102 protein-coding genes, 5 tRNA genes and 2 pseudogenes (1 of these 109 cut by a window edge) are annotated in these 113,497 nt (G+C 71.8%); 28 read left to right on the forward strand and 81 right to left on the reverse strand.

Annotated elements, in window-relative coordinates; translation table 11 throughout:
• Positions 1-96: 96 nt before the first annotated feature.
• Entirely contained in the window at positions 97-1,671 is a 1,575-nt protein-coding gene (locus AC07GB_RS00005) for a PucR family transcriptional regulator (RefSeq protein WP_478840932.1), read from the reverse strand.
• 281 nt (positions 1,672-1,952) lie between these two features.
• A complete protein-coding gene (locus AC07GB_RS00010) occupies positions 1,953-4,103 on the reverse strand; it encodes a type IV secretory system conjugative DNA transfer family protein (RefSeq protein WP_478840933.1) in 2,151 nt (716 codons plus the stop codon).
• 296 nt (positions 4,104-4,399) lie between these two features.
• Here AC07GB_RS00010 and gabT point away from each other — a divergent pair, with 296 nt between their 5' ends.
• Both gabT and AC07GB_RS00020 read left to right on the forward strand, forming a co-directional pair.
• Positions 4,400-5,734, forward strand: coding sequence for a 4-aminobutyrate--2-oxoglutarate transaminase (gene gabT, locus AC07GB_RS00015; RefSeq protein WP_478840934.1), 1,335 nt, complete (start codon positions 4,400-4,402; stop codon positions 5,732-5,734).
• A gap of 478 nt (positions 5,735-6,212) precedes the next feature.
• Positions 6,213-6,812, forward strand: a complete 600-nt coding sequence (locus tag AC07GB_RS00020) for a phosphatase PAP2 family protein (RefSeq protein ID WP_478840935.1) — start codon at positions 6,213-6,215, stop codon at positions 6,810-6,812.
• Here AC07GB_RS00020 and AC07GB_RS00025 read toward each other — a convergent pair.
• The 8 genes from AC07GB_RS00025 to AC07GB_RS00060 all read right to left on the reverse strand — a co-directional run bounded on the left by AC07GB_RS00025 (position 6,766) and on the right by AC07GB_RS00060 (position 16,052).
• Positions 6,766-7,842, reverse strand: a complete 1,077-nt coding sequence (locus AC07GB_RS00025; protein ID WP_478840936.1) for a chitinase — start codon at positions 7,840-7,842, stop codon at positions 6,766-6,768. The genes AC07GB_RS00020 and AC07GB_RS00025 overlap by 47 nt on opposite strands.
• A gap of 176 nt (positions 7,843-8,018) precedes the next feature.
• Complete coding sequence (locus tag AC07GB_RS00030; RefSeq protein WP_478840937.1) at positions 8,019-8,531, reverse strand: hypothetical protein; 513 nt, start codon at positions 8,529-8,531, stop codon at positions 8,019-8,021.
• A 207-nt stretch (positions 8,532-8,738) separates the two neighbouring features.
• Positions 8,739-10,157 (reverse strand): NAD(P)/FAD-dependent oxidoreductase, encoded by a 1,419-nt coding sequence (locus AC07GB_RS00035; RefSeq protein WP_478840938.1) that lies wholly within the window; start codon positions 10,155-10,157, stop codon positions 8,739-8,741.
• A 75-nt stretch (positions 10,158-10,232) separates the two neighbouring features.
• The gene (locus tag AC07GB_RS00040) at positions 10,233-11,045 is read right to left on the reverse strand and encodes an ABC transporter permease (protein WP_478840939.1); all 813 of its coding nucleotides are present in this window, start codon (positions 11,043-11,045) and stop codon (positions 10,233-10,235) included.
• Positions 11,045-11,971 (reverse strand): ABC transporter permease, encoded by a 927-nt coding sequence (locus AC07GB_RS00045; RefSeq protein WP_478840940.1) that lies wholly within the window; start codon positions 11,969-11,971, stop codon positions 11,045-11,047. Before AC07GB_RS00045 ends, AC07GB_RS00040 begins: the two co-directional genes overlap by 1 nt.
• Complete coding sequence (locus AC07GB_RS00050) at positions 11,968-13,113, reverse strand: ABC transporter ATP-binding protein (RefSeq protein WP_478840941.1); 1,146 nt, start codon at positions 13,111-13,113, stop codon at positions 11,968-11,970. The genes AC07GB_RS00045 and AC07GB_RS00050 overlap by 4 nt, the downstream gene beginning before the upstream one ends.
• Before the next feature lie 79 nt (positions 13,114-13,192).
• Entirely contained in the window at positions 13,193-14,437 is a 1,245-nt protein-coding gene (locus tag AC07GB_RS00055) for an ABC transporter substrate-binding protein (RefSeq protein ID WP_478840942.1), read from the reverse strand.
• An 88-nt stretch (positions 14,438-14,525) separates the two neighbouring features.
• Positions 14,526-16,052 (reverse strand): gamma-aminobutyraldehyde dehydrogenase, encoded by a 1,527-nt coding sequence (locus AC07GB_RS00060; protein WP_478840943.1) that lies wholly within the window; start codon positions 16,050-16,052, stop codon positions 14,526-14,528.
• 355 nt (positions 16,053-16,407) lie between these two features.
• Here AC07GB_RS00060 and AC07GB_RS00065 point away from each other — a divergent pair, with 355 nt between their 5' ends.
• From AC07GB_RS00065 to AC07GB_RS00080, 4 genes are all read left to right on the forward strand, one after another.
• Positions 16,408-16,950, forward strand: a complete 543-nt coding sequence (locus tag AC07GB_RS00065; RefSeq protein ID WP_478841392.1) for an NADAR family protein — start codon at positions 16,408-16,410, stop codon at positions 16,948-16,950.
• Positions 16,951-17,069: 119 nt separating this feature from the next.
• Positions 17,070-18,116 (forward strand): adenosine deaminase, encoded by a 1,047-nt coding sequence (locus AC07GB_RS00070; RefSeq protein WP_478840944.1) that lies wholly within the window; start codon positions 17,070-17,072, stop codon positions 18,114-18,116.
• A 38-nt stretch (positions 18,117-18,154) separates the two neighbouring features.
• Positions 18,155-18,874, forward strand: coding sequence for a glycerophosphodiester phosphodiesterase (locus tag AC07GB_RS00075; RefSeq protein ID WP_478840945.1), 720 nt, complete (start codon positions 18,155-18,157; stop codon positions 18,872-18,874).
• Positions 18,871-19,659, forward strand: a complete 789-nt coding sequence (locus tag AC07GB_RS00080; protein WP_478840946.1) for an SAM-dependent methyltransferase — start codon at positions 18,871-18,873, stop codon at positions 19,657-19,659. Before AC07GB_RS00075 ends, AC07GB_RS00080 begins: the two co-directional genes overlap by 4 nt.
• 17 nt (positions 19,660-19,676) lie before the next feature.
• Here the strand turns inward: AC07GB_RS00080 and AC07GB_RS00085 are convergent, their stop codons facing one another.
• The gene (locus AC07GB_RS00085) at positions 19,677-20,318 is read right to left on the reverse strand and encodes an NADPH-dependent F420 reductase (RefSeq protein ID WP_478840947.1); all 642 of its coding nucleotides are present in this window, start codon (positions 20,316-20,318) and stop codon (positions 19,677-19,679) included.
• 79 nt (positions 20,319-20,397) lie between these two features.
• Between AC07GB_RS00085 and AC07GB_RS00090 the strand changes: the two genes are divergently transcribed.
• Positions 20,398-20,754, forward strand: coding sequence for a winged helix-turn-helix transcriptional regulator (locus AC07GB_RS00090; RefSeq protein WP_478840948.1), 357 nt, complete (start codon positions 20,398-20,400; stop codon positions 20,752-20,754).
• 108 nt (positions 20,755-20,862) lie between these two features.
• Here the strand turns inward: AC07GB_RS00090 and AC07GB_RS00095 are convergent, their stop codons facing one another.
• Positions 20,863-21,609: an SDR family NAD(P)-dependent oxidoreductase gene (locus tag AC07GB_RS00095; protein WP_478840949.1), complete on the reverse strand. Its 747-nt coding sequence runs from the start codon at positions 21,607-21,609 to the stop codon at positions 20,863-20,865.
• A gap of 153 nt (positions 21,610-21,762) precedes the next feature.
• On the opposite strand from AC07GB_RS00095, the gene AC07GB_RS00100 reads away from it, so the two are divergent.
• The gene (locus AC07GB_RS00100; RefSeq protein WP_478840950.1) at positions 21,763-22,374 is read left to right on the forward strand and encodes a TetR/AcrR family transcriptional regulator; all 612 of its coding nucleotides are present in this window, start codon (positions 21,763-21,765) and stop codon (positions 22,372-22,374) included.
• A gap of 94 nt (positions 22,375-22,468) precedes the next feature.
• Here the strand turns inward: AC07GB_RS00100 and AC07GB_RS00105 are convergent, their stop codons facing one another.
• Both AC07GB_RS00105 and AC07GB_RS00110 read right to left on the reverse strand, forming a co-directional pair.
• A complete protein-coding gene (locus tag AC07GB_RS00105) occupies positions 22,469-23,641 on the reverse strand; it encodes a polyamine ABC transporter substrate-binding protein (protein ID WP_478840951.1) in 1,173 nt (390 codons plus the stop codon).
• A 105-nt stretch (positions 23,642-23,746) separates the two neighbouring features.
• Positions 23,747-25,183: a gamma-aminobutyraldehyde dehydrogenase gene (locus tag AC07GB_RS00110; RefSeq protein WP_478840952.1), complete on the reverse strand. Its 1,437-nt coding sequence runs from the start codon at positions 25,181-25,183 to the stop codon at positions 23,747-23,749.
• 161 nt (positions 25,184-25,344) lie between these two features.
• On the opposite strand from AC07GB_RS00110, the gene AC07GB_RS00115 reads away from it, so the two are divergent.
• The 6 genes and pseudogenes from AC07GB_RS00115 to AC07GB_RS00140 all read left to right on the forward strand — a co-directional run bounded on the left by AC07GB_RS00115 (position 25,345) and on the right by AC07GB_RS00140 (position 31,286).
• On the forward strand, positions 25,345-25,896 hold the full coding sequence (locus AC07GB_RS00115; RefSeq protein WP_478840953.1) for an Lrp/AsnC family transcriptional regulator: 552 nt from the start codon (positions 25,345-25,347) through the stop codon (positions 25,894-25,896).
• Positions 25,881-27,260 carry an aspartate aminotransferase family protein gene (locus AC07GB_RS00120; protein WP_478840954.1) on the forward strand — a complete coding sequence of 460 codons (1,380 nt, stop codon included), beginning with the start codon at positions 25,881-25,883 and terminating at the stop codon, positions 27,258-27,260. Before AC07GB_RS00115 ends, AC07GB_RS00120 begins: the two co-directional genes overlap by 16 nt.
• A 171-nt stretch (positions 27,261-27,431) precedes the next feature.
• Positions 27,432-28,178: pseudogene (locus tag AC07GB_RS00125) on the forward strand (ABC transporter ATP-binding protein); the annotation flags it as partial.
• 236 nt (positions 28,179-28,414) lie between these two features.
• A complete protein-coding gene (locus AC07GB_RS00130; protein WP_478840955.1) occupies positions 28,415-29,572 on the forward strand; it encodes a hypothetical protein in 1,158 nt (385 codons plus the stop codon).
• Positions 29,573-29,718: 146 nt separating this feature from the next.
• Positions 29,719-30,123, forward strand: coding sequence for a VOC family protein (locus AC07GB_RS00135; RefSeq protein WP_478840956.1), 405 nt, complete (start codon positions 29,719-29,721; stop codon positions 30,121-30,123).
• Positions 30,124-30,161: 38 nt separating this feature from the next.
• Positions 30,162-31,286 carry an LOG family protein gene (locus AC07GB_RS00140; protein WP_478840957.1) on the forward strand — a complete coding sequence of 375 codons (1,125 nt, stop codon included), beginning with the start codon at positions 30,162-30,164 and terminating at the stop codon, positions 31,284-31,286.
• A 152-nt stretch (positions 31,287-31,438) separates the two neighbouring features.
• Here AC07GB_RS00140 and AC07GB_RS00145 read toward each other — a convergent pair whose 3' ends face one another.
• From AC07GB_RS00145 to rpsB, 10 genes are all read right to left on the reverse strand, one after another.
• Positions 31,439-32,218, reverse strand: coding sequence for a maleylpyruvate isomerase N-terminal domain-containing protein (locus AC07GB_RS00145; RefSeq protein WP_478840958.1), 780 nt, complete (start codon positions 32,216-32,218; stop codon positions 31,439-31,441).
• A gap of 9 nt (positions 32,219-32,227) precedes the next feature.
• Positions 32,228-33,316: an ABC transporter ATP-binding protein gene (locus AC07GB_RS00150; RefSeq protein WP_478840959.1), complete on the reverse strand. Its 1,089-nt coding sequence runs from the start codon at positions 33,314-33,316 to the stop codon at positions 32,228-32,230.
• Positions 33,316-35,013, reverse strand: coding sequence for an ABC transporter permease (locus AC07GB_RS00155; protein ID WP_478841393.1), 1,698 nt, complete (start codon positions 35,011-35,013; stop codon positions 33,316-33,318). Before AC07GB_RS00155 ends, AC07GB_RS00150 begins: the two co-directional genes overlap by 1 nt.
• Entirely contained in the window at positions 34,989-36,077 is a 1,089-nt protein-coding gene (locus AC07GB_RS00160; RefSeq protein WP_478840960.1) for a thiamine ABC transporter substrate-binding protein, read from the reverse strand. The genes AC07GB_RS00155 and AC07GB_RS00160 overlap by 25 nt, the downstream gene beginning before the upstream one ends.
• A 225-nt stretch (positions 36,078-36,302) precedes the next feature.
• A complete protein-coding gene (gene rlmN / locus AC07GB_RS00165; RefSeq protein ID WP_478840961.1) occupies positions 36,303-37,415 on the reverse strand; it encodes a dual-specificity RNA methyltransferase RlmN in 1,113 nt (370 codons plus the stop codon).
• Between the two features lie 172 nt (positions 37,416-37,587).
• The gene (locus AC07GB_RS00170) at positions 37,588-38,739 is read right to left on the reverse strand and encodes a phosphatidate cytidylyltransferase (RefSeq protein WP_478840962.1); all 1,152 of its coding nucleotides are present in this window, start codon (positions 38,737-38,739) and stop codon (positions 37,588-37,590) included.
• Between the two features lie 57 nt (positions 38,740-38,796).
• Positions 38,797-39,354 carry a ribosome recycling factor gene (gene frr / locus AC07GB_RS00175; RefSeq protein ID WP_478840963.1) on the reverse strand — a complete coding sequence of 186 codons (558 nt, stop codon included), beginning with the start codon at positions 39,352-39,354 and terminating at the stop codon, positions 38,797-38,799.
• A gap of 198 nt (positions 39,355-39,552) precedes the next feature.
• A complete protein-coding gene (gene pyrH / locus AC07GB_RS00180; protein ID WP_478840964.1) occupies positions 39,553-40,347 on the reverse strand; it encodes a UMP kinase in 795 nt (264 codons plus the stop codon).
• A 197-nt stretch (positions 40,348-40,544) separates the two neighbouring features.
• Positions 40,545-41,381 carry a translation elongation factor Ts gene (tsf, locus tag AC07GB_RS00185; protein WP_478840965.1) on the reverse strand — a complete coding sequence of 279 codons (837 nt, stop codon included), beginning with the start codon at positions 41,379-41,381 and terminating at the stop codon, positions 40,545-40,547.
• A 98-nt stretch (positions 41,382-41,479) separates the two neighbouring features.
• Positions 41,480-42,373 (reverse strand): 30S ribosomal protein S2, encoded by an 894-nt coding sequence (rpsB, locus tag AC07GB_RS00190; protein WP_478840966.1) that lies wholly within the window; start codon positions 42,371-42,373, stop codon positions 41,480-41,482.
• 269 nt (positions 42,374-42,642) lie between these two features.
• On the opposite strand from rpsB, the pseudogene AC07GB_RS00195 reads away from it, so the two are divergent.
• A pseudogene (locus tag AC07GB_RS00195) lies at positions 42,643-43,179 on the forward strand (murein hydrolase activator EnvC family protein); the annotation flags it as partial.
• Between the two features lie 175 nt (positions 43,180-43,354).
• On the opposite strand, the gene AC07GB_RS00200 reads toward AC07GB_RS00195, so the two are convergent.
• The 18 genes from AC07GB_RS00200 to proS form a co-directional block, all read right to left on the reverse strand.
• Positions 43,355-43,912, reverse strand: a complete 558-nt coding sequence (locus AC07GB_RS00200) for a TetR/AcrR family transcriptional regulator (protein ID WP_478841394.1) — start codon at positions 43,910-43,912, stop codon at positions 43,355-43,357.
• A gap of 173 nt (positions 43,913-44,085) precedes the next feature.
• Positions 44,086-44,931 carry an RNA polymerase sigma factor WhiG gene (gene whiG / locus AC07GB_RS00205; protein WP_478840967.1) on the reverse strand — a complete coding sequence of 282 codons (846 nt, stop codon included), beginning with the start codon at positions 44,929-44,931 and terminating at the stop codon, positions 44,086-44,088.
• A gap of 311 nt (positions 44,932-45,242) precedes the next feature.
• Positions 45,243-46,427, reverse strand: coding sequence for a DNA-processing protein DprA (dprA, locus tag AC07GB_RS00210; protein ID WP_478841395.1), 1,185 nt, complete (start codon positions 46,425-46,427; stop codon positions 45,243-45,245).
• A gap of 164 nt (positions 46,428-46,591) precedes the next feature.
• Positions 46,592-48,217 carry a YifB family Mg chelatase-like AAA ATPase gene (locus AC07GB_RS00215; protein WP_478840968.1) on the reverse strand — a complete coding sequence of 542 codons (1,626 nt, stop codon included), beginning with the start codon at positions 48,215-48,217 and terminating at the stop codon, positions 46,592-46,594.
• Positions 48,217-48,579 (reverse strand): YraN family protein, encoded by a 363-nt coding sequence (locus AC07GB_RS00220; protein WP_478840969.1) that lies wholly within the window; start codon positions 48,577-48,579, stop codon positions 48,217-48,219. The genes AC07GB_RS00215 and AC07GB_RS00220 overlap by 1 nt, the downstream gene beginning before the upstream one ends.
• Before the next feature lie 217 nt (positions 48,580-48,796).
• The gene (locus tag AC07GB_RS00225; RefSeq protein ID WP_003965949.1) at positions 48,797-49,105 is read right to left on the reverse strand and encodes a DUF2469 domain-containing protein; all 309 of its coding nucleotides are present in this window, start codon (positions 49,103-49,105) and stop codon (positions 48,797-48,799) included.
• Between the two features lie 55 nt (positions 49,106-49,160).
• Positions 49,161-49,664 carry an NUDIX hydrolase gene (locus AC07GB_RS00230; RefSeq protein WP_478841396.1) on the reverse strand — a complete coding sequence of 168 codons (504 nt, stop codon included), beginning with the start codon at positions 49,662-49,664 and terminating at the stop codon, positions 49,161-49,163.
• Between the two features lie 46 nt (positions 49,665-49,710).
• Entirely contained in the window at positions 49,711-50,457 is a 747-nt protein-coding gene (gene lepB, locus AC07GB_RS00235; protein WP_478840970.1) for a signal peptidase I, read from the reverse strand.
• 167 nt (positions 50,458-50,624) lie between these two features.
• Positions 50,625-51,641, reverse strand: coding sequence for a signal peptidase I (lepB, locus tag AC07GB_RS00240; RefSeq protein ID WP_478840971.1), 1,017 nt, complete (start codon positions 51,639-51,641; stop codon positions 50,625-50,627).
• The gene (lepB, locus tag AC07GB_RS00245) at positions 51,526-52,608 is read right to left on the reverse strand and encodes a signal peptidase I (protein WP_478840972.1); all 1,083 of its coding nucleotides are present in this window, start codon (positions 52,606-52,608) and stop codon (positions 51,526-51,528) included. Before lepB (AC07GB_RS00245) ends, lepB (AC07GB_RS00240) begins: the two co-directional genes overlap by 116 nt.
• Positions 52,601-53,323, reverse strand: coding sequence for a signal peptidase I (gene lepB, locus AC07GB_RS00250; RefSeq protein WP_478840973.1), 723 nt, complete (start codon positions 53,321-53,323; stop codon positions 52,601-52,603). Before lepB (AC07GB_RS00250) ends, lepB (AC07GB_RS00245) begins: the two co-directional genes overlap by 8 nt.
• 45 nt (positions 53,324-53,368) lie before the next feature.
• Positions 53,369-53,719 carry a 50S ribosomal protein L19 gene (rplS, locus tag AC07GB_RS00255; protein ID WP_030675924.1) on the reverse strand — a complete coding sequence of 117 codons (351 nt, stop codon included), beginning with the start codon at positions 53,717-53,719 and terminating at the stop codon, positions 53,369-53,371.
• Between the two features lie 178 nt (positions 53,720-53,897).
• Entirely contained in the window at positions 53,898-54,719 is an 822-nt protein-coding gene (gene trmD / locus AC07GB_RS00260; protein WP_478840974.1) for a tRNA (guanosine(37)-N1)-methyltransferase TrmD, read from the reverse strand.
• Positions 54,719-55,450 carry a ribosome maturation factor RimM gene (rimM, locus tag AC07GB_RS00265; protein ID WP_478840975.1) on the reverse strand — a complete coding sequence of 244 codons (732 nt, stop codon included), beginning with the start codon at positions 55,448-55,450 and terminating at the stop codon, positions 54,719-54,721. The genes trmD and rimM overlap by 1 nt, the downstream gene beginning before the upstream one ends.
• A 108-nt stretch (positions 55,451-55,558) precedes the next feature.
• On the reverse strand, positions 55,559-55,798 hold the full coding sequence (locus AC07GB_RS00270) for an RNA-binding protein (protein WP_138962065.1): 240 nt from the start codon (positions 55,796-55,798) through the stop codon (positions 55,559-55,561).
• Positions 55,799-55,800: 2 nt separating this feature from the next.
• On the reverse strand, positions 55,801-56,229 hold the full coding sequence (rpsP, locus tag AC07GB_RS00275) for a 30S ribosomal protein S16 (protein WP_478840976.1): 429 nt from the start codon (positions 56,227-56,229) through the stop codon (positions 55,801-55,803).
• Positions 56,230-56,519: 290 nt separating this feature from the next.
• The gene (locus AC07GB_RS00280) at positions 56,520-57,116 is read right to left on the reverse strand and encodes a hypothetical protein (RefSeq protein WP_478840977.1); all 597 of its coding nucleotides are present in this window, start codon (positions 57,114-57,116) and stop codon (positions 56,520-56,522) included.
• Positions 57,117-57,396: 280 nt separating this feature from the next.
• Positions 57,397-58,812 carry a proline--tRNA ligase gene (gene proS, locus AC07GB_RS00285; RefSeq protein WP_478840978.1) on the reverse strand — a complete coding sequence of 472 codons (1,416 nt, stop codon included), beginning with the start codon at positions 58,810-58,812 and terminating at the stop codon, positions 57,397-57,399.
• 214 nt (positions 58,813-59,026) lie between these two features.
• Between proS and AC07GB_RS00290 the strand changes: the two genes are divergently transcribed.
• On the forward strand, positions 59,027-59,881 hold the full coding sequence (locus AC07GB_RS00290; RefSeq protein ID WP_478840979.1) for a class I SAM-dependent methyltransferase: 855 nt from the start codon (positions 59,027-59,029) through the stop codon (positions 59,879-59,881).
• Between the two features lie 379 nt (positions 59,882-60,260).
• Here AC07GB_RS00290 and ftsH read toward each other — a convergent pair whose 3' ends face one another.
• The 6 genes from ftsH to nsdA form a co-directional block, all read right to left on the reverse strand.
• A complete protein-coding gene (gene ftsH, locus AC07GB_RS00295) occupies positions 60,261-62,192 on the reverse strand; it encodes an ATP-dependent zinc metalloprotease FtsH (RefSeq protein ID WP_478840980.1) in 1,932 nt (643 codons plus the stop codon).
• Positions 62,193-62,320: 128 nt separating this feature from the next.
• Positions 62,321-63,880 carry a signal recognition particle protein gene (ffh, locus tag AC07GB_RS00300; protein WP_478840981.1) on the reverse strand — a complete coding sequence of 520 codons (1,560 nt, stop codon included), beginning with the start codon at positions 63,878-63,880 and terminating at the stop codon, positions 62,321-62,323.
• A 187-nt stretch (positions 63,881-64,067) separates the two neighbouring features.
• Entirely contained in the window at positions 64,068-66,518 is a 2,451-nt protein-coding gene (locus AC07GB_RS00305; protein ID WP_478840982.1) for a [protein-PII] uridylyltransferase, read from the reverse strand.
• A gap of 70 nt (positions 66,519-66,588) precedes the next feature.
• Positions 66,589-66,927, reverse strand: a complete 339-nt coding sequence (locus AC07GB_RS00310) for a P-II family nitrogen regulator (protein ID WP_478840983.1) — start codon at positions 66,925-66,927, stop codon at positions 66,589-66,591.
• A complete protein-coding gene (locus AC07GB_RS00315; protein ID WP_478840984.1) occupies positions 66,924-68,297 on the reverse strand; it encodes an ammonium transporter in 1,374 nt (457 codons plus the stop codon). The genes AC07GB_RS00310 and AC07GB_RS00315 overlap by 4 nt, the downstream gene beginning before the upstream one ends.
• A 435-nt stretch (positions 68,298-68,732) precedes the next feature.
• Entirely contained in the window at positions 68,733-70,217 is a 1,485-nt protein-coding gene (nsdA, locus tag AC07GB_RS00320; protein ID WP_478840985.1) for a transcriptional repressor NsdA, read from the reverse strand.
• Positions 70,218-70,726: 509 nt separating this feature from the next.
• Here nsdA and AC07GB_RS00325 point away from each other — a divergent pair.
• Positions 70,727-71,515, forward strand: coding sequence for a bifunctional DNA primase/polymerase (locus AC07GB_RS00325; RefSeq protein WP_478840986.1), 789 nt, complete (start codon positions 70,727-70,729; stop codon positions 71,513-71,515).
• Between the two features lie 214 nt (positions 71,516-71,729).
• On the opposite strand, the gene ftsY is transcribed toward AC07GB_RS00325, so the two are convergent.
• A complete protein-coding gene (gene ftsY, locus AC07GB_RS00330; RefSeq protein WP_478840987.1) occupies positions 71,730-72,950 on the reverse strand; it encodes a signal recognition particle-docking protein FtsY in 1,221 nt (406 codons plus the stop codon).
• A gap of 204 nt (positions 72,951-73,154) precedes the next feature.
• Between ftsY and AC07GB_RS00335 the strand changes: the two genes are divergently transcribed.
• Both AC07GB_RS00335 and AC07GB_RS00340 read left to right on the forward strand, forming a co-directional pair.
• Positions 73,155-74,615, forward strand: coding sequence for a purine-cytosine permease family protein (locus tag AC07GB_RS00335; protein ID WP_478840988.1), 1,461 nt, complete (start codon positions 73,155-73,157; stop codon positions 74,613-74,615).
• Positions 74,616-74,737: 122 nt separating this feature from the next.
• A complete protein-coding gene (locus AC07GB_RS00340; protein ID WP_478840989.1) occupies positions 74,738-75,766 on the forward strand; it encodes an LLM class flavin-dependent oxidoreductase in 1,029 nt (342 codons plus the stop codon).
• Here the strand turns inward: AC07GB_RS00340 and AC07GB_RS00345 are convergent.
• From AC07GB_RS00345 to AC07GB_RS00360, 4 genes are all read right to left on the reverse strand, one after another.
• Entirely contained in the window at positions 75,763-77,190 is a 1,428-nt protein-coding gene (locus tag AC07GB_RS00345; RefSeq protein WP_478840990.1) for a sugar porter family MFS transporter, read from the reverse strand. The two genes, AC07GB_RS00340 and AC07GB_RS00345, sit on opposite strands and share 4 nt — an antisense overlap.
• Positions 77,191-77,532: 342 nt before the next feature.
• Positions 77,533-81,102 (reverse strand): chromosome segregation protein SMC, encoded by a 3,570-nt coding sequence (gene smc / locus AC07GB_RS00350; protein WP_478840991.1) that lies wholly within the window; start codon positions 81,100-81,102, stop codon positions 77,533-77,535.
• A gap of 403 nt (positions 81,103-81,505) precedes the next feature.
• Complete coding sequence (locus AC07GB_RS00355) at positions 81,506-81,709, reverse strand: hypothetical protein (protein WP_030675993.1); 204 nt, start codon at positions 81,707-81,709, stop codon at positions 81,506-81,508.
• Between the two features lie 395 nt (positions 81,710-82,104).
• Positions 82,105-82,386, reverse strand: coding sequence for an acylphosphatase (locus AC07GB_RS00360; protein ID WP_478840992.1), 282 nt, complete (start codon positions 82,384-82,386; stop codon positions 82,105-82,107).
• Positions 82,387-82,547: 161 nt separating this feature from the next.
• Between AC07GB_RS00360 and AC07GB_RS00365 the strand changes: the two genes are divergently transcribed.
• The gene (locus AC07GB_RS00365) at positions 82,548-83,594 is read left to right on the forward strand and encodes a CAP domain-containing protein (RefSeq protein WP_478840993.1); all 1,047 of its coding nucleotides are present in this window, start codon (positions 82,548-82,550) and stop codon (positions 83,592-83,594) included.
• Between the two features lie 30 nt (positions 83,595-83,624).
• On the opposite strand, the gene AC07GB_RS00370 is transcribed toward AC07GB_RS00365, so the two are convergent.
• A complete protein-coding gene (locus tag AC07GB_RS00370; protein ID WP_478840994.1) occupies positions 83,625-84,215 on the reverse strand; it encodes a flavodoxin family protein in 591 nt (196 codons plus the stop codon).
• Between the two features lie 133 nt (positions 84,216-84,348).
• Here AC07GB_RS00370 and AC07GB_RS00375 point away from each other — a divergent pair, with 133 nt between their 5' ends.
• Complete coding sequence (locus AC07GB_RS00375) at positions 84,349-84,762, forward strand: winged helix-turn-helix transcriptional regulator (RefSeq protein WP_478840995.1); 414 nt, start codon at positions 84,349-84,351, stop codon at positions 84,760-84,762.
• On the opposite strand, the gene mutM is transcribed toward AC07GB_RS00375, so the two are convergent.
• The 9 genes from mutM to AC07GB_RS00420 all read right to left on the reverse strand — a co-directional run bounded on the left by mutM (position 84,729) and on the right by AC07GB_RS00420 (position 95,033).
• On the reverse strand, positions 84,729-85,595 hold the full coding sequence (gene mutM / locus AC07GB_RS00380) for a bifunctional DNA-formamidopyrimidine glycosylase/DNA-(apurinic or apyrimidinic site) lyase (RefSeq protein WP_478840996.1): 867 nt from the start codon (positions 85,593-85,595) through the stop codon (positions 84,729-84,731). The two genes, AC07GB_RS00375 and mutM, sit on opposite strands and share 34 nt — an antisense overlap.
• A 131-nt stretch (positions 85,596-85,726) precedes the next feature.
• Entirely contained in the window at positions 85,727-86,554 is an 828-nt protein-coding gene (gene rnc, locus AC07GB_RS00385) for a ribonuclease III (protein WP_478840997.1), read from the reverse strand.
• A gap of 7 nt (positions 86,555-86,561) precedes the next feature.
• Complete coding sequence (rpmF, locus tag AC07GB_RS00390; RefSeq protein WP_030676011.1) at positions 86,562-86,735, reverse strand: 50S ribosomal protein L32; 174 nt, start codon at positions 86,733-86,735, stop codon at positions 86,562-86,564.
• Between the two features lie 2 nt (positions 86,736-86,737).
• The gene (locus AC07GB_RS00395; protein WP_478840998.1) at positions 86,738-87,499 is read right to left on the reverse strand and encodes a YceD family protein; all 762 of its coding nucleotides are present in this window, start codon (positions 87,497-87,499) and stop codon (positions 86,738-86,740) included.
• An 89-nt stretch (positions 87,500-87,588) separates the two neighbouring features.
• Positions 87,589-88,686: an ATP synthase F0 subunit B gene (locus tag AC07GB_RS00400; RefSeq protein WP_478840999.1), complete on the reverse strand. Its 1,098-nt coding sequence runs from the start codon at positions 88,684-88,686 to the stop codon at positions 87,589-87,591.
• Between the two features lie 60 nt (positions 88,687-88,746).
• On the reverse strand, positions 88,747-89,226 hold the full coding sequence (gene coaD, locus AC07GB_RS00405; RefSeq protein WP_478841397.1) for a pantetheine-phosphate adenylyltransferase: 480 nt from the start codon (positions 89,224-89,226) through the stop codon (positions 88,747-88,749).
• Positions 89,227-89,252: 26 nt separating this feature from the next.
• The gene (gene rsmD, locus AC07GB_RS00410; protein ID WP_478841000.1) at positions 89,253-89,846 is read right to left on the reverse strand and encodes a 16S rRNA (guanine(966)-N(2))-methyltransferase RsmD; all 594 of its coding nucleotides are present in this window, start codon (positions 89,844-89,846) and stop codon (positions 89,253-89,255) included.
• Between the two features lie 111 nt (positions 89,847-89,957).
• On the reverse strand, positions 89,958-93,191 hold the full coding sequence (locus tag AC07GB_RS00415) for a helicase-related protein (protein WP_478841001.1): 3,234 nt from the start codon (positions 93,189-93,191) through the stop codon (positions 89,958-89,960).
• 126 nt (positions 93,192-93,317) lie between these two features.
• Positions 93,318-95,033, reverse strand: a complete 1,716-nt coding sequence (locus AC07GB_RS00420) for a DAK2 domain-containing protein (protein WP_478841002.1) — start codon at positions 95,031-95,033, stop codon at positions 93,318-93,320.
• 258 nt (positions 95,034-95,291) lie between these two features.
• On the opposite strand from AC07GB_RS00420, the gene rpmB reads away from it, so the two are divergent.
• Positions 95,292-95,477, forward strand: a complete 186-nt coding sequence (gene rpmB / locus AC07GB_RS00425; protein ID WP_030195073.1) for a 50S ribosomal protein L28 — start codon at positions 95,292-95,294, stop codon at positions 95,475-95,477.
• 197 nt (positions 95,478-95,674) lie between these two features.
• Here the strand turns inward: rpmB and thiD are convergent, their stop codons facing one another.
• Both thiD and AC07GB_RS00435 read right to left on the reverse strand, forming a co-directional pair.
• The gene (gene thiD / locus AC07GB_RS00430; RefSeq protein ID WP_478841003.1) at positions 95,675-96,514 is read right to left on the reverse strand and encodes a bifunctional hydroxymethylpyrimidine kinase/phosphomethylpyrimidine kinase; all 840 of its coding nucleotides are present in this window, start codon (positions 96,512-96,514) and stop codon (positions 95,675-95,677) included.
• Positions 96,514-97,482, reverse strand: coding sequence for a thiamine-phosphate kinase (locus AC07GB_RS00435; protein ID WP_478841004.1), 969 nt, complete (start codon positions 97,480-97,482; stop codon positions 96,514-96,516). Before AC07GB_RS00435 ends, thiD begins: the two co-directional genes overlap by 1 nt.
• A gap of 206 nt (positions 97,483-97,688) precedes the next feature.
• Here AC07GB_RS00435 and AC07GB_RS00440 point away from each other — a divergent pair, with 206 nt between their 5' ends.
• Both AC07GB_RS00440 and AC07GB_RS00445 read left to right on the forward strand, forming a co-directional pair.
• Entirely contained in the window at positions 97,689-97,922 is a 234-nt protein-coding gene (locus tag AC07GB_RS00440) for an Lrp/AsnC family transcriptional regulator (protein ID WP_016642988.1), read from the forward strand.
• 20 nt (positions 97,923-97,942) lie between these two features.
• Positions 97,943-98,428 (forward strand): DUF3515 domain-containing protein, encoded by a 486-nt coding sequence (locus AC07GB_RS00445; RefSeq protein ID WP_478841005.1) that lies wholly within the window; start codon positions 97,943-97,945, stop codon positions 98,426-98,428.
• Between the two features lie 32 nt (positions 98,429-98,460).
• On the opposite strand, the gene AC07GB_RS00450 is transcribed toward AC07GB_RS00445, so the two are convergent.
• The 3 genes from AC07GB_RS00450 to AC07GB_RS00460 all read right to left on the reverse strand — a co-directional run bounded on the left by AC07GB_RS00450 (position 98,461) and on the right by AC07GB_RS00460 (position 101,536).
• Positions 98,461-99,639 (reverse strand): D-alanine--D-alanine ligase family protein, encoded by a 1,179-nt coding sequence (locus AC07GB_RS00450; RefSeq protein ID WP_478841006.1) that lies wholly within the window; start codon positions 99,637-99,639, stop codon positions 98,461-98,463.
• A gap of 80 nt (positions 99,640-99,719) precedes the next feature.
• Positions 99,720-100,730 carry an NAD(P)H-dependent glycerol-3-phosphate dehydrogenase gene (locus AC07GB_RS00455; protein WP_478841007.1) on the reverse strand — a complete coding sequence of 337 codons (1,011 nt, stop codon included), beginning with the start codon at positions 100,728-100,730 and terminating at the stop codon, positions 99,720-99,722.
• Positions 100,727-101,536, reverse strand: a complete 810-nt coding sequence (locus tag AC07GB_RS00460) for a lysophospholipid acyltransferase family protein (RefSeq protein ID WP_478841008.1) — start codon at positions 101,534-101,536, stop codon at positions 100,727-100,729. The genes AC07GB_RS00455 and AC07GB_RS00460 overlap by 4 nt, the downstream gene beginning before the upstream one ends.
• Positions 101,537-101,744: 208 nt before the next feature.
• Here AC07GB_RS00460 and cofC point away from each other — a divergent pair, with 208 nt between their 5' ends.
• Together cofC and AC07GB_RS00470 are read left to right on the forward strand one after the other, a co-directional pair.
• A complete protein-coding gene (gene cofC, locus AC07GB_RS00465; protein WP_478841009.1) occupies positions 101,745-102,380 on the forward strand; it encodes a 2-phospho-L-lactate guanylyltransferase in 636 nt (211 codons plus the stop codon).
• Between the two features lie 14 nt (positions 102,381-102,394).
• Entirely contained in the window at positions 102,395-102,598 is a 204-nt protein-coding gene (locus AC07GB_RS00470) for a hypothetical protein (RefSeq protein ID WP_478841010.1), read from the forward strand.
• A 116-nt stretch (positions 102,599-102,714) separates the two neighbouring features.
• On the opposite strand, the gene AC07GB_RS00475 is transcribed toward AC07GB_RS00470, so the two are convergent.
• From AC07GB_RS00475 to leuC, 4 genes are all read right to left on the reverse strand, one after another.
• Complete coding sequence (locus tag AC07GB_RS00475; RefSeq protein WP_478841011.1) at positions 102,715-103,422, reverse strand: HU family DNA-binding protein; 708 nt, start codon at positions 103,420-103,422, stop codon at positions 102,715-102,717.
• A 161-nt stretch (positions 103,423-103,583) separates the two neighbouring features.
• Entirely contained in the window at positions 103,584-103,820 is a 237-nt protein-coding gene (locus tag AC07GB_RS00480) for an SCO5555 family protein (protein WP_478841012.1), read from the reverse strand.
• A gap of 270 nt (positions 103,821-104,090) precedes the next feature.
• Positions 104,091-104,684, reverse strand: coding sequence for a 3-isopropylmalate dehydratase small subunit (gene leuD / locus AC07GB_RS00485; protein WP_478841013.1), 594 nt, complete (start codon positions 104,682-104,684; stop codon positions 104,091-104,093).
• Between the two features lie 6 nt (positions 104,685-104,690).
• Positions 104,691-106,115: a 3-isopropylmalate dehydratase large subunit gene (gene leuC / locus AC07GB_RS00490; protein WP_478841014.1), complete on the reverse strand. Its 1,425-nt coding sequence runs from the start codon at positions 106,113-106,115 to the stop codon at positions 104,691-104,693.
• 186 nt (positions 106,116-106,301) lie between these two features.
• On the opposite strand from leuC, the gene ndgR reads away from it, so the two are divergent.
• Complete coding sequence (gene ndgR / locus AC07GB_RS00495) at positions 106,302-107,018, forward strand: IclR family transcriptional regulator NdgR (RefSeq protein ID WP_010984119.1); 717 nt, start codon at positions 106,302-106,304, stop codon at positions 107,016-107,018.
• 223 nt (positions 107,019-107,241) lie between these two features.
• Here the strand turns inward: ndgR and AC07GB_RS00500 are convergent.
• The 9 genes from AC07GB_RS00500 to AC07GB_RS00540 form a co-directional block, all read right to left on the reverse strand.
• Positions 107,242-107,314: transfer RNA gene (locus AC07GB_RS00500), tRNA-Glu, on the reverse strand.
• Between the two features lie 39 nt (positions 107,315-107,353).
• Positions 107,354-107,425 (reverse strand) — tRNA-Gln (locus AC07GB_RS00505).
• A 21-nt stretch (positions 107,426-107,446) separates the two neighbouring features.
• A tRNA-Glu gene (locus AC07GB_RS00510) sits at positions 107,447-107,519 on the reverse strand.
• A 62-nt stretch (positions 107,520-107,581) separates the two neighbouring features.
• Positions 107,582-107,654: transfer RNA gene (locus AC07GB_RS00515), tRNA-Glu, on the reverse strand.
• 21 nt (positions 107,655-107,675) lie between these two features.
• Positions 107,676-107,747: transfer RNA gene (locus AC07GB_RS00520), tRNA-Gln, on the reverse strand.
• Positions 107,748-107,834: 87 nt separating this feature from the next.
• A complete protein-coding gene (locus AC07GB_RS00525) occupies positions 107,835-108,560 on the reverse strand; it encodes an HAD family hydrolase (RefSeq protein ID WP_478841015.1) in 726 nt (241 codons plus the stop codon).
• Between the two features lie 75 nt (positions 108,561-108,635).
• Positions 108,636-110,114, reverse strand: coding sequence for a glutamate--tRNA ligase (gltX, locus tag AC07GB_RS00530; protein WP_478841016.1), 1,479 nt, complete (start codon positions 110,112-110,114; stop codon positions 108,636-108,638).
• The gene (locus AC07GB_RS00535) at positions 110,107-110,883 is read right to left on the reverse strand and encodes a fumarylacetoacetate hydrolase family protein (protein WP_478841017.1); all 777 of its coding nucleotides are present in this window, start codon (positions 110,881-110,883) and stop codon (positions 110,107-110,109) included. The genes gltX and AC07GB_RS00535 overlap by 8 nt, the downstream gene beginning before the upstream one ends.
• Before the next feature lie 147 nt (positions 110,884-111,030).
• Positions 111,031-111,219 (reverse strand): hypothetical protein, encoded by a 189-nt coding sequence (locus AC07GB_RS00540; RefSeq protein ID WP_478841018.1) that lies wholly within the window; start codon positions 111,217-111,219, stop codon positions 111,031-111,033.
• 571 nt (positions 111,220-111,790) lie between these two features.
• On the opposite strand from AC07GB_RS00540, the gene AC07GB_RS00545 reads away from it, so the two are divergent.
• Positions 111,791-113,497 carry the beginning of a sensor histidine kinase gene (locus tag AC07GB_RS00545; RefSeq protein WP_478841019.1) on the forward strand. The gene runs 2,388 nt beyond the window's last position, so 1,707 of the gene's 4,095 nt are visible here — the first part of the coding sequence; the start codon lies at positions 111,791-111,793; the stop codon falls past the right edge of the window.

A 113,497-nucleotide genomic window follows, 5' to 3' on the forward strand; every position in this document is an offset into this window, starting at 1 on the left:
CCTCCGTGCGGTGAAGATTCGACACCTCCACCACACACGGGGGCCTTCGCCATGATCAAGCCCGGCCAGTGTCAACAACGCTCGTGATCAATACACCTAGTCCACCGGTGCCGTCGCCTTGAGGGACAGCCACAGCTCCATGCGGACGTCCGGGTCGTCCAGGGAGCGCCCCAGGATCTCCTCGACGCGCCGCATGCGGTAGCGCAGCGTGTGCCGGTGCACCCCGAGGTCCGCCGCCGCCGCGTCCCACTGACCGTGCCGCGACAGCCACGCCCGCAGCGAGGCGACCAGGTCCCCGCGCCCCGTCGCGTCGTGCTCGCGCAGGGCGCGCAGCAGGCCGTCCGCGAACGCCCGTACCGCGTCGTCCGCGAGCAGCGGAAGGACGGAGCCCGCGGCCAGCTCCTCGTGCTCGACGAGGGCCTTGCCGCGCCGCCGCGCCACGGAGAGCGCCTGCTCGGCCTGCTTGTAGGCGGGCGCGGCCGCGACAGTCCCCGCGGGCGCGGAGAGCCCCATCAGGAGCCCGGGTCCTTCGGCCTGCTCGGGGCTGCCGGCCTCCGCCCGCGCCATGTGCTCGACGGCGGCCCGCTGCGCCGCCCCGCCGTCGCCGACGAGCAGCACGAGGCGCTCGCCGTACGGCACCACGAGCAGGGCCTCGCCGCAGCGCGCGGCCGCGGCCTCGACGGCGTCGACGAGCCCCGCGGCCCAGGCGCCCTCCTCGTCGGCGGCCGAGGGCGCCACGGCCTCGGCCACCGCGAGCCGGAAGGGCGCGTCGAGCAGCCCGCCGTACAGGTCACCGGCGACGGCCCGGGCGTGGTCCGGCTCCCCGGCGAGCAGCATGCGCAGGACGGCGGAGCCGATGCGGGCCTCGGCGGCCTGGAGGGAGCGGGAGCGCTCGGTGGTGAGGGTGAGCAGGGCGATCGCGGAGTGCACGGCGTACCGCTCGGCGGTGCCGAGGGTCGAGGCCGTGCCCACGGCGAGGGCCGCGCGCGGACGGCGCCCGGTGCCCAGGGAGTGCAGCTCGACGCGGTCCTCGGCCCCGGCCACGACGAGGCTGGCGGGGGCGGTCCGCTCGCGCAGGCGCTCCACGTCAGGGGTGAGCCGGGCGGCGCGGCGGGCGGCCCACTCGGGCGCGGTGGCGACGACGGCGCCGGAGGCGTCGTACAGCGCGGCCCAGCCGTCGACCTGTCCGGCGAGCGCGCCGAGCAGCCCTTCCGGGCCGTCCCCGAGGGCCTGCCGGGTCAGCTCGCGCTGGGCGGCGAAACCCGCGGTGACGGCGCGGTACTGGTCGGCGGCGATGGCGGCCGACACGGCCTTGCTGATGGCGAGGAAGGGGGTGCGGCGCGGCACCTCGATGAGCGGCAGGTCCTCCTCGGTGGCCGCGTCGACGAGGGCCGCGGGGATGTCGGGGTAGTTCACCCCGACGGCGAAGCCGAGGCCGATGACGCCCGCGCCTGCGAGCCGCTTCACGTACCGCCGCATCGCCTCGGGGTTCTCCGCGTCCAGCTGGAGCGCGGTGATCAGGAGCAGTTCGCCGCCCTCCATGTACGGGACGGGGTCGGCCAGCTCGCTGACGTGGGCCCAGCGCACGGGGGTGTCCAGGCGGTCCTCGCCGGCGCGCACGGTGAGTTTGAGCGCGGAGTGCTGGACGAGCGAGGCGAGCGTGGGGGGCATGGGACCTTCAGGTCGTACGACGACGGGGGCGGGCGCCGGGTCGGCGGACCGCCGTGCGGGTGGTGGGCCGGGCGTGGAACGGGTGGGGCCGGTGTCGCGGCGGCGGCCGGTGGTCACGTGGGCGCCCGGCGAGCGCACCGTGCGGCCCGTGATCTCTTGGCCGCCGCGTAGGACGGCTACCGTCGATTCTGCCTCACCGTACGGTCGCCACGGGCGCCCTGCCTGGTATGTCCCCCGGCGGAACCCGGAACCCGGGACCCGGAACCCGGAGCCCGGGCCCGTCAGCTCCGCAGGTCCACCAGCAACGGCGGCGCGTGCTCTCCTCGTACGTCCGTCAGGGACAGGACCGCGTGCCCCGGCGGCACCGCGTGGGCCAGCTCGGAGGCCGACCAGCGCTCGCGCTCGACCTGGCGGACGGTGACCGCGCGGGCGGTGGGCGCGCGCCCCGTGATCACCCGGCGCAGCACGTGCAGGACCTTGCCCGCGGGGGTCTCGGCGATGATCTGCCGGTCGGTGATGTCCCGTGCCTCGGTCCACTCCTTGCCCCACACCTCCGCGAAGTCCTGTCCGTCCCAGGGGGTGAGCCCGGACAGGGCCATGCGGCAGCCGACGGCGCCGAGCAGCGGCGTGCGCAGCGGGCGCGGCACGTCGTCGAGGGTCCGCAGGGTCATGACGACGCCCGCGTTGGCCGACCTGAGCCGCTGGATCCTGCGGACCGCCTCGGGCGTGACCGTGCCGGTGGCGTCGTCGAGGACGAGGCAGGCGAAGAGCGAGCGGTCCTCGCGCGCGGCGGCGCTGGTCGTGAACTGGGCGAGGACGAGCCGGGCGAGGATCCGCGAGGCGTCGGCGTGGCCGCGTTCGGGCAGGTCGATGCGGACCCGCACGGGGTGGTCGAGGGCCCGCAGCGAGAACGGGGTGCTCTGGCCCGAGGTGTCGAAGAAGGCGGCGAACGCGGGCCGGTCGAGCAGCGCGAGCCGGTCCGCGAGGGTGGCGCCGATGTCGCCGGGGTGACCCGACTGGCGCGCGCGGGCGTCGAGTTCGCGCAGCATGACCTCGTGCCCCAGCTCCTGGAGCCCCTTGCGCAGGGCGTCGAGCGGTTCGGGGATGCCGTCGAGCAGGGCGCGCAGCTCGGGCACGGAGGGGAACCTGCCGTGGACCGTGCGGTACGGGCCGAGGAGCTGGGCGAGGACGGTCGTCGAGCGGCGGGTGTCGGCGCCCGGATGCGCAGCGCCGTGCTCGCTGAGGTCACCCACGAGCGCCTCGGCGAGCATCGCTGCCGCCTCGTCCGGGTCGGTGGCGCCGCCGTACAGGTCGAGGTCGTACACGGACTCGGCCTGTCCGATGCGGACGACCACGTCGTAGTCGTCGCCGGGGCCGAGTCCCGCGCCCGCCGCGCCGACCACCACGACGGCGGCGCGCCCGGCGAGCGCCTGGAGGCACAAGCCCTCGGCGATCGGCCAGACGACGCTGCCGGTCTTGCCGGAGCCCGCGGGCCCGACGGCGAGCAGCGAGGTGCCGATGAGGCCGGGGCCGACGGCCAGGCCCGCGCCGCGGTAGGCGTACGGGTTGCGCGGGTCGTCCACGGTGGTGCCGAGCCGCACCTGCGCGGTGGCGAGGTCGTGCCGGGCGGCCCGCGCGGGCAGGTCGCGGTCCCCGGAGGGGTGCGGGCAGGCGGCGGCGCCGTCGCGCACGACGGCGTCGGTGAACGCGGCGAGTGAGTTGTTCCCCGAGCGCACGGAGCGCCAGGCGCGGGCGATGCGGGCGGCGTCGATGTCCCGCATCAGCCCCGCGCGGGCGTCGGCGGCGAGCCGGTCGGCGGCGGCCCCCGCGCCCCCGGCCCGCAGCTTCGGCCACTGGGCGGGATCCTCCTCGGGCGCGGGCTCCGGGTCCACCGACGCCTTGCCGCGCAGGCGCGGGGCGACGAAGCGGCGCCAGATCTCGTCCCAGCGGCCCACCTTGCCGACGCCGATCATGATGGCGAGCACGACGAGGAGGGTGTAGCCGTCCCAGACGATGAGGTTGACGAGCTGGCTGTCGCTCGTGCGCCAGGAGTCCGGTGTGAACAGTTCCAGCGGAACGATCCACCAGCTACCCAGGTAGTTGTTGTTGAGCAGCGACCAGATCAGCCAGCCCACGAGGAACGCGATGCCCGCGCCCGTGAGGAGCTGCCGGGTCGGGATGACCTCGGGCTCCTGCTCGGGCCGGGGCACGTGCCCGAACCGCCAGACGCCGGGTGCCGCCTTCGGCCGGGGCGTGCGCAGCCAGGCGAGGAACTCCTCGCCCTGGGTGTGCGGCGGCGCGCCGGGCGCCCGCGCGGGCCTGGGCGGCACGGCGGGAGCCGCATCCCCGGTGGCGCCGCCGCGCGGCGGCGCCACGCGCGGCACCGGAGTGGCATGCGTGCCGCGAGCGTCGTACGTGCCGTCGGAAGTCATGGCCCTTGCCCCCTGACCTGCCCTGTCATGGCCCTGTGTGCTGGTGCGCGGCTCAATCTAGTGCCCGCGTGCCGCCGTTGGGCCGCGCGCACGCCGATCACCCCACGGACCGGCGTCCGCGGCGCCTCGCCGCCGGCTATGTCCACCACGGACAACCACCACGCCGAACCTCTCCCCCATGGAGCATGCCCGCCCCCACCCGCCGCCCCTAACCTGCGGAGAAAGACCAGATACGCGTCCGGAAAGCCGCCGTGCCCCGAGGACGTCCGCACGACCCACCACCCCCAGGAGCTCTCATGACCGCTATTCCCCAGGAGCGCCGCGTCGTCACCGCCATTCCCGGGCCGAAGTCCCAGGAGTTGCAGGCCCGCAGGACCGCCGTGGTCGCCGGTGGCGTGGGCTCGGTGCTGCCCGTGTTCACGGCCCGCGCGGGCGGCGGCATCATCGAGGACGTCGACGGCAACCGCCTGATCGACTTCGGCTCCGGCATCGCGGTGACCAGCGTCGGCGCCTCCGCCGAAGCCGTCGTGCGCCGTGCCTCCGCGCAGCTCGCGGACTTCACCCACACCTGTTTCATGGTGACGCCGTACGAGGGTTACGTGGCGGTCGCCGAGGCCCTCGCCGAGCTGACCCCGGGCGACCACGCCAAGAAGTCGGCCCTCTTCAACAGCGGCGCCGAGGCCGTCGAGAACGCCGTCAAGATCGCCCGCGCGTACACCAAGCGCCAGGCCGTCGTCGTCTTCGACCACGGCTACCACGGCCGGACGAACCTCACGATGGCCCTGACGGCGAAGAACATGCCGTACAAGCACGGCTTCGGCCCGTTCGCGCCCGAGGTCTACCGCGTGCCGGTGGCGTACGGCTACCGCTGGCCGACCGGCGCCGAGAACGCCGGGCCCGAGGCCGCCAAGCAGGCCATCGACATGATCAACAAGCAGGTCGGCGCCGACAACGTCGCCGCGATCATCATCGAGCCGGTGCTCGGCGAGGGCGGCTTCATCGAGCCCGCCAAGGGGTTCCTGCCCCAGATCGTGCAGTACGCGAACGACAACGGCATCGTCTTCGTCGCGGACGAGATCCAGTCCGGCTTCTGCCGCACCGGCCAGTGGTTCGCCTGCGAGGACGAGGGCATCGTCCCGGACCTGATCACGACGGCCAAGGGCATCGCGGGCGGCCTGCCGCTCGCCGCCGTCACCGGCCGCGCCGAGATCATGGACGCCGCGCACGCGGGCGGCCTCGGCGGCACCTACGGCGGCAACCCGGTGGCCTGCGCCGGCGCGCTCGGCGCCATCGAGACGATGAAGGAACTCGACCTCAACGCCAAGGCGAAGAAGATCGAGTCCGCGATGAAGGCCCGCCTGTCCGCGATGGCCGAGAAGTTCGACATCATCGGCGACGTCCGCGGCCGCGGCGCGATGATCGCGATCGAGCTGGTCAAGGACCGCGCGACGAAGGAGCCGAACCCGGAGGCGGCCGGCGCCCTCGCCAAGGCCTGCCACGCCGAGGGCCTCCTCGTCCTGACCTGCGGCACCTACGGCAACGTCCTGCGCTTCCTGCCGCCGCTCGTGATCGGCGAGGACCTCCTGAACGAGGGCCTGGACATCATCGAGGCCGCGTTCGCCACGGTCTGACGCGCGCCGGCGCGGACGTACGCGCCGCTCGGTCCACACCTCTGGCGCAGGGGCCGTCCCACCGCGGGGCGGCCCCTGCGCCATGCCCGGCACACCTCCTGACATGTGCGGATCCCTCCTGGTACACCGTCCGTGACCTGCGGTGACGTTCAGGGCCTGTGAAGAAGGTGTGGGAGCCCCATGGCGGGACGCCCTTCCGGCTGTCGGCCCCCGAACTACTGACGTACGGTTTCTGCAGATGAGAGAAACACCCCGCTCACGGGAGACCGTGAGCGAGACCAGGTCGGGGCCTCCCCAGCACCGCCCTGGGCGTGCCTTCGCGCACACTCCTGGGGCCCTGCGCTCCGGAACTCCTCACCGATCGGATGGCCACCCGCCCCAAACCCCCCGGGGCGCGCGCCAGCCCGGTCCTCTCGGCCGCCCCGGAACTACCCCCCCTGTTCCGGGGCGGCCGACCCTTTGCGCGCTCCTCCTCGCGGTGAGCGGCCTCCTCTTCGCCCTTCTCACCTGGCAGATCACCACCGACGGCCCCGCGCGCCGGCTCGACGAGCGGCTTGGGCGCGCGCTCTCCGGTGGTGTGCTGCCCCGGTCCGTCGCCGAGGTCTTCGCCGACCTGGGGAACGTGACGGTCGCGCTGCCGGTGCTCGTCGCCGCCCTCGTGTTCGCGGTGTGGCGCGGCTTCCGGAGCGGCGCGTGCCGCTGGTGGCTCGCGCCGCTGGTGGCGGTGGTCGCCATGGCCGCCGTGCCCGCCGTGGTCGTACCTCTGAAGGCCGCGGTCGACCGCGGCGCCCCGCCGGGCATGGACGGCACCGGCTACTACCCCTCCGGGCACGCGGCCACCGCCACCGTCGCCTACGGCGCCGCCGCGCTGCTGCTCCTGCCCTTCCTGCGCGCTCCCCGTGCCCTGGGCGCGGTCTGGGCCCTGGTGAACCTCGCCGTGGGGCTCGGCCTGGTCGTCCGCGGGTACCACTGGCCCGCGGACGTCCTGGCGAGCTGGCTGCTGTGCGGGGTGCTCATCGGGGGCGTGTCGCTCAGCCGAAGTACGCGTCGAAGTTCTTCGAGAACTCCCCGTTGTTGAAGCGGTCCCAGTTGATGGACCAGGTCATCAGGCCGCGCAGGGCGGGCCACTTGCCGTGGGGCTTGTAGGAGCCGCAGTTGGTGTTCTTGGTGAGGCAGTCGAGGGCCTTGTTGACCTCGCCGGGCGGTACGTGGCCGTTGCCCGCCTGCGGGGACGCGGGCATGCCGATGGCGATCTTCTCGGGGGGCAGGGGCGGGAAGACGTTGGCCGCGTTGCCCTTGACCGGGAAGCCGGTGAGGAGCATGTCGGTCATGGCGATGTGGAAGTCCGCGCCGCCCATCTGGTGGTACTGGTTGTCGAGGCCCATGACCGGGCCCGAGTTGTAGTCCTGGACGTGCAGCAGGGTCAGGTCGTCGCGCAGCGCGTGGATGACCGGCAGGTACGCGCCCGCGCGCGGGTCGCCGCCCCACTGGCCGGGGCCGTAGTGCTGGTAGCCGAGCTGCACGAAGAAGGTCTCGGGCGCCATGGTGAGGGTGAAGCCGGGGCCGTACTTGGCCTTGAGGGTCTTCACGGCGGAGATGAGGTTGACGATCACCGGGCTCCTGGGGTTCTTGAAGTCGGTGTCGCCCGCGTTGAGGGAGAGGGAGTGGCCCTCGAAGTCGATGTCCAGGCCGTCGAGCCCGTACTCGTCGATGATCGCCGACACGGAGGAGACGAACTTGTCCCGGGCCTGGGTGGTGGTGAGCTGGACCTGGCCGTTCTGGCCGCCGATGGAGATCAGGACCTTCTTGCCCTGGGCCTGTTTGGCCTTGACGGCGGCCTTGAACTCGTCCTTCGTCTCGACGTTCGGGCACTCCGTCCTGGGACAGAGGCCGAAGCGGATGTCGCCGGACGTCGCGGAGGTCGGCTCGCCGAAGGCCAGGTCGATGACGTCCCAGCTGGCCGGGGTGTCGGCGAGGCGCGTGTAGCCGGAGCCGTTGGCGAAGCTGGTGTGGAGGTAGCCGACGAGGGCGTGGGTGGGCAGGGCCCGGTCCGAAGCCGCCGCCTGCGGACTCTGGACCGCTGACACTCCGCAGACCGCGAGCGCCAACGCCAGCGCCCCGAAGGGGCGCGGGGAACTGCGCGACCAGCCACGACGAACCCGCGGGCGAGGAACGAGTGCCACAACTGCCTCCAGAGGTGGGGGTGTTGGAGAGCAGGACACACTCAAGTTGGTCCAGACCAATGCCCTTGTCAAGGCCCTGTCACCGAGAACGGGGCGAAGGGTCACTCGGGGCGCGGCTCACCCGGGTCACGAGGGGCGGCGCCCCAGGCATCCCGTTCAGCCCGCGCGTCCCGCGCGATCCGCGCCGCCGCCTCGTGCATCGCCAGCTCCAGCAGCGCCGGGTCGACCAGCGTGCCCGAGCCGTCCGGTGGGATCAGCCAGCGCACGGCGCCCGTGGAGCGCCCCGGGAAGGGCACCACGATCCAGGTGCCGCGCCCCGCGCCGCGCACCCCCGTGCCCACCCAGCGGGCGACCGTGCCCGGCGGCACAAAGAACCCCATCCGGCCGTCGCCGAAGTCGGCGAGGACCGGGCCCAGCCGGTCCACGACCCGCGTCAGCACGTCAAGGGTGGGGTGACCCAGCTCGCCCGGCAGGATCAGAACATCCCAGAGCCTGCCCGCCGGGAGCAGCGCGACCCCCAAGGGGTTGCGCTCCCACTCCCAGCGGCAGGCCTCCGGATCCGGCGCCACCGACACCAGCCACTCCACCGCCGATTTCGCGCCCGAACCGTTCATGGGCGGACCTCCCTGTCTCCATGTGCCGTACGAATGCCTGACACGAGGGAGAGGGCTTCGGGAGCCGAGCGTTACGCGGATTCGGCTACTGGCTGGTAGTGAAGCGTGTCACGGCACGGTGGGGGCGTGCGCCGGTGGACAACGGCGGGCGTATGTCCACCCGCGCGCCGACCGGGCGGCCGCGCGCGGGCCACCGCTCTCAGGGGGTCAGCTGTCGAAGCCGAGCCCCAGCTTGTCCATCGTCCTGAGCCAGACGTTCCGCTTGCCCGCGTTGGCGTCCGCGCGGGCCAGCGCCCACTTGGTCAGGGTCACCCCCGTCCAGGCGAACGGCTCGGGCGGGAACGGCAGCGGCTTGGAGCGGACCATCTCCAGCTCGGTCCGCTCGGTGCGCTCGCCCGCGAGGAGGTCCAGCATCACGTCGGCGCCGAAGCGCGTGGCGCCGACGCCGAGGCCCGTGTATCCGGCGGCGTACGCGACCCGGCCCCCGTGCGCCGTGCCGAAGAACGCCGAGAAGCGCGAGCACGTGTCGATGGCGCCGCCCCACGCGTGCGTGAACCGCAGGCCCTCCAACTGCGGGAAGCAGGTGAAGAAGTGCCCGGCGAGCTTCGCGTACGTCTCGGGGCGGTGGTCGTACTCGGCGCGCACCTTGCCGCCGAAGGGGTAGATCGCGTCGTACCCGCCCCACAGGACGCGGTTGTCCGCGGAGAGCCGGAAGTAGTGGAACTGGTTGGCCGCGTCGCCGAGGCCCTGGCGGTTCTTCCAGCCGATGGCGGACAGCTGCTCCGGCGAGAGCGGCTCGGTCATGAGCGCGTAGTCGTACACCGGGACCGTGTACGCGCGCACCCGCTTGACCAGGGACGGAAAGACGTTCGTGCCGAGCGCGACATGGCGGGCGAAGACCCTGCCGTACGGGGTGCGGATCGCCATCCCCGCGCCGGCGGGGGCCAGCTGGAGCGCGGGCGTGTTCTCGTACACGCGCACGCCCAGCTCGCGGCAGACGCGCTTGAGGCCCCAGGCGAGCTTCGCCGGGTGCAGCAGGGCGACGCCGTCGCGGTCCCAGAAGCCGCCGAGGAAGGTCGGCGAGTCGACCTGCGCGCGCAGCTCGTCCGCGTCCAGCATCTCGGCGGAGCCGGTGAGGCCGCGGGCGGCCATCTCCTCGTACATCTCGTGGAGTTCGGCGAGCTGGTGCGGCTGCGTCGCGACGTCGATCTCGCCGGTGCGCTCGAAGTCGCAGTCGATGCCGTAGCGCTCGACGGCCGCCTCGATCCCGTCGAGGTTGCGGGCGCCCAGCTCCTCGAGCCTGGCGATCTCGTCCGGCCAGCGGGCCAGGCCGTTGGGCACGCCGTGGGTGAGGGACGCGGCGCAGAAGCCGCCGTTGCGCCCGGAGGCGGCCCAGCCGATCTCGCGCCCCTCGACGAGGACGACGTCGCGGCCGGGGTCGCGCTCCTTGGCGAGCAGGGCGGTCCACAGGCCGCTGTAGCCGCCGCCGACGACGAGCAGGTCGGCGCGCTCGTCCCCGACGAGCGCGGGCTCGGGGCCGGGCTTGCCCGGATCGTCCAGCCAGTACGGGACCGGCTTGGCTTCGGAAAGAGACTTGGTCCAACGGTTCATGGCAGCAGGGGCCATGATTTCCACTCCCTTGAGAATTGCGTAGGGCTGCACAGAACTGCTGGGAACGGCACGGGCACGGCCTTTCTCGGGTCAGCCCGCCCGCTTCGCGCGGCGCCTTCCGATCAGCATTCCTGCCAGTACGAGAACGACGGCGATGAGGAACATCGCCGTACCGATCACATTGATCTGAACGGGCGTACCCCGCTGTGCGGATCCCCAGACGAACATGGGGAAGGTCACAGTCGATCCGGCGTTGAAGTTCGTGATGATGAAATCGTCGAAGGAGAGGGCGAAGGCGAGGAGCGCGCCCGCCGCGATGCCCGGTGCCGCGATCGGCAGCGTGACCCGCAGGAAGGTCTGCACGGGCCCGGCGTAGAGGTCCTGCGCGGCCTGTTCCAGGCGCGGGTCCATCGACATCACGCGGGCCTTCACCGCGGTCACCACGAAGCTCAGGCAGAACATGATGTGGGCTATCAGGACGGTCCAGAAGCCGAGCTGCGCGCCCATGTTGAGGAACAGCGTGAGCAGCGAGGCGGCCATGACGACCTCGGGCATCGCCATGGGCAGGAAGATCAGCGAGCTGACGGCGCCGCGCGCCCGGAAGCGGTAGCGCACGAGCGCGAAGGCGATCATCGTGCCGAGCACGGTGGCGCCGAGCGTCGCGAAAAAGGCGATCCGGAGGCTGAGGGAGAGCGAGCCGCACATGTCGGCGACGCCGCACGGGTCCTGCCAGGCGTCGGTCGAGAACTCCTGCCAGGAGTAGTTGAAGCGGCCTTTCGGCTTGTTGAAGGAGAAGACCGTGACGACGACGTTGGGCAGCAGGAGATAGCCGAGCGTGAGGAGCCCGAAGATGACGACGAGGTTCCGGCGCAGCCGGCGGCCGAATGCGACGAACGGGCCCATCAGACCAGATCCTCCGTTCCCGACTTGCGGATGTAGAACGTCACCATGATCAGAATGGCGGCCATCAGGATGAAGGACAGGGCCGCCGCCGTCGGGTAATCCAGAATGCGCAGGAACTGCGTCTGGATGACGTTTCCGACCATGCGCGTGTCGGTGGAGCCGAGCAGGTCGGCGTTCACGTAGTCACCGGCGGCCGGAATGAAGGTCAGCAGGGTGCCGGAGACGACACCTGGCATCGACAGCGGGAAGGTGACCTTGCGGAACGTCGTGGAAGGCCGCGCGTAGAGGTCGCCCGCCGCCTCGTGGAGCCGGGGGTCGATGCGCTCCAGGGACGTGTAGAGCGGCAGGATCATGAACGGCAGGAAGTTGTACGTGAGTCCGCAGACCACCGCGAGCGGCGTGGCGAGGACCCGGTCGCCGTCGGTCGCGCCGAGCCAGTTGGTGACGTCCAGGACGTGCAGCGTGTTCAGGGCGCCGACGACGGGCCCGCCGTCGGCGAGGATCGTCTTCCAGGCGAGCGTGCGGATGAGGAAGCTCGTGAAGAACGGCGCGATGACGAGCACCAGGATCAGATTGCGCCAGCGGCCCGCGCGGAACGCGATGAGGTACGCCAGCGGATAGCCGAGCAGCAGGCACAAGGCCGTGGCGGCCCCCGCGTACAGCACCGAGCGCAGGAACTGCGGCCAGTAGTCGCCGAGCGCGTCCCAGTACGTCGCGAAGTGCCAGGTGACTTTGTAGCCCTCTTCGAGGGACCCGGTCTGCACGGACGTCGAGGCCTGGTAGACCAGCGGCAGGGCGAAGAAGACGATCAGCCACAGGATGCCGGGGAGCAGCAGCCAGTAGGGCACGAGGCGGCCGCGCCTGCGGGGCCGCGCGGGGGCCGGGGCGGGGGCGTCCTCGACGGGCGCCTTGACGGGGGCCGTCACGCGTCCTCCTCGACCTTCTCGACGCCCGCCTGGACGTCCTGGTCCGCGTCCAGGCCGAAGGTGTGGGCGGGGTTCCAGTGCAGGACGACGTCGGCGCCCGGGGCAAGGCGGGGGTCCCGCTCGATGTTCTGCGCGTACACCTCGAAGGCGTCGCAGACGGGGCTGTCGATGACGTACTGCGTGGAGACGCCGATGAAACTGGAGGTGACCACGCGGCCGGTGATGCGGTTGCGGCCGTCCGGGACGGTGCCCGCGTCGTCGGCGTGGGTGAGGGTGATCTTCTCGGGGCGCACCCCGACGAGGACCTTGCCGCCGGGGCTCGTGGTGGCGGTACATCGCGCCCTGGGCAGCAGGAGCTTGCCGTCGCCCGCCCTGAGGACCACGTCGTCGCCGCTGACCGAGTCGACCTCGGCCGCGATGAAGTTGGAGGTGCCGAGGAAGTTGGCGACGAACGTGGTGCGCGGGTTCTCGTACAGCTCGGCGGGGGCGCCCTGCTGCTCGACGCGGCCGCCGTTCATCACCGCGACCGTGTCGGCCATGGTCATGGCCTCCTCCTGGTCGTGCGTGACGTGCACGAAGGTGATGCCGACCTCGGTCTGGATGCGCTTCAGCTCCAGCTGCATCTGGCGGCGCAGCTTCAGGTCCAGGGCGCCGAGCGGCTCGTCGAGGAGGAGCACCTTGGGGTGGTTGATGAGCGCGCGGGCCACGGCGACGCGCTGCTGCTGGCCGCCGGAGAGCTGGTGCGGCTTCTTGCGGGCCTGCTCGCCGAGCTGGACGAGGTCGAGCATCTCGCCGACCTGCTTCTTCACCGACTTGATGCCGCGCCGGCGCAGGCCGAAGGCCACGTTCTCGAAGATGTCGAGGTGCGGGAAGAGCGCGTACGACTGGAAGACGGTGTTCACGGGCCGCTTGTAGGGCGGCAGCGCGGTGACGTCCTGCTCGCCCAGGCACACCGTGCCGGAGCTGGGCTCCTCCAGGCCCGCGATCATGCGGAGCGTGGTGGTCTTGCCGCAGCCGGAGGCGCCGAGCAGCGCGTAGAACGAGCCCTGGGGCACGGTGAGGTCGAGCGGGTGGACGGCGGTGAAGGAGCCGTAGGTCTTGCTGATCCCGGTCAGGCGGACGTCGCCGCTGGTTTCGGTCATGAGTTCTTCCCAGAGGTGGTGAGCGGTCGGGACGGCCGGGGGGCCGCGGGCGGGTCCTGTGCGGCCCGCGGGGGCGGGTTCAGGAGCCCGAGAGCCGGGCGAACTTCTCCTCGTACGCCGTCTCTTCCTTCGGCGTGAGCGACCGGAAGGCGTGGGACTTCGCCGCCATCTCCTTGTCCGGCAGGATCAGCGGGTTGCGCGCCGCCTTCGGGTCGATCTTGGCGAGTTCGTCGCGGACGCCGTCCACCGGGCACACGTAGTTGATGAACGCGGCGAGCCGGGCCGCGGGCTCGGGCTCGTAGTAGTAGTCGATGAGCCGCTCGGCGTTGCGCTTGTGGCGGGCCTTGTTGGGGATCAGCAGGTTGTCGGTGGACGTGATGTAACCGCTGTCGGGGATGGCGAACTCGACGTCGGGGTTGGACAGTTTGAGCTGGACGACGTCACCGGCCCAGGCCACGCACGCGGCGATGTCGCCCTTGTCGAGGTCGGCGGTGTAGTCGTTGCCGGTGAAGCGGCGGATCTGCCGCTTGTCGACGGCCTTCTGGAGGCGTGCGATCGCCGCGTCGAAGTCGTCGTCCTTGAAGGCGGCCGGGTCCTTGCCCATGTCGAGCAGGGTCATGCCGACGGTGTCGCGCATCTCGGAGAGGAACCCGACGCGGCCCTTGAGCCTCGGCTCGTCGAGGAGTTGCGAGACCGAGGTGATCTCCTTCCCGCCGGTCGCCTTCTTGTTGTACGCGATGACGGCGGAGATGCCGGTCCAGGGGTAGGAGTAGGCGCGTCCGGGGTCCCAGTCGGGCGAGCGGAACTGGGCGGACAGATTGGCGTAGGCGTGCGGCAGCTGGGCCGCGTCGAGCCGCTGCACCCAGCCGAAGCGGATGAGGCGGGCCGCGAGCCAGTCGGTGACGCAGATGAGGTCGCGCCCTGTGTCCTGGCCCGCGGCGAGCTGCGGCTTGACCTTCCCGAAGAACTCGCTGTTGTCGTTGATGTCCTCGGTGTACTTGACCGTGATGCCGGTGCGCCGGGTGAACGCGTCGAGGGTGGGCCGCCGCTTGTCGTCGTCCACGTCCATGTACTCGGTCCAGTTGGAGAAGTTCACGCGCTTCTCCTTCGCCGAGCGGTCCTCGGCGGCGATGCCGCCTGTGCCCTTGCCCGCGGCGGGGATGCCGCAGGCGCTCAGGGCGCCGAGTCCGCCCGCGGCGAGGGCGCCGCCGCCCGTGGCGCGCAGGAGTGAGCGGCGGGTGAGCGCGGCCCGGCCACTGGTCAGGCCGCGCCGCAGGGCGGCCCGCTGGGCCGGGGAGAGGCGGTCGGGCTCGTACTGCTCCATGCGCTTCTCTGCCCTTTCGGGAGGGTCCCTTGCGGGAGGGGTGAGGGGCGGGCGCCACCCGGTCTCGCGGCGCCCCGGCCCGAGCTGACTATCGGTCCCCGAAGATCGTGCGGTGCCAGTCCTTCCTGGCCACCGCGGTGTTGTCGAACATGACGTGCTTGATCTGCGTGTACTCCTCGAAGGAGTAGGCGGACATGTCCTTGCCGTAGCCGGAGGCCTTGTAGCCGCCGTGCGGCATCTCGCTGAGGATCGGGATGTGGTCGTTGACCCAGACGCACCCGGCCTTGATCTCACGGGTGGCGCGGCCCGCGCGGAACACGTCGTGGGTCCAGGCGGACGCGGCGAGCCCGTACGGCGTGTCGTTGGCGAGCCGGATGCCCTCGTCGTCGCTGTCGAAGGGCAGCACCACGAGGACGGGCCCGAAGATCTCCGCCTGGACGGCCTCGCTGTCCTGCGCGGCGCCGGTGATCAGGGTGGGCTTGTAGTAGGCGCCCGGGTGCTCGGGGGCCTCGCCGCCGGTGACCACGCGCGCGTAGCCGCGGGCCCGCTCGACGAAGCCGGCCACGCGGTCGCGGTGGGCGTGCGAGATCAGCGGGCCGAGGTCGGTGGCCGGGTCGCAGGGGTCGCCGAGCCGCACGGTCGCCATCAGGTCTGCGACCCCGGCGACGAAGGCGTCGTACAGCGGCCGCTGGACGTAGGCGCGGGTGGCGGCCGTGCAGTCCTGGCCGGTGTTGATCAGGGCGCCCGCGACGGCGCCGTGCACGGCGGACTCCAGGTCGGCGTCGTCGAACACGACGAACGGGGCCTTGCCGCCCAGCTCCAGGTGGAGGCGCTTGACGGTGGCGGTGGCGACCTCCGCGACCCGCTTGCCGACGCCGGTGGAGCCGGTGAAGGAGGTCATGGCCACGTCCGGGTGGCCCACGAGATGCTCACCGGCCTCGCGGCCCGCCCCGGTGACGACGTTGACCACCCCGGCCGGGATCCCGGCGGCGGTCGCGGCCTGCGCGAACATCAGCGAGGTGAGGGGCGTCAGCTCGGAGGGCTTGAGGACGATGGTGTTCCCGGCGGCGATGGCGGGGAGCACCTTCCAGGCGGCCATCTGGAGGGGGTAGTTCCAGGGCGCGATGGACCCCACGACGCCGATGGCCTCACGGCGTACGTACGAGGTGTGGTCGCCGCCGTCGTACTCCCCCGCGGACTGGCCCTGGAGGTGGCGGGCCGCGCCCGCGAAGAAGGCGGTGTTGTCGATGGTGCCCGGGACGTCGAACTCGCGGCTCAGCTTGATCGGCTTGCCGCACTGGACGGTCTCCGCCCGGGCGAGATCCTCCGCGCGGGCGGACAGCTCGGCGGCGAAGCGGTGCATCGCGTCGGAGCGCTCGCCGGGGCTCGCGCCCGCCCAGGCGGGGAACGCGGCGCGCGCGGCGGCCACGGCCGCGTCCACGTCCTCGGCGCCCGCCAGCTCGTAGCCGAGCACCTCGTCGCCCGTGGCCGGGTCCACGACCGCGTGCCGCCGGCCCGAGGTGCCGCGCGTGAGCCGCCCCGCGATGTACTGCGCGCCGTCCGCGAAGTGCTCCCGCGCCGGAAAGAACTGGTCGCGCGCCTGGAATGTGTGCATGCCGCTCTCCTCCGCCGTCCGGCCTCGATGAGGGGGCGGCGTCGTTCCAGATCGATTTGAGTGCCGATCCTGACAGAGGGTCGATAGTCCAACAAGTGATTCCGTAGTTGCCTTTTGGTTAAGCGACGGAATCTGTCGACCAGGTGTCGAGTCCCCCCGGAAAAGGACGGACGGAATGTCCGTGGCGCGTGCCAGGGTGGCGTGCATGAGTGAGATCACGGGGGCGGACACGCGGTCCGACATGCGTTCCGGCACGGACGACAAGCCTTCCAGCACGCCTTCCGGCACGCGTTCCGGCACGCCTTCCGGCACGCGTTCCGGCACGCCTTCCAGCACGCGTTCCGGCACGGACGACATCCGGTCGGTGGCCGATCTGACGGCCGCGGTGCGGGCGGGACGCCGGCTGAAGTACGTGCACTTCTGGGGCCACACCCCGCGCCGCGACGGCACCCTCGGCGCGAGCTGCTTCAGCCAGTGGTGGCCCTCGCCCTTCACCGCCGACGGGGTCGCGTACGCGACGGCGGAGCACTGGATGATGGCCGCCAAGGCCCGCCTCTTCGGCGACGCTCAGGCCGAGCGCGCGGTGCTCGCGGCCCGCACACCCGCCGAGGCGAAGCGGGCGGGCCGTCTCGTGCGCGACTTCGACCAGCGGGTGTGGGAGCGGGAGCGGTTCGCCGTGGTGACCGAAGGCAGCGTGCGGAAGTTCGCCTCCGACCCCGCGCTGCGGGCGTATCTGGTGGGCACCGGTGAGCGGGTCCTGGTCGAGGCCAGCCCCGTCGACCCGGTGTGGGGCATCGGCCTCGCCGCCGACGACCCCCGGGCCGACGACCCCGCCGCGTGGCGCGGCACGAACCTCCTGGGCTTCGCCCTGATGGCGGCGAGGGCCGAGCTGCGCTGACGGGCCGCCGGGCGGGACCCCGGGCCCCGGGCCCGCCCGGCCGCCCCCGCGCTTACGATGACCCGGACCCCCGCGAGGGTCACCCGATCAGCCGATCAACCTTGTTCCGGGGAGGAACCATGACCGAGACGACCGCATCCCGCGCCGGCAGCTTCATCGCGGGGCTGCCCAAGGCGGAACTGCACGTCCACCACGTCGGCTCGGCCTCCCCCCGCATCGTCTCCGCCCTCGCCGCCCGCCACCCCGACTCCAGGGTGCCGACGGACCCCGAGGCCCTGGTCGACTACTTCACGTTCACGGACTTCGCCCACTTCGTCGAGGTGTATCTGTCCGTCGTCGACCTCATCCGCACCCCGGAGGACGTCCACCTCCTCACCTACGAGGTGGCCCGCGAGCTGGCCCGGCAGAACGTGCGCTACGCCGAGCTGACCATCACCCCGTTCTCCTCCACCCGCCGCGGCATCGACGAGCGCGCCTTCATGGCCGCCATCGAGGAGGCCCGCAAGACGGCGGAGGCGGAGCTGAACGTCGTCCTGCGCTGGTGCTTCGACATCCCCGGCGAGGCGGGCCTCGTGTCGGCCGAGGAGACCGTGCGCCTCGCCACCACCGACGGCATCCGCCCCGAGGGCCTGGTCTCCTTCGGCCTCGGCGGCCCGGAGATCGGCGTGCCGCGCCCGCAGTTCAAGCCGTACTTCGACCGGGCCATCGCGGCGGGCCTGCACTCCGTGCCGCACGCGGGCGAGACCACGGGCCCTCAGACCGTGTGGGACGCCCTGACGCACCTGCGCGCCGAGCGCATAGGCCACGGCACCAGCTCCGCCCGGGACCCGAAGCTCCTCGCACACCTCGCGGAGCACCGCATCCCGCTGGAGGTCTGCCCGACGTCGAACATCGCCACGCGCGCGGTCACCACCCTCGACGCGCACCCGCTCAAGCAGTTCGTGGACGCCGGGGTCATCGTGACGATCAACTCCGACGACCCGCCGATGTTCGGCACGGACCTCAACAACGAGTACGGCGTCGCCGCCCGCCTCCTCGACCTCGACGAGCGCGGCATCGCGGCCCTCGCGAAGAACGCCGTGGAGGTGTCCTTCCTCGACGAGGCGGGCAAGCGGCGCATCACCGAGGAGATCGACACGTACACGGAGGCGTGGCTGTCCCGCTGAGTCCGGCCCCAGGGGACCACGGCCGTCACAATGAGCCCATGCGCACCGTGACTGCCGTGGCCCACCGAGGCGACCCCTACCGCGTCCGCGAGAACACCCTGCCGTCCCTGCGCGCCGCGCTGGCCCGGGGCGCGGACGCCGTGGAGATCGACGTCCGCCTGACCGCCGACGGCGTCCCCGTGCTGCTGCACGACGCCACCCTCGACCGCCTGTGGGAGCACGACCGGCCCCTGGCCGCGCTCTCCGCCGCCGAGGTCAGGGGCGTCACCGAGGGCGGCGTACCCACGCTGGCGGAGGCGCTCAAGGAGACCGAGGGCCACCGCGTCCTCGTGGACCTGCCGGACCCCGACGCCTCGCGGGACACGGTCCGTACGGTCGTCGGCGTCGTCGGCGAGTGCGGCGCCGCGGACCGCGTGTACTACTGCGCGGGCCCCGAAGCGATGCTCGCGGTGCGGGCCGCGGACCCGGCGGCGGAGATCTCCCTCACGTGGAAGACGCTCGCGCCGCCGCGGCACGCCCTGCTCGCCGCGATCGCGCCCCGCTGGCTCAACTACCGCTTCGGCCTTGTGAGTCGGGAACTCGCCGACCACGTCCACGCGCAGGGATACCTGATCTCCGCGTGGACTGCCGACACCCGCCGCACCATGCGTAAGCTCGTGTCCCACGGAGTGGACTCGATCACCACGAACCGCATGGACGCGCTCGCCACCGTGCTGGGACGGCAGGGCCAGGGGACGGGGAAGGAACCGCAGGCGTGAGGGCAGACAGCACCGGCAGGATCCGCACGGACATCGCGCACAACGCACGGGTGTGGAACTACTGGCTGGGCGGCAAGGACAACTACCAGGTGGACCGGGCGGTCGGCGCGCGGGTCACCGAGATGTTCCCCGGCATCGGCGAAGTGGCGCGCGCGGACCCGTTCCTCGGCCGGGCGGTCGCCCACCTCGTGGGTGACCGGGGCATCCGCCAGCTCCTCGACATCGGCACCGGCCTGCCCACCGGCGAGAACACCCACGAGGTGGCGCAGCGCCTGGCCCCGGACGCGCGCATCGTCTACGTCGACAACGACCCGATCGTCCTGACCCACGCCCACGCGCTGCTCACCAGCTCTCCCGAGGGCGTGACGACGTACATCGACCAGGACGCCCGCAACGCGCGCGAGATCCTTCAGGCCGCCGCCGGCACGCTCGACCTGACCCGGCCGGTCGCGGTGATGCTGCTCGGCATCCTGAACTTCATCCCGGACACGGACGACACGCTCCGGATCGTACGGACCCTCATGGACGGGGTGCCGTCGGGCAGTTACCTCGTCCTGACCCACCCCACCCTGGACGCCGACGTCGGCGGCGCGGGCAACCAGGCCGCGATGGACTTCTGGAACGAGAACGCCACGCCGCCGATCACCGGCCGCACCCGCGCCGAGTTCCACGCCTACTTCGAAGGCCTCGAACTCCTCGAACCGGGCATCGAGTCCTGCGCACGCTGGCGCTACCCCCAAGGTCCCGTGGTCCCCCAGTTCGGCGCGGTGGCCCGCAAGCCGTAGCCCGCACCGCGGCCGCGTCAGCCCCCGGCGCGGGCGAGCGGCGGCACGATCGCCCGCGCGTCCACGCCCCGCCCCACCCACAGATCGATGAGCAGCGCCGCCGTCGCCTCCAGGAGCCCGGCCCGCCCGAGCCCGCCGGCGTCGTACGCCTCGCACCCGAGGTCACGCACCAACTCCCGTACGACATCGCAAGCTTCGGCGTCGTCCCCGCACAGCGGCACCGCGAGCCGCTGCCCGTCGAAGACCGGCGGGGTCATCCGCCACACGCTCTCGTGGCACAGGTTGAAGGCCTTGACCACGCGGGTGCCGGGCGCGGCGGCCGCGAGCCGCTCGGCGGCGGCCGGACCGCGCTCCGTGAGCAGCGCGAAGCCCTCCCCCACCGGGTTGCAGCAGTCCACGAGCACCCGCCCGCGCAGGCTGTCGGCGAGCCCGGTCACCACGTCCTCTCCCGCCCCGTACGGCAGCGCGTAGAGAACGGCGCCGTCGCCGAACTCCGCCGCGTCCCGCAGCGATCCGTGTCCGGTCGCCCCGATCCGCGCCGCGAGCCCGGCCGCCCGTGCCGCGTCCCGCCCGCCCACGAACACCTCGTGCCCCGCCCGCGCCCACTGCCCGCCGAGCGCGTCCGCCATGTTCCCGGTCCCGAGTACACCGATGCGCATGCCTGTTCCTCCCTGTCACCGCGCCCCTGGTCCGGGGCACGAGACGACAGTAGGAAGGACCTCAGGCACCATTCGGTACGTGAGCGAACCCCATGACTTCCTGGCCGACTGCCGGGCCCGGCTTGCCTTCGACCTGCTCTCCCACACCTGGAACGCCGTAACCCTCTGGGCCCTGCGCGACGGCCCGCGCCGCCCCGGCGAACTCCGGGAGCAGATCGGCGGCATCAGCTCCAAGGTGCTGACCGAGACGCTGCGGCGCCTGGAGTACAACGGCCTGGTGACCCGCCGCTCGTACCCCGGCTCCCCGCCGCACGTGGAGTACGGCCTCACCGCCTTGGGCCGCACCCTGCTCCCGCCCATCGAGGCGTTCGGCGCCTGGGCCTTCACCCACGGCGACGAGGTCTTGGCAGCCCAGGACCGAGCGGAGGCCTCTTAGCGGGGGGGGGAGCACCCCCGGGGGGAAGCGCCCCGTAGGGGCGCGGGGAACTGCGCGCCCAGCCCCCACAGGCCAGCAGACGAAATCGAGCCCAATCCAGCGAAGCGCCTACGCGTTGGTGCCGCCGTCCACCGTGATGTCCGCCCCCGTGATCGAGCGCCCACCGGGTCCCACCAGGTGCGCCACCGTGGCAGCGATGTCGTCCGCCTCCGCGTAGCGGCCGAGGGCGGACAGGCCGCGCTGGAAGTCGGCGCTCTGGCCGTCGGCCGGATTCATGTCGGTGTCCGTGGAGCCGGGGTGGACGAGGTTGACGGTGATCCCGCGCGGGCCCAGCTCACGGGCGAGGGCCTTGGTGAAGCCGGTCAGGGCGGACTTGCTCATGGAGTACAGCACGATGTTCGGGAAGGGCGCGCGGCCCACGAGGTTGCTGCCGATGCTCACGATGCGCCCGCCCTCCGGCAGGTGCGCGAGCGCGGCCTGGGCGCCGAGGAACGCCGCGCGGGCGTGGATCGCCAGGGTGCGGTCCAGCTCCTCCAGGCCGACCTCCTCCACCGGCCCGCTCGGGAACACGCCCGCGTTGTTCACCAGGATGTCGAGGCGGCCCAGCTCACGGGCCGCCCGCTCCACCGCGCCGGTGACCGCCGCCGCGTCCGCCGCGTCGGCCTGGATGGCCACCGCCCGCCGCCCGAGCGCCTCCACTTCGGCGACGACACCCTCGGCCTTCGCCTTGCCCGCGGGGCTCACGTAGGTGAACGCCACGTCGGCCCCGTCCCGCGCGAGCCGCCTGACGATCGCCGCCCCGATGCCCCGGCTGCCGCCCGTGACCAGCGCGGCCTTGCCCTGGAGGTCCGTCATCCCCTGCCCCAAATCTCTCGTCGCGTAGGGCGGCACGCGAAGCCGTGTGCCGCGGCGCCAATTCTGTGTCGATCGGCACAGAAACTTTCACACGGGCGTTCCGCCACGTCAAGGCCTATATTTGTCAGTCACTACAGAAATGAGGTGGGGAGCGTGGCGGGACGCGGACGGCCCCGGGGCTTCGACCGGGAGACGGCCCTTCGCCGGGCCATGGAGGTGTTCTGGGAGCACGGGTACGAGGCGACGTCGATGACCGACCTCACCGCCGCCATGGGCATCGCCTCGCCCAGCCTGTACGCCGCGTTCGGCTCCAAGGAGCAGCTGTTCCAGGAGGCGGTGTCCCTGTACAGCGCCACCGAGGGCTCGGCCATGACGCGCGCGTTCACGGAGGTGCCCACCGCGCGCGGTGCCGTCGAGGCGGTCCTGCGCGAGAACGCCCGCGCGTACACCGAGAAGGACCGGCCGACCGGCTGCATGATCGTGCTTGCCGCCACCAACTGCTCACCGGCGAACGAGCCGGTGCGCGCGCACCTGGCGACCTGGCGCAGGGCGGGCGCCGAGATGATGGCCGAGCGCCTGCGCCGCGGCGTCGACGAGGGCGAACTCCCCGCCACCACGGACACGGAGGCCGTGGCCGCCTTCTACACCACGGTCGTCCAGGGCATGTCCGTCCAGGCCCGCGACGGCGCGTCCCGCGCGAGCCTGGACAGGACGGTGGACCGGGCGATGGCGGCCTGGGAGGCGGTGCTGGCGCCCGGCGCGTAGCCCGGGCGGCCGTGCGGCGCGAGGTGCGGGCCGGGGGCGGCGCGGGCCGGGGGCGATACGAGGCGGGAGGCGCGGGCCGGGGGCGGCGCGGGGCCTACAACCCCACGATCGCGTTCCACCGCCGCGCGAACTCCGTGCGCTCCTCCGACGTGATGTCCCGCGCGATCGCGAGCCGTCGGCGCATCGCGTCGTCGGGGAAGACCAGCGGGTCCTCGGCGAGTGCGGCCAGGTCCTTGTCCTTGGAGGAGGCGAGGACGTCGCGGGCCGCGGGCACGGGGCAGACGTAGTTGACCCACGCGGCGAGCCCGGCCGCGACCTCGGGGTCGTAGTAGTGGTCGATCAGGCGCTCGGCATTGCGCTTGTGGCGGGCGAGGTTGGGGATCATCAGGGACTCGGCCCACAGCTCGGCGCCCTCCTCGGGGACGACGAACGCGATGTCGGGGTCGTCGGCCTGGAGCTGGATGACGTCGCCGCTGTAGGCCTGGCAGGCGAGGACGTCCCCACTGGCGAGGTCCTTGATGTAGTCGTTGCCGGTGAAGCGGCGGATGTGATGGCCGCTCACGCGCTTCTCCAGGCGGTCGCACATGCGGTGGAAGTCGTCCCCGGTCCACTTCCTGATGTCGACGCCTTCGCCCTGCATGAGCAGCGCGAACGCCTCGTCGAGCCCGGACAGGAGCGTGACCCTGCCCTTCAGGTCGTCGGCCCACAGGTCCGCCACGTGCCGGATCTCGCGGCCGAGCCGCCGCTTGTTGTACGCGATGCCGGTGATGCCCGACTGCCACGGCACGGAGAACCTCCGGCCCTCGTCGAAGTGCGGCGTGCGCAGGATCGGGTCGAGGTGCCGGGCCACGTTGGGCTGCCGGGCGCGGTCCATCTCCTGCACCCAGCCGAGGCGTACGAAGCGCGCGCACATCCAGTCGCTGATGACGATGAGGTCCCGGCCGGTCTCCTGATGGTTCATCAGGGAGGGGCTGATCTTGCCGAAGAACTCGTCGTTGTCGTTGATCTCCTCGGTGTAGCGGACGTCGATGCCGGTCCGCTTCTCGAAGGCGTCGAGCGTGGGGCGCCTGGACTTGTCCCGATCGTCGGTGTCGATGTACAGCGGCCAGTTGGCGAAGGTCAGCTTCCTCTCCCGGCCCGAGCGGTCCTTCGCGGCGCGGTCCGACGCGTCGACGTACGCGGCGGGCACCCCGCAGCCCGCGAGGGCGCCGAGGGCTCCCGCCGCGCCGATGCCCTTGAGGAACGTACGACGTGCGGCAACTGTCATGCCCCCACCCTCACTTCACGCACGAGGGGCGGGCAATGGACAAGGTGTCCACCGCCCGCCCCGAAGACGCCGCAGAACGTCAGCCCCGCGCGGGGCCGGACGCCGTCAGTCGATCGACGTCATCACGTGCTTGATGCGCGTGTAGTCGTCGAAGCCGTACGCCGACAGGTCCTTGCCGTAGCCGGACTTCTTGAAGCCGCCGTGCGGCATCTCGGCGACCAGCGGGATGTGCGTGTTGATCCAGACGCAGCCGAAGTCGAGGACCTTGGACATGCGCATCGCGCGGGCGTGGTCCTTGGTCCACACCGAGGAGGCGAGGGCGTACTCCACGCCGTTCGCGTAGCCGACGGCCTGGGCCTCGTCCGTGAAGGACTGCACGGTGATGACCGGGCCGAAGACCTCCTTCTGGATGATCTCGTCGTCCTGCTTGAGCCCGGAGACCACGGTCGGCGCGTAGAAGTAGCCCTTCTCGCCGACCCGGTGGCCGCCCGCCTCGACCTTGGCGTGCGCGGGCAGCCGGTCGATGAAGCCGGAGACCTGCGCCAGCTGGTTGGCGTTGTTCAGCGGGCCGTACAGCACGTCCTCGTCGTCGGGCAGGCCGGTCTTGGTGTCGGCGGCGGCCTTGGCGAGGGCGGTGACGAACTCGTCGTGGATGGACTCGTGGACGAGAACGCGGGTCGCGGCCGTACAGTCCTGGCCCGCGTTGAAGAAGCCCGCCACCGAGATGTCCTCGACGGCCTTGGCGATGTCGGTGTCCTCGAAGACCACGACGGGCGCCTTGCCGCCCAGCTCCAGGTGGACGCGCTTGAGGTCCTTGGCGGCCGACTCGGCCACCTGCATGCCCGCGCGCACCGAGCCGGTGATGGAGGCCATCGCCGGGGTCGGGTGCTCGACCATCATGCGACCGGTGTCGCGGTCGCCCGTGACCACGTTGAAGACGCCGGGCGGCACGACGGAACCGATGATCTCGGCCATCAGGACGGTCGACGCCGGGGTGGTGTCCGACGGCTTGAGGACGACCGTGTTGCCCGCGGCGAGGGCCGGGGCGAACTTCCACACGGCCATCATCATCGGGTAGTTCCACGGCGCGACCTGCGCGCAGACGCCGACCGGCTCGCGGCGGATGATGGAGGTCAGACCCTCCATGTACTCACCGGCGGCGCGGCCCTCCAGCATCCGGGCCGCCCCCGCGAAGAAGCGGATCTGGTCGACCATCGGCGGGATCTCTTCGGAGCGGGTGAGGCCGACCGGCTTGCCCGTGTTCTCGACCTCGGCGGCGATGAGCTCCTCGGCGCGCTCCTCGAAGGCGTCCGCGATCTTCAGCAGCGCCTTCTGCCGCTCGGCGGGCACGAGGTCGCGCCAGGCCGGGAAGGCGTCGGCGGCGGCCTTCATGGCCGCGTCGACGTCGGCCTGGCCGGACAGCGGCGCCACGGCGTACGCCTCGCCGGTCGCCGGGTTGATCACCTCGGTGGTCCGTCCGTCGGCCGCGTCCCGGAATTCTCCGTTGATGTAGTTGCGCAGACGGCGCAGCTCGGTGCTCACTTCCGGCCCTCCAGTCAGTGTCCAGTGGTTGAGACACCCACCCTAGTCCGTACACCGACGCTTTCAACATACCCAGCAGCCCAGGACTGCGAAATCCGCAAGTCGAGAGTCCTCCAGCAACGAATTTCATCGATCCGCCCTTGCGTAACTGCCGAGACCTCGTGCACAGTGAAGTCGTGGCCAGTCGAAGCACAGACCCCAGCAGCCCTCGTGAGGGGGCGACCACCCGCCCCGCCACCGGTGGCGGCCGCGGCCCGGGCGGATCGCCCTCGGTCGACGCCGTCTCCCTCGCGATCATCGAACAGCTCCAGGAGGACGGCCGCAGGCCGTACGCCGCCATCGGCAAGGCCGTCGGCCTGTCCGAGGCCGCCGTGCGCCAGCGCGTCCAGAAGCTCCTGGACCAGGGCGTGATGCAGATCGTCGCCGTGACGGACCCGCTCACCGTGGGCCTGCGCCGTCAGGCGATGGTCGGGATCGACGTGGAGGGCGACGTGGACCCGGTCGCCGACGCCGTCGCCGCCATGCCGGAGGCGGAGTACGTGGTGATGACCGCGGGCTCGCACGACCTCCTCGTGGAGATCGTCTGCGAGGACGACGACCATCTCCTCGAGGTCATCAACAAGAGGATCCGCGCGCTCCCCGGCGTGCGTTCGACCGAGAGCTTCGTCTACCTCAAGCTGAAGAAGCAGACCTACATGTGGGGAACCCGATAGCCGTGAGCAAGGACCTCAGCAAAACCGCGTACGACCACCTGTGGATGCACTTCACGCGCATGTCGTCGTACGAGAACTCGCCCGTGCCCACCATCGTGCGCGGTGAAGGCACCTACATCTACGACGACAAGGGCAAGAAGTACCTCGACGGTCTCGCGGGCCTGTTCGTGGTCCAGGCCGGGCACGGCCGCCGTGAGCTGGCCGAGGTCGCCGCCAAGCAGGCGGCCGAGCTGGCCTTCTTCCCCATCTGGTCGTACGCCCACCCGAGCGCCGTCGAACTGGCCGAGCGCCTCGCCCACCACGCCCCGGGCGACCTGAACAAGGTCTTCTTCACCACCGGCGGCGGCGAGGCCGTCGAGACCGCCTGGAAGCTGGCGAAGCAGTACCACAAGCTCACCGGCAACCACACGAAGTACAAGGTCATCTCGCGCGCGGTCGCCTACCACGGCACCCCGCAGGGCGCCCTGTCCATCACCGGCCTCCCGGCCCTCAAGGCCCCCTTCGAGCCGCTGGTCCCCGGCGCGCACAAGGTGCCCAACACCAACATCTACCGCGCCCCGATCCACGGCGACGATCCGGAGGCCTTCGGCCGCTGGGCCGCCGACCAGATCGAGCAGGAGATCCTCTTCGAGGGCCCCGAGACCGTCGCCGCGGTCTTCCTGGAGCCGGTGCAGAACGCGGGCGGCTGCTTCCCGCCTCCGCCCGGCTACTTCCAGCGCGTGCGTGAGATCTGCGACAAGTACGACGTGCTGCTCGTCTCCGACGAGGTCATCTGCGCCTTCGGCCGCCTCGGCACGATGTTCGCCTGCGACAAGTTCGGGTACGTGCCGGACATCATCACCTGCGCCAAGGGCATGACCTCGGGCTATTCCCCGATCGGCGCCGCGATCGTCTCGGACCGCATCGCCGAGCCGTTCTACAAGGGCGACAACACCTTCCTGCACGGCTACACCTTCGGCGGCCACCCGGTCTCCGCGGCCGTCGGCCTCGCCAACCTCGACCTCTTCGAGCGCGAGGGCCTCAACCAGCACGTGCTCGACAACGAGGGCGCGTTCCTCAGCACCCTCCAGAAGCTGCACGACCTGCCGATCGTCGGCGACGTCCGCGGCAACGGCTTCTTCTACGGCATCGAGCTGGTCAAGGACAAGGCCACCAAGGAGTCCTTCACGGACGAGGAGTCCGAGCGCGTCCTCTACGGCTTCGTCTCCAAGAAGCTCTTCGAGTACGGCCTGTACTGCCGCGCCGACGACCGCGGTGACCCCGTCATCCAGCTGTCGCCGCCGCTGATCTCGGACCAGTCCACGTTCGACGAGATCGAGGGCATCGTCCGGCAGGTCCTGGCGGAGGCCTGGACCAAGATCTGACCCGGCGCCCCACCGGCCCGGGCGCACCCATCCGAGTGAGATGGGGGCGCCCGGGCCGCGTCCTTGTCCGGGGGCCCGTACCGAATCCTTAGCGTGCCCAGTGACCGATCGGCCCAGCCTTCGTTCCCCCGTACGGGGGAGGCGATCTGATCTGAACCGAGGTGTACGCCCATGGTGGCCCCGCCGGACAACGACGTGCTGTGGGCCCGCGCCCTGCACGTCACGCTCAACGGCACTCCCGCACTCACCGGCGTCTCGCTCGGTGTCCGCGAGGGCGAGATCCTCGCGGTCGGCGGCCCGCGCGGCAGCGGCAAGACGACGCTCCTGCGCTGTCTGTCCGGCCAGCTGCCGCCGCAGCGCGGCGAGGTCTGGTTCAACTCCACGCCCGTGCACACCATGGGCCCGCTGGTCCGCGAGCGGCTGCGCCGCGACCGGTTCGGCTGGATCGACCCCGAGCCCTCCCTCGTCCCCGAGCTGACCGGCTGGGAGAACGCCGCGCTCGCGCTGCTCCTGCGCGGCGCCCCGCGCCGCACCGCCAAGCGCGCCGCCCTGGAGTGGCTGGAGCGCCTCGACGTCGGCGACAGCGCGCGCAAGCGGCCGCACGCCCTCACCCGGGCCGAGTGCCAGCGCGTGGCCGTCGCCCGCGCCCTCGCCGCGGCCCCCGCCGTCCTCTTCGCGGACGAGCCCACCGCGCCGCTGCACCGCGCCGACCGCGCACACGTCCTGCGCACCCTGACCACGGCCGCCCGCTCGCACGGCATCACCGTCGTCCTCGCCACCCACGACGCGGAGGTCGCCGCCCTCGCCGACCGCACGGTCGCCCTCCTCGACGGCCGCCGCGTGAACACGCTCCACCTGCCCGGCGACGACCTCGCGCCCGGCGCCGACGCCGACGCCGGGGGCGCTGCCGACGCGTCGAGCGGGGCCGGGGCAGCCGACCGGGGCGACGCGTCCGGCGGGGCCGGAGCGGCCGACCGGGGCGACGCGTCCGGCGGGGCCGGAGCGGCTGAGCGGACCGGGGCGTCGGGTGGGGCCGCGGCTCCCGACCGGACCGATCCATCAGGCGGAGCCGGAGCGGCCGGACGGGCCGGTGACGGTGGTCCGGGTGGCGGCGCCGGGCGGCCCGGTGGCTCCGACGCGGAAGGCCGGGCCGCGTGCTCGCTCTCCGTCTAGCGCTCGGCGCCCGCCCCCTGGTCCTGCTGCGCCGCCTGCTCGTCGCCGCCGCGGCGGCCGGCACCGGCTTCCTGCTCCTGTGCGCCCTCGGCCACGCCCTGGCCCACCCGGGCTCCGGCGGCGCCGCGGCGCGTCTCGCCTGGTGCGCGCTCCCCCTCGCCGCCACCGTGTACTTCGCCGTCGCCGTGGCCCGTACCGACCCCGGCACCACACCGCGCCCCGGCCTGTCATCGGTCGGCCTCGGCCCCGGCCGGCTCATGGTCGTCTCGGCCATGACCACGGCGGTGGCCTGCACGCTCGGGTCCATGGTGGCGCTGCTGTTCTTTCTGCACCTGCGCGGCGACCTCACCGGCCTGCCCTTCGACGGGGCGGCCGCAGGGCTCCTCGCCGCCGACCGGCCGCTGCCGCTCGCCGCCGCGCTCACGCTGCTCGCCCTCGCGCCGCTCGCCGCGTCCGTCGCGGTCGCGCTCGCGCTGCGCCCGCGCCGCACCAAGCCCGGCGCGGAGCCGACCGACCCCGACGCCCCGCCCCCTGCGCCCGGCGGCCTGCCGTGGGGCGTGGCGCTGCTCGCGGCCGGCCTCGCCGTCGAGACGTACGCGAGCGGCGCCGACGCCGCACCAGGCCTGCGCATGCCCGGCGGCATCGACGGCAGCCCGGCCGGCGTGCTCACCGGCTGGGCGCTCACCGCGATCGGCCTGGCGCTCGCCGGCCCCGGCCTCACCCACCTGTGCGGACGCCTGCTGCAAGCGGTGCGGCCCGGTGCCCTGCGGCTGCTCGCGGGGCGCGTACTGATGCGGGAGGCGCGGCGGGTGGGGCAGCCCCTCGGCGTGGTGTGCGCGGTGGCGTCCGGCGCCTACGCGCTGACCACGCTGCACGCGGCGGGCGGCCGCGCGGACATCGGCCCGCTCACCACGCTCGGCGCGCTGCTCGTCGCGGGCTGCGCGGTCCTCACCCTGGCCACCGCGGCGGCCGAGGCCCGCCACACCCGCGCCTCCACCCAGGCGGCGCTGGTACGCCTCGGGGCGCCCGCGTCCCTGCTCCGCGGCTCGGCGGCACTGCGCGCCATCGTGCTCGCGGCCACCTTCGGCCCGCTGACCTGGCTGGTGGCGCAGCTGTCGGCGATGCCGCTGACGCCCTGAGGGCGGGGGCCGCGGCACGGAGGGCGAGCCCGCCCCGGATTCGTTCGAAAAAACTTCCGCACCACCGATGAGTTCTCCCGTGGCCCACCGTCTACCCCTCCGTAAGACGCACCGCACACCCGAACACCACCCGAGCGGGAGACCTCATGTACCAGCAGATGATCTTCGTGAACCTGGCCGTGTCCGACGTCGAGGCCTCCAAGAAGTTCTTCACGGAGCTGGGTTACACGATCAACCCCCAGTTCACGACGGACGACTGCGCCTGCGTCGTGATCAGTGACACCATCGTCGCGATGCTGCTCGGCACCTCGCGCTACCAGGAGTTCACCACCAAGGAGATCGCGGACTCCACGAAGACCAGCGAGGTCCTGCTCTGTCTGAGCGCCGAGAGCCGCGCCAAGGTCGACGAGGTCGTCGACAAGGCCGTGGCCGCGGGCGGCAAGGACGGCCGCACCCAGGACTACGGCACCATGTACGGCCGCAGCTTCGACGACCTCGACGGCCACACCTGGGAGATCATGTGGATGGACCCGTCCCAGGTCCAGGGCTGACCCTCCCGTCACCACCGCCGGGTGCCTAGCATGGGCGGATGCTCCCCTCCGAAGCGTCCGTCCCGCACCCCGGCGACCGCGAGATCGAGACGCTCGCCGAGTTCGACGAGGTCGTCGCGGCCCACGGCTCACTGGCCCGACACCGCGTCCAGGCAGTCGACCTGACGGGCCGTACGGACGTGTTGCTGACCGTCGACACCACCGACGCCGTCTTCCTGGGCTGCCCGATGCGGGAAGAGGCGGCGGCGCGGGTCCGCGCCGGTGGCGCCCTGGTCTTCCCGCCCGTGCCGGGGCTGCCCTTCGACCCCTACGTCGCCCGCCTCTACACACCGGGCGACCTGTTCGCGGGCCTGGCCGACGGCGGGTACGAGGCGACGCCGGACGCCCGCTCCTACGCCTGGTTCCAGCGGACCAAGGCCGACGGCGACGTCTTCGCCTCCATGCTGCGGGCGGTCCACGACGACTCCGTCTCCGACGCGCTCGACGAACTCCTCCACGGCGCCCGGGTCGTGGGCGTCATGGGCGGCCACGCGATGGCCCGCGGCACGGACGCGTACGCGGGCACTGCCCGGCTCGGCCGCTCCCTCGCGCGGGCCGGCTTCACGGTGGCGACGGGCGGCGGGCCCGGCGCCATGGAGGCGGCGAACCTCGGCGCGTACGCCGCCCCGTACGCCGACACCATGCTCGACGAATCCCTCGAACTCCTCGCCAAGGCACCGTCGTTCACGCCCTCGGTGACCGACTGGGCCAAGGCCGCGTTCGCCGTGCGCGAGCGGTGGCCGGACGGCGGGGCGTCGGTCGGCATCCCCACGTGGTTCTACGGCCACGAGCCGCCGAACGCGTTCGCCGCGCACCTCGCGAAGTACTTCGCCAACGCCACGCGCGAGGACGGGCTGCTCGCCCGCTCGAACGCGGGCGTCGTCTTCCTGCCCGGCGCCGCGGGCACGGTCCAGGAGATCTTCGACAACGCGACCCCCAACTACTACGAGTCCCGCGGCGAACCCACCCCCATGATCCTGGTCGGCCGAACCCACTGGACGACCCACCTCCCGGCCTGGCCCCTCCTCCAGGCCCTGGCAGCCGACCGCCCGATGGCGAAACGGATCGCACTGGTGGACAACGCGGAGGAGGCGGCGGACGTACTGTCGTCGCTGGCCCGCTGACGCGGGGCGCGGTCGGCGTACCCGCTGTGGGCAATCGTCCCGCAGGGCGAGTGGGGCCTCCCCTGCTCGCGCGCAGCCGAGAACTCGGGGAAGGGTGGGCACAGCCCCCGGTGCCGCCCAGCCGTTCAACAGGGCCCCAGCACAGCCGAGGCTCAGCCGAACGACGCCTTCGCCAGCCAGAACTCCAGCAAGCCCCGATCCCCCAGCACCTCGACCCGCCCCGAGTCCAGCCCCCGCCGCCGATAGAACGCGAGCAACACCTCGGTCAACGGCCCCCGCAACACCACGTCCGCCTCAGCACACCCCCGAGCCCAAGACACCCCGTCCGGCCCCAGCGTGACGGACCACCCCACCTCGGCGTCCACGGCGCGCAGCCCCAGCGTGCGCCCCTCCCCCACCAGCTCCGCGGCCCGCGGATCCGCCTTCGCCACCTGCACGAACCGCACGATGTCCAGCCACTCGTCGACGGCGTCGGCGGCCACGTCGGGCTCCAGCTCGTACGCCGCGTCCACGGCGATCGCCGCGTCCGCCCGGTGGATCGCCACCTCGTGCGTCATGCGCCGCGCCCAGAACCCGGCGGTGGCCTCCCCCGCCCAGGACCACACGGGCGTATCGGCCTCGGCGCCGCGCAGCGTCGCGTCGAACATCTCCGCCGTCCCGGCCAGCCACGCGTCGAGCGCGGCCACACCCCCTTCCTCGGGGCCTGCGAAGCCGGGCACCCGCGCCTCGGGGATGTTCTCCGTCGCCCGGGTCCGCACGTGCAGCTCGACCCAGCGCACGGCGCCGCCCGCGTGCCGGACGAGCTGATCGAGGGTCCAGTCGGGGCAGGTGGGGACGGTCACCGACAGATCGGCGCCGTCAAGGGTCGCCCGCAGACTCTCCAGCTGGACGGCGACTTGGTGACGGTAACGCTCGTACGAAAGGCTGGCCATGAGCCGAGCCTAGGCCGTCGCGCCCCGCCGCAGCACGACGATTTCCTCCACCGCGAAGCGCACCCCCACCCGCGCGCCCGGCTCCGGCGCGTCGCGCAGTCCGCACGCGGCCTCCAGGCGGGGAGCGCCCTCAGCGCCGACGGGCTCCAGGCGCACGGCGACATGCGTGCCCCGGAACGTCCGCCCCGTCACCACGCACGCGAGCCCCTCGTCCGCCCCCACGAGCCGCACCCCCGCGGGCCGTACGAGCAGTCGGCAGGAGCCGTCCGCCGTGCCGTCCGGCACCGGGACCTTGCCCCACACGGTCGCGGCGGCCTGCCCTGTGACCGTCGCGTCGACCACGTTGTCGAAGCCGAGGAAGCGCGCCACGAACTCGTCGGCGGGCCTGCGCCACACCTCAAGGGGCGTACCGGACTGGGCGATCCGGCCGTCCCGCATCACCACGACCCGGTCGGCGAGCGCGAACGCCTCGCCCTGGTCGTGCGTGACCGCGAGCACCGTCGTACCCAGCTCCTGGAACAGCTCCCGCAACTCGGCGACCAGGCGCTCCCGCAGCGACCGGTCGAGCTGCCCGAGCGGCTCGTCGAGCATCAGCAGGCGCGGCCGGGGCGCGAGCGCCCGGGCGAGCGCCACCCGCTGCTGCTCACCACCCGACAGCGAGGCGACGGCCCGCTTCTGCGCCCCCGGCAGGCCCACCAGGTCGAGGAGTTCCGCCACCCGCAGCGCCTGCTCGGCGCGGGGCACGCCGCGCATGCGCAGGCCGAAGGCCACGTTCCCCGCCACGTCACGCTGCGGGAAGAGCTGGTGGTCCTGGAACATCAGGCCCACGCCCCGCTTGTGCGCGGGCACCCCGGTCTGGTCACGGCCGTCGAGCACGACACGGCCGGAGTCGAGCCCCTGGAGCCCGGCGACCGCGCGCAGCAGCGTGGACTTGCCGCTGCCGCTCGGCCCGAGCACGCACACGATCTCGTGCTCGGCGACGTCGAGGCCGACCCCGTCAAGGGCGGTGTGCGCGCCGAAGCGCACGGTCGCCTCGTCGAGCCGCAGCAGCGCGCGGGGCCCGGCGGCGGCCGCCCCATCGGGAGCCGTGGCGGTCATCAGAACTCTCCCGTCGTACGGTCCGTGCGCAGGCGCTCCAGGAGCAGGAGCGAGACCGCGCACACCACCATGAGAATCGTCGAAAGGGCCATGGCCTGACCGTAGTTGAGGTCGCCGGGGCGGCCGAACAGGGTGGCCACGGCCACCGGCAGGGTCGGGTTGTCCGGCCGCGCGATGAACACCGTCGCGCCGAACTCCCCGAGCGACACCGCGAACGCGAACCCGGCCGCGATGAGCAGGGCCCTGCGCACCAGCGGCAGGTCGACCTCCCGCCAGGCGCGCAGCGGCGAGGCCCCGAGCACGGCCGCCGCCTCCCGCAGCCGCTCGTCCACGGCGCGCAGCACGGGCAGCATCGTGCGGACCACGAACGGCACGCCCACCAGCGCCTGGGCGAGCGGCACCAGGAACCAGGACGCCCGCAGGTCCAGCGGCGGCTCGTCCAGGGCGATGAGGAAGCCGAAGCCGACCGTCACGGCGGACACGCCGAGCGGCAGCATCAGGAGCGCGTCGAAGCCGCGCACGAGGCGGCCCGCGCGCCGGGTCAGCGCGGTGGCCGCGAGCCCGCCGACGACCAGCGCGATGGCCGTGGCGACGGCCGCGTACTGGAGGGAGTTCCCGATCGCCTCGACGGGCGGCACCAGGAAGGCCCCGCCGTCCGTCGACGTCAGCTGCCGGTAGTACGCGAACCCGTACCCCTGCGGGCCGTCGAGCGAGCGCTGCACCAGGACGCCGAGCGGCAGCACGATCAGCGCGGCCACGGTGAGCAGGACGAAGCCGAGCAGCCCCCACTGCCCGGCCCCGCGCGGCTTGCGCGCCGTCGTCGCGGCGTCGACGAGGCGGAGCGTGCTCTCGCGCCGGCGCACGGTCCAGGCGTGCACGGCCAGGACCCCGCCGACCGCCGCGAACTGCACGAGCGTGAGGACGGCGGCCGTCGGCAGGTCGAGCAGGTTGGCCGTCTGCCGGTAGATCTCCACTTCGAGCGTCGCGTACGTGGGCCCGCCGAGGATCTGCACGATGCCGAAGGACGTGAACGTGAACAAGAAGACCATCAGCGCCGCGGCCGCCACGGCGGGCGCGAGCGCGGGCAGCGTCACCGTCCGCCACGCGCGCGTGCGCGAGGCCCCCAGCATCCGCGCGGCCTCCTCCTGACGCGGATCGAGCTGGGCCCACAGGCCACCGACGGTACGCACGACGACGGCATAGTTGAAGAAGACGTGGGCGAGCAGGATCGCCCACACCGTGGTGTCCAGGCGCACGCCCCACAGCTCGTCGAGGAGCCCGCCGCGCCCGATCAGGGCGAGGAAGGCGGTGCCCACGACGACGGTCGGAAGGACGAACGGCACGGTGACGATCGCCCGCAGCACCTGTTTGCCCCGGAAGTCGAAGCGCGCGAAGACATAGGCGCCGGGGAGCGCGAACAGCAGCGTGAGCGCCGTCGACGCGAGCGCCTGCCAGGTGGTGAACCACAGCACGTGCTGGATGTCGGACTGCCCGACGACGTCCGCGATCCGCCCGAACTGCCAGGCGCCGTCGACCTTCAGGCCGCGCGCGACGATCGCGGCGACCGGATAGGCGAAGAAGACGGCGAAGAACGCGACGGGCAGGGCCATAAGACCGAGCCGCGCCGCGCCTCCCCGCGACGGCCGCCGGCCCGCGCGGGCCGGCGTCTTCGCTACTTCAGTACGAGCGAGGTCCACGACTTGACCCACGGCTCACGGTTGTCGGCGATCTTCTTGGGGGCCATGGTCGCGGGCTTCGCGACCTCGACGCCGTGCTTGCGGAACAGCTCCGGCACCTGCGCGCCCTCCCGCACGGGGTTCACGAACATCTGGAGCGGCATGTCGTCCTGGAACCGCTTGCCGGACAGGAAGTCGAGCAGGGCCTTGCCGCCCTTGGCGTTCTTGGCGTTGCTCAGCAGACCCGCGTACTCGATCTGCCGGAAGCAGGTGCCGGTCGCGACGCCGGTCGGGGCCTGCTTCGGCTGCGGCTTGGCGTACAGGACCTCGACGGGCGGCGAGGAGGCGTACGACACGACGAGCGGCCGGTCGCCCTTGGCCTTCCTGCCGCCCGCGGAGCCCGAGAACTCCTGGTTGTAGGCCTGGTCCCAGCCGTCGACGACCTTGACGCCGTTGTCCTTGAGCTTCTTCCAGTAGCCCTGCCAGCCGTCGTCGCCGTACGCGGCCGCCGTGCCGAGCAGGAAGCCGAGTCCCGGCGAGGACGTGGAGGCGTTCTCGGTGACGAGGAGGTTCTTGTACGCGGGCTTGACCAGGTCGGCGAAGGTCTTCGGGGGCGCGAGCTTCTTGTCGGCGAAGTACTTCTTGTCGTAGTTCACGCAGATGTCGCCGCTGTCGACGGGCGTCACGCGGCGCTCGCCCTTCGGGAGCCGGTACTCGGGCTTCACCCGGCCCGCGTCCTTGGCCTCGTACGGCTGGAAGAGTCCGTTGTCAAGGGCGCGCGAGAGCAGGGTGTTGTCGACGCCGAAGAAGACGTCGCCCTGCGGGTTGCCCTTGGTGAGGATCGCCTTGTTGACCGCCTGGCCCGCGTCGCCGTCCTTGAGGACGCGGACCTTGTACCCGGAGCGCTTCTCGAAGTCCTTCAGGACGTCCTTGGAGACGTTGAAGGAACCGTGGCTGACCAGGGTGACGTCCTTGGACCCCGTGGAGCCGCCGCCGGAGTCACTGCCGGAGCCGCACGCGGAGACGGCGACGAGCCCGAGGCCCACCGCGACCGCGGTGAGGGTGGCCTTCTTGGTGGTGCTCACGTGAGTTCATTCCTCCTGGAGTGACCAGGAGAAGACGCGGCCCTGCACGCGAACCGGGCGGTTCGCGGGCAGGGCGCAACAGCTTGAGTGGTGACCGAACTTCCTACCCGGAATGACCCGGGCGAGGTTCAGAGGGTCTGCGGCCGGCCTGTCTCAGGTGCCGCACTCTCAGCGCTGTGGCGCTCCCCTGTCGGAATATGCAGATGTTCCGGCCAGCGTACCGCGCTAGCGTTCGGCCGCCGCGAGTTGTCCACAGGCGCCGTCGATCTCCTGACCTCGGGTGTCACGGATGGTCACCGGCACGCCGTGGGCGGCGATGGCCTCGACGAAGGCCTTCTCGTCCTCGGGGCGCGAGGCCGTCCACTTCGAGCCCGGCGTCGGGTTCAGCGGGATCAGGTTGACGTGCACCGGCTTGCCCTTGAGGAGGCGCCCGAGGCGGTCACCACGCCACGCGTGGTCGTTGATGTCGCGGATCAGGGCGTACTCGATGGAGAGCCTGCGGCCGGACTTCGCGGCGTACTCCCAGCCGGCGTCCAGGACCTCGCGGACCTTCCACCGGGTGTTCACCGGCACGAGGGTGTCACGCAGCTCGTCGTCCGGCGCGTGCAGGGAGATCGCGAGGCGGCACTTGAAGCCCTCGTCGGCGAACCGGTGGATGGCGGGCACCAGGCCGACCGTCGAGACGGTGATGCCGCGCTGGGACAGGCCCAGGCCGTCCGGCTCGGGGTCGGTGAGGCGGCGGATCGCGCCGACCACCCGGTTGTAGTTGGCCAGTGGCTCGCCCATGCCCATGAAGACGATGTTGCTGAGCCGTGCGGGGCCACCCGGGATCTCGCCGTCGCGCAGGGCCCGCATGCCGTCCACGATCTGGTGCACGATCTCGGCCGTGGACAGGTTCCGGTCGAGGCCGGCCTGGCCCGTGGCGCAGAACGGGCAGTTCATGCCGCAGCCCGCCTGGGAGCTGATGCACATGGTCACCCGGTCGGGGTAGCGCATGAGCACGGACTCCACGAGCGTGCCGTCGAAGAGGCGCCACAGGGTCTTGCGCGTGGTGTCGTCGTCACAGCTGATGTGCCGTACGACGCTCATCAGCTCGGGAAGCAGCGCCTCCTGGAGCTTGCCGCGCGCTCCGGCAGGAATGTCCGTCCACTGCTCGGGGTCGTGGGCGTACCGCGCGAAGTAGTGCTGCGAGAGCTGCTTGGCGCGGAACGGCTTCTCGCCGATGGCGGCGACGGCCTCCTTGCGCTCGGCGGGCGTGAGGTCGGCGAGATGGCGCGGCGGCTTCTTGGCTCCGCGCGGCGCGACGAAGGTCAGCTCTCCAGGTGCGGGCGGGGTCACGAGCGGCTACTCCTCAGTACGGCGAGGCCGAATGACCTCCGCTGACGCGGAGAGGCCGGGCGCATGATGCCGAAGCCGGGGGACCTCACGGGAACACCCCCGCGGATGCGGGGAAAGGGCGCACCGTGCACCACAGCACAGCACGCCCTTCCAGGGTAACCCCGTCGCCGTTTCACCCCGACCCGACGAACACCACCAGCAACAGCCACACCACCGGCGCCGTCGGAAGCAGCGAATCAAGCCGGTCCATGATGCCGCCATGGCCCGGCAGCAGCGTGCCCATGTCCTTGATGCCGAGGTCCCGCTTGATCATGGACTCGCCGAGGTCGCCGAGCGTCGCGCTCGCGGCCACCGCGAGGCCGAGCAGCAGGCCCTGCCACCACTCGCCGTCGTCGATCATGAAGTGCATGCACAGCGCGCCCGCCGCCATGGCGAAGGCGACCGCGCCGAGCAGGCCCTCGCGGGTCTTTCCGGGGCTGATGCGCGGCGCCAGCTTGTGCTTGCCGAAGCGCCAGCCGACCGCGTACGCGCCGGTGTCACTGACCACGGTCAGGATCAGGAACGTGAGCACGCGCTGCGGACCGTCGTCCGCGGTGAGCATCAGCGCCACGAAGGTGGCGAGGAACGGCACGTAGAAGGCCGCGAAGACGCCCGCGGTGACGTCCTTGAGGTAGCCCTCGGGAGGCTCGGTCATACGCCAGACGAGTACCGCGAGGGCGGTGAGCGCCATCGCCACCCAGGCACCCTCGGCGCCGCGCACGTACCCGGCGACGACCATCGCCGCGCCGCCCACCGCGAGGGGCACGAGCGGCGCCTTGATGGCCTTGCGCTCCTGGAGGCGGGAGGTCAGCTCCCACAGGCCGACCACGACGGCGACCGCTATGACGCCGATGAAGACGGACTTCTCGAAGAACAGCGACGCGAGGATGACGGCACCGAGGCCCACCCCGACCCCTATGGCCGCCCCGAGGTCGCGCCCCGCGCTCTTCTTCTGCGGTGCTGGGGCGGGCTGTGGTGCGCCGGTCATGGGCTCCTGCGGCTTCTGCGCGGGGTTCGCCGCGGGCTCCGCGTGCGCTGCGTGCGCGCCGCGCGCGGTCTCGTCACGGAACAGGGGGCCGCTCGACTGAGCAGCCCCCCGGTCGTCGTCCTGGTGTCCGCCGCTCGCGGCTACGTCGGGAACGATGGGCATGGGCTGAGTCTCTGACGGATTCAGCGCGTGCGCATCGTGTGCGGGACCCACCGGGGCAGCACCCTGGACCGGCCCCTGGTCGGGCGCCCCCCAGTACCCGGCTCTGGACGGCGCCCCCCAGGAAGTGTCGTTCACGGAATCGGATTCCTCAGACCTAGATCAGACGTCGCTCGACTCGGCAGACCCCACGGGTCAGACCTCGAGCAGCTCGGCTTCCTTGTGCTTGAGCAGCTCGTCGACCTGGGCGACGTACTTGGCGGTGAGGTCGTCGAGTTCCTTCTCGGCGCGGCGCCCCTCGTCCTCGCCGATGTCGCCGTCCTTGATCGCCTTGTCGAGGGCTTCCTTGGCCTTGCGGCGGATCGAGCGGATCGAGATCTTGGAGTCCTCGGCCTTGGTCTTGGCGACCTTGATGTACTCCTTGCGGCGGTCCTGGGTCAGCTCGGGGAACGTCACCCGGATGATGTTGCCGTCGTTGCTCGGGTTGACGCCGAGGTCGGAGTCGCGGATCGCCTGCTCGATGTTGCGCAGGGCGGTCTTGTCGAACGGCGTCACGACCGCCATGCGCGGCTCGGGCACCGAGAACGAGGCGAGCTGGTTGATCGGCGTCAGCGCGCCGTAGTAGTCGGCCACGATCTTGTTGAACATCGCCGGGTGCGCACGGCCGGTGCGGATCGCGGCGAAGTCCTCCTTGGCGACCACGACGGCCTTCTCCATCTTCTCCTCGGCCTCGAGGAGGGTCTCTTCGATCACCACTTGCTCCTGCGTGTCTTGAGTGGGCCCGGCTTCCATGGATCGGCCGGCTGCGTCGCGTCTCTTTCCTGCACGGTGTCCGACCGGCAGGGCTTTGTCCATCCCTCCGAGGCGCCTCGGAGCCCCCTGGGGCCCCGTGGAGTCCGGTGGGGCCTCGTGGGGCCCGGTGGGGCCTCGTGCGGGACGGACGTCCTCGGCTCAGGCCCGGGAGTCCGGGTCCCCGACGAGCGTGCCGATCTTCTCACCCTTGACCGCCCGCGCGATATTGCCCTCCGCGAGCAGCTCGAAGACGAGGATGGGGAGCTTGTTGTCCCGGCACAGCGTGATGGCGGTGGCGTCGGCGACCTTCAGGTCGCGGGTGATGACCTCGCCGTAGCCGAGGGAGTCGAACTTCACCGCGTCCGGGTTCTTCTTGGGGTCGGAGTCGTAGACCCCGTCGACGCCGTTCTTGCCCATGAGCAGGGCCTCGGCGTCGATCTCCAGAGCGCGCTGGGCGGCGGTGGTGTCGGTGGAGAAGTACGGCATGCCCATGCCCGCACCGAAGATCACGACGCGGCCCTTCTCCAGGTGGCGTACGGCGCGCAGCGGGATGTACGGCTCCGCGACCTGGCCCATGGTGATGGCGGTCTGCACGCGGCAGTCGATGCCTTCCTTCTCCAGGAAGTCCTGGAGGGCGAGGCAGTTCATGACCGTGCCGAGCATGCCCATGTAGTCGGAGCGGGCCCGGTCCATGCCGCGCTGCTGTAGTTCGGCGCCGCGGAAGAAGTTGCCGCCGCCGATGACGATGGCGATCTGCGCGCCGTCCCGCACGACGGCCGCGATCTCCCGGGCGATCTTGTGCACCACATCGGGGTCGACGCCGAGGCCGCCGCCTCCGGCGAACGCCTCACCGGAGAGCTTCAGCAGGAAGCGCCCGGCCACTTTGCCGTCGTCAGTCTTGGTGTCGGCCTTGGTCATGGAGTTCTCCTTGTGGTGCACATACGAAGAGGCCATTGCCGGTGGGGTGGTGTTCATCCCATGCTCGGCAATGGCCTCCTCGTCAGATCTTGCGGTCGTCCGTCGCGTGCGAGGCGCACCGTCGCTCTCGGTACGGCCCTCGCGTACGACGTCACGGCCGTCGCGCGCGCCGCTGCGCGCGCGGGCGACCGCGGTAGACCCTAGCGGGGTCTACCGGCGATCGTGGTACGGACTCAGATGCCGACCTTGATGCGCGCGAAGCGCTTCAGGGTGACACCGGCCTCCTGGAGGACCTTCTCGACGGACTTCTTGTTGTCGAGGGCGTACGGCTGACCCAGGAGGGTGGCCTCCTTGAAGAAGCCGTTGAGGCGACCCTCGACGATCTTCGGCAGGGCGGCCTCGGGCTTGCCCTCGGCGCGGGTGGTCTCCTCGGCGACGCGGCGCTCGGCCTCGACGACCTCGGCCGGGACGTCCTCCTTGGAGAGGTACTTCGGCGCGAAGGCGGCGATGTGCTGGGCGACGCCGCGGGCGACGTCGGCGTTCGGCTTGTCCAGCTCGACGAGGACACCGATCTGCGGGGGCAGGTCGGGCATCGTGCGGTGCATGTAGGCCGTGACGAAGCCGTCCGAGAACTGCGCGAAGCGGTCCAGGACGATCTTCTCGCCGAGGTTGGCGTTGGCCTCGTCGACGTACGCCTGGACGGTCTTGCCGGCCTCGATCTCGGAGGCGAGCAGCGCCTCGATGTCGGCCGGGTTCGTCTTGGCGACGTGCGCGGCGATCGCGGCGGCGACGGCCTGGAACTTCTCGCCCTTGGCGACGAAGTCCGTCTCGCACTTCAGCTCGACGATGACACCGGTGGAGTTGTCGTCGGCGATCAGGGAGACGATCGCGCCGTTCTCGGCGGAGCGGCCCTCGCGCTTGGCGACGCCCTTCTGGCCCTTGATGCGCAGCGCCTCGACGGCCTTGTCGACGTTGCCCTCGGCCTCGTCGAGCGCCTTCTTGCAGTCCATCATGCCGGCGCCGGTCAGCTCGCGGAGCTTCTTGACGTCAGCGGCGGTGTAGTTCGCCATGATTCTCTGAAGTCTTTCTCGAAGTCGAAGATCTACGGGTGAACGGCGGGGGCCGCGCTCGTGGCGCGGGCCCCCGCCGTCAGCATCCGATGCTGAGGTCAGGCCTGCTCGGCGGCGTCCGCGGCCGGAGCCTCGGCGGCCTCGGCGGGCTTCTCCTCGGCCTTGGGGGCCTCGGCGTCAGCAGCCTTCTCGTCGGCCTTCTCGTCGGCCTTCTTCTCGCCCTCGAGCAGGTCGCGCTCCCACTCGGCGAGCGGCTCGCCCGCGGCCTTCTCGCCCGGCTTCGAGTCACCGGTGGCCACGCCGGAGCGGGCGATGAGGCCTTCGGCGACGGCGTCAGCGATCACGCGGGTGAGCAGGGTGACGGAGCGGATCGCGTCGTCGTTGCCCGGGATCTTGTAGTCGACCTCGTCGGGGTCGCAGTTGGTGTCGAGGATCGCGACGACCGGGATGTTCAGCTTCCGGGCCTCGCCAACCGCGATGTGCTCCTTCTTGGTGTCCACGATCCAGACGGCGCTGGGCACCTTCTGCATCTCGCGGATACCGCCGAGGGTCTTCTCCAGCTTGGCCTTCTCGCGGGAGAGGACCAGCAGCTCCTTCTTGGTGAGGCCGGAGGCGGCCACGTCCTCGAAGTCGATGGCCTCAAGCTCCTTGAGGCGCTGGAGGCGCTTGTAGACGGTCGAGAAGTTGGTGAGCATGCCGCCCAGCCAGCGCTGGTTGACGTAAGGCATGCCGACGCGGGTGGCCTGCTCGGCGATGGCCTCCTGCGCCTGCTTCTTCGTACCCACGAACATGACCGTGCCGCCGTGGGCGACGGTCTCCTTGACGAACTCGTAGGCGCGGTCGATGTACGACAGCGACTGGAGCAGGTCGATGATGTAGATGCCGTTGCGCTCCGTGAAGATGAAGCGCTTCATCTTCGGGTTCCAACGACGGGTCTGGTGACCGAAGTGGACGCCGCTTTCCAGCAGCTCCCGCATCGTGACGACGGCCATGGCCGTACTCCTTGGTGTTCTCGGTTGTGTCCTGACGCCCTGCCGCGCGCCGTGCCACGCACTCGCGTGCGGGACCGAAAGGCGCTGACACCGGCGGCTGCGAGAGCCCGGTGCCGGGGCGTGCGAAGTCGACCCGGTGACCCGGATCGCCACATGAAGTGTACGGGACCCGCGAGGTGCCGGGTGACGCCGCTGTCCACAACCGGCTGGTAGTCCACAGTTCCCGGCCAAGATCCCTGCGGATCGCGGTGGCGCGGGACCGTTCTCGCATGTCACGTCCACGACGCTTCCTGACCTTGGCCCTCCTCGCGCTGCTCGCCGCGCTGCCGCCTCCGGGCGCCCTGGCGGCCGTCGATCCGGTGCCCGCGGTGGGCGGCTCCTGGCCGGTGGGCGCGCGCCCCTGGATCGTGCGCGGCTGGGAGCCCCCGGCGACGGCGTACGGCCCGGGCCACCGGGGCGTGGACCTGGCCGCTCCCCCGGGCTCCCCCGTGCGGGCGGTGGCGGCGGGGCGGGTCTCCTACGCGGGCCGGGTGGCGGGCCGAGGCGTGATCACGGTGGAGCTGACGGGCACCGGGGACCCACCGCTGCGCACGACGTACGAACCGGTGTGAGCCTCCGTGAAGAAAGGCGCCGAGGTCGGCGCAGGCACCCTCCTGGGCACGCTGGAGGCCTCGGCCCGCTCGCACTGCGCCACGGCCTGCCTCCACTGGGGCCTGCGCCGGGCGGAGGCGTATCTGAATCCCTTGGGTCTGCTGCCGCCGTGGCTGCTGGGCGGGGGCCCGTCGCGGCTGCTGCCACTGACGGGCACCGGAGCGAGGCCGCCCGCGCCGCTCTGGTCGTCCTGGCTGTGGGCAGTCGTCCCGCAGAGCGGCTGGAGTGTCTCCTGGCCGGCCGAGGCCTCGGGGAAGGCCGCGCACGGCCCTGCCTCGGGGAGCGGCGCGCACGCCCGGCCAGGGCCGAGCCAGGCGCCGAGCCCGGGGCTCAGCCCCGCACACCCCGCAGGGCCATGGACACGGCCGCCTCCGTGATGGCCTCGGGCTTCTCGGCCACCCCCAGCTCGATGCGCCGCACCGCCGCGTCCACGATGCCCTGGAGCAGCATGGCCGCGAGCCGGGGCTCCTGATGCCCGAGGGCGTCGAGCGCCTCCACGATCATGGCCACGAGGCCGCCGTGCGCGGCCCGGATCTTCTCCCGCGCCCCGGCGTCCAGCTCGCTCGCGGAGATCGCGACCACGGCCCGGTGCCGCCTGTCCCCGACCAGGGCGAGTTGCTGGCGCACATAGGCCTCGATCTGCCCCTCGGGCGTCTCGGCCCGCTCCATCGCCGCCGAGACCTCCGCAGCCCAGACGGGGAAGTCGACCTCGCACAGCTCTTCGACGACGGCCGCCCGCGAGCGGAAGTACTCGTAGACGGACGACCGCGCGAGCCCCGTGCGCTCGGCGAGCGCGGGGAACGTCAGCGCCTCCGTCCCGCCCTCGGACAGCAGGGTGCGCGCGGCGTCCAGCAGGGCGCCGCGCTGCATCGACCGGTGCTCGGCCACAGAGGCCGCTCGAATCCTTGGCACGCCCCCACTTTACGGACGCGCCCCGCGCCAGGGGAGGCCGCCAGGCAGGCACTCTTCCTGGCCGCCCGGGCGCGGCGAGGCGAACGCACGGCGCGGACGAGGCCAGGAGCCGGCAGCGGCGCGGCCCAGGAAGGGACGATTCAGCTCACTCAGCGACCAAAACTGGCCAGCTTCGCCCGCAGCTGGAGCACCGACTTGGTGTGGATCTGGCTCACCCGGCTCTCGGTCACCCCGAGCACGTTGCCGATCTCGGACAGCGTGAGGCCCTCGTAGTAGTACAGCGTGACGACGGTCTTCTCGCGCTCCGGCAGCGTGTTGATGGCACGCGCGAGCAGCCGCCGCAGCTCACGGTCCTCGGCGACCTCGACCGGATTGTCGGCGGCGGTGTCCTCCAGCGTGTCCATCAGGCTCAGCCGGTCGCCGCCCTCGCCGCCGACGTGCAGCAGCTCCTCCAGGGCGACCACGTTGGCGAGCGACAACTGGCTGAACACCGCGTGCAGTTCCTCCACCGGGATCCCCATCTCGGCGGCGACCTCGCCCTCCGACGGCGTGCGCCTGAGCCGGGCCTCCAGGGTGGCGTAGGCCCGCTCCACGTTGCGCGCCTTCTGCCGGACCGACCGGGGGATCCAGTCGAGCGCCCGCAGCTCGTCGATCATGGCCCCGCGGATACGGGTGATCGCGTACGTCTCGAACTTGATCGACCGCTCGATGTCGAACTTCTCGATCGCGTCGATGAGCCCGAAGACCCCGGAGGAGACGAAGTCGGCCTGTTCGACGTTGGACGGGAGGCCGACGCTGACGCGGCCCGCGACGTACTTCACCAGGGGCGAGTAGTGCAGGATCAGCTGCTCGCGCAGCCGCCCGTCACCCGTCGACTTGTACGACCGCCACAGCTCGTCCAGCGACGAGGGCGCGGGTGGCCGCCGCTCCTGCTCGCCGCTACGGGCGGCGGGGGGAATGGCCGCCCGGTCGGACCCGGAGGTGTGCTGGGGCATACGTCGCCTTGAGCCGTTCTGCCGTGAACCTGAGAGGTTGCCGGAACTAGTGCGGTTGTGGGTTTGCGTGAAGTGAATGAGGTTGTCCGTCTGATTGCCTGTCTGCACCGGATTCGTCGTGAGCGTAGCGTGACTGAAGTGTCGCGGTGAGCGAAGAGTATGGGATCGCGCGTACGCAGATACGTTCCGCTTTACGTCCGGCCGATTCGCCGCCGTCGCTCTGCGTAATGGATCTAAGGCGCCAACTGCACCGTTTCCCAAGGCCGTCAGGCGGACGCCGCGCCGTCATCCATCCGGCGGAACACGCACAGTCACGCATCACCCCCCTCCGGAAACACCGACAGAAACGCCTGGCGTGTCAACTGCCAGCCGTCGCCCTGTCGTTCGACGAACCCCAGCGAGCGAAGTTCGTACAACCTGGCGACCGTGTCGTCCGCGCTCGTGCCCGCGCCCCGCGCCACGTCGGACACCACCGCCGCGCCGCGGGCGGGCAGGGCCGCGAGCACCCGGGCCGCGCCGGGGTCGAGCAGGTCGCGCGGCACGACCGGGCCTCGGCGCCGCGGGGCCAGTTCGCCCATGTCCCCCACCAGTTCGGCCACTTCGGCGGCGTCGGTGACCAGGACCGCGTCCCCCCGCAGCAGTTCATGGACCCCCGCCGACAAGCCGCTCGTGGCGGGGCCCGGCACGCCCATCGTGAACCGCCCGAGGTCCCGCGCGGCCCGCGCCGTGACCAGGGCGCCGCTGCGATAGGCCGCCTCCACGACGACGGTGCCGCGGGTGAGGGCCGCGATCACCCGGTTCCGCAGGACGAATCTGCTCGGGGTCGGGTGGTCTCCTGGTGGCAACTCCCCCACGACCAGGCCCTGTTCCGCGATGCGGCCGATCAACTGGGTGTGTCCGCGCGGGTAGGTCCTGTCGACCCCGCAGGCGAGCACTGCCACGGTGGCGCCGCCCGCGCCCAGGGCGCCCCGGTGGGCCGCGCCGTCCACGCCGTACGCGCCGCCGGACACCACCACCCAGCCGCGCTCGGCGAGTCCCGCGCCGAGGGTCGCCGCCATGTGTGCTCCGTACTCCGTGCAGGCCCGCGCTCCCACGAGGGCCACCGAGCGCAGGGCCCAGATCCGCAGCGAGGGGCGCCCCCGCACCCAGAGCCCCACGGGCCGCGCGTCCCCCAGGTCGTCGAGCTGCGCCGGCCACTCCGCGTCCTTGGGCGTCACGAACCGCGCCCCGGCCGCGGCCGCTACCTCCAGGTCCCGCACCGCCCGCACCCGCCCAACACGCGCCCGAAGGCCCTCCCAGCGCCGGGCGCTCACCCCCGGCAGCATCTCCTCGTCCTCCTCCAGCCGGCTCAGCACCTCCGCGGCTCCCCACTCCCGCAGCCACCACCCGCCCACGGCGTCGCCCGGCTCAAGGACGCGGGTGAGGGCGACCCGGGCGAGCCGCTCGTCGTCCGGGGCGGCGGACGGGCCCGGGCAGGGGCCCGGATCCGGGGGCAGGCCCGGGTCCTGAGCTGGGAAGGCACCTGGGCCCGGGGAGGGGCCTGGGCCCGAGGGAAGACCAGGGCCCTGAGCGGGGGCGGCACCTGGGCCCGGGGAGGCGCCTCCGTCCCGCGCGCCGCCCCGGTACGGCTCGGAGGCCGAGGGCGGCCCCGGCTTCGCGCTCACGTCCGCGCCCCCACCACCATGGGCACCCCGCGGGGCACCCCCGTGCGCAGTTGCAGCGCAAGGCCCACGTCGTCCTCGCCGGGGCGGTCGTGGCCCGCCAGGTCCGCGATGGTCCAGGCGACCCGCAGGACCCGGTCCAGGCCGCGCGCGGTCAGCAGCCCGCGCTCCAGGCAGCGCTCCGCCTCCGCCATCGCGCCCAGCCGCGCGTGCCAGCGGGTGCGCAGCTCATGGCCGGGCACATCGCTGTTCGCGCGCCACGGCGTGTCCCTGAAGCGGGTGGCCGCCCGCTCACGGGCCGCTCGCACCCGCTCGGCCACCGCGCGCGTGCTCTCGCCCCGCGCCCCCTGCGCCGTCAGCTCGGCGCGTGTCACGGGCTCCACCTCGACCCTCAGGTCGACCCGGTCCAGGAGTGGCCCGGAGAGCCGGGCCTGATAGCGGCGGACGCTGCTGGGCGAGCAGTCGCAGGCGTCACCAGTCAGGCTGAACCGGCCGCACGGGCACGGGTTGGCCGCGAGAAGCATGAGGAACCGTGACGGCAGCCGCACCACCCCGGCGCTCCGGGCGATCACGACGTGCCCGGACTCCAGCGGCTGCCGCAGGGCCTCGAGCGCTTGGGTGCTGAACTCCGGGGCCTCGTCAAGGAACAGCACGCCGCGGTGCGCCAGCGAAACCGCGCCGGGGCGGGCGATGCCCCGGCCTCCGCCCACGAGCGATTGCATGGTCGAGGAGTGGTGCGGCGCGCAGAACGGCGGGATGTCCACGAGGGGCTTGCCCGGCGGCAGCATGCCCGCGACCGAGTGGACCGCCGTCACCTCCAGGGACTCCGTCCTGGTCAGCCTGGGCATGATCGTCGGCAGTCGCTCGGCGAGCATCGTCTTGCCCGCGCCCGGTGATCCGTAGAGGAAGACGTGGTGCCCTCCCGCGGCCGCCACCTCCATGGCCGTGCGTGCCGACAGCTGGCCCACCACGTCCGCCAGGTCGTGCGCGTGGTCGTGGTCCTGCGCGCCGACACCGCTGACGTCCACGCCGATCCCGGCGCCCGGCAGGCTGAGGCCTGCCATCAGAGGGTCCGGCCGCCCGGAGTCGTCCGGTGCCTCGTCCGGCACGGGCTCGTCGGTGAGCACCGCGATCAGCTGGCGCAGGCTGCGCACGCCGAGGACGGAGACGCCGGGCACCAGCGCGGCCTCCGCCGCCGTGCACTCGGGGACGACCACCTGCTCGTACCCCGCGTCGGCCGCCGCCAGGACGGCGGGCAGCACGCCGCGCACCGGTCGCACCCGGCCGTCGAGGCCCAGTTCACCGATCATCACGATGTCGGCGAGGACCCGGGGGTCGATGCGCTCCGCCGCACCGAGGACCGCGCAGGCCACCGCCAGGTCGAACCCGCTGCCGCCCTTGGGCACCGACGCGGGGCTCAGGCCCACCGTGAGCTTCTTCTGGGGCCACTCGCCGCCCGAGTTGACGACGGCCGCCCTGACTCGGTCGCGGCTCTCCGTGAGGCTCTTGTCGGGGAGTCCCACCAGCGTGAACGCGGCGACGCCCGGCTCCAGATCGGCCTGCACCTCGACGACGACGCCCTCCACCCCGACGAGCGCCACCGAGCACGTACGCGCGAATCCCATCAGGCCACCCCCCGCGCGTGCTCCACCACGGGCGCGCCGCGCTCGGGCAGCAGGACGCCGACCACGTCGAGCCGCACACCGCCCGGTGGGGCTCCGCCGTGCTCCTGGACCCAGCGCTCGGCGAGGCCGCGCAGCCGCTCGGCCTTGGCGGGGGTCACCGCCGCCATCGGGTGCTGGAAGGACGCCACCCTGCGGGTCTTCACCTCGCAGACCACCAGCACGTCGCCGTCCCGGGCGACGATGTCGATCTCTCCCGTCCTGCCTCCGCGCCAGTTGCGCTCCAGGACCGTCATACCGGCTTCGGCGAGCCGCCGGGCGGCCAGTTGTTCGCCGTACTTGCCGAGTGCGCCTCGTGCGTTCATGTCGGCACCACCTCCGACACCAACGGTCGCGAGGCCGGCCGCACGTTGTGGATCTTGGTGCGCTACCGACGGGTTGTGGACAACTCCGTCACCCACACGAGGAGCGCCCCATCCAGCAGGCGGCGTCGGCGACCCAACACAGGCAGCGTCAGCGGCCCAACACAGGGCAGCGTCAGCGGCCCGGCACAGGCGGCCTCAGCCGCCCAGCGCGGGCATGTCAGCCGCCCGGCAGCTCCAGATCGCTCTTGTTCAGCTCCTCGATATTCACGTCCTTGAACGTGAGTACCCGTACCTGCTTGACGAACCGCGCCGGCCTGTACATGTCCCACACCCAGGCGTCTGCCATGGAGACCTCGAAGAACACCTCGCCCTGGACCGAGTGCACCTGCATCTCGTAGTCGTTCGTGAGGTAGAAACGCCGCTCGGTCTCGATCACGTATTTGAACAGACCGACGACATCTCGGTACTCCCGGTAGAGCTTCAGCTCCATCTCGGTCTCGTACTTCTCGAGGTCCTCGGCGCTCATGGCATGTTCCCCTTCAGCCGTGCGTCCCCCTATTGTGCGCCAGCCCCGGAGGCCTCTACACGATTTCCGTGTCCAGGGTCTCGGGCCGTTGCGGAGGACCCTCGTCGAGCAGCTTGCGCAGCAGCTCGGCGAGCCTGGTCGGATACACCGTCTCATGCGCCCGGGCCAGTTCCCGGCACGTCCACCAACGCGCTCCGGCGACGCTGCGTCGCTCCAGGTCGGTCAGGCCCGTCGCCCGGGTCGCCGTCTGGGACGTACGCGCCAGGTAGTACCACTCGTCCTGGTCCCAGCGCCGTCCGGCGAACGGGAAGGAGCACACGCGCCGCCACAGGACCGGGCCGAGCTGGACGTTCGTGATGCCGGTCTCCTCGGCAAGCTCCCGCAGGGCGGCCTGCTCACGCGTCTCGTCGCCCTCCAGGCCGCCGCCCGGCGTGAACCACCAGTCGTCCGCCGGATCGCCCGGCTCGTGGCCGTGCAGCAGCAGGATCCGGTCCCGCTCGTCGAGCAGCACGACGCGGGCGACCTTCCGCAGCGGCCGCCCGGCCACCGCGTCGGCCACGGGCTCCCCGCCGTCCCCCGGTCCCGCCGCTCCCCGCGCCGCCTCCTCAGCCGACACCGGCCGCCTCCGTGACTCCGGTACGGCCCCCGCCGCCCCGCCGCACGAGGCGGGCGACGGGCCCGTACGCGGCCCCGCCGAGCACCAGCGCGGCGCCCGCCACGACCGCCCCGACGAGGAGCCGCAGGGGCCCCGGCTCGGACGTACCGCCCGGCAGGGCGTCGAAGCCGGTGGGGCGGTCGAGCATGCCCTCCAGCGGCCAGGCGACGGCGTCGACGCGGCCCTTGACGGCACTGCGGGGCACGGAGCCGTTGCCTGCCTCTTCCAGGTGGGCGGTGGAGTCAAGGGAGCCGTTGCGCTCGTCGCCGAGCAGGAAGAGGCGTCCCTCGGGGACGGTGGTGGACGGTATGCCGCTGTCCATGCCCGTGGAGAGATACGGTTCTGCGATCTGCTTGCCGTTGACGGTCAGCTTGCCCTTCGTGCAGCAGGCGACCTTGTCGCCGCCGACGCCGACGACCCGCTTGATCATGGGCATGTTGCCCCAGGACTTCTGCCGGAAGACGACGACGTCACCACGGCGCACGTCGTCCCCGTCGATCCGCTGGGCGAGCACCCGGTCCCCCGCGCCGATGGTCGGCGTCATGGATGCGGTGGGCACGGTGTACGGCTGGTAGAGGAAGGCGCCCCAGACGGATCCGCCGAGGAAGAGGACGGAGCCGAGGGCCACGGCGACTCCCGACAGCACGCTGCCGAGCCGCCCCTGGCCCTCGTCCGTACGACGTGTCCTGCTGCTCATCCCAGTGCTCCCCGGCTCGGAGACGACCCCGTCGGCCTCGGTCCGGCGGCGGACCGGCGTACGGTGCCGACGGGCGCGCTCACGGGACCGGACCACGGAAGATCGGCGATCTGGGACGGCAGACTACCCGGCGGTACCCCGGCCAGAAACCCTGGTGCCGCCGGGGATCAGGCGGTGCGGGCCACGCGGCGGCGGCGCCACAGCACGAGCGGCACGGCGCCCGCGAGACCGAGGGCGGCGGGGGCCGCGCTCATCGCCTGGCTGATGCCGGGCTGGTCGAAGGTGTCCGGGACCGGCAGCGTTCCCCAGCGGGTGGGGGGCCAGGCGATGACGAAGGCGCGGCCCACGACGTTGTCCACGGGGACGGCGCCGCCGCCCGGCTGGTTCTGGTGGTAGCGGGAGTCCAGCGAGTTCTGCCGGTGGTCGCCCATGACCCAGATTTTGCCCTTGGGCACCGTGATCTTGAACTGGCCGCCCTGGTCGTCGTCGGTGCACGGGGTGTTGCCGGGGTAGACGTACGGCTCGTTCAGCGCCTTGCCGTTGACCTTCAGGGGGCCCGTGCCCTTGCACTCCACGGTGTCGCCGCCGACGCCGACGACGCGCTTGATGAGGTCCTTCTCGTCGGCGGACGGCATCAGGCCGATCCAGCCGAGCACCCGCTGCACGGCGTTCGGGTCGGGGGTGGGCTCGCCGTCCAGCCAGTGGCCCGGGTCCTTGAAGACGACGACCTCGCCGCGCTCGGGCTCGGAGCCGAACCACGGCGTCAGCTTGTCGACCAGGACCCGGTCGCCCTGCTGGAGCGTGTTCTGCATCGAGTCCGAGGGGATCGAGAACGCCTGGACCAGGAAGGTCTTGATGATCAGGGCCAGGACGAGGGCGATGCCGATGAGGAGCGGAAGCTCCTTCCAGAAGGACTTGTGCTTCTTGCCCTTGGCCGGCTCGGGCGGCTTCGGCGGCTCGGAGCCGGCCTCCCCGGGCCGTGGCTCCGGCGTCCCGGGCACGGCGCCGGGTGCCTGGCCCGGCGTGCCCGGCTCGCCCGGTGCTCCGGCGTTCCCCGGGGCCGGGGTGTCAGGGGCGGCGTTCACGCCGCCTGCCGGCGACGCGGGCGCGGGCTCCCCGGAGTGCCTCGGCCGCTCCTCGGGCCCATCGTGTCCGGATCGTGCGCCGACCGCCACATCCCCCACATCCACTCCTCAGTCCGTGCCACTGCCTGCCCCGTACGCGACGCAGGCCCACCACTCCCATAACGAGCGGGAGTTCCGCAGGGGTCGGGAGGCCGGTCATTCCATCGCGATCGCCGGGGGCCACCCTATGCGACGCTCCTGTGGCCGTGCCCGACCCGCCGGGCGCGTCGGGTACGGACGCGTACGTATCGGGTTCTTCCAGTTTGCGCCAGTGGCCGAGTGGCCAGGCGATGACGAGCGCGCGGCCGACGACCTCGTCCTCGGAGACGGTGCCGCTGAACTTCTCGTTGCGGTGGAAGCGGGAGTCGGCGGAGTCCGCGCGGTGGTCGCCCATGACGAACAGGCGTCCCTCGGGGACCTTCACCCGGAAGGCGAAGTTGGACGGCTTGTTGCCCGGGTGCAGATACGGCTCGTCGAGCGGTACGCCGTTGACGGTGACCTTGTCGTTCTTGTCACAGCACTTCACCGTGTCGCCGCCGACGCCCACGACGCGCTTGATCAGGTCGCGCTCGTCGTCGGACGGGAGGAGGCCGATGAACGTGAGGCCCTGTTTGATCTGCTTGACGACCACGGGGTCGTCCTTCTTCTTGCCCTGTTCCTCCTCGAGCCAGTTGCCGGGGTCCTTGAAGACGACGACGTCGCCGCGCTCGGGCTTGTTGCCGAACCAGGGGGTGAGCTTGTCCACCAGGACGCGGTCCCCGATGCGGATCGTCTGCTCCATGGAGCCCGTGGGGATCACGAACGCCTGCACAAGGAAGGTCTTCAGGACCAGTGCTATGAGCAGGGCGACGCCTATGAGGAGAGGTATCTCCTTGATCGCGGAGCGGCGCCTGCGGCGCTTGACCCTCCTGGCGAGCTTGCGTCGCTCGGCCCGGCCGGGCAGCACGGGCCCGCTGGTCGGACGCGTGCCGGTGGGCAGTCCTGTGTCGGCCCCCTGGGGGGACCTCGCCCGGCCGCGGCTACCCATGGGCGCCGCCGGGTGCCGGCACGCGCGCGTACGCGTCGGGGCGCTTCAGTGAGGTCCAGCGGCCGAGCGGCCAGGCGATCCAGTCGGCTCTGCCGATGACGTCGTCCACGGGGATCATGCCGCCGCCCGGGGACCCCAGGTGGTCGCGGGAGTCGCTGGAGTCGCTGCGGTGGTCGCCGAGGACGAAGAGCCTGCCGTCGGGCACGACGACGTCGAAGGGCACTGTGGAGGGCTTGTCCCCGGGGTAGAGGTAGGGCTCGTCGACCGACCGGCCGTTCACCTGGATCCTCCCCCGCTTGTCGCAGCAGACCACGCGGTCGCCGCCGACGCCCGCGACCCGCTTCACGTAGTCGGCGTCTCCGAAGTAGCCGCTGCCGTCGAAGACGACCGCGTCACCGCGCTGCGGCCCGGATCCGAAACGGTACGCCAACTTGTTGACGAGTATCCGGTCACCGACGCGGAACGTGGGCTCCATGGAGCCGCTCGGGATCTCGTAGGGCTGCACCACGAAGGTGGTGACGAGCAGCAGGACGGCCACGCTGAACAGCGCGCCCAGGGTGAAGCGGCCGCCGGGCAGCCAGGCCACGAAGGACGCGAAAACGGAGCGCGACCGCTCCTCCGTGCCCTCCGTGTCCGGTTCGCCCGCGCTCGCGGGGGTGGACTCGGGGGGTGAGGAGGAGCGGTCGCGCTCCGTGTCCTGTGCTTCGGTGTCCATCGGGGCCAGATGCTATCCGGCCCCGCTGTGGACCCGCGCGTGAGCTCAGCTCTCGCGCTTCTCCTTGATCTTCGCGGCCTTGCCGCGCAGGTCGCGCAGGTAGTACAGCTTGGCGCGGCGCACGTCACCGCGGGTGACCAGCTCGATCTTCTCGACGATCGGGGTGTGCACCGGGAAGGTGCGCTCGACGCCGACGGAGAACGAGACCTTGCGGACCGTGAAGGTCTCGCGGACACCGGCGCCCTGGCGGCGGATGACTACGCCCTTGAACTGCTGCACACGGGAGCGGTTGCCCTCGATGACGCGGACGTGGACGTTGACGGTGTCACCCGGGCGGAAGGCCGGGATGTCGCTGCGCAGCGACGCGGAGTCGACGGAGTCGAGCAGGTGAGACATGATCGTCTGCTTCCTCGCTGATGCCACAGGTCATCAGCGGTATGTCGTGATGAGAGTCGGGGTGCTTCCGTACGCGCGGGTGTTCCGGGGAAACTCACGGCACGGAGGCCGCTGGACGCGTCGGGCGGGCGTCGTGTCCCCCTGTGGCAGGGGCGCACGCTGGACGCACAGCAGCGGCCTATTCTTCCACGTCCTGCGCCTTGCGCCAAAATCGGCCGCCCGGCTCGGGCTCCCAGCCGAGGATGGAGAGCATTTCGCGGTCCTTCTTGTCGAAGGCCGAGGCCTCGCAGCGCTCGATCAGGTCGGGCCGGTTGGCGGTGGTGCGGCGCAGCGCCTCGTCCCTGCGCCAGCGCGCGATCTTGCCGTGGTGGCCGCTGAGCAGGACGTCCGGGATGCCGCGGCCGCGCCACTCGGGGGGCTTGGTGTAGACGGGGCCCTCCAGGAGGTTGGCCATGGCGCCGGGGGCGAAGGAGTCGTCGCGGTGGGACTCGGCGTTGCCGAGGACGCCCGGCAGCAGTCGGGCCACGGCCTCGGTGACGACCAGGACGGCGGCCTCGCCGCCCGCGAGGACGTAGTCGCCGATGGAGACCTCGAAGACGGGCATCCGGGTCGCGTACTCGTCGATGACGCGGCGGTCGATGCCCTCGTAGCGCGCGGGTGTGAAGACCAGCCAGGGGCGCTCGGACAGCTCGACGGCCAGCTCCTGGGTGAAGGGGCGGCCGCTGGGCGTCGGGACGACCAGGGCGGGCTGCGAGCGGCCCGCCTCGTAGCCGTCGGCGAGCGCCTGGTCGAGGGCGTCGCCCCAGGGCTCGGTCTTCATGACCATGCCGGGGCCGCCGCCGTAGGGGGTGTCGTCGACCGTGTTGTGCCGGTCGTACGTCCACTCCCTGAGGTCGTGCACGTGCACGTCGAGGCTGCCACGCGCGCGTGCCTTGCCGACGAGCGAGACGTTCAGGGGTTCCAGGTACTCGGGGAAGATCGTGACGACGTCGAGCCGCATCAGGCGTCGCCCTCGCTCCGGGCGTCCCGCACGGTCTCGGAGGCACTCTCGGAGCCGTCTTCGGCGGCGCTCTTGGCGTCCCTGCTGGAGGCGCTCTTGGCGTCCCTGCTGGAGGCGCTCTTGGCGTCCCTGCTGGAGGCGCTCTCGGCGTCCCTGCTGGAGGCGCTCTCGGCGTCCCTGCTGGAGGCGATCTCGGCGTCCCTGCTGGAGGCGATCTCGGCGCGGTCGTCGATGAGCCCCGGCGGCGGGTCGATGACGGCCCGCTGCTCCTCCAGGTCGATCTCGGTGACGATGCTCTCGACGAAGGGGATCATCACCTCGCTGCCGTCGGGCCGCTCGACGATGAAGAGGTCCTGCGAGGGCAGGTGCGAGATCTCCGTGATCCGGCCGACCTCGGTGCCGTCCTTGGTGACGACGTCGAGGTCCATCAGCTGGTGGTCGTAGAACTCGTCCTCGTCCTCGGGCAGCTCGTCCGGGTCGACCTCGGCGATGAGCAGGGTGTTGCGCAGGGCCTCGGCGCCGGTGCGGTCGCTGACGCCCTGGAAGCGCAGCAGGAGACGGCCGCTGTGCACGCGGCCGGTCTCGATGGTCAGCGGTCCCCGGGCGGCGGGGTCGGTGGCGAGCACGGCGCCGGGGCCGAGCCGCAGCTCCGGCTCGTCGGTGCGCACCTCGACGGTGACCTCGCCCTTGATGCCGTGGGCGCGGCCGATCCGCGCGACTACGAGCTGCACTGGTGTCTCTCCTGTCCCTACCTGCGATGGGGGCCCGGGCCCTTACACGAACTCGGGCCGGGGACGGCCCTGAGGCCCTCCCCGGCCCGAGCCGGTGCTACGTGCGGTTCAGCGAACCTGGTCCACGTCGACGAGGTCGACGCGGACACCACGGCCGCCGATGGCACCCACGACGGTGCGCAGAGCGCGTGCGGTGCGGCCGTTGCGGCCGATCACCTTGCCCAGGTCGTCCGGGTGGACCCGGACTTCGAGGACGCGCCCGCGGCGCAGGTTGCGCGAGGCGACCCGCACGTCGTCGGGGTTGTCGACGATGCCTTTCACGAGGTGCTCGAGAGCCTCCTCGAGCATGCTCAGGCCTCGGTCGACTCGGCGGACTCGGCCTTGGCCTCGTCCGCCTTCTTGTCAGCCTTCTTCGCCTTCTGGGTGATGGCCTCACCCTTGGGCTCGTCCTCGGAGCTGACGGCCTCGAAGGACGGGCGCGCGGCCTTGACCTCGGGCTGCAGCAGCGGCGCCGGGGCGGGCTCGCCCTTGAACTTCTGCCAGTCGCCGGTCTTCTTCAGGATGGCGAGAACGGGCTCGGTCGGCTGGGCGCCGACGGAGAGCCAGTACGCCACGCGCTCGGCGTTGACCTCGATGCGCGACGGGTTCTGCACCGGGTGGTACAGACCGATCTCCTCGATGGCCCGGCCGTCACGGCGGGTACGGGAGTCGGCGACGACGATGCGGTAGTGAGGCGAACGGATCTTGCCCAGACGCTTCAGCTTGATCTTGACTGCCACGGGAGTGGATTCTCCTGGTTTGACGTGGGTGGGCACAACGAGATGCCGCGTGGGGTTGCGGACCCGAGTGGCCCGATGGACGCGTCAGCCGGAGGAGAGAGGGGTCCTGTGCGACTGTCGAGTACAGCTAGCCATTGTGCCACACCCTGAAGCGGGTGCTCCCGGTCGGCCACGCCCTCACCGGCCCGTGACCGGGCCCGCCTCCGCCCCGCACGGCAACGGCGGCCCGCCCCTTCGTGGAGCACGGGCCGCCTCGGAGGAAGGAGACCACCCCCTGCGCGCGCGGGGGGTCACCCCGCGCCCACGCCCACCACTTCCGGGATGCGGAAGGGCTTGCCGCAGCCGCCGCACATGATGGGGGCCTGGGCGAGGACCGACGGCACGACGCGGACGTTGCGCCCGCAGTCGCAGACGGCCTTGACGCGCACGCCGCCGCCCGAGGAGCCGTGCCGGGCGGCCGGCCCCCGGAAGGTGCGTGAGGTGTCCGTCGTGGTCGCGGCCGTGTGCGCCTTGAGGGCGCGCTGGAGCCGGTCCATCGTCGGGCGGTAGCGCTTCTTGGCCTCGGGGTTGAGCGTGACCAAGGAGAAGCCGCTGCTGGGATGCGGCTCCTCGGGATGGTCGAGGCCCAGCTCCTCGGCGATCGCGAGGAATCTGCGGTTGTGATAGCGGCCCGCGCGTGAAGTGTCACGCACTCCGCGGGCCGCGGCGATGCCGTGGACTGCTTCATGCAGCAGTCGCTCGAAGGAGAGCTCGGCGCCACAGGCGGACGACGATTCTCCGATCAGGGATTCGGGCGCGGCTAGGTCCGGCAGCTCGGGGTGGTGCCGCTGAATATCGGCCCACGCCTGTGCCAGCTCTGCGGCGAGAACAGGTGGTGTCGTGCTCACGTCGTGACAACGAGCCGAGGTGCCTCCGGGTTCCATTCCGGGGCATCTCAAATATTTTGCACTTACCCGTCAGTTGCCGTTGATGCGTCCGGACGAGGGCGGGTGCGCTGATCTGCGGAGAAGCCTCGCAGCTCGCATCAAGCCGGTACGTAGCGGCGCGTACGCCCCGGCGCTCGGGTCAACTCCGCGCGCCGGGACGCCTGTTGCGCAGAGCGCATAGCGTCGCCCAGGGGAAGCCGTCGAAGGCCTCCCGAAGTCAGCCCGACCGGAACCTCAAGTCTCAGTAGGCGCGCGCTACGAGGGCGACGTTACCGGGTGTCTCATCGGCGTCCGGCACCGACCCGTCCTCCGCGACCAGACACCGTACGGTCACGCCGTGCTCGGCCAGCCGGGCCTCGCCGCCGGGGCCGAGCGCGGCCCACGGAAGGCGCGCCCAGCCGCCCGCCGCCGTCGCTTCCACGGCCTCGTCGACGCCGCTCACCTCGCTCGTACGGGACTCGCGGCGCTCCCGGGCCCGGGTCAGGAGCAGTTCCTGGTCCTCCTCCAGGACGGTGGGCAGCAGCGCGGCCAGGGCGTCGAGGGCCACGGGCTGCTTGCCGCCCGCGATGCGGCGCACCAGCATCGCGGTGCCGCCCGCCAGGTCGCGCGGGCCGATCTCCACGCGCACCGGCACGCCCTTCAGCTCCCAGTCCACCGCGCGCCGCCCGAAGGGCGTGTCCGTGCGGTCGTCGACCTGGACGCGCACGCCCGCCGCCGTCAGCCGCTCGCCGACCTCGCGGACCTTGGCCAGGACGGCCTCGTCGTCCTTCACGGCGAGCACGACGGCCTGCACGGGCGCGAGGCGCGGCGGCACGCACAGGCCGTCGTCGTCGCCGTGCATCATCACCAGGGCGCCGACCAGCCGGGTCGTGGAGCCCCAGGAGGTCTGCCAGACCAGCTCCTGCGTGCCGTCCTTGGACAGGTACTGGGTCTGGAAGGCGCGCGCGAAGTTCTGGCCGAGTTCGTGGCTGGTGCCGAGCTGGAGGGCCTTGCCGTCGCCCATCATCCCTTCGAGCGTGAGGGTGTTGATCGCCCCGGCGAAGCGCTCCTTGGCGGTCTTGCGGCCGAGCACGAAGTCCATCGCCAGGAAGTCCCGCATGAAGGCGCCGTAGACGTCCCGGTGGATCCGGGCGGCGAAGTCCCGCGCCTCCTCGTACGTGGCGTGGGCGGTGTGCCCCTCCTGCCAGAGGAACTCCGAGGTGCGCAGGAAGAGCCGGGGACGCAGCTCCCAGCGGACCACGTTGGCCCACTGGTTGATCAGCAGGGGCAGGTCGCGGTAGCTCTGCACCCACTTGGAGAAGTACTCGTTGACGATGGTCTCCGAGGTGGGCCGGACCACGACCGGCTCCTCCAGCTCCTTGCCGCCGCCGTGCGTGACGACGGCCAGCTCCGGCGCGAAGCCCTCCACGTGCTCGGCCTCCCGCGTGAGGTACGACTGCGGGATGAACAGCGGGAAGTACGCGTTCTGCGCACCGGTGCGCTTGATGCGCGCGTCCATGTCCTGCTGCATCCGCTCCCACAGGCCGTAGCCGTACGGACGGATGACCATGGTGCCGCGCACCGGTCCGTTGTCGGCGAGTTCGGCCTTGCTGATCAGGTCCTGGTACCAGCGGGGGAAATCGTCCGCGCGGGGCGTGAGTACGGGTGCCTTTGCCATGGCGCGCATGGTACGTCCGAGCCGTCTGAAGGGTCCGGGAATATCACTGCGCGGGGGCGCACGACGGGGGCACACAAGCATTGCCCGACAACCTCTGGACGCCACGACGGAAGCGGAGTTCCCTGGCATACGGGGGAGGGCGAACGCACGTCCTGGGGGCGGACGCATCGTAAGGAATCAGCTGGACAACTCTCAGCGGATTGGGGCGCTTTCGATGACACCTACGCTCGTGCACCCACACCTCCCGCGCGCGGGTGCACCCCCACGTGTGGACCGGTGCGCACGCGCGCGTGACTGGGCGGAGATCCAGGAGAGGATGCTGGTGCCCCTGGTGGAGGCGGTGTACCGACGGCTCGAAGTGGGCGCCGGCACGCGCCTGCTCGACCTGGGCTGCGGCTCCGGCCTCGCGCTGCTCCTCGCGGCCTCGCGCGGCGCCACGGTGACCGGGGTCGAGCCCTCGGCGCCCGAGCGGCTCGCGCTGGCGCGCCAACGCCTCGCGCCGGACGGCTCGTTCGGCGCGCACGCCGGACCACGCCTCCTGGAGGGCTCCCCCGAGGACACCGCCGCGCCGGACGCGCCCGCGTACACCCTGGTGACCGCGTTCCAGCCGATCGGATGCACGGCGGGCGACGCCGACGGGCTCTCGGCCCTGCTCGACGCGGCGGCGCCGCTCGCTGAGCGCGGCGCGCCCGTGGTCCTGGTGGGCTGGGGCCCGCCGGAGCGCTGCGCGACCTCGTCGGTGCTCCGGGTGGCGACGAAGCTCGCCGATCCCCTGCGGGGCTCCGGCGGCTGGCGCCCGGCCTGCCGGGACGACCTGGAGAACGTCGCGCAGCGCGCGGGCCTCAGGCCGGACGGCTCGGGCCGTGTGGCCTGCCCCTTCGGCTACGCGGACATGGACAGCGCCGTCCGAGGACTCCTGTCCACGGGCCTGTTCGACGCGGCGGTCGGCGCCACCGATCAGGTGCAGGTCGACAAGGAGCTGACCGAGGCCCTTCACCCGCACCAGCGCCGCGACGGCACGATATGGATGCCGAACGTGTTCCGCTACCTCATCGCCCGAACGCGCTGACCGTCATCCCCATAGACCACGACCACGGCTATCGCTATCCCTGTAGACCACGACCACGGCTATCGCTATCCCCGTAGGACACGAACGCCACTTTGGCCACCCCCGTAGAGCACGACCGCCACTATCGCCACCCCCGTAGAGCACGACCGCCACTATCGCCACCCCCGTAAAACACAACCACCACTACCGCCACCCCCCTAAAACACGATCCGTAGTACGTGCCCACCCATAACGCGACCCCCGTAGACCACGACCGCTCATATCGCTCCCCCGTAGAACACCATCACCCTTACCGCTGACCCCGTAGAACCCGACCGCCCTTACCGCCATCTCCGTAGCCCCCGTACGTCGATGACCGGCCGACGACCGCCCCGCGGTCTCAGCTGTCCTTCGTGAGCCGGGTGATCCCCGCGACCCGGTAGGCGTGCGCCTCCTCCAGGGTCTCGTTCTCCAGCAGGGCGGCGGCCAGGGCGTCCAACTGGGCCCGGTGGTCACGGAGTTGGCGGCACGCGCTCTCGTAGCACTCGTCCACGATGCGGCGCATCTCGCCGTCGATGGTGTCGAGGGTCTCGGGAGCGGCGGCGAGACCGTACGCCTGTTGGGCGTCGTTCGGCAGGGCCGACAGGCGGCCGACGCGCTCGCTCATGCCCCAGCGGGCGACCATCCCGCGCGCGATGCTGGTGACCTGCTCCAGGTCGTTCTCGGCGCCCGTGGTGACGACCCCGTAGACGACGTGTTCGGCCGCCATGCCGCCGAGCGCACCGATGATGCGGCCGCGCAGGTACTCCTCCGTGTACGCGTACTTGTCGGAGTCCGGAGTGGAGAGCGTGACGCCGAGAGCACGCCCGCGCGGCACGATGGTGATCTTGCGGACGGGGTCGGCGCCCGGCTGCAACATGCCGAGCAGGGCGTGCCCGCTCTCGTGGTACGCCGTGCGGCGCCGCTCCTCGTCCGGCATGACGAGCGGCCGCTCGGCGCCCAACTGGACCTTCTCCAGGGCCTCGGAGAGGTCGGCCTGGGTGACCGCCACCTGCTTGCGCTTCACGGCGATGAGGGCCGCCTCGTTGGCGAGGTTCGCGAGGTCCGCGCCGGTCATCCCCGGGGTGGTGCGCGCCACTTGGGCCAGGTCGACGCCGGCCGCCATCGGGATCGCCCGCGTGTGGATCTTGAGGATGGCCTCGCGGCCGCCCCGGTCGGGCGGCGAGACGTTCACGATCCGGTCGAAGCGGCCCGGGCGGGTCAGGGCCGGGTCGAGGATGTCGGCGCGGTTCGTGGCCGCGATGACGATGACGCCCTCCGAGCCGGAGAACCCGTCCATCTCGGTGAGGATCTGGTTGAGGGTCTGCTCGCGCTCGTCGTGGCCGCCCATGCCGCTGCCGCCGCCGCGCGCCCGCCCGATGGTGTCGATCTCGTCGATGAAGATGATCGCGGGCGCGACCTTGCGGGCCTCCGCGAACAGCTCCCGTACGCGCGAGGCGCCCACGCCCACGATCATCTCGATGAACTCGGAGGCCGACGCGGAGAAGAACGGCACCCCCGCCTCGCCCGCCACCGCCCGCGCGAGCAGCGTCTTGCCCGTGCCGGGCGGCCCGGCGAGCAGCACGCCACCGGGCATCCGGGCGCCCATCTTCCGGTACTCGTCGGGGTTGCGCAGGAAGTCGACGACGTCGTTCAGCTCGCCCTCGACCTCGTCGATGCCCGCGACGTCCTCGAACGTGGTGCGCTTCTTGCCCGGCTCCAGCTCCACCGGCTTCGGCGGCTGCTTGCGGCCGAGCATGCCGCCCGCACCGCCCATGCCGGACGCCATCCGCCGCGCGATGAAGATCCACAGGGCGACCAGGAGCAGCATCGGCGCCAGCGAGATCAGCAGGTTGGACAGGAAGCTGCGCTCCTGCACCACGGGCTCGGCCGTGACCGTGACCTTGTGCTTGGTCAGGTCCTCCCAGAGCTTGTCGTCCGCGAAGGCGGGCCGCTGGGTCGTGAACTTCGTGTACTTCTCGTCGCCGTCCGGGTCCTTCTGCTCCTTCTTGAGCTGCCCCTGGATCGCGTCGCCCTTGGAGTAGATCTTCGACACGTTGCCGTCGTCGACCTGCTTGCTGAATTCGGTGTACGAGATGGTCGGCTCGTCGCCGTCGTTGAAGAAGGAGAGGACGAGGTTGGCGATCAGGTACACGATCAGGGCCGTGAGGATGAGCCCGCCCCAGCCGCCGGGCATCTTCCGCTTGGGCGGCGGCGCGGGCGGCGGCTCCGGAGCGCCCTCGGAGCGCCAGGGCTGCTCGGGCTTCTGGCGCGGCGGCACGGGGTTGCTCATAAGCGGACGTTACGTCACAAAACAACCACCGGCACCCGCCCGTACGACGTCTGGGGCGCCCCCTCACACGAGGAAGCGCCCCAGATGTCGTACGAAGTGAGCCACGCCGTGCGGCGGGCCGCCCGGGCTCAGCCCATGAACTTCTTGAACTCGTCCGGCAGCTCGAAGTCCTTGCCGCCCTGCCCGGCCGGCAGGCCGAACGCGCCGCCCGCGCCGGCCTCCTCGGCGGCGGCGCGCCGCGCGGCCTCCTCCGCCTCCTGCTGCTTGCGCTTCATCGGGTTGCCCGAGCGCTGCTTGCCCTTGGCCTGCTTCTGCTTCTTCTTCTGCCGACCGGGGCCGCCGCCCATGCCCGGCATCCCGGGCATCCCCGGCATGCCACCGCCCTGGGCCATGCGGGACATCATCTTGCGGGCCTCGAAGAACCGCTCGACCAGGTTCTTCACGGCGCTGACCTCGACGCCGGAGCCCTTGGCGATACGGGCGCGGCGCGAGCCGTTGATGACCGTCGGATCCTGGCGCTCGCCCGGCGTCATCGACTTGATGATCGCGGCGGTGCGGTCGACGTCCCGCTCGTCCAGGTTGTTGATCTGGTCCTTGATCTGGCCCATGCCGGGCAGCATGCCGAGCAGCTTGGAGATCGACCCCATCTTCCTGACCTGCTCCATCTGTGCCAGGAAGTCGTCGAGCGTGAAGTCCTGGCCCTTCTTGGAGGCCAGCTTCGAGGCCATCTTCTCGGCCTCTTGCTGCGAGAAGGTCTGCTCGGCCTTCTCGATCAGCGTGAGCATGTCGCCCATGCCGAGGATGCGGGACGCCATGCGGTCGGGGTGGAACGCGTCGAAATCGTCCAGCTTCTCGCCGTTCGACGCGAACATGATCTGGCGGCCGGTGACGTGCGCGATCGACAGGGCCGCACCACCGCGGGCGTCGCCGTCGAGCTTGGAGAGCACCACGCCGTCGAAGCCGACGCCGTCGCGGAAGGCTTCGGCCGTGTTGACCGCGTCCTGACCGATCATGGCGTCGACGACGAACAGGACCTCGTCCGGGCTGACCGCGTCGCGGATGTCCGCGGCCTGCTGCATCAGCTCCTGGTCGATGCCGAGGCGTCCCGCGGTGTCGACGATGACGACGTCGTGCACCTTGGTCTTGGCGTACTCGATGGAGTCCTTGGCGACCTGCACCGGGTCGCCCACGCCGTTGCCCGGCTGCGGGGCGTACACGGCGACGCCCGCGCGCTCGGCGACGACGCTCAGCTGGTTCACCGCGTTCGGACGCTGGAGGTCACAGGCCACGAGCAGCGGCGAGTGGCCCTGGGACTTCAGCCAGTGGCCGAGCTTTCCGGCGAGCGTGGTCTTACCGGCGCCCTGGAGACCGGCGAGCATGATGACCGTGGGCCCCTGCTTGGCGAAGCGCAGGCGGCGGGTCTCGCCGCCGAGGATCGCGACCAGTTCCTCGTTGACGATCTTGATGACCTGTTGGGCGGGATTCAGGGCCTGCGAGACCTCGGCCCCGACCGCGCGCTCCTTGACCTGCTTGATGAAGGCACGGACGACAGGCAGCGCCACGTCGGCTTCCAGCAGGGCGATACGGATCTCGCGCGCCGTGACGTCGATGTCCGCCTCGGACAGCCTGCCCTTGCCCCGAAGGGTCTTGAAGGTGGCTGCGAGGCGATCGGAGAGAGTATCGAACACGGCGGAGTCGGTCCTCAGGGTCGGCGATGGTAAGCGTTGCACCCCAGGGTATCGGGCCCGGCAAGCCACGTGTCCCTGCCTGCCGTCCGCCGATGGGCGAGGGCGGAACCGAAGGCGGCGCGGAGGCCACCTCAGCCGCGCGACGACCCTGGCGCCACCTCAGCCCCGCAGCACCCCTCACGCCACCTCAGCCCCGCAACGCCCCCTCCACCTCCCGCGCCACCTCGACCGCCCGCTCCCCCGCCAACGGCCCCCCGTCGGCCCCGGTGACGTAGAACGCGTCCACCGCGTTCGCCCCCAGCGTCGACACGTGCGCGCTGCGCACCCGCACCCCGGCCGCTTCGAGGGCGAGCCCGATCCGATGCAGCATCCCAGGAGCGTCCTGGGCCCGGACCTCGATGACCGTGGCACGCCGTGAGCCCGCCGACGCGACGGTGACGCGCGGCGGCGGGGCGAGCACCCCGCGCCGACGCGGGTAGGCCGCGTCCCGTTCCGCGAGGCGCCCCGCGATGTCCAGGGAGCCGTCGAGGGCCCGTACGAGATCGGCGCGGAGCCGGGCGGCCTGCGGCAGGGAGCCGTACTCGGCGGCCACCCGCCAGTCGAGCAGCAGCACCGAACCCCCGACCTCCGACGGCAGGTCGAGCACGCGCAGTTCGGCCGTGCGGACGGTCAGGCGGTGGGTGGCGAGCACCCCGGCGGCGGCCGCGAGGATCCCGGGCCGCTCCGGCACGGCGATGCGCAGCTCCACGCCGAGGCCTTCGGCGGGCTCGTCCGGGGCCGGCTCCGCGCGGGTGCGCAGCGCCAGGACGGGCCCGCCGGTGCGAAAGGCCTCCAGGGCGAGCCGCTCCTGCTCGGCCGACGCGGGCGGCTCGGCGCGCTGGAGCGGCTCGTTGCCCGCGAGGACCTCGCCGACGCGGCGTACGAGGTCCGTGACCAGGGCGCCGCGCCAGCACGACCAGGCGGCGGGCCCGGTGGCCAGGGCGTCGGCCTCGGTGAGCGCGTGCAGCAGCTCCAGGGTGCCCTGGGTGCCGACGGCCTCGGCCACCGTCTTCACCGTGGCGGGGTCGTCGAGGTCGCGCCGGGTCGCGGTCTCGACGAGCAGCAGATGGTGGCGGACGAGGCAGGCGAGCACGGCGGCGTCGGCGCTGTCGAAGCCGATCCGGGTCGCCACGTCGCGGGCGATGATCTCCCCGGCCACGCAGTGGTCCCCGGGCCAGCCCTTGCCGATGTCGTGCAGGAGCCCGGCCACGAGCAGCAGGTCGGGCCGTCCGACGCGGCGGGTGAGGGCGGAGGCCCGTACGGCCGTCTCGACGAGGTGGCGGTCCACGGTCCAGGTGTGCACGGCGTTGCGCTGCGGCCTGCACCGCACCCGCTCCCAGTCCGGCAGGAGCCGGGTGATCAGGCCTTCCGCCTCCAGGGCCTCCCACACCTGGACGGTGGGGCGGCCCGCGCCGAGCAGGGTGACGAGCAGCTCGCGGGCCTCCGCGGGCCACGGTGTCGGCAGCGGCCCGGCCATGGCGGCCAGGCGCCGCACGGCGTGCAGGGACAGCGGCAGGCCTGCCTGGGCCGCCGCGGCGGCGGCGCGCAGCGGCAGGACGGGGTCCCGCTCGGGGCGCGCGGCCCGGGCCAGGACGACCTCGCCGTCCTGCTCGACGACGCCCTCGGCGAGCGGGGAGCGCTCGGCCGGGGTGGCCCTGGTGCCGCCGAGCAGGCCGCGAAGGCGTGGCCGGGCGCCGCGGGCCCGCAGGACGCGGGAGACCTCGCGCCAGGTGACGTCGCCGGCGTAGGCGATGGTGCGGGCCGCCTCGTAGACCTGGCGCAGCAGGGCGTCGGCGTCCAGGAGGCCCAGTTCGGCGGCGACCTGGTCCTGTTCCTGGAGGGCGAGCCGGTCGGTGGCGCGGCCGGTGGCCAGGTGGAGCGCGTCGCGTACGTCGAGCAGGGTGCGGTGTGCTTCGGCGAGGCCTTCGCGGGGCGCGTCGGCGAGCCAGGAGGCGGCGACGGCGCGCAGCGCTGTGATGTCCCTGAGGCCGCCGCGCGCCTCCTTCAGGTCGGGTTCGAGGAGGTGGCTCAGCTCGCCCTGCCGTTCGGCTCGTTCGGCGCACAGTTCGCGCAGCTCGGGGAGTCTCTTGGGCGCCTGGTTGCGCCAGTCGGCGAGGACGGTGGAGCGCAGGGCCGTGGTGAGGCCGCGGTCTCCCGCGACGTGCCGGGCGTCGAGGAGGCCGAGCTGGACCTTGAGGTCGTCGGCGGCGGTCCTGCGGGCCTCGGCGGGGGTGCGTACGGAGTGGTCGAGGGAGAGGCCGAGGTCCCACACGGGGTACCAGATGCGGTCGGCGAGGGCCGCGAGGGCGCCGGGCCCGGCGCTGCCGTCGTGCAGGAGCAGCAGGTCGAGGTCGCTGCGCGGGGACAGCTCGCCGCGGCCGTAGCCGCCGACGGCGATCAGGGCGGCCCCGCGCGGCGCCCCGAGGTCGGCCGTGCCCGCGGCGAACAGGCCGCCCAGCCAGTCGTCGGTAAGCCCGGCGAGGGCCGAACGGCGCGGCGGCCCGGACCGCGCCTCCTGGTGCAGGAGGCGCAGCCGGGCCGCCGCGTAGCCGCTGGGTCCGGAGTCTTCGGTCTCGGTTCGTACGTCCACACTCGTCACCCGGCGGCTCCTGTTCTCCACGGTGTCCAGGGCGGTTACGGCACGGTGTCCGGGGCGCGGCGCCCCGGGGCTACAGCGCGTCGGGCCCGCGTTCGCCGGTCCGGACGCGGACGGCGCTCTCGACGGGCAGCGTCCACACCTTGCCGTCGCCGATCTTGCCGGTGCGGGCGGCCTTCACGACGACGTCGACGAGCTGCTCGGCGTCGTCGTCCTCGACGAGGACCTCGATGCGGATCTTGGGTACGAGGTCGACGGTGTACTCCGCGCCGCGGTAGACCTCGGTGTGGCCGCGCTGGCGTCCGTAGCCGCTGGCCTCGGTGACGGTCAGGCCCTGGACGCCGAAGGCCTGGAGGGCCTCCTTGATCTCGTCGAGCCGGTGCGGCTTGACGACCGCGGTGATGAGCTTCATGCGTCCACCTTCTTGTTCTTCGGCTCCGTCGCGGGGGGCGCGGCGGACTGCGGTACCGGGGCCGGTGCGGCGGCCGTGGTGCGCGGTGCCGTGCCGCCGCCCGCGCCGCTGAAGTCGTACGCCGTCTCGGCGTGCTGGACCTGGTCGATGCCGCCGACCTCCTCGTCCTCGCTGACGCGCATGCCGATCGTCTTGTCGACGAGGAGGGCGAGTACGGCGGAGGCGAGGAAGGAGTAGGCGAGGACGGCGCCGACGCCCGCGGCCTGCTTGCCGAGCTGGTCGAGGTTACCGCCGTAGAAGAGGCCCTTCGCGTCGGACTGGCCGCCGCCGGTGGCGAAGAGGCCGACGAGCAGGGAGCCCGTGATGCCGCCGACGAGGTGGACGCCGATGACGTCGAGGGAGTCGTCGTAGCCGAACTTGAACTTCAGGCCGACGGCCAGGGCGCACAGCAGTCCGGCCACGGCTCCGATGGCGAGGGCGCCGAGCGGGGAGCAGGAGCCGCCGGAGGGGGTGATGGCGACGAGGCCCGCGACGGCGCCGGACGCGGCGCCGAGCGTGGTGAAGGCGCCGTGCCGCAGCTTCTCGTAGACGAGCCAGGCGAGCATGGCGGCGGCGGTGGCGACCTGGGTGTTGAGGAACATCAGGGCGCCGACGCCGTCGTCGTTGCCGAGCCAGGACCCGGCGTTGAAGCCGAACCAGCCGAACCACAGCAGCCCCGCGCCGAGCATGACGAGCGGCAGGCTGTGCGGCCGCATGGGGTCCTTCTTGAAGCCGACGCGCTTGCCGATGACGAGGATGACGCCGAGCGCGGCGGCGCCCGCGTTGATGTGGACGGCGGTGCCGCCCGCGAAGTCGATCACGCCGAGTTCGAAGGCCCAGCCGCCGGTGCCCCACACCCAGTGGGCGACGGGGAAGTACACGATCGTGGCCCACAGGGTGACGAACAGGGCCCAGGCGGTGAACTTCACGCGGTCCGCGAGGGCGCCGCTGATCAGGGCGGGCGTGATGATCGCGAACATGAGCTGGAAGACCGCGAAGACGTAGACGGGGACGGTGTAGCCGTCCCAGAGCTGGGTGAGGCCGATGCCGCTGAGGCCGGCGTAGTCGGAGTCCCAGGCGATGAGGCTGCCGTGGTCGGTGCCGAAGGCGAGGGAGAAGCCGTAGAGCACCCACAGGACGGTGACGATCCCCAGGCTGATGAAGCTCATCATCAGCATGTTCAGGGTGCTCTTGACGCGGACCATGCCTCCGTAGAAGAAGGCGAGACCCGGCGTCATGAGCATCACCAGGGCGGAGCAGATGAGCATGAACCCGGTGTTGGCGGCAGACAGCTCCGGGGCGTCTGCGGCAAGCGTGATGCCTGGGGGCATCGCAGTCTCCTCGTCGTCGGGTACGGCCCGTGCGGGCTGCGGCCTCTGTGGTGCGAGGACGGTGGGCCGGTTATGCGGCACGAGGTTGGCGCAGCGCGGTTTCGGCCAGTGCCGCTCGATGTTTCGCGGCAGTGACGAAGAGGTCGGGCGTGTTACGCGTGAATGAACTGCACGCCAGGACCGGGGGACGGAACGTACCCTCCCCGGACCCCGGCCATCAGGGGAGCGACCCCCACGGTGAGCGCCCCGGCCCGCGGGAGCGGCGCCGGTTCAGGCGCGGAAGCAGCCCGGCCGCGGCGCCATCCGGATGACCTGGCGTGAGGGAGCCGAGTCGGACTGTTTCGGGATGGGCGGCCGCGGCCGGAGTCCTGGGGTGCCGGGCCCGGAGCCCTGGAGGGCAACGGGAACGGCGGGGGTCGGCGGAGTCCCGGCCCGTCAGACGGCCTCCACGGTTTCCGGCATCTCCTGGGCGAGCTGCTCGGTGAAGTGGACGACTTCCGGTACGTCGCCGAAGTCCCGCACGGCGTTGGCGACGGTCTTGCGCAGCCGGGTGTTGACCCGCTCGGAGCGGACCTTCTTGGCGATGTCCAGGGTGTCCCTGGCGAGGACCATGCTCTGCTCGGGCTCTTGTCGGAGCAGGTGGACGGTGGCCATGCCGATGAGGTTCAGCGCGTACGACCGCTGGTGTTCGGGGTCCTTGCCGAACAGCTCGACGGCGCGCTCCATGACGGGCTCGGAGAGGGAGGCGTAGGTCGGGCTGCGGCCCGCCACGTAGGCGAGGTCGCGGAAGGAGTGGGCGTTCTCGCCGTTCAGCTCGGCCTCGGAGAAGAAGCGGATCCAGTCCGGCTCGGGCTCGTCCCAGTCGTCCGCGTCGGCGAAGGTGTCCTCGGCCATGCGCACCGCCCGTTTACAGCGGCCCGGCTGGCCCATTCCCGCGTAGGCGCGGGCCTCCATCGCATACAGCATCGCCTGGGTGCGCGGGCTCGCGCAGTCGCGGCTGCCGTACTGGGCGAGGTGGATCAGCTCCAGGGCGTCGTCGGGGCGGCCGAGGTGGATCATCTGGCGGCTCATGCTGGACAGGACGTACGAGCCGAGCGGCTTCTCGCCCGCTTCCTTGGCGGCGTGCAGCGCGAGGACGAAGTACTTCTGGGCGGTGGGCTGGAGCCCCACGTCGTAGCTCATCCAGCCCGCCAGCTCGGCCAGTTCACCGGCGACCTTGAACAGGCGCTTGGCGGTGGACTCGGGCTGGGGCTCCTGGAGCAGGTCGGTCACCTCGTGCAGCTGGCCGACGACGGCCTTGCGGCGCAGGCCGCCGCCGCACTGGGCGTCCCACTGGCGGAACATCACCGTGGTGGACTCCAGGAGGTCCATCTCCGGTTTGGACAGGCGGCCGGGGCGCCGGCCGGAGAACTGCTGGGGCTCGGGCTCGGCCACCACCTGGGCGGTGGAGGGGCCGGGCACCAGCCAGCGCTGCATGGGCTCGATCAGGGCGGGGCCCGCGGACAGGGCGAGCGAGGTGCCGAGGAAGCCGCGCCGGGCGAGCATCAGGTCGCTGCGGCTGAACTCGCTGATGAGCGCGACCGTCTGCGGTCCGGTCCAGGGCAGGTCGACGCCGGAGACGGAGGGCGACTGGTGGGCGGCGCGCAGGCCGAGGTCCTCGACGGCGACGACGCAGCCGAAGCGCTCCGAGAACAGCTCGGAAAGGATGCGCGGGATGGGCTCGCGGGGATTCTCCCCGTCGAGCCAGCGCCGGACGCGGGAGGTGTCCGTGGAGATGTGGTGAGCGCCCAACTGCCGTGCTCTGCGGTTCACCTGGCGCGCCAGCTCGCCCTTCGACCAGCCGCTGCGCACGAACCAGGAGCTGAGCATCTCGTTCGGGCGCTTCTCGGCGTTCGCACCGCCACCGCTACTGCCGCCCACTGGAACGCCCCCATCCCTCAAGACACTTGTACGCCGTCCTCGGTCAAGCCCTAACAGAATGCCGCGTGCCACGGCGGCCCGTCCGGAGAATGTCACCCATCGAACGGGAGGCCGACTTGCCTCCGGCATACCCGCGAGCGCGCACTGCTCCCGACTCCATGCACTGAAAGTAATCCTACGATCACCCCTCCGGCGAGGGCGATCCCGGAAACGCCACCATTCGCCACCCCTTCGAATGAACTCCCGGCCCGCCGCACGCGATTCACTTGACACAGAACAACCGAGAGTCGGCGGAACGGAGCACGCGGGGGCGCAGGTCATCGGGCACACCACCCCCGAATCCCCCGAGCGCCGTGAGCACTTGACGGCGGAAGTCGGCGAAAGTCAGCGAAAGTCGGCTTGAGACGTCCGAACAGCGACGTACGACGACTCCGCAGGCAGCTTAGGACAGAGAGTCACGATCCGAATCCGTCACGTAACCACGACGCACTCGACCCGTTGGAGGGGGCATGGGCTTCACGATCGGCGGCATCCGGGGGACCAAAGAGCCCCGTTCCGGTTCCGGTGAAGGGACCAAGGATGCGGAACTCCGGGGGGCGAAGGACACGGGTGGGACGGCCCGCGGCACGGGCGACCGGGAGCCCGGCCGCGCGAAGGAGGCCAAGGAGCCGCGCGCCGCGTCGCGGCGGCGGGGCCGCGGGGCGGCGTCCGACTGCACCGCGGTGGCCGAGTACACGGGCCTGTGGGGCTGGGCCGTGGTGCCCGGCGCACGCGCCCAGGACGGCCACTGCTCCTGCGGCGCCGCCGACTGCCCGGCCCCGGGCGCGCACCCGCTCGACTTCGCGCCGGAGGTCCCGGCGGGGGCCACGCTCGACGAAGTGACCGACGCCTGGGGGCAGTTCCCGGGGGCGGCCGTGATGCTGCCGGTCGGCCGCGCGTTCGACGTCATCGAGGTCGCGGAGACCGCCGGGCGCCGGGCCCTGGTGCGCCTGGAGCGGATGGGCCTCCCGCTCGGCCCGGTGGCGGCCACGCCCGAAGGCCGCACGCACTTCTTCGTCGCGCCCGGCGCAGCCACCGAACTGCCCCAGCTGCTCTACCGCATGGGCTGGGACGACGCGGCCCTGGACCTGCACGGCCTGGGGCCCGGCAGCCACATCACCGCGCCGCCGTCCGACCGCGGCGGCCTCGGCCCGGTGCGCTGGCTGCGCGCCCCCGACCCGGACTCGGCGACGAGCCCCCCGCACGCCCGCCTGGTCCTCGGCACGCTGGCGTACGTGGCACACCGCTCGCCGGCGTAGCGCCCCGCACGCGCGCGGGGGCGCACTCCCCGCGCGCGGGACGGCCCATACGGAAGGGCCCCGCTCCCCGGCTGCACCCCGGGAAGCGGGGCCCTTCTCTGTCGTGCGCTCCTGTCGCGCGCCCGGCGCGGAAGCGCCCCCGAGGGGGCGTAGGAGCCGGCGCGACCGGACACAGGCGGCCCGTAGCCACTCCGCCGCCCACGCGGCGGAGCGCTCAGTCCCCGATAAGGGCATCGACGAAGGCCTCGGGCTCGAACGGCGCCAGGTCGTCCGCGCCCTCGCCCAGGCCCACCAGCTTGACCGGCACGCCCAGCTCGCGCTGCACGGCGACGACGATGCCGCCCTTGGCGGTGCCGTCGAGCTTGGTGAGGACGATGCCGGTGATGTCGACGACCTCCGCGAAGACGCGGGCCTGCACCAGGCCGTTCTGGCCGGTGGTGGCGTCCAGGACGAGCAGCACCTCGTCGAGCGGGGCGTGCTTCTCGACGACGCGCTTGACCTTGCCCAGCTCGTCCATCAGGCCGGTCTTGGTGTGCAGGCGGCCCGCGGTGTCGATGAGCACGACGTCGGCGCCCTCGGTGATGCCCTCCTTGACCGCGTCGAAGGCGATGGAGGCCGGGTCGCCGCCCTCGGGCCCGCGCACGGTACGGGCGCCGACGCGCTCGCCCCAGGTCTGGAGCTGGTCGGCGGCGGCGGCACGGAAGGTGTCGGCGGCGCCGAGGACGACCGAGCGGCCGTCGGCGACGAGGACGCGGGCGAGCTTGCCGGTGGTGGTGGTCTTGCCGGTGCCGTTCACGCCGACGACCATCACGATGCCCGGGGTCTCCAGGCCGGACTCGGTCTTCACGGCGCGGTCGAAGTCCGTGCCGACGAGGTGCAGCAGCTCCTCGCGGAGCAGGGTGCGCAGCTCCTGAGGGGTGCGGGTGCCGAGGACCTTCACGCGCTCGCGCAGCCGCTCGACCAGCTCCTGGGTGGGGGCGACGCCGACGTCGGCGGTGAGGAGGGTGTCCTCGATCTCCTCCCAGGTGTCCTCGTCGAGGTGCTCGCGGGAGAGCAGGGTCAGCAGGCCCTTGCCCAGCGCGTTCTGCGACCGGGACAGGCGGGCGCGCAGCCGTACCAGACGGCCCGCGGCGGGCTCCGGGGTCTCGATCTCCGGGGCCTCGGGAGCCGGGGGCTCCTCGACCACGACGGGGGCGGACGCCGACGGATCGGCGACCGGCAGGTCCACCTCCTCGATGGTGCGGCGCGGCTCGTCGCGCGGCGTCTCGGCCTCGTCGCCGACGTGCGGCTCGGCGGGGGGTGCGGTGACGGTGGGCGTGCTCGACGGGGCCTGGGACGGCGGCAGCTGCTTCTTCTTGCGGCTGCCGACGACGAGCCCGCCGATCGCGCCGACCACGACCACGGCGATGACTACAGCGAGGATGACGATTTCCATAACCCACCCAGTATCAGTCATGGCCCGCCGACGGACCCCTCTTGTGGCTTCCTCTAAAAGACATAGGCCACTAGCCGGGATCACTCGGACTAAAGTACGATGGAAGACGCAGCGTCAACGCGCGTAGAGTCCCATCCGAAGAAAACCCCCACCGGCTGCGACAACGTCGACGCAGACCGAGCGAGAGGCACGGAACTCCCCCTCATGAGCACCACCGCCGAAACCGCCGAACACGAAGGCGCCCTGGAGACCCGGGGTCTGGAGCCGGTCCCCGACTCCGAGCGTCACGGCCGGACCCGAGAGCTGTTCCCCACCTGGGTCGCCGCCAACATCAGCGTGCTGCTGCTCACCATGGGCGCGGGCCTCATCGTCTCGAACGAGCTGAATTTCTGGCAGGTCCTGATCGTCGCCCTCGTCTCGCCCGTCCTGAGCTACGGCCTGGTGGGCCTGGTCTCCATCGCGGGCAAGCGCGGCGGTTCGCCGGGCATGACGCTCTCGCGCGCGGTCTTCGGCCAGCGCGGCAACCTCTTCCCGGGCGCCCTGATCTGGGTCGCCCGCTGGGGCTGGGAGACGATCAACGCGGTCACGGGCGCGTACGCGATCCTCACCGTGCTCGACATCTGCTTCGACGTGCAGGCGAACACGGCACTGAAGGTCATCACCCTGCTCGCCTTCGTCGCCGCCACGTTCCTCATCTCGGGCCTCGGCCGCAAGGTGCTGCACGTGTGCAGCCAGTGGTCGACGTACCTCTTCGGCGCGTTCAGCGTCCTGGTGCTCGTCTACCTCCTGAAGAACACCGACTGGTCCCAGGTCTTCGACAAGCCCGCGGGCTCCACCGCGATGATGATCGCGGGCATCGGCACGATCGCCGCGGGCGGCATCAGCTGGGTCCCCACCGGCCCGGACTTCACCCGCTATCTGCCGCGCACGGCGCCGAGCAAGCCGCTGGTCGGCCACGCCGTCGGCGGTGCCGCCATCGTCGTCGTGCCGATGGTCCTCATGGGCGCGGTCATGGCCGTCTCCACGCCGAGCCTGTCCTCCGCGCAGGACCCGGTCGCCTTCCTGGGCGACCTGCTGCCGACGTGGATCGCCGTGCCGTACCTGATCATGGCGCTCATCGGCATGCTGCTGATCAACTCGATGTCGATGTACTCGGCGGGCTTCACCGCGATGACCCTCGGCATCAAGGTCCCGCGCGCGTGGGCCGTCAGTGTGAACGCGATCATCAGCCTGATCTTCGGCTACCTCCTGATGAACGTGGCGACGAGCTTCATGGGCTCGTTCATCTCCTTCCTCACGCTGCTCGCCGTGGCGTTCTCCGCCTGGATCGGCGTCTTCGGCATCGACATGCTGCGCCGCAAGACGTACGACGGCGAGGGCCTGATGGACACCACGCGCACCAGCGTCTACTGGTACAAGGCGGGCTTCGCCTGGCAGGCCATGGCCGCCTGGGGCATCGCGCTCGTCGTGGGGCTGCTCTTCACCAAGGTCGACTGGTTCAGCGGCCCGCTCGCCACGTCCTGGATCGGCCGCAACGGCCTCGGCTGGCTCGTCACGATCCTGGTCGCCGCGGCACTGTACGCGCTCCTGCCGCGTCAGCCGCTCCCCGAGGGCGACACGAAGGCCCCGGCCGCCGAGGCCGAGCCGGTCCCGACCAAGGCGTGAGCCCGGGGATGCGGCCCGACCGCCGTACGCCCCTGTTCATCTGACACTGCGTCAGCTAGCGTCCCCCTGCACCGCCCACGGCCCGCCGCTCCGGCGGGCCCCGGTGAAGGGGGACGTCGCGCATGCCCGTCACAGTCGTCCGCTTCAACCTCGTCGACCCGGCGTCACGGGAGCTGGGCGCGCGCTACCGGGCCGCCCTGGAGATGGCCGCGTACGCCGACGCCCGCGGGGTCACCACCGTCCAGACCGAGGAGCACCACGGGGCCGCGAACAACTGGCTGCCCTCGCCCTTCGCCTTCGCCGGCGCGGTGTTCGGCGCCACCCGGCGCGTCCTCGTCACCGTCTCGGCCGCCATCGGGCCCCTGTACGACCCGCTGCGGCTCGCCGAGGACATCGCCGTGCTCGACCTGCTCAGCGGCGGGCGCCTGGTCACGGTGGCGGGCATCGGCTACCGGCCCGAGGAGTACGCGGCCCTGGGCGTCGACTGGTCCCGGCGCGGCGCGCTCCAGGACGAGCTTCTGGAGACCCTCCTGAAGGCCTGGACCGGCGAGGAGTTCACCTTCCGCGGGCGCAGGGTCCGCGTGACGCCGCGCCCGGGCACCCGGCCCCATCCGCTGCTCCTGGTGGGCGGCTCGTCACGGGCGGCGGCGCGGCGCGCGGCCCGGCTCGGCCTGCCGTTCTTCCCGAGCGCGCACCTGCCGGACCTTGAGGCGTACTACCGAGAGAGGCTCGCGGAGTACGGCACCGAGGGCTGGACCACGATGCCCGCCGCCGAGACTCCGCTGCTGCACATCGCCCAGGATCCGGACCGCGCCTGGGCGGCGTACGGCGAGCACTTCCTGCACGAGGCGCGCGCCTACGCGTCCTGGCAGTCCGGCGGCGTCCGCTCGGCGGTGCGGTCGGCGGCCACGACGGTGGCGGAACTGCGCGCGGAGGGCGTGTACCGGATCCTCACCCCGGACGCGTGCGTGGCGCTCGCGGCGGCCGGCGCGCCGAGCCTGGTGCTGCACCCGCTGGCCGGCGGCATGCCGGTGGACGAGGGCTGGCGCGGTCTGCGGCTCTTCGGTGAAGACGTACTGCCCCGGCTCAAGGACATCGGGTCCTTGAGCCGGGGCAGCTTTCCGCAGGAGGAGGGGGCAGCGGGGTCTTAGCCCATCTCCTCCAGGGTCTTGCCCTTCGTCTCCTTGACGAACTTCATGACGAAGGGGATCGAGAGCGCGGCGAAGGCGCCGTAGATGATGTACGAGCCGCTCAGGGACCACTCGGACATGCTCGGGAAGGTCTTGGTGATGGCGAAGTTGGCCAGCCACTGCGCGGAGGCGGCCACGCCGAGACCGGCCGCGCGGATGCGGTTGGGGAAGATCTCGCCGAGGAGCACCCAGACCACCACGCCCCAGGAGAAGGCGAAGAACAGCACGAAGGCGTTGGCGGCGATGATCGCGACCAGGCCCTGCGCGTGCGGCAGCGAGACGTCGTCACCGGAGCCGCTGCGGTACGAGAACGCCCACGCCATCGTGAACAGGGCCGCCGCCATGCCCGCGGAGCCGATCAGGGCGAGCGGCTTGCGGCCGATGCGGTCGACCAGGACCATCGCGATCACCGTACCGACGATGTTCACGATCGAGGTCTCGAAGGAGTACAGGAACGAGCTGGACGGGTCCTTGCCGATCGACTGCCACAGCTGGTTCGAGTAGTAGAAGATCACGTTGATGCCGACGAGCTGCTGGAAGACCGAGAGTCCGATGCCGATCCAGATGATCGGCAGGAAGCCGGCCTTGCCGCCGAGCAGGTCCTTGAAGGTGGACTTGTGCTCGCTGTGCATGCCCAGCTTGATCTCCGCGACGCGCTGGTCCAGGTTGACGTCCTTGCCCTCGACGTCGGCGAGCACCCTGCGGGCCTCGGCGTCGCGGCCCACGGAGATCAAGAAGCGCGGCGACTCGGGGATCGCGAGGGACAGCAGGCCGTAGAGGACGGCCGGGACGACCATGACGCCGAGCATCCACTGCCAGGCCTCCAGGCCCGCGAGCTTGCCGCGCTGGTCGCCGTCGGCCATGTTCAGGATGCCCCAGTTGACCAGCTGCGACACGGCGATGCCGATGACGATGGCGGCCTGCTGGAAGGAGGCGAGCCGGCCCCGGTAGGCGGGCGGCGCGACCTCGGCGATGTAGGCCGGACCGATCACGGAGGCCATGCCGATGCCGATGCCGCCGATGAGGCGCCACACCGTCAGGTCCCAGGCGGCGAAGGGCAGGGCCGAGCCGATGGCGCTGGCCGCGAACAGGACCGCGGCGATCTGCATGACGCGGATGCGGCCGATCCGGTCCGCGACGCGGCCGGCGACGGCGGCACCGACGGCACAGCCGAGCAGCGCGGTGGCGATGATCCAGCCGAGCAGGTTCGCGTCCACGTCGAACCGGTGCTGGATGGCCACCGTCGCGCCGTTGATCACGGAACTGTCGTAGCCGAACAGGAATCCGCCCATCGCGGCTGCCGCCGTGATGAAGATGACATGGCCGAGATGGTCCGGGTGGGCCTCCCGGGCCCGTGGTGTCGGCGGCTGCGCTGTGCTGGTCACGTGTACTCCTCGGGCCACCGGCGTCGCTGCCGGGGTGGGGGCGAGTTCTTCAAGTGGCGCACAACTTCATGCCGCCCACCACCTGAAGGTAAAAGCAACGTTGCAGAGACTATGCCTTCAAGTTTCGAAGTCAATAGTTCGTTAACAACCAGTTGAATCCACACCGGTCACGGTTTGACTTCAAGAGTTGAAGCGGAATGAAGTTGATCAAGAAAGGGCGGGGGAAGGCTTCGGCGCACGGGCGCCGACGGGGCTCAGCGCGGGCCACGACGGTGCTCAGCGCAGACGCCGCCCACGCTCAGCGCAGGAGCCCACCGCGCTCGGCGCAGGAGCCCGCCGCGCTCAGCGCAGGCGCTGGCTGATCACCTTGGAGACGCCGTCGCCCTGCATCGACACGCCGTACAGCGCGTCCGCGACCTCCATCGTGCGCTTCTGGTGCGTGATCACGACGAGCTGCGAGGCCTCCTGAAGCTCCTGCATGATGCGGATGAGCCGCTGGAGGTTGGTGTCGTCGAGCGCCGCCTCGACCTCGTCCATCACGTAGAACGGGCTGGGCCGCGCCTTGAAGATCGACACGAGCAGCGCCACGGCCGTCAGCGACCGCTCGCCGCCGGAGAGCAGCGAGAGCCGCTTGACCTTCTTGCCGGGCGGCCGGGCCTCGACGTCGACACCCGTGGCGAGCATGTTGTCGGGGTCGGTCAGGACGAGACGCCCCTCGCCGCCGGGGAAGAGCCGGCTGAAGACCCCCTCGAACTCCCGGGCCGTGTCCCGGTAGGCCTCGGTGAAGACCTGCTCGACGCGCTCGTCGACCTCCTTGACCACCTGGAGCAGGTCGGCGCGGGTCTTCTTCAGGTCCTCCAGCTGCTCGGAGAGGAACTTGTGACGCTCCTCCAGGGCCGCGAACTCCTCAAGGGCGAGCGGGTTGACCTTTCCCAGCTGCTGGTACGCCCGTTCGGCTGACCTCAGCCGCTTCTCCTGCTCGGCACGGTCGTACGGGCGCGGCTGATGGCGCGGATGCTCCGGGTCGTCGGGCAGCTCCTCGCCCTCGGCGGGGGGCGAGGGCGGCACGAGCTGATCGGGCCCGTACTCGGCCACGAGCCCCGCCGGTTCCACACCTAGCTCCTCCAGCGCCTTGGTCTCCAGCTGCTCGATCCGCAGCCGCTTCTCCGCGCCGAGTACCTCGCCCCGGTGAACCGAATCCGTGAGTTTGTCGAGTTCCGCCTTGAGGTCGCGCCCCTGGTTCCGCGCGGCGGCGAGGTCCAGCTCGCGCACCTCCCTGGCCCGCTCGGCCGCCGCCCGCTCCGCGTCCGCGCGGGCCAGGGACACCTCGACGTGCGCGAGCAGCTGGCGGGCGCCGGACGCGACGGCCCCGGCCACGGCGGCCTCGTGCCGCAGCCTGGCCCGGTGCCGCTCCGCACGCGCGCGTGCCTCGCGCTCGGCGCGGGCGGCCCGGTCGAGCGATTCGGCTCGCCCGGCGAGCCCCTTCACCCGCTCCTCGTGCGTACGGACCTGGAGGCGGGCCTCCATCTCGGTCTGCCGCGCGTTGGCGCCGTCGGCGGCGAGCCGGTCGCGGGCCCCGGTGTCCGGCTCCTCGTCGGCCGGTGTCTCCTCGGCCACGGCGAGCCGCTCGGCCAGCTCCTCGACCTCCCAGCGCGCCTTCTCCAGGGCCTCCTGGGCCGCGGCGGCGGCCGCCGCGGACCGCTCGGCCTCACCGGCGGCGCCGCGCGCCTGCCCCGCCAGGCTGCCGAGCCGCTGGGCGACGGCGGACTTCTCCCGGTCGGCTGCGCGCCGCCGCTCCCCCAGCTCCTCGACGAGCGCGGCGCACTCCCGGCGCCGCTCGTCCGCGGCCCGCTGCTCCCGTGCCAACTCCTCGCACGCCACGCCGAGTTCGGCCAGCTCGGCGGCGGCCTCGTCCACCGAGGCCTGCACCTCCAGGAGGCTGGGCGCGCCCGCGGATCCGCCCTGCGCGAAGTGCGCCCCGAGCAGATCGCCCTCGGCGGTGACCGCGGTCAGCTCCGGGTGCGCGTACACCAGGTCCTCGGCGTCCTCCAGGGTGCCGACGACGACGATCCCGCGCAGCAGCCGCCGCACGGCGGGCAGCAGTTCGGCGGGTCCGCGTACGAGGTCGGCGGCGCGGGGCGGCCCGTCACCCGCGGCCCCCTGGCCCGCGCCCTCGGCGCCCGCGGCGCCGGCGGCGCCCGCGAGCAGCAGCGCGGCCCGGCCCGCGTCCTGCTTGCGCAGCAGGCGGATCGCTTCTGCGGCGGCCGCGGGCGTGGTCACGGCGATGGCGTCCGCCGCAGCGCCGAACGCCGCCGCCACCGGCACCTCGTAGCCCGGCGCGACGGAGAGGAGTTCCGCCGCGGGGCCGAGAAGGCCGGTGAGCCGGTCCCGCGCGGCGAGCAGCGCGCCCGAGCCGTCCTTGCGGCGCAGCCCGAGCGCGAGCGCCTCGTGCCGGGCGGCGACGGCGGCCCGCTTGCGCTCCGCGGCGGTGGCCGCCTCCCGGGCCGCCGTCAGCGCGGCCTCGGCGTCGGCGAGGGCGCGGCGGGCCTCCTCGTGCCGCTCGCCCAGCTCCGCGTCGCCCGCGTCGAGCCCGTCGACCTCGGCCTTGAGCTGCTCGTACTCCTCCTGCGCCGCGGCGGCCCGCTCCTTTGCCCCGTCCCGCGCCAGGGCGAGCCGGTCGATCTCGGCCTGGGCGGAGGCGGCCCGCGAGCGCGCCGCGTTGACCTGTCCTGCGAGGCGCGCGAGGCCTTCGCGCCGGTCGGCGATCGCCCGCGCGACGTCCTTCAGGCGCCGTTCCTCGGCGGCCAGTTCCCGCTCCAGGTCCGCCCGGTGCGCGACGGTGTCGTCGAGGGCGTGCTGGGCGGCCTCAAGGGCGGCCTCCAGTTCCGCCTCCTGCTCGCGGACGCGGGCGGCCTCGCGCTCCATGTCCTCCGGGTCACGGCCGCGCCGCTCCTCGGCGGGCGCGGCGGTGGCGCTGGTGACCCGGGCGTCGGCGAGCGAGACGGTGCCGCGCACCCGCTCGGCCAGCTGCGACAGCTCGTACCAGGTCTGCTGGGCGCGCTGGAGCCGCGGCGTGAGCTGCCGCACCTCGTCCTCCAGCTGGGCCTCGCGGGTCAGCGCGGCCTTCAGCTCCGCCTCGGCGGCGTCCCGGCGGGCCTTGAGCGCGGCCTCGTCGGCGACCTCGGCGTTCAGGGCGTCGCGCAGGCCGACCAGGTCGTCGGCGAGCAGCCGCAGGCGGGCGTCGCGCAGGTCGGCCTGGATGACGGCGGCGCGGCGCGCGACGGCGGCCTGCCGCCCGAGCGGCTTGAGCTGGCGGCGCAGCTCGTCGGTGAGGTCCTGCACCCGGGCGAGGTTGGCCTGCATCGCGTCCAGCTTCCGCAGCGCCTTCTCCTTGCGCTTGCGGTGCTTGAGGACGCCCGCGGCCTCCTCGATGAAGGCCCTGCGGCCCATGGGGTCGGCGTGCAGCACCGAGTCGAGCTGGCCCTGGCCGACGATGACGTGCATCTCGCGGCCGATGCCGGAGTCGGACAGCAGCTCCTGGATGTCGAGGAGGCGGCAGGTGTCGCCGTTGATCTGGTACTCGCTGCCGCCGTTGCGGAACATGATCCGCGTGATGGTGACCTCGGCGTACTCGATGGGCAGCGCGCCGTCGGAGTTGTCGATGGTGAGGGAGACCTCGGCGCGGCCGAGCGGCGGGCGGCCCGTGGTGCCCGCGAAGATCACGTCCTCCATCTTGCCGCCGCGCAGCGACTTGGCGCCCTGCTCGCCCATGACCCAGCTCAGCGCGTCCACGACGTTGGACTTGCCGGAGCCGTTGGGTCCGACGACGCAGGTGATGCCCGGCTCGAACTTCAGTGTCGTGGCGGACGCGAAGGACTTGAAGCCGCGCAGTGTCAGGGCCTTGAGGTGCACGCCGCTGGACTCTACCTTTCGCCGCGAGTTCACCGAGGGAACGTGCGGGCCGTTTCACGGAGGAAGGTGCAGGGCACATCAGAGTTAAGGAATGACCTCGCACCGGGGTATGGAGAGCCAAGTCCAGGGCATGGCTTGACCGTTCGGTATCCGGCTCCCGACCGCCCCCCTCCCCCACGACCTGCGGACGACGGCACAGGACCCGCGGACGACAAAAGAAGAAGGGACGCCGAAGCGTCCCTTGCAGATCTCTTTAAGCAGAGTTCTTTGGTCAAGCGGTTGATACGGGCATCTAGACCACGTCGCACCGGGCGCGCGGCCGCTCCGCACCTCCCGCGCAGGTGGCGCCGCGCGGGAGTACGTCACAGACGCGCACGGAGTGCCGGGCCCGGCGTGGCGTGGGTCAGGTGAGCGCAGGCTCCGCCTGGGGTACGTCGATGCTCTCCAGGAGCGATTCGTGAGAAGCGGCAGCCGTCAGCGCGTCGTTCTCCGCCTGGATCCTGACCAGCTCGGATTCCAGATCCTGGACGCGCTGCTGGAGCCGTCGCATCTCGGCGAGAAGTCGCGGGTCGCTGCCGCCGACGTAACCGAGAAGCGCCTTTGCCATGATGGATGGTCCTCCACACTGAGTGACCGACCGAATCGGTGTGGGTCGTGAGGGAATCGCACCCGCGGTGCTTGGCACTTTTCGGTTCTTGCTGGGTCTTACTTGGCCGTTCTCACATGCCAAACAGCGAGGATGCGCGGGGCTTCCAGCGTCTCACCAAAAAGTTTGACGGTCAACACGATCACACCCCGTATTGACGGGCAACCCGGGGGCACACGGCGGTCGAACCCGCTGCGGTGCCTCTCCTTCGGGGCCCTGGGGGTGTGGAGATCATCCTTACCCGCGGAGCCTGCCACGGCAAGGGCTTCTTGGCAATCACCAGGCCTTTTTTGCCCCGGACAGCTGCCGGGACCCCAGCAGGACCACCCGTGCCGCGACCCCGCGGGAGCGCCGCGTCAGCGAATCGCGAACGAGTCGTAGCCGCCTCGCGGCGTGGCCCAGATCTCAGTCACACCGTCGACCCGGCCGGGAGTGTCGCCCCTCTGGAGCCAGTCGAGGAGCGCTTCGCACGCGGCTCGGGGGCCCTCGGCGACCACTTGCACGCGGCCGTCGTCGAGATTGAGAGCAAAACCACTCAGGTCGCCGATCTCCAGGGCCCTGGCCCGCGTGAACCAGCGGAATCCCACGCCTTGCACACGGCCGCGCACCCAGGCGGTGAGCCGGACTTCTTCGTTCATAAGGTGCACGCTAACCGGCCAATTGCACAGGGAGCACTTCGCCCCCTTATGCCATCGCGTACAGTCGCGACTCGACGCGTCTCACCCGTACGGGCGAGTCACGTGGACCGTCAGGACGACGCCGGGGCACATGACCGGGCGTCTCGACGAAAGGCCAGGACATGGGACGCCACCGACGCTCCGCCGCCGGCCGCGCCGCCACCGGCCGTGCCGATCACGCGAACCCGTCCGACTCCACTGAGACCCCCGGGGCTGCCGGGTCTGCCAGGACCCCTGCTCCCCCAGCTACCCCGGTGGGGCCGATCCACACCTACGGCCCCGACGACGCCTTCGACGCCGGGGCGCGGTCCCGGCCGCGCTCGCACCGGCGCAAGGCCCGTGCGGCCACGCCGGTGCGCACCGGCCTTCTCGGGGTCTCCGCCGCCGTCGCCATGGGCGCCGTCGCGGTCGCCTCGGGGCTGCTGCCCGGCGGCGACACGTACTCCTTCGGCGGGGGCGACGACACCAGCGCCATCCGCTCCACCAGCTCCCCCTCGGGCCTCGACCCGCAGGGCGGCGACTCCGGCACCGCCGGGCGCGGCCCGTCGCCGACGCCCGGCACGGGGCGCGCGAAGGCCCCGGCCCCGGCGCCCTCGCCGTCCAGCGACAAGCCGTCCGCGAAGCCGTCGAAGAAGCCCGCGCCCGAGCCGTCCCAGGGCAAGGAGCGGGACGAGGCCGACCGCGCCGACCGCGCCGAGCCCCCGCAGGAGAAGCCCGAGAAGCCCGCCCCGCCGCGCGCCGACGGGCCGAAGCCCACCCCGCCCGCGCCCCGACCCGAGCCGTCCACGGGAGACAGCTCCGCCGAGGCCCAGGTGCTCGCGCTGGTCAACGAGGAGCGTGCCAAGGTCGGCTGCCGCCCCGTGAGCGCGGACGACCGGCTCGCGGCGCTCGCCGAGGGGTTCAGCGCGGACATGGCCGAGCGCGGCTTCTTCTCGCACACCGACCCGGACGGCGCGACCCCGTGGGACCGCGCCGAGAAGGCCGGGATCAAGGACCTCGGCGGGGAGAACATCGCCCGGGGCCAGGCCGACGCCCAGGCCGTGATGGACGCCTGGATGAACAGCCCGGGCCACCGCGCGAACATCCTCAACTGCGACTACAAGACCCTCGGCGTCGGCGCGCACTTCGCGCCCGGCGGCCCGTGGTGGACGCAGGACTTCGGCTTCTGAGGGCGCGCGGAGCCCGGCCAGGCCTTGGCTTCAGGCCGCGACGGCGGTGCGGCCCGCGGCGAACACGCGCGCGGTCTCCGTGACGCGCCGGCCGAGGTGCTCGGCCGTGGCGACGTCTGCCTTGTGCACGGCCTCCGGGCCCTCGTCCGCGTTGGTCTGGGCGGCGGCGCCCGCGAAGAAGCCGAGGCGGTTGAGGTCGTTCTCGGAGCCCGTGGAGGAGTTCCAGCCCGGGAGCAGGCCGAGGTTCACCCAGTGCATGCCCTGCTGCGCGGCGAGCGTCTGGAAGTACTGGAGCGTGTGCAGCTTGTCACCGCTCTTGGACGCCGAGTTGGTGAAGCCCGCGGCGATCTTGTCCTGCCAGGCGCGGGTGAACCAGCGCTTGGAGGAGGCTTCCGCGAAGACGTGGAAGGCGCCGGACGCGGTGCCCATGTAGGTGGGCGAGCCGAAGACGATCGCGTCGGCGGAGTCCAGGAGCTTCCACTGGGCCTCGGTGATCTCGTCGACCTCGACCAGGTGCACGGTGGCGCCGGCGTCGGCGGCACCGGCGCGTACGGCCTCGGCGATGACAGCGGTGTGGCCGAAGCCGGAGTGGTAGGCGATCGCGACGACGGGGCTGGACATGGGGGTGCTCCTCGATCGGGCAGGTGTGGGGACGACGGCGGCGCACAGGCAGCTCACCGCTGCACCAAGGAAAGCACTAACTTCTAGTTAGCGCAATCTCGTGGTGAGCGCTGCGTCCGCGTACGCTTGTGCTATGGACTCCACCGCACCCGCCGAGACGGCCTCCGACCTGGATCTGGCGTACGACGTCTTCGCCCGGAACTGTCCCTCGCGGACCACGCTCGAACATGTCACGGGACGCTGGGGCGCGCTGACGCTCGGCGCGCTGCACGACGGCACGTTCCGGTTCAACGAACTGCGCCGCCGTGTCGACGGCGTGAGCGAGAAGATGCTGTCGCAGACGCTGCACGCCCTGGAGCGGGACGGCCTGGTGCACCGCGAGGCGCAGCCCACCAACCCGCCGCGCGTGGACTACCGGCTCACGCCCCTCGGCCGGCAGATCGCCGAGCGCCTGCTGGCCCTCATCCGCTTCGTGGAGGGCGCCCAGGACACCGTCGCCGAGGCCCAGCGGGCCTATGACAGCCGCGACGGCCTCGGCGGGCGCTGACAGCGGGGGCAGAAGTAGCTGGACCGGTTCATCCAGGGCCGCCGGCGCATGAGCGTGCCGCACCGGCGGCACGGCTCGCCCTCGCGGCCGTACGCGTCCAGGGACCGGTCGAAGTACCCGGACTCCCCGTTCACGTTCACGTAGAGGCTGTCGAAGCTGGTGCCGCCGACGGCGAGCGCCGCGTTCATCACGTCCCGTACGTGACCGAGGAGTTCCATCGTCCGCGGGCGGGTGAAGGTCGCGGTGGGGCGCTCGTAGTGCAGCCGGGCGCGCCAGAGCGCCTCGTCCGCGTAGATGTTGCCGACGCCGCTGATCAGCGACTGGTTCAGCAGGGCGCGCTTGATGGTCGTACGGCTGCGGCGCAGTGCCTGGTGGAAGACGTCGGCGTCGAAGTGCTCGTCCAGCGGGTCGCGGGCGATGTGCGCGATGACGTCGGGCAGGCCGTCCGGGGTGGTGTCGTGCAGCGAGAGGCCGCCGAAGGTGCGCTGGTCGACGAAGCGCAGCTCGGTGCCGACCGTGTCGGCGAAGCGCACTCGGATCCTCAAGTGCTTCTCGTCGGGGGCGTCTTGGGTCTTCACGAGCAGTTGCCCGCTCATGCCCAGATGCGCGAGCACGGCGCTGCCGGTGTCCTCGACCGGGAGCCACAGATATTTGCCGCGGCGGCTCGGGGCGCCGATGCGGTGGCCCTTCAGCCGGTGCGCGAAGTCGTCCGCGCCCGCGATGTGCCGCCGGACGGCACGCGGATGCAGCACCTCGACCTCGGCGACGAGCCGGTCCGCCACCCACCGCGCGAGCCCCCGCCGCACGACCTCTACCTCGGGCAGCTCGGGCACGGCACTCCTTAAGCGGGACGCGCTGATGGTCCCGGCAGCGTACCGCGCGGGCGCGGGGCCGCCGCCGGGGGATGCACCACGACGAGCACCCCCGCCGGACCAAGTCCGGCGGGGGTGCGTCGAGCCTGAGGTCAGGCGGTCGCGGCGGCCGTCGGGCCGTCGTCGCCGTCGTCGTCCGGCTTGCCGCTCTCGGCGGCCTTGGCGCGCTCGTCCGCGGCCGAGCGGATCGCACGCCACGCGGACTCCGCGGCCTGCTGCTCCGCTTCCTTCTTGCTGCGGCCGGTGCCGGTGCCGTACGAGACGCCTCCGACGCGGGCGGCAGCAGTGAAGGTCTTCTCGTGATCCGGTCCGCTCTCCGTGACGAGATACTCGGGCACGCCGAGGCTCTCCATCGCGGTCAGCTCCTGGAGGCTGGTCTTCCAGTCCAGGCCGGCACCGAGGTTCGAGGACTTCTCGATCAGCGGGTCGAAGAGCCGGTGCACCAGCTCGCTCGCCGCGTCGAGTCCCTGGTCCAGATAGACCGCGCCGATCACCGCTTCGAGGGTGTCGGCGAGGATGGAGGCCTTGTCCCGGCCGCCCGTGCCCTCTTCGCCCCGGCCGAGCCGGATGAAGGAGCCCAGGTCGAGCCCGCGGCCCACCTCCGCAAGCGCACGCGAGTTGACCACCGCGGCCCGCAACTTGGCCAGCTGGCCTTCGGGCAGGTCGGGGTGGGTGCGGTACAGCGTGTCCGTGACGACGAGGCCGAGCACGGAGTCCCCGAGGAACTCCAGGCGCTCGTTCGTCGGCAGGCCGCCGTTCTCGTACGCGTACGAACGGTGGGTCAGCGCACGCACCAGAAGGGCGGACTCGAGCTGATACCCGAGCCGCCCTTCCAGAAGCGTGTGGGGCGAGGCCGCGTTGTTGCTGTCTGCCATCTTGGCGTCTTCCGCCTTCTTAGGGCTAGACACAGCGCCTCTCACCAGCCGCTCAGACCTCGAGGACCTGGCGCTTGTTGTAGGTGCCGCAAGACGGGCACGCGATGTGCTGCTGCTTGGGCTCCTGGCAACGCTCACACGAAACCAGGGGGGTGACCGCAGCCTTCCACTGCGACCGGCGGTGGCGCGTGTTGCTGCGCGACATCTTCCGCTTCGGAACAGCCACGGCTACTTCTCCTGCTTCTCGTCGGCGTGCGCTGATCGAGGCGCGCCGCCGCTCATCTCGTCCTTCTCGCCGCCCTTGATGGATTCGGCGAGTCCCTGCAGTGCCGCCCAACGGATGTCGACGGCGTCGTGGTGGTGGTCCGGGTCGTCCGTGAGCCGCGCTCCGCATTCGGAGCACAGACCCTCACAGTCTTCCTGGCACACCGGCTGCATCGGCAGTGCGAGCACCACCGCATCACGCAGCACGGGCTCGAGGTCGAACATGCCGTCCTCGAGAAAGAGCCTGTCCTCGTTTTCCGCGGATTCCCCGGCGTCGTCGGCCGGTTCCGCTGCGCGGCCCCGGTCGTCGGCGTCAGGGTACGAGAACATCTCCTGGAAGTCCGCGTCGAGCGCCAGCTCGAGCGGCTCCAGACACCTTACGCACTCCCCCTTGGCCGATGCACGGGCGGTGCCTGTGACAAGCACCCCTTCCATGACCGACTCCAGACGGATCTCCAGCTCCACCGGAGCGCCCTCGGGCACTCCGATGACACCCTCGACACCGAACGGCGCCGGGGCACCGGGAGCGTCGATGGTGCGGGTCAGCCGCTGCATGGCACCGGGACGCCGACCCAGCTCGTGCGTGTCGAACACGAGGGGGTTGCGGTGGTCGAGGCGCGTACTCAGGGCTTTTCCTGCTTTCGAGATCCTGGGATGGGGCAAGGGGGCCACCACGCGGACGCCTCGGATACCGAGGCCTGAGCGGGCAGCGCTGATCGCGGACATATGCGCGACCGAAGAGCCAGGATACTGGACCATTCGCTCTCGTCCCAATCCGGCCCTTGTGAACCGGCCGGACCCGGGCGCGACGGGCCTCAGCGCCCCTGCTCGTACTGGCGCAGCTGCTCCGCGCTGATCATCGTGGTGTCGAAGAGGCTGGTCTCGTCGAGCACGGCGGGGGCGGGGTGCTGCCCGCCCCCGCCGTGGCCCTGCGCCTGCTGCGGGGCGTAGTCCTGCCGCTGGTACGCGTACGGGTCCTGCGGGTAGCCGTACGGATCCTGCTGGCCGTAGGGCTGCTGGTAGGCGTACGGGTCCTGCCCGCCGTACGGGTCCTGGTGACCGTACTGACCCTGCTGGTCGTAGGCGTACGGATCGGGCCGGTGGTCGGGGCGCGGCGGAGCGTAGGGCTCCTGGGCGGGGACGCGGGGTGCGGCGGGGGCGCTCGGGGCGGCCGGTGCGCTCCGGGAGGGCTCGGGGGTCTCGGCGAGGTCCGCGAGGTAGTCGGCGTCGGAGGTGTGGCCCGCGCGGTCGGTGTCGGCGTGGCCCAGCTCGCTCAGCTCGGCCGCGGGGGCGCGGCCCTGGAGCTTCTGGCGGCCCCGGCCGACGGCCTCCAGGGTCTTGGCGAGGACCGCCTCGAAGGCGCCGAGCTTGGCGTCCACGTACGCGTCGGCGTCGCGGCGCAGCGTCTCGGGGTCGTGGCTGCGCTCGGGGGCGTCCTCGTCCTCGTAGCCGTGCTCGTCCAGGCCGGGCCCTGTGCCGAGGAGCTTCTCGCGGCCGCGGCCGACGGAGCCGAGGGTCTTGGTGAGGACGACCTCGAAGTTGGCGAGCTTGGAGTCCACGTAGTCCTCGGCCTCGGCGCGGATCTCCTCGGCGTCCTTGCGGGCCTCGGTGACGATGCGGTCGGCCTCGCCCTGGGAGCGGCGCGCGACCTCCGTGTCCGAGATCAGCGAGCCGCGCTCGGCGTGCGCGGACTCGATGATCCGCTCCGCCTCCTGCCGGGCCCGCTCGACGAGCTGCTCACGGCCGCCGATCAGCTCCTGGGCCTGGGCGAGGGAGCCCGGCAGGGCCTGGCGCACCTCCTCCAGCATGGCGAGGAGCTGCGCGCGGTTGACCACGCAGGAGGCGGACATGGGCATGGACTTGGCGCTGCCGACCGTCTCGACGATCTCGTCGATCTTCTTCTGCACGTCCACCGCGGGCTCGCCACTCTCTACAGCTGGTTGGGAGACGGACGGGACGACTGTAGCCCCTGATCAGCCCTTGGCGAGGCGCTTGTTGAGGGCTTCCAGCACGACCGGGGGAACGAGGTGCGCGATGTCGCCGCCCCAGGACGCGACCTCCTTGACGAGCGAGGAGGAGAGGAAGCTGTAGGCGGGGTTGGTGGGCACGAACAGCGTCTCGACGCCGGAGAGGCCGTTGTTCATCTGGGCCATCTGCAGTTCGTAGTCGAAGTCGCTGACCGCGCGCAGGCCCTTGACGATGGCCGGGATGTCGCGCTCCTTGCAGAAGTCCACCAGCAGGCCGTGGAACGACTCCACTTCCACGTTGCCGAACTCGTGGGTGACCTGACGGATCAGGTCGATGCGCTCCTCGATCTCGAAGAGGCCCTTCTTCGACATATTGATCATCACCGCGACGTGCACGACGTCGTACAGCTTGGAGGCGCGGGCGATGATGTCCAGGTGTCCATTGGTGATGGGGTCGAACGACCCCGGACAGACGGCGCGGCGCAACGGAAGTCCCTCGCTCTCCGGTCGGGTCATGGCGCGATTTCTTGTTCGTCGCACGTAGAGGCGGCGCGACCGTACCAAAACGTGCCTTCGCCGTAGCGACGGGACCTCAGCTGCTCGAAGCCGTCGGGCCAGTCGAAGATTCCGCCTCTCGTACTGCGTTCAACGGTGACGAGCGCGTCGTCCGCGAGCCAGCTTCCCGAGCGGAGTGTGAGCAGGATCTCCCGGAGATCGTCGTCCCCCACGGCGTAGGGGGGGTCGAGAAACACCAGGTCATAGGGGGCGGCAGGGGTGCTTTCCCGGATGACGTGAGCGGCTTTTCCCGCTCTCACGTCGGCGCCGGGCAGGCCGATCGCCCGTACGTTGTCCCGGATGGTGCGCACCGCGCGGGCGTCGGCCTCGACGAGCAGGGCGTGCGCGGCGCCCCGGGACAGCGCCTCCAGGGCGACGGCTCCCGAGCCCGCGTACAGGTCGAGGACGCGGGCGCCGTCGAGCGTGCCCTGGAGGGCCTGCCAGGTGGAGAACAGGCCTTCGCGGGCGCGGTCCGATGTGGGCCGGGTGCCGTTGCCCGGCGGGACGGCGAGGCGGCGCCCGCCGGCCGTACCGGCGATCACGCGGGTCATCTGGGTCTCTGCGTCCTTCGGCTGCGAGGGGAGCCCGGGGCGGGGCCCGGGGTGGGACATGCGGTGGGCCCCGGGGCGGGGCCTGCCTTCACGATAGGTCGTCCCCGCGCGTCACCCCTTGTCGAGGTACTGCTCGCGCTCCGCGTCCAGGAGGGCGTCCAGGGTCATGCGCAGCTCGGGCAGGTGCTCCAGGTCGGGGTCGCGGGCGACCACGGCGGTCGCCTCCTCACGGGCCGCCGCGATGATCTCTTCGTCGTCGATGACGGCGAGCATCCGCAGCGAGGAGCGGACGCCGGACTGCGCCTGGCCCAGCACGTCGCCCTCGCGGCGCTGCTCCAGGTCGATGCGGGACAGCTCGAAGCCGTCCAGGGTCGCCGCCACCGCGCCCAGCCGGGCGCGGGCCGGGGCGGCCTCCGGCATGTCGGTGACGAGCAGGCACAGGCCGGGCGCCGAGCCGCGGCCGACGCGGCCGCGGAGCTGGTGCAGCTGGGAGACGCCGAAGCGGTCGGCGTCCATGATCACCATCGCCGTCGCGTTCGGCACGTTCACCCCCACCTCGATCACTGTGGTGGCGACCAGGACGTGGGTCTCGCCCGCGGCGAAGCGGCGCATCACCGCGTCCTTGTCGTCGGGCTGCATGCGGCCGTGCAGGACCTCGACCCGCAGGCCCTGGAGGGGGCCCTGGGCCAGGTGCTCGGCCACGTCGAGGACGGCGAGCGGGGGGCGCTTCTCGGCCTCCGCCGCCTCTTCTCCGGCGGCCTTCTTCCCGCCCTTCTTCGCGGTCGCGTCCTTCTCGTCCTCGTCGTCGCCGATGCGGGGGCAGACCACGTACGCCTGGTGGCCGTTCTCCACCTCCTCGCGGACGCGCTCCCAGGCGCGGGCGAGGAAGTGCGGCTTGTCCCGTGCCGGGACGACGTGGCTGGAGATCGGCGAGCGCCCGGCGGGCAGCTGGTCGAGCACGGAGGTCTCCAGGTCGCCGAAGACCGTCATCGCGACCGTGCGCGGGATGGGCGTGGCCGTCATCACCAGCAGGTGCGGGGGCTGCTTGCCCTTGCCGCGCAGGGCGTCGCGCTGCTCCACGCCGAAGCGGTGCTGCTCGTCGACCACGACGAGGCCGAGGTCGTGGAACTGCACCTTGTCCTCGATCAGCGCGTGCGTCCCGATGACGATCCCGGCCTCGCCCGTGACCAGGTCGAGCAGCGCCTGCCGGCGCGCGGCCGCGCCCATGGAGCCGGTGAGCAGCGTGACCTTGGTGGCGTGCTCGGAGCCCCCGAGCATGCCGCCCTCGGCCAGCTCCCCCATCATCTCGGTGACCGAACGGTGGTGCTGCTGGGCGAGCACCTCCGTGGGCGCGAGCATCGCGGCCTGCCCGCCGGCGTCCACGACGGCGAGCATGGCGCGCAGCGCCACCATCGTGTTGTGCGTCACCGTGAAGTTGTCGGTGACGTAAGCCCGCGTCGGGTGCGCGACGCTGATGCACTGGACCGGCTTGCGTCCGACGAAGTCCACGCTGCGGATGCCGCGGCGGAACGTGTTGTACTTCGGGCGCTCACGGACGCGTTCCGCCTTGCGGGTCAGCCGGAAGGGGGCGTACTCGGCGGGCAAGGCGACCGACACGTTGAACGCGGCCTTCTTCGGCAGGACCCGTGCCCGGCCTCCCAGGGAGCGAACGAGCCAGGCGACGTCTTCCGCGAGCCTCCGGGAAGCCGAGCACAGCGAAATACTCAAACCGTCCGGCTGAACCGTGCCGTCCGTGTCCAGCAGGCCCTGCAGCAGTGCCAGTCGGTTCTTGACCGACGTGTTCTTGAACATGTCGGGGATGAACTTGCCGTGGGATGTCTTACCCCACAGCTCCATGTCCCGCAGTGCCTGGATGACGGGGTTGCGCACGCCTCCGGCGCGCTGGGCGAGCTGGATGGTGTAGTCGCAAGCGGAGCCTGCGACGGGGACCAAGCGGCACTCCGGCGCCACAGCGGCCACCGCGGCGTCATGGATCTCTGCATCGACGGTGGACAGCCGGAGATTGTGCCGGAACGACCCGTCGCCCAGCAGGAGACCGAAGAGGTAGGGGTCGAGGGGCATCCCCTCATCGCCTCCCAGGTCCACGGGTGTCGCAGCGGGGAGGTACCACTTCGACGATCCGTTCGCCTTGAAGAGATCGAGCCGGATCTCTCTCGTCGTCAGGACCTTGGGGGCTTGGCCGCGGTGCCACCCGCAGCTCGTACCGACGATCCAGAGGTGCTCGTCGTCGCACTCGACGGAACTGCCGTCCGACAACGTCAGGCGCCAGACATCACGCTCGCCCTGAGGGAACACTCCGTCGACCACAGCGACGTCCCCGGTGGGCACGACGACGGGGTCTCCCGGCTCCATGTCGCCCATCCGCCGGAACCCGTCAGGTGTCAGGACCAGTGCGTCGAGCGGCTGCGCCTTGCCCGAACCGACCTCTCCCTGGAGGAGGCGGTGCATGGGGTGCTCCGTCGCCAGGTCGGCGAAGATCTCGCCGGAGACGCGGCGCTGGCCGTCCGTGAGCTGGAAGGGCAGCTTGGCGTCGAAGGCGTCCAGGAGGCCGTCCGGGCGGGGTCTGCGGGCGACCGCGGGCAGCTGGCAGTCCGCGAAGCGGCGCCGGGCCAGGGCGACCTGGAGGACGAACGCCTCGTCCCACTTCAGGCGGTCGCGGGCCGTCGCGATGTCCGCCTTCGCCTGGGGTCGGTGGATCTTGAGGAGGGCTTCGGGGAGCGGGATGAGGCCGCGGCCCTCGCGCAGGCTCTCCGGCAGCGGATCCAGGGCCTCACGGGCGCTGGGCAGCACCGCGTCGATCGACTTGGCGATCTTCCAGGACTCCAGCTTCGCGGTGGCCGGGTAGATCGGGATCAGGGCGCCCGCCCAGGAGTCCACCGCCTCGGTGGCGGACTCGCTGTCGGCCCGCAGCAGCTCGTACGCCGGGTGGGCCAGCTGCATCTTGTGGTTGAAGACGGAGACCTTGCCCGCGAACATCGCGCGCGTGCCGGGGAGCAGGTCCTTGTGCGGCTTGTGGATGCCCCGGCCGAAGAAGACCAGCTGGAGCTGGCCGCTGCCGTCGGTGATCGTCACCTCCAGGCGCTGGCCGCGCCCCCCGTTGAACTTCAGTACGCGGGCGGTGGCCACCTGGGCGACGACGGTGACGTGCTCGTCCAGCGGGAGGTCGGAGAGGCGGGTCAGCTCGCCCCGCTCGGCGTAGCGCCGGGGGTAGTGGTGCAGCAGGTCGCCCACCGTGTGCAGGTCGAGGTGCTCGGCCATGACCTTGGCGGTGGCTTGGCCGAGGGCGTTCTTGAGCGGTTCTTGGAGCGCGTGCACGAGATCCATTGCACACCACGCCACTGACATTCCGGGGCCGGGCCCGGAATGTCAGCCCGGCGGGCCGCAGGTCCGCGGAGGTGGGGCTGGGGTTGCTCCACGCCTGGGCTGGGGTTGCTCCACGCCGATCTGGGGCTACTCCACGCCGATGAGGAGGAGCGGGGACTGGGGCCCGCCCCGGTAGAGGACCGTGTCCACGGCCAGGCGGCCGTCGCGTACGCGCTTCTGGAGGCGCTCGGCCACCCCGTCCGCCACCTCCTCCCCCAGCACGAGCGTGACCATCTCGCCCCCCGCCGCCAGCATCCGGTCCAGCACGACCTCGGCCGTCGCCGAGACCTCCGCCCCGATGACCGCCACGTCGCCGTCGATGAGGCCGAGGACGTCCCCGGCCTGGCAGATGCCCGCGGTCGTCCACGACTGCCGCTCCGCGACGGCGAGTTCGGCGTACCGGGTCGCGCCGGCCGCGGCCGTCATCGCGACGACGTCCTCGTCGAAGCGCCGGTCCGGCTCGTGCACGGCGAGCGCGGCGATGCCCTGCACCGGGGAGCGGGTGGGGATGAGGGCGACGCGCACGCCTTCGGAGCGGGCCTGTTCGGCGGCCGCCGCCGCGGTGTGCCGGAGTTCGGCGTCGTTCGGCATCAGCACCACCTCGCGCGCGTGGGCGCGCCTGACCGCCTCGACCAGTTCGCCGCTCGCGGGCGGCTCCCCCACGCGCGCGTGCACGGTGGTCGCCCCCGCCTCGGCGTACAGCTCTCCCAGGCCCTCACCCCGTACGACGGCCACGATGCCGCGCTGCGCGCGCTCGCGCGGCGGCTGCGCGGCGCGGAGGGCGTGGACGTCGCCGACGCCGAAGTGCGTGATGCGGATGCGGTACGGCCGCCCCGCCTCGACCCCCGCCTCGACGGCCGCGCCCGCGTCGTCCACGTGCACGTGGACGTTCCACAGTCCGTCGCCGCCGACGACGACGAGGGAGTCGCCGAGCGCGTCGAGCCTCGTCCGGAGCCGGGCGACGGCGTCGTCGTCGGCCTCCAGGAGGTAGATCACCTCGAAGGCCGGGCCGGCGCCGTCGGCGCACTCGGTGGCCGGAGTCGCGCAGTCCAGGGCCGCGGTCCCGCCGTCCGCGGCGTCCGCCCGCGGCCGGCCGTTCCAAGAGGCTCCCGTGTGCCAGGGAGCCGTGGCGTTCCGGGCCCCGACGCGCTCCCCCGAGAGCGCCCCGACGAGCGCCCCGAGCACCGCCACGAGGCCGCGGCCCCCCGCGTCCACGACCCCCGCGCGGCCGAGCACCGCGAGCTGGCCCGGTGTCGCGGCCAGGGCCGCGCGGGCGCCGTCGTAGGCCGCGCGCGCCACCGTGCCGCAGTCACCCTGGGCCGCCTCGGCCGCCTCCGCCGCCGCCTTGGCGACCGTCAGGACCGTCCCCTCCACGGGATGGGCGACCGCCTGGTACGCCGACCCGGCCGCCCGCCGCAGCGCCCGCGCCAGGCACTCGCCGTCCACGTGAGGTACGTCACCCACAGGGCCGGGCGCGCCCTCGTGGTCGGCCAGCACCTGTGCCATGCCCCGCAGCAGCTGCGCGAGGATCGTGCCCGAGTTGCCGCGGGCCCCGATCAGCGCCCCGTGCGCCAGCGCGCGGACGGCCTCGGTCCGCGTGGGCACGGCGGGCTCCAGGCCCGAGAAGACGGCGTCGACCGCCTGGGTCGCCGACTCCATCGTCAAGTAGAGGTTGGTTCCGGTGTCACCGTCCGCGACCGGATAGACGTTGATCGCGTCGATCTCCTCGCGGGCCTGCCCCAGCGCGTCCAGAGCCAGTGCGCTCCAGGCGCGGATCGCGACCGCGTCGAGGTTCTGCGGCAACTGTGGCCTCCAAGAGAGCGTCCGGAACGGCCGTGACGGCGGGATGAGACGCAGCGTAGACCTGGTGCGGGAGGGGAGCGCGGGGCGGGCCCCGGGCGAGACATGGTAGTTTCGTTGTACCGAAGCAGTCGTTGTATGCTGCTCCGGTTGCCCGATACCCATCGGGACATTCCCCTGGCACCGCCACCCAGATCATTCGCTCTGATCCCGGCATGCCGGGATTAACCGTAAGTGCATCTGAAGTCTTTGGAGTGACCCGTGGCTGCCAACTGCGACGTCTGCGGCAAGGGGCCGGGCTTCGGCAACAACATCTCGCACTCGCACCGCCGTACGCCCCGTCGCTGGAACCCGAACATCCAGCGCGTGCGTGCCGTGGTCGGCGGGACGCCGAAGCGGCTCAATGCCTGCACCTCGTGCATCAAGGCCGGCAAGGTCTCGCGCTGACGCTAGTTCTGCGCGGCCACCTGGCCGGTTACTGAAAAGCCGGTCCCCTCGGGGACCGGCTTTTTCGCGCGATCACGCCCGTACTGTGCGTACGTACGCCAGCACTCTCCGCGTCTCCGCGCAGCGGCCACGGGAGCGGCTGCCCGGCGGCCTGTACGGCGGCCGAAGGAGCACCCCATCGGCATAGGAGACCCCGCTCACGACGAGTCGCGGTCCTCCACGGCAGCCGTGCCGTCCCGAAAACGCCAGCCGTGATCGACCGGGCCGATCCCGCCGCCGAGCGCGAAACCGGCGGCGATCGCCCCGGTGACGTACTCCTTGGCGGTCCGCGCGGCCTCGGGCACGGACCGCCCCCGCGCGAGCTGGGCCGCGATCGCGCTGGCCAGGGTGCAGCCGGTGCCGTGCGTGTGGCGGTTGTCGTGCCGCGCGGAGCGCAGCCAGTGCTCGTCGGTGCCGTCCGTGAGCAGGTCCACGGCCTCCTGGCCGCCGGGCAGATGGCCGCCCTTGACGACCACCCAGCGGGGCCCGTACGCGAGGAGGGCCTCGGCCGCGCGCCGCATCCCGTCCTCCGATTCGACGCGCAGGCCGGTGAGTTGCGCGACCTCGTCCAGGTTCGGCGTGGCGACCGTGGCGACGGGGAGCAGCTTCGTGCGCACCGAGTCGAGGGCGGAGGCGGCGAGCAGCGCGTCGCCGTGCTTGGAGACGCCGACGGGGTCGACGACGGCCGGGGCGTCGGTGCCGGCGAGCAACTCCGCGACCGCCTCGACCAGTTCGGCCGATGCCAGCATGCCGGTCTTCACGGCCTGCACGCCGATGTCGTCGACGACGCTGCGGTACTGGGCGCGCACCGCCTCCACCGGCAGCTCCCAGGCGCCCTGCACGCCCAGGGAGTTCTGCGCGGTCACGGCGGTGAGCACGCTCATGCCGTGGGTGCCGAGCGCGAGCATGGTCTTCAGGTCGGCCTGGATCCCGGCCCCGCCCCCGGAGTCGGAGCCCGCGACGGTCAGCACCCGGGGCGGCGCGGTGCCCGGCGCCATCAGTCGTGGCCCCCGTTGTCCCCGAAGTGGTCCCAGCCCTTGCTGGTCCACGGCGCGCCGTCCACGGTCACCTGCGGCATCGCCGAGGGGTTGAGGACCTCGCCGATGACCTTCCAGCGCGCGGGCAGCTTCACGTCGGCGGGGAACGTGGCGACGATCGCGTGGTCCTCGCCGCCGTTGAGCACCCACTGGAGCGGGTCGACGCCGACCGCCTGGGCGATGTCGTTCATCTGCGAGGGCACGTCCACGTCGCCGGAGCGGACGTCGATGCGCACCTTGCTGGCCTCCGCGATGTGGCCGAGGTCGGCGATCAGGCCGTCGCTGACGTCCGTCATGGCGGTGGCGCCGAGCCCGGCGGCCGCGGGACCCGCGTGGTACGGCGGCTCGGGCCTGCGGTGGGCCTCCACGAAGGCGCGCGGCGAGCGGAAGCCCCGGGAGAGCACCGCGTGGCCCGCGGCGGACCAGCCGAGCCAGCCCGTGACGGCCACGGCGTCGCCGGGCTGCGCGCCCGCGCGCGTGACGGGTTCGTGGTTGCGCAGGTCGCCGAGCGCGGTGATCGAGACGGTGATGGTGTCGCCACGCACGACGTCGCCTCCGACGACGGCGGCGCCCGCCACCTGGCACTCGTCGCGCAGCCCGTCCATCAGCTCGGTGGGCCAGCTCGCGGGGAGTTCGGCGGGGACGACGAGGCCGAGCAGGATCGCGGTGGGCACGGCACCCATGGCGGCGATGTCGGCGAGGTTCTGGGCCGCGGCCTTGCGGCCCACGTCGTACGCCGTGGACCAGTCGCGGCGGAAGTGCCGGCCTTCCAGGAGGATGTCGGTGCTCGCCACGACCCTGCGGTCCGGGGCGGCCACGACCGCGGCGTCGTCGCCGGGGCCGAGGCGTACGGCCGGAGTGGAGGTGAGCCGCGAGGTGAGCTCCTTGATGAGCCCGAACTCCCCCAACTCGCCGACAGTGCCCTTCATGCGCGTGCTGCTCCTTCTGCCGCGGTCCGCTTGCGGTCGCGAGCCGTCCCTGTCGTCGGTACGGTCGACGTGACCGTCAACCTCTGTTGTCCGTCCGCCGTGATGTGCGCGGCGCGGCTCCCCCGGGTCTCCCCGTGACGAGCGGCGACGCGGTACCGTGGCGTCCCTTCTCCCCACATGATCCTCGTGGCCGCCCTGGAGGTTCCGTGGTACAGGCGTACATCCTGATCCAGACCGAGGTCGGCAAGGCGTCGACCGTCGCCGAGCTGATCGGCAAGATCCCGGGAGTGATCCAGGCCGAGGACGTGACCGGTCCCTACGATGTCATCGTGCGCGCCCAAGCGGACACGGTGGACGAACTCGGCCGCATGGTGGTCGCCAAAGTCCAGCAAGTGGACGGCATCACCCGCACCCTGACCTGCCCCGTCGTGCACTTGTAGCCCCCGTCTACCCTTGGCCGGTGAACGTTTCCCGCCGGTTCTGCTCCCCGACCGGGCCGACCGCCCTCGCACTGCTGATCGCATGCGCGGGCTGCTCCTCAACGGACGACGGGGGGACGGCCGCGGTTCCCTCGCCGGGCACCGGCGTCACCGAGCTGTGCCGGAACCTGGACGAGCGGCTGCCGCGCGCGGTGGACGGTCTGGACCGGCGTGACCCGAAGCCCGCGTCGCCGCTCACCGCGGGGTGGGGGGACCCGGCGATCATACTGCGCTGCGGCGTGCCGCGACCGGGGAAGATGAACGACCCCGAAGCCGACGGCGTGACCGTGAACGGCGTGGGCTGGCTGCTGGAGAAGCGGACGGACGGCTCGTTCCGCTTCACCACGACGCTGCGCAAGGCCTACGTCGAGGTGACCATCCCCGAGCAGCGGACCGGGGGCGGCGTGGGCCCGCTCACGGACTTCGCCGCCCCCGTCAAGAAGGCGATCCCGGAAGGCATCGCGTAGCGAAGGCGGCGTACCGCCCGCGACGCCGCGCGCTAGCGCAGCCCCGTGGAGCGCCGCAGGGCCGCTTGGATCAGCCGGTCCACCAGCTCCGCGTAGGAGACCCCGCTCTTCTGCCACATCTGCGGATACATGGAGATGGGCGTGAAGCCGGGCATCGTGTTGATCTCGTTGATCACGAACCGGCCGTCATCGGTGAGGAAGAAGTCGGCGCGCACCAGGCCCTCGCAGGAGGCGGCCTCGAAGGCCTCGACCGCGAGCCGCTGGACCTCGGCGGTCTCCTCGGGCGTCAGCGGGGCGGGCACGATGCCGGGCGTCGAGTCGATGTACTTCGCCTCGAAGTCGTAGTAGTCGTGCGTCTGCACCGGCGGGATCTCGGCGGGGACGCTCGCGCGCGGGCCGTCCTCGAACTCCAGGACGCCGCACTCGATCTCGCGGCCGCGGAGCAGCGCCTCCACGATGATCTTCGGGTCGTGGCGCTGGGCCTCCGCGATCGCCTCGTCGAGGCCGTCGAAGGAGTCGACCTTGGTGATGCCGATCGAGGACCCCGCGCGCGCGGGCTTGATGAACAGCGGCCAGCCGTGCTCGCCCGCGAACTCCGCGATCTGCGCGCGGGCGGCCTTCTCGTCGCTCTCCCACGCGCGCGGCCGGATCACCAGGTACGGGCCGACGGGGAGGCCGAAGGAGGTGAAGACGCGCTTCATGTACTCCTTGTCCTGGCCGACGGCCGAGGCGAGCACGCCCGCGCCCACGTACGGCACGCCCGACAGTTCGAGGAGGCCCTGGAGGGTGCCGTCCTCGCCGTAGGGGCCGTGCAGCATCGGGAAGACGACGTCGACCTCGCCGAGCGCCTTGGGCACGGAGCCCGGCTCGCTGTAGACGACCTCGCGGTCGCTGGGGTCCAGCGGCAGCACGACGCCGCCCTCCCCCGACTCGGCGAGGTCGGTGACGTTCGGCACCTTGCGGTCGGTGATGGCCATCCGCTCGGGCTCGTCGGCGGTCAGCGCCCAGCGGCCGTCCGTCGTGATGCCGATGGGCAGCACGTCGTACTTGGCACGGTCGATGGCACCCAGTACGGCACCGGCGGTGACGACGGAGATGCCGTGCTCCGAGCTGCGCCCGCCGAACACGACGGCGACGCGCGGCTTCCGGGTCGGCTCGGAGCCCGGCTCGGGGCTCCGCTGAGGGCTCTGGGGGAGGTTCTCGCTGCTCATATCGCGTTGAGCGTACCCGCTGCCCAGCGACGTCAGCGCGTCACCGGCGCCCCGCGGGCCGGTCGGGCGGCCCTAACGGCTCAGCTCCGCTCCGGCTTGGCGCTGCGCGCCATCAGCTCCTTGAGGGCGACCATCGGCGGCGTGCCCTCGTGCACGATGCCCACGACGGTCTCGGTGATGGGCATGTCGACGCCGTGCCTGCGGGCCAGGGCGAGCACGGACTCGCAGGACTTGACGCCCTCCGCGGTCTGCTTGGTGACCGCGATGGTCTCCTCCAGGGTCATGCCCTTGCCGAGGTTGGTGCCGAAGGTGTGGTTGCGCGACAGGGGCGAGGAGCAGGTGGCCACCAGGTCGCCGAGGCCCGCGAGCCCGGAGAAGGTCAGCGGGTCCGCGCCCATCGCGAGGCCGAGCCGGGTGGTCTCGGCGAGCCCGCGCGTGATGAGCGAGCCCTTGGTGTTGTCGCCGAGGCCCATGCCGTCGGCGATGCCCACGGCGAGACCGATGACGTTCTTCACGGCGCCGCCCAGCTCGCAGCCGACCACGTCGGTGTTCGTGTACGGCCGGAAGTACGGGGTGTGGCAGGCGGCCTGGAGGCGCTGGGCCACGGCTTCGTCGCGGCAGGCGACCACGGACGCGGCGGGCTGCCGGGCGGCGATCTCCCGGGCGAGGTTCGGCCCGGTGACGACCGCGACGCGCTCGGCGGCGGCCTTGGTGACGTCCTCGATGACCTCGCTCATCCGCATGGCGGAGCCGAGTTCGACGCCCTTCATCAGGGAGACGAGGACGGTGTCGGGCGCGAGCAGCGGCGTCCAGGCACCGAGGTTGGCGCGCAGCGTCTGCGAGGGCACGGCGAGCACGGTGAAGTCGGCGCCGTCGGCGGCCTCGGCGGGGTCGGTGGTGGCGCGCAGGTTCCGCGGCAGTTCGACGCCGGGGAGGTAGTCGGGGTTCGTACGGGTGGAGTTGACCGCGTCGGCGAGAGCGGCGCGGCGGCCCCACAGCGTGACGTCGCAGCCCGCGTCGGCGAGGACCATGCCGAAGGCCGTCCCCCACGAGCCGGTGCCGAAGACGGCGGCCTTCAGGGATCGGGTCACTTGCTCTCCTCCGCGCTGCCCTGCTGTGAACTGCCCTGCCCCGTAAGGCCGCTGGCGCCCTGGCCGGTGCCGGCCCCCTGGGCCTTGCGGCGCTGCGCGATCCGTGCCTCGCGCGGGTCGTAACGCTTCTGCGGGGCCTTCTCGCCGCGCAGTTCCTCCAGGAGCGCGGTGATGTCCGCCATGATGGCCTCCGTGGCGTCCTTCAGGAGGTCGGGGGTCATCTCCTTGCCGTAGAAGCGCTCCAGGTCCACCGGCTCGCCGACGAGGACGTGGTGCGTCTTGCGCGGCAGGAGCCGCGGCTTCTTCGCGTACGGCGGCAGGACGTGGTTGGCGCCCCACTGGGCGACCGGGATGACCGGGCGCTGCGTCTGGAGGGCCACGCGCGCCACACCCGTCTTGCCCGTCATGGGCCACAGGTCGGGGTCGCGGGTGAGGGTGCCCTCGGGGTAGAAGGCGACGCATTCGCCGCGCTCGACGGCGTCGATCGCGGCCCGGAACGCGCTGAGCGCGTTCGTGGTCTCGCGGTAGACCGGGATCTGACCCGTGCCGCGCATGACCGCCCCGACGAACCCCTTCTTGAAGAGGCCGTGCTTGGCGAGGAAACGCGGAACCCGTCCGGTGTTGTACTGAAAGTGGGCGTAGACCAACGGGTCCAGATGCGAATTGTGGTTCACGGCGGTGATAAAACCGCCGTCGGCCGGGATGTTCTGCATTCCCCGCCAGTCCCGCTTGAACAGAACCAGCAGCGGCGGTTTACAGATCACGGCCGCCAGGCGGTACCAGAAGCCGATTCTGCGGCGGGACACTCGGACACCTTCCTCCATGAGCCTGGTCGGCCGCACAAGTGTCGCCCCAGGCTGCCGTCCTGTCGAGAACACCGTACGCCCACCCGTCCGCGGCCACCGCCTCCACACGGCCGCGGCACCGCGCTGACCGGCCATTTCGTGGACCCCGGCCGCTGGCGCCGCGCTCCTGGCAGGCCACAATGGGCCCGACGCGAAGGACGGAGCGCCCGTGCACTGGACCCTGGTGATACCGCTCAAACCCCTGGCGCGGGCCAAGAGCAGGCTCACTCCCGCCGCGGGCGAGGGGCTGCGGCCGGCGCTCGCCCTGGCCTTCGCCAAGGACACGGTGACGGCCGCGCTCGCCAGCGCCGCGGTAAGGGATGTGGTGGTCGTCACTGATGACGTCCGGGCGGGCCGTGAACTGGCCGCACTGGGCGCCCGCGTCGCCCCCGACACCCCGGGAAAGGGCCTCAACGCCGCCCTCGATCACGGTGCGGCGGTGGTGCGCGCGGCCCGGCCCGGGGCGCCCGTCGCGGCCCTGAACGCCGATCTGCCCGCCCTGTGCCCCACCGAATTGACCCGCGTACTCGACCGCGCCGCCGCATTTCCCCGCGCGTTTCTGCCCGATGCCGCGGGAATCGGCACCACGCTCCTGTCCGGATCCCCCGGCACGGAATTGCGCCCCTTTTTCGGCCCGGATTCCCGGGCCCGGCACACGGGCTCCGGGGCCGTGGAACTGGTGCTCGCCGATGTGGACTCCGTACGCCAGGACGTGGACACCGGCGGCGACCTGCGGGCCGCTCTCGCCCTCGGCGTGGGCCCGCACACGGCCGCGGCCGCGGCCGGGCTGCTCATCCCGGACTGAGTACGCTTCTGCTCATGCAGGCGACCGCGTACACGTACGACTCCGACACCCGCACCGGCAGCGTGCTGCTCGACGACGGCACTCCGGTGCCGTTCGACGCCCCGGCGTTCGACGCGGGCGGCCTGCGCCTGCTGCGCCCGGGGCAGCGGGTGCGGATCGAGGTGAGCGGCGAGGGCGAGGCCCGCCGGATCACGCTGGTCACGCTCCAGACGTTCTGAGCCGCGGCCCGGCGCGGCGATTCGTATACGTTTCCCCGCCGCGCGCACGCCGTGGGCACGCCGCGGGCCGGGCTCCCCTGCGGGAGCCCGGCCCGGTGCGTGAGTACCCCGTGCCCTCAGCGCTTGCGGGCGGTGGTCTTCTTGGCGGTGGTCTTGCGCGCCGTGGACTTCTTGGCGGGCGCCTTCTTGGCCGTGGCCTTCTTGGCGGGGGCCTTCTTCGCCGCGGCCTTCTTGGCCGTGGTGGCCTTCTTGGCCGGGGCCGCCTTCTTGGCCGTGGTGGCCTTCTTCGCCGGCGTGGCCTTCTTGGCGGTGGCGGCCTTCTTGGCCGTGGTGGCCTTCTTGGTCGCCGTGGCCTTCTTGGCGGTGGTGGTCTTCTTCGCCGCCGCCGTGGCCTTCTTGGCCGTGGTGGTCTTCTTCGCCGGGGTCGCCTTCTTGGCCGTGGTGGCCTTCTTGGCGGCGGCCTTCTTGACCGTCGAACGGGAGGAAGTGCCACCCGAGAGGCTACCCTTCGGCGCCTTCTTGACCGCGACGTCGTTCTTCGGGAGCTTCTTCGAGCCGCTCACCAGGTCCTTGAAGCCCTGACCCGCGCGGAAGCGCGGCACCGAGGTCTTCTTGACCCGCACGCGCTCACCGGTCTGCGGGTTGCGGGCGTACCGGGCCGGGCGGTCGACCTTCTCGAACGAGCCGAAGCCGGTGACCGAAACCCGGTCGCCGCCGACCACGGCACGGACGATGGCGTCCAGAACCGCGTCCACGGCGTCGGCGGCCTGCTGCCGGCCGCCGACCTTGTCGGCAATCGCTTCTACGAGCTGCGCCTTGTTCACGTCTTCCCCTTCGGAGACATTGCCTGAGCGAATGCGCCAGGCTTTTTCGCACGTTAGGCAGATATATACCGCAAATCAAACACGAAACGGGCTAATCACCCTTGTGCCGCAACGTTCTGGACTCTCGAGGAGTTCCTCGAAGGCCCGTTGAGGCCGGACGCTCAGTCGTCCCCGGGGATTCGGCCCTCGTCGCCCTCGTCGAGGTACGCCATCAATCGCTCCAGACGCCTTGCCGCATCGGCGAGATCGTGTTTGGCCGCGGCCGTAATGACCAGCAGCTTCCGGGTCAGCGCCATCCGTACGCCCTCCGGGACTTGCAGTGCGCGCACTCGGGAGTGCGCTTCCTTCAGCCGGTCCGCGACGAGTCCGTAGAGCTGGAGTTGGTCGTCGCGTCCCATGCACCGATTGTGCCATCTGGGGCGAGTTGTCGCCTCCGCAGGGGGTAACTACCCCCGCTCGGCGCCTTCCTGAGGATACCCGCACCCACAGTGTGCAAGGGGATTTCCAGCCTCTTCTTCCCTTCGGTTCAAGGCAGTTGGGACCACCCGTTCAGGTCAGCGGGGGCCGAAGGGGGCCGGAAAAGGGCCGGACACGGATGTACCCCCAACCGTCCACGATTGGGGGTACATCGGTGGGTCGCGGCCGGCTCGGCCGCCCGTGTGAGGGCGTCAGGCCCGTGCGGTGCTCGGCTTGTGGGCGGGGCGCAGGGCCTCGTAGGCGGCGATGTCCGGCTCGTTCTGGAGCGTGATGCTGATGTCGTCCAGGCCGTTGAGCAGCCGCCAGCGGGCGTTCTCGTCCAGCTCGAAGTCCGCCGTGACTCCCTGGGCGCGGACTTGGCGATCCCGCAGGTCAACGGTGATCTCGGCCTGCGGATCCGCCTCCGTCAGGGCCCACAGGGCGTCCACGGTCTCCTGCTCCAGGACCACCGTGAGCAGCCCGTTCTTGAGCGAGTTGCCCCGGAAGATGTCGGCGAAGCGGGAGGAGATGACGGTCTTGAAGCCGTAGTTCTGGAGCGCCCAGACGGCGTGCTCGCGCGAGGAGCCGGTGCCGAAGTCGGGGCCCGCGACCAGGACGGTGGCGCCCCGGCGCTCCGGCCGGTTGAGGACGAAGTCGTCACTCTTGCGCCAGGCCTCGAAGAGTCCGTCCTCGAAGCCGTCGCGGGTGACCTTCTTCAGCCAGTGGGCGGGGATGATCTGGTCGGTGTCCACATTGCTGCGGCGCAGCGGGACGGCCCGGCCGGTGTGCGTGGTGAAGGCTTCCATGGCTGATCAGACTCCGGCGGTCGCGGGGGTGTCGGTGAGGTCGGCGGGCGAGGCCAGCGTGCCGGTCACCGCGGTGGCGGCGGCCACCTCGGGCGACACCAGGTGGGTGCGGCCGCCCTTGCCCTGCCTGCCCTCGAAGTTGCGGTTGGAGGTGGAGGCGGAGCGCTCGCCGGGCGCGAGTTGGTCGGGGTTCATGCCGAGGCACATCGAGCAGCCCGCGTGCCGCCATTCGGCGCCCGCCGCGGTGAACACCTTGTCCAGACCCTCCTCGACGGCCTGGAGCGCGACCCGCACCGAGCCGGGCACGACCAGCATCCGTACGCCGTCGGCGACTTTGCGGCCCTCGATCACGGCGGCCGCCGAGCGCAGGTCCTCGATGCGGCCGTTGGTGCAGGAGCCTACGAAGACGGTGTCGACCTCGATGTCACGCAGCCGCTGGCCCGCGCTCAACCCCATGTACTCCAGGGCCTTTTCGGCGGCGAGGCGCTCCGAAGCGTCCTCGTACGAAGCCGGGTCGGGGACGCTCGCGGACAGGGGCAGGCCCTGGCCGGGGTTGGTGCCCCAGGTGACGAACGGCGACAGGGACGCGGCGTCGATGTAGACCTCGGCGTCGAAGACGGCGTCGTCGTCGGTGCGCAGCGTCTTCCAGTACGCCACGGCGGCGTCCCAGTCCTCGCCCCGCGGGGCGTGGGCGCGGCCCTGGATGTAGGCGAAGGTCGTCTCGTCCGGGGCGATCATGCCGGCGCGGGCGCCCGCCTCGATGGACATGTTGCAGATGGTCATGCGGGCTTCCATCGACAGCTTCTCGATGGCCGGGCCGCGGTACTCGATGACGTAGCCCTGGCCGCCGCCGGTGCCGATCTTCGCGATGATGGCGAGGATGAGGTCCTTGGCCGTGACGCCGTCGGGCAGTTCGCCGTCGACGGTGATGGCCATGGTCTTGGGACGCGCCATCGGCAGGGTCTGGGTGGCGAGCACGTGCTCGACCTGGGAGGTGCCGATGCCGAACGCGAGCGCGCCGAACGCGCCGTGGGTGGAGGTGTGGGAGTCGCCGCAGACCACCGTCGTGCCCGGCTGGGTCAGGCCCAGCTGCGGTCCCACCACGTGGACGACGCCCTGCTCGACGTCGCCCAGCGGGTGCAGGCGCACGCCGAACTCGGCGCAGTTCTTGCGCAGGGTCTCCAGCTGGGCGCGCGAGACCGGGTCGGCGATGGGCTTGTCGATGTCGAGGGTGGGGGTGTTGTGGTCCTCGGTCGCGATGGTGAGGTCGAGCCGCCGCACCTTGCGGCCCGCCTGCCGCAGGCCGTCGAAGGCCTGCGGGCTGGTCACCTCGTGCAGCAGGTGCAGATCGATGAAGAGGAGGTCGGGCTCGCCTTCGGCGCGCCGGACGACGTGGTCGTCCCAGACCTTCTCCGCGAGTGTCCTACCCATCGCTTTCCCTCCGACCGACCTCGTGCGCCGGCCCAACTAGAGAATGAGTTCGCCGACGCCGGCCCCCACAACACGCATGCCGACGTCGATCGCGTATCCGTTGGTCCGCGGATCGCTTCTCAAGGGTGGCGGGTTCCCGGGAATTTTGAACTTGCGTTTCACAGAGTGAGACGCGAGTATCGTTGCATGGACAACTCTAGCGGCGTAGGCGTTCTGGACAAGGCGGCCCTTGTCCTGAGCGCCCTGGAGTCCGGTCCGGCCACCCTCGCGGGACTGGTCGCGGCCACCGGGCTCGCACGACCCACGGCGCACCGTCTCGCCGTGGCCTTGGAGCACCACCGGATGGTGGCGCGGGACATGCAGGGCAGGTTCATCCTCGGCCCGCGCCTGGCCGAGCTGGCCGCGGCGGCGGGCGAGGACCGCCTCCTTGCCACGGCGGGCCCGGTGCTCACGCATCTGCGCGACGTCACGGGCGAGAGCGCCCAGCTCTATCGCCGCCAGGGCGACATGCGCATCTGCGTGGCGGCCGCGGAGCGCCTCTCGGGCCTCAGGGACACCGTCCCGGTCGGCTCGACGCTCACCATGAAGGCGGGCTCGTCCGCGCAGATCCTGATGGCCTGGGAGGAGCCGGAGCGGCTGCACCGGGGCCTTCAGGGCGCACGGTTCACGGCGACGGCCCTGTCCGGGGTGCGCCGCAGGGGCTGGGCCCAGTCGATCGGCGAGCGGGAGCCGGGCGTCGCCTCGGTGTCCGCGCCGGTGCGGGGCCCGTCGAACCGCGTGGTGGCCGCGGTCTCCGTGTCGGGGCCGATCGAGCGCCTGACCCGCCACCCGGGCCGCATGCACGCCCAGGCCGTCATAGACGCGGCCGGCCGCCTCTCCGAGGCCCTGCGCCGCACCGGCTGAGCCGCGCGCGGCCGTCGTACGACCTCCCGAGGAGGGCTCGCCTCAACGCCGCGGCGAGCCCTCTTCCACGTCCGCGACGCGCCCGGGCCCCGACCCGCGGGCGGGCACGCGCAGTTGACGCGCGTGGTGGTACGGCGTCGAGCAGGCGGGGCGGGCGCGAGCGGGCTCCGTGATCCGGGAACGCCGAAGGGCCTCCACCGTGGTGGAGGCCCTGCGGTCTCTGTACCCCCGACCGGATTCGAACCGGCGCTACCGCCTTGAGAGGGCGGCGTGCTAGGCCGCTACACAACGGGGGCGAGGATCTTGCAGGCGTTTTGCATCGCCGCAGATCCGAGCTGGTCTACCAGGACTCGAACCTAGACTAACTGAACCAGAATCAGTCGTGCTGCCAATTACACCATAGACCAATGATGGTTTAGACCAGTTTGTACCCCCGACCGGATTCGAACCGGCGCTACCGCCTTGAGAGGGCGGCGTGCTAGGCCGCTACACAACGGGGGCCCTAGCGATCCTGCATCAAGGTCGGTGGGAGCTACCCATGCCGTCCTCGCGGGAAGGATCTGTACCCCCGACCGGATTCGAACCGGCGCTACTGCCTTGAGAGGGCAGCGTGCTAGGCCGCTACACAACGGGGGCTTTGCAGATGAGCTCTGCGAGCTGGCCTACCTGGACTCGAACCAAGACTAACTGAACCAGAATCAGTCGTGCTGCCAATTACACCATAGGCCACTGGAACGCAACCCCCGGGAGGGGTTCTGTTCCGGTTGCGCTTTCCTGCCGGGCCTTTCGGCCCTCTCGGGCGGCGCAGGAAGAACATTACCCGAAGGTGGACGGCGCTCCAAAACGGGTATCCGAGCGCAGCAGCGCGGGCAGCTCCGCGAGGCTCGTGATCCGGTGGACTCCCGACGGGCCGTCCCCCCGGGTGCCGTTGCGGTCGAGCCAGATGCCGACCAGGCCCGCGTCGCGGGCGCCGCGGGCGTCGATCTCCGGTTCGTCGCCGACGTACGCGATCTCCCCGGGTGCCAGGCCGAGGGCCTCGCACACCGCCTGGAAGGCCTCGGGGGCGGGCTTGGCGACACCGAGGTCGGCGGCGCACAGGACCGTCTCGAAGCGGTCGCGCACGCCGAGGGCCCTGAGCTTGTACTCCTGCACGGAGAGAGCCGAGTTCGACAGGACCGCGTGGCGGTAGTCCCCGGCCAGCTCGTCCAGGGCGGGCACGGTGTCCGGGAAGAGGGCCCAGGCGGCCTCGTAGTGCCCCAGGTAGCGGCCGAACCAGGCGTCGGCCTCCGCGTCGTCGAGGGCGGCGCCGAGGAAGTCGCGCACGCGGTCCCTGCGCTGCGCGGAGAAGTCCACCTGGCCCGCGCCGAAGCGGGCCCAGTGCCGGGCCGTGGTCTCCTTCCACAGGGCCAGGGCGCGGTCGGCGCTGTCGTAGCGGGCGAGGAGGCCCTCGGCGGCGAGGTGGGCCCGCATGCCCGTGAGATCGGCGGTGGCGTAGTCGAAGAGGGTGTCGTCGACGTCCCAGACGACGGCGTTGACCGGCATGGTCCGAACGTACGCGAAAGGGCCCGGGAGCCGTGAGGGCTTCCGGGCCCTTTCGCAGGGGCCGTGCGCGCGGTGTTACGCGGTCAGCTTCGCGAGCGCCGCGTCGATGCGCCGCAGGGCGCGGTCCTTGCCGAGGATCTCCAGGGACTCGAAGAGGGGCAGGCCGACCGTGCGGCCCGTGACGGCGACGCGGACGGGGGCCTGGGCCTTGCCGAGCTTGAGGCCGTGCTCCTCGCCCGCGGCCAGGACGGCCTCCTTGAGGGCCTCCGGGGACGACCAGTCGGCCGCCTCCAGCTTGGCGCGGGCGGTGGTCAGGAGGGCGTCGGAGCCCTCCTTCATGGCCTTGGTCCAGGAGGCCTCGTCGAAGACCGGCTCCGGCAGGAACAGGAAGTCCACGTTGTCCGTGATCTCGGACAGGACCTTGAGGCGGGTCTGCGCGTGGGGCGCGATCGCCTCCCAGACCGCCGCGTCGAAGTCCTCCGGGGCCCAGGGGGCGTGCGGGGCGCGCAGCCACGGCTCGCAGGCCGCGGCGAACGCCTTCACGTCCAGCATGCGGATGTGGTCAGCGTTGATGGCCTCGGCCTTCTTCAGGTCGAAGCGGGCCGGGTTGGAGTTCACGTCGGCGAGGTCGAACTTCGCGACCATCTCGTCGATCGTGAAGACGTCCTGGTCGGCGGAGAAGGACCAGCCGAGCAGGGAGAGGTAGTTGAGCAGGCCCTCAGGCAGGAAGCCGCGCTCGCGGTAGAGGTTCAGGCTCGCCTGCGGGTCGCGCTTGGAGAGCTTCTTGTTGCCCTCGCCCATGACGTACGGCAGGTGGCCGAACTGCGGGATGGTCTTCGCGACGCCCAGCTCGATCAGCGCCTTGTAGAGCGCGATCTGGCGCGGGGTGGAGGAGAGCAGGTCCTCGCCGCGCAGGACGTGGGTGATCTCCATCAGGGCGTCGTCGACCGGGTTGACCAGCGTGTACAGCGGGGCGCCGTTGGCGCGGACGATGCCGTAGTCGGTGACGTTCTCCGCCTGGACGGTGATCTCGCCGCGGACCAGGTCGGTGAAGGTGGTGGCCTCGTCCGGCATCCGGAAGCGGATGATGTGGCTGCGGCCCTCGGCCTCGTACGCCTGTTTCTGCTCGGCGGTGAGGTCGCGGCACTGGCCGTCGTAGCCGGACGGCTTGCCGGCGGCGCGGGCGGCCTCGCGGCGGGCGTCCAGCTCCTCGGTGGTGCAGTAGCACGGGTAGGCGTGGCCGGAGGCGACGAGCTTCTCGGCGACGTCCCGGTAGATGTCCATGCGCTGCGACTGGCGGTACGGCGCGTGCGGGCCGCCGACCTCGGGCCCCTCGTCCCAGTCGAAGCCCAGCCAGCGCATGGAGTCCAGGAGCTGCTCGTACGACTCCTCGGAGTCGCGGGCGGCGTCCGTGTCCTCGATGCGGAAGACCAGGGTGCCCTCGTTGTGCCGGGCGAACGCCCAGTTGAACAGGGCGGTGCGGACCAGGCCCACGTGCGGGTTGCCGGTCGGGGAGGGACAGAAACGTACGCGTACGTTCGTCGCGTTAGCCACGCTTGATCACCTTGTTGGTGAGAGTGCCGATGCCTTCGATGGTGACGGCGACCTCGTCGCCGACGTTGAGGGGGCCAACCCCCTCGGGGGTGCCGGTGAGGATGACGTCGCCGGGCAGCAGCGTCATGGCCTCGGAGATGTTGACGACCAGGTCCTCGATGGAGTGCACCATCTCGGAGGTGCGGCCGAGCTGGCGCTGCTGGCCGTTGACCGTGCACTGGATCGTCAGGTCGCTCGGGTCGAGGTCCGTCTCCACCCACGGGCCGAGCGGGCAGGACGTGTCGAAGCCCTTGGCCCGGGCCCACTGCTTCTCGCGCTTCTGCACGTCGCGGGCGGTGACGTCGTTGGCGCAGGTGTAGCCGAAGACGACGTCCTTGACGCGCTCGCGCGGGACCTCGCGGCACATGCGGCCGATGACCACGGCCAGCTCCGCCTCGTGGTGCAGCTCCTCGGAGAACGACGGGTACTGGATCGCGTCGCCGGAGCCGATCATCGAGGTCGCGGGCTTGAAGAAGGCGAAGGGGGCGTCGGGCACCTCGTGGCCCAGCTCCTTGGCGTGGGCCGCGTAGTTCCGCCCGAAGGCCACGATCTTGTGGCCGATGACCGGGGCGAGGAGCCGGACCTTGCTCAGCGGGACCTTGACGCCGCTCAGCTCGAAGTCGGCGTACGGGCTGCCCTTGATGATGTCGACGACTAGCTCGTCCGGCTTGTCGCCCTCGACCGCGCCGAAGGCGACGTTGCCGTCGATGGAGAACCTGGCGATACGCACGTGAGCGGTGCCCTTTGCAGCTGCGGGGTGGTCTGGTCCGGCCAGTCTATGGGGCTTCGCCCCTCTGCCCCTTTTCCGCCGCTTCTTTCGCCGGTGTACGGCTCGTCCACCGGTGCGCGGACGAGCGTGACGGCCCTCGGCAGGGTCTTACGGCGCTGCGGGCGCCGCGGGCGCGTCCATGAGCGTGGTGCGCTTGGGGTTGGCCGTCTGGGTGGGGAGGTCCACGGAGTGCTCCGGCTGCTCGGGAGCCGTCTGCAGGGCTGCGGCGTCCTCGAGGTGCGCGAGGGTGGTGCGGCGCGGGTTGGCTATGTTGCGGAACATCATCGTGGACTTCATCTGCTGCTGTGGCCCTGTCGATCGGGGCGCCGCCGAGTGGGCGCCAGTTGTCGGATTCCCCATCCCTGTAAAGCGTCAGGCTAAACATGCAATTCCCGCGCAATGTCGAGAAGAGGCCATGATCTTCATGTGAGTTTGCTCACGAGGGCATGGATAAATAGGTCAATTCCGGCTGCCGATGGGGCCGTTGAAAACGGACATTGCCCCCCTGAAGCCCGCATTCCGCTCCTGATCATGAAGACTGGGACACCGACTCCGGCCTCACGTCTCGTACAGGAAAGTCCGATTTGGGCGGCTTGAGTTTCTACGTCTGGTGACGTGCCCCTCACGTCCTGTCACGGGCGGCCAGGCCCGGACCACGGGCCTTGTTGGAGATCCTGCACTGTGCTGGAATTCCCGGGACCGCCGCGGGATCGAACCGGCGCACAGGGGCGCAACGCAGCGCCGAGGGCGGCGGGAAGGGGGAGCAGCGCCGGTCTCACGACCACCATGGGGTGCTTGACGCCCCGAGACGCCGACACCGTCCTGCCGTCCACGCGGCGGGACGCCTGGTCCAGAGGTTGCGACGCTAGTGCAGGGACGTTTCAAGAGGGATGGCAGCGCTGCGGCGGAGCCGGAGCGCGGCGGAAGTGACCGCGGCTCCTCGGCCCAGCACGCCCAGAACCCCGCATCGGTGCAGTCCGGCGACGGCGGCCCCGGGGCCGCCCGCACGGGCGCGCCCGGCGGCGGCCTGCCCACGGACGAGTCGAAGGCGAAGGGCTCCAAGACACCCCCTGGTCCCGGCCCTCGAATAGCCCTGCGCAACTGGCGCATCTCGACCCGTCTGGTCTCGCTCCTCGCCCTCCCCGTCATCACGGCGACCTCGCTGGGCGCGCTGCGCATCAACTCGTCGTTGGACGACATCCAGCAGCTCGACAACATGAAGCTGCTGACGGATCTGACGGAGGACGCCACCCGGCTGGCCGCCGCGCTCCAGGAGGAGCGCGACCAGTCGGCAGGACCGCTCGCGCACGGCGCGAGCGACACCGACTTCACCGTCAAGAGCGTCCGCCAGAAGACGGACCGCGCCTACCGGAACTTCCTCACCGGCACCCAGGACGTCGACAGCAGCGAGGGCGACAAGGGCTTCCTCGGCATCCGGCAGAACACGGTCCAGATCACCCGGCAGCTCCAGAAGATCAAGGACGTACGCCGGGACGCGTTCCAGAAGGACGTCCCGTCCTCGCAGACGGTCGACGCCTACAGCCAGCTCATCCAGCAGCTCCTCGCGCTCTCCGAGGACATGGCGCAGGCGACCAGCAACCCGGACATGATCCAGCGCACGCGCGCCCTGGCGGCCTTCTCCTCCGCCAAGGAGTTCGCGTCCGTCCAGCGGGCCGTCATCGCGGCCGCGCTGCCGCCGAACAACCGCGAGTTCGGCAAGCTCTCCGACCTCGACCGCCGCTACGCCCTCACGGCGAACGAGAAGGAGAACGACGAACTCCAGTCGTTCAACCGGATCTACGTCGGCGACGGCGCGAAGCTGCTCGCGCCCATCAGCCGCGGCAACGCCACCATCCAGGGCGCCGACGCCTACGCCCAGCGCATCCTCGAGCAGCCCAATGGCATCAAGCTCCGCGGCAAGCGGTCCTACAAGGACTGGGTGGACCAGGACTCCACCAAGATCTCGGAGATGGCCAAGATCGAGCTGACGCTGCTCGACGAGATGGAGCAGAAGGCCCGCTCGCTGCGGAACGAGTCCGAGCAGCAGGCGATCCTGAACGGTGCGCTCATCCTGCTGGTGCTCGGCGTCTCGCTCGTCGGCGCCTTCGTCGTGGCCCGGTCCATGATCCGCTCGCTCCGCCGGCTCCAGGACACCGCGACCAAGGTCGCCCAGGACCGCCTGCCCGAGCTGGTCAAGCAGCTCTCCGAGTCCGACCCGCAGGACGTCGACACGTCCGTGGAGTCCGTCGGTGTGCACTCCCGGGACGAGATCGGCCAGGTGGCCGCGGCCTTCGACGACGTGCACCGCGAGGCGGTCCGCCTCGCCGCCGAGCAGGCCCTCCTGCGGGGCAACGTCAACGCGATGTTCACCAACCTCTCGCGCCGCTCCCAGGGCCTCATCCAGCGCCAGCTCTCGCTCATCTCCGAGCTGGAGTCCCGCGAGGCCGACCCGGACCAGCTGTCGTCGCTGTTCAAGCTCGACCACCTCGCGACCCGCATGCGCCGTAACGGCGAGAACCTCCTCGTCCTCGCCGGTGAGGAGCCCGGCCGCCGCTGGACGCGGCCCGTGCCGCTC

Source organism: Streptomyces sp. NPDC045778, from assembly GCF_056431945.1.

Bases quoted from the DNA above. Each gene is read 5' to 3' on its own strand.
- AC07GB_RS00470 (WP_478841010.1), top strand. From the start codon at position 102,395: ATGCAGGCGACCGCGTACACGTACGACTCCGACACCCGCACCGGCAGC.
- leuC (WP_478841014.1), bottom strand. From the start codon at position 106,115: ATGGGTAGGACACTCGCGGAGAAGGTCTGGGACGACCACGTCGTCCGG.
- AC07GB_RS00325 (WP_478840986.1), top strand. From the start codon at position 70,727: ATGGGCTTCACGATCGGCGGCATCCGGGGGACCAAAGAGCCCCGTTCC.
- AC07GB_RS00340 (WP_478840989.1), top strand. From the start codon at position 74,738: ATGCCCGTCACAGTCGTCCGCTTCAACCTCGTCGACCCGGCGTCACGG.
- AC07GB_RS00050 (WP_478840941.1), bottom strand. From the start codon at position 13,113: ATGACCGAAACCAGCGGCGACGTCCGCCTGACCGGGATCAGCAAGACC.
- gabT (WP_478840934.1), top strand. From the start codon at position 4,400: ATGACCGCTATTCCCCAGGAGCGCCGCGTCGTCACCGCCATTCCCGGG.
- AC07GB_RS00140 (WP_478840957.1), top strand. From the start codon at position 30,162: ATGCTCCCCTCCGAAGCGTCCGTCCCGCACCCCGGCGACCGCGAGATC.
- ftsH (WP_478840980.1), bottom strand. From the start codon at position 62,192: ATGAGCAACCCCGTGCCGCCGCGCCAGAAGCCCGAGCAGCCCTGGCGC.
- AC07GB_RS00290 (WP_478840979.1), top strand. From the start codon at position 59,027: ATGACACCTACGCTCGTGCACCCACACCTCCCGCGCGCGGGTGCACCC.
- AC07GB_RS00085 (WP_478840947.1), bottom strand. From the start codon at position 20,318: ATGCGCATCGGTGTACTCGGGACCGGGAACATGGCGGACGCGCTCGGC.
- AC07GB_RS00375 (WP_478840995.1), top strand. From the start codon at position 84,349: ATGGACTCCACCGCACCCGCCGAGACGGCCTCCGACCTGGATCTGGCG.
- rpsB (WP_478840966.1), bottom strand. From the start codon at position 42,373: ATGGCCGTCGTCACGATGCGGGAGCTGCTGGAAAGCGGCGTCCACTTC.
- AC07GB_RS00075 (WP_478840945.1), top strand. From the start codon at position 18,155: ATGCGCACCGTGACTGCCGTGGCCCACCGAGGCGACCCCTACCGCGTC.
- AC07GB_RS00435 (WP_478841004.1), bottom strand. From the start codon at position 97,482: ATGAAGGGCACTGTCGGCGAGTTGGGGGAGTTCGGGCTCATCAAGGAG.
- proS (WP_478840978.1), bottom strand. From the start codon at position 58,812: ATGGCAAAGGCACCCGTACTCACGCCCCGCGCGGACGATTTCCCCCGC.
- AC07GB_RS00105 (WP_478840951.1), bottom strand. From the start codon at position 23,641: ATGACAGTTGCCGCACGTCGTACGTTCCTCAAGGGCATCGGCGCGGCG.
- pyrH (WP_478840964.1), bottom strand. From the start codon at position 40,347: ATGGCCTCTTCGTATGTGCACCACAAGGAGAACTCCATGACCAAGGCC.
- AC07GB_RS00270 (WP_138962065.1), bottom strand. From the start codon at position 55,798: ATGCTCGAGGAGGCTCTCGAGCACCTCGTGAAAGGCATCGTCGACAAC.
- AC07GB_RS00010 (WP_478840933.1), bottom strand. From the start codon at position 4,103: ATGACTTCCGACGGCACGTACGACGCTCGCGGCACGCATGCCACTCCG.
- AC07GB_RS00355 (WP_030675993.1), bottom strand. From the start codon at position 81,709: ATGGCAAAGGCGCTTCTCGGTTACGTCGGCGGCAGCGACCCGCGACTT.
- AC07GB_RS00150 (WP_478840959.1), bottom strand. From the start codon at position 33,316: ATGACCGCCACGGCTCCCGATGGGGCGGCCGCCGCCGGGCCCCGCGCG.
- AC07GB_RS00395 (WP_478840998.1), bottom strand. From the start codon at position 87,499: ATGTCCGCGATCAGCGCTGCCCGCTCAGGCCTCGGTATCCGAGGCGTC.
- ndgR (WP_010984119.1), top strand. From the start codon at position 106,302: ATGGACAACTCTAGCGGCGTAGGCGTTCTGGACAAGGCGGCCCTTGTC.
- AC07GB_RS00370 (WP_478840994.1), bottom strand. From the start codon at position 84,215: ATGTCCAGCCCCGTCGTCGCGATCGCCTACCACTCCGGCTTCGGCCAC.
- AC07GB_RS00365 (WP_478840993.1), top strand. From the start codon at position 82,548: ATGGGACGCCACCGACGCTCCGCCGCCGGCCGCGCCGCCACCGGCCGT.
- lepB (WP_478840972.1), bottom strand. From the start codon at position 52,608: ATGGGTAGCCGCGGCCGGGCGAGGTCCCCCCAGGGGGCCGACACAGGA.
- AC07GB_RS00315 (WP_478840984.1), bottom strand. From the start codon at position 68,297: ATGCCCCCAGGCATCACGCTTGCCGCAGACGCCCCGGAGCTGTCTGCC.
- AC07GB_RS00335 (WP_478840988.1), top strand. From the start codon at position 73,155: ATGAGCACCACCGCCGAAACCGCCGAACACGAAGGCGCCCTGGAGACC.
- ftsY (WP_478840987.1), bottom strand. From the start codon at position 72,950: ATGGAAATCGTCATCCTCGCTGTAGTCATCGCCGTGGTCGTGGTCGGC.
- AC07GB_RS00005 (WP_478840932.1), bottom strand. From the start codon at position 1,671: ATGCCCCCCACGCTCGCCTCGCTCGTCCAGCACTCCGCGCTCAAACTC.
- AC07GB_RS00030 (WP_478840937.1), bottom strand. From the start codon at position 8,531: ATGAACGGTTCGGGCGCGAAATCGGCGGTGGAGTGGCTGGTGTCGGTG.
- whiG (WP_478840967.1), bottom strand. From the start codon at position 44,931: ATGCCCCAGCACACCTCCGGGTCCGACCGGGCGGCCATTCCCCCCGCC.
- leuD (WP_478841013.1), bottom strand. From the start codon at position 104,684: ATGGAAGCCTTCACCACGCACACCGGCCGGGCCGTCCCGCTGCGCCGC.
- AC07GB_RS00145 (WP_478840958.1), bottom strand. From the start codon at position 32,218: ATGGCCAGCCTTTCGTACGAGCGTTACCGTCACCAAGTCGCCGTCCAG.
- AC07GB_RS00225 (WP_003965949.1), bottom strand. From the start codon at position 49,105: ATGAGCGCCGAGGACCTCGAGAAGTACGAGACCGAGATGGAGCTGAAG.
- AC07GB_RS00215 (WP_478840968.1), bottom strand. From the start codon at position 48,217: ATGGGATTCGCGCGTACGTGCTCGGTGGCGCTCGTCGGGGTGGAGGGC.
- trmD (WP_478840974.1), bottom strand. From the start codon at position 54,719: ATGCGGCTCGACGTCGTCACGATCTTCCCCGAGTACCTGGAACCCCTG.
- tsf (WP_478840965.1), bottom strand. From the start codon at position 41,381: ATGGCGAACTACACCGCCGCTGACGTCAAGAAGCTCCGCGAGCTGACC.
- AC07GB_RS00540 (WP_478841018.1), bottom strand. From the start codon at position 111,219: ATGAAGTCCACGATGATGTTCCGCAACATAGCCAACCCGCGCCGCACC.
- AC07GB_RS00040 (WP_478840939.1), bottom strand. From the start codon at position 11,045: ATGGGCCCGTTCGTCGCATTCGGCCGCCGGCTGCGCCGGAACCTCGTC.
- AC07GB_RS00035 (WP_478840938.1), bottom strand. From the start codon at position 10,157: ATGGCCCCTGCTGCCATGAACCGTTGGACCAAGTCTCTTTCCGAAGCC.
- AC07GB_RS00070 (WP_478840944.1), top strand. From the start codon at position 17,070: ATGACCGAGACGACCGCATCCCGCGCCGGCAGCTTCATCGCGGGGCTG.
- AC07GB_RS00450 (WP_478841006.1), bottom strand. From the start codon at position 99,639: ATGAGCAGCGAGAACCTCCCCCAGAGCCCTCAGCGGAGCCCCGAGCCG.
- AC07GB_RS00415 (WP_478841001.1), bottom strand. From the start codon at position 93,191: ATGGATCTCGTGCACGCGCTCCAAGAACCGCTCAAGAACGCCCTCGGC.
- AC07GB_RS00220 (WP_478840969.1), bottom strand. From the start codon at position 48,579: ATGAACGCACGAGGCGCACTCGGCAAGTACGGCGAACAACTGGCCGCC.
- thiD (WP_478841003.1), bottom strand. From the start codon at position 96,514: ATGGCGCCGGGCACCGCGCCGCCCCGGGTGCTGACCGTCGCGGGCTCC.
- rsmD (WP_478841000.1), bottom strand. From the start codon at position 89,846: ATGACCCGCGTGATCGCCGGTACGGCCGGCGGGCGCCGCCTCGCCGTC.
- lepB (WP_478840973.1), bottom strand. From the start codon at position 53,323: ATGGACACCGAAGCACAGGACACGGAGCGCGACCGCTCCTCCTCACCC.
- lepB (WP_478840970.1), bottom strand. From the start codon at position 50,457: ATGAGCAGCAGGACACGTCGTACGGACGAGGGCCAGGGGCGGCTCGGC.
- rplS (WP_030675924.1), bottom strand. From the start codon at position 53,719: ATGTCTCACCTGCTCGACTCCGTCGACTCCGCGTCGCTGCGCAGCGAC.
- AC07GB_RS00360 (WP_478840992.1), bottom strand. From the start codon at position 82,386: ATGAACGAAGAAGTCCGGCTCACCGCCTGGGTGCGCGGCCGTGTGCAA.
- AC07GB_RS00060 (WP_478840943.1), bottom strand. From the start codon at position 16,052: ATGCACACATTCCAGGCGCGCGACCAGTTCTTTCCGGCGCGGGAGCAC.
- AC07GB_RS00135 (WP_478840956.1), top strand. From the start codon at position 29,719: ATGTACCAGCAGATGATCTTCGTGAACCTGGCCGTGTCCGACGTCGAG.
- AC07GB_RS00525 (WP_478841015.1), bottom strand. From the start codon at position 108,560: ATGCCGGTCAACGCCGTCGTCTGGGACGTCGACGACACCCTCTTCGAC.
- AC07GB_RS00310 (WP_478840983.1), bottom strand. From the start codon at position 66,927: ATGAAGCTCATCACCGCGGTCGTCAAGCCGCACCGGCTCGACGAGATC.
- AC07GB_RS00055 (WP_478840942.1), bottom strand. From the start codon at position 14,437: ATGGAGCAGTACGAGCCCGACCGCCTCTCCCCGGCCCAGCGGGCCGCC.
- AC07GB_RS00095 (WP_478840949.1), bottom strand. From the start codon at position 21,609: ATGACGGACCTCCAGGGCAAGGCCGCGCTGGTCACGGGCGGCAGCCGG.
- AC07GB_RS00480 (WP_478841012.1), bottom strand. From the start codon at position 103,820: ATGGGACGCGACGACCAACTCCAGCTCTACGGACTCGTCGCGGACCGG.